Source organism: Nocardioides zhouii (genome assembly GCF_004137345.1).
In the GTDB taxonomy this organism is placed as follows: domain Bacteria; phylum Actinomycetota; class Actinomycetes; order Propionibacteriales; family Nocardioidaceae; genus Nocardioides; species Nocardioides zhouii.
Map to the genome: position 1 here is coordinate 1 of NZ_SDWV01000009.1, position 115,343 is coordinate 115,343.

A 115,343-nucleotide genomic window follows, 5' to 3' on the forward strand; every position below is an offset into this window, starting at 1 on the left:
GTCATCGCGGTGACTCCGGGGCAGGCCAACGACTCCCCGGCGTTGCCGAAGCTCCTGGCCGAGCTCCGGATTCCCCGCGTCGGACCCGGGCGGCCACGAACGACTCCTGAGGCGCTGCGCGCCGACAAGGCCTACTCCGCGCGTGGTCACCGGGCGCATCTGCGCTCACGGGGAATCACCGCGGTCATCCCCGAACCTTCCGACCAGATTCGACACCGCAAGAACAAGGGCTCACGCGGTGGGCGGCCCGTCGGCTTCGACGCCAGCGACTACAAGCACCGCAACGTGGTCGAGCGAGCGTTCAACCACGTGAAGAACTGGCGCGGACTCGCCACCCGCTACGACAAGCACGCAGTGGTCTTTCGAGGCGGCGTCGTCTTGGCCGCGATCATGCTCTGGCTGGCATGACTTCAGAGACACGCCCTAGTCGCGGGGGCTAGTCGCGAGGCTGGTCGAGCAGCTCTGCGGCGCTGGCGGCCACGGTCGGGGTGTCGATCGGCGCCGGTCGCCGGAGGTTCACCGGAGTGACCGGTGTGACCGGAAGGACGTAGTCGCTCGCCACCCCCGAGGCCAGCCCCAGGTCGAGCCCGGAGAGCTCGTTGGTGGCGACGCCGAGCATGACGGCGACCGTCCGCGCGTTGGCCGGACGCTTCTCGGGATCCTTCTCCAGCAGCGTCGCGACGACGGCACGTAGGTCGGTCGGCACGTCGTCGCCCAGCGGCGGCGGGGGCTCGTTGACGTGCGACATCGCGGTGGCGATCGGCGTACCGCGGTCAAAGGGTCGTACCCCCGTGAGCATCTCGTGGGCCACGACGCCGAGGGCGTAGAGGTCGCTGGCGCCGGTCGCCTTCGCGCCGAGCGCCTGCTCGGGGCTGATGTAGTTGGGGGTGCCGACCATCTCGCCGACCCGGGTGTGGCCGATGCCGTCCATGGCGCGCGCGATGCCGAAGTCGGTGAGCTTCACGACGCCGTCGTTGCGGAGCAGGATGTTGGCGGGCTTGACGTCGCGATGGACGACGCCGGCCTCGTGGGCCGTGCCGAGCGCGAGCGCGGCCTGGGCGAGGATCGAGCGCACGTTCTCGACGTCGAGGGCGCCCTGGTCGCGGATGACCGCCGACAGCGGCAGGCCCTCGACCAGCTCCATCACGAGGTACGAGCGGTGGTCGTCCTCGCCGAAGTCGAAGACCGTGGTGATGTTGGGGTGCATCAGCGACGCCGAGTGCTGCGCCTCGTCGCGGAAGCGCTGCGCGAAGACCTCGTCCTCGTCGTCCATGTCGGCCCGCATGACCTTCACGGCGACCTGGCGCTGCAGGACGTCGTCGATGGCGCTCCAGACGTGGGCCATGCCCCCGGAGGCGATGCGCTCCTCCAGCACGTAGCGGTCGCCGAGACGGAGACCTTCCACGAGTCGCTCCACGATGCAGTCCCACTTCTCTTCGAGATCGTGGCACGAGACTCGCACCGCAGCGTCGATGCTACTCGCCGCGGAGGACCTCCCACCCTTAAGAAGGTCCAGTGCCCCGCGTGATCCGGGGTATGCGCGCCGCCCGGCAAAGAGTCTGACGAGGCCCCTTGACAACGTACAACCATTTGGTTGTACGTTACTCCCATGACCGAGACGGACAGCGAGCAGGAGGCCCGGGCGGACGCCTGGTTCCACGCCCTCGCCGACCGGACCCGGCGCGACATCCTCCGTCGCGTGCTGGCCGGCGAGCACTCCGTCTCGGCCCTGGCGCAGAGCTATGACATGAGCTTCGCGGCCGTCCAGAAGCACGTCGCCGTGCTCGAGCGAGCCGGCCTGCTGACCAAGCGTCGGCAGGGTCGCGAGGCCCTGGCAAGCGGCGACGTGGAGGCCGTGCGGTCGGTGGGCGTGATGCTCACCGAGCTCGAGGCCCTCTGGCGCGGCCGCATCTCCCGGATGGACGAGCTCCTCGCCGCCGACACCCACACCTCCACCACCACTGAGAAGGACTGATCACCCATGCCCGTCACCGACGTCCACCACGACACCGACGCCCGCACCCTCACCATCACCGCCGACTTCGCCGCCCCCGCCGAGCGCGTCTGGGAGGTGTACGCCGACCCGCGCCAGCTCGAGCGCGTGTGGGGCCCGCCGACCTATCCCGCGACCTTCGTCGACCACGAGCTGGCGCCGGGCGGGCGGATGAACTACTTCATGACCAGCCCGGAGGGCGCGAAGTACTACGGCTACTGGACCATCACCGAGGTCGACGGCCCGCGCGGCTTCACCTTCGACGACGGCTTCGCCCGCGACGAGACCTTCGCCCCCAACACCGACCTGCCGGTGTCGGTCAACGTCTACACGTTCACCGAGACCGACGGCGGCACGCAGGCGACGTACGTCTCCACCTTCGCCACCGCCGAGGCCCTGCAGCAGGTGCTGGCGATGGGCGTCGTCGAGGGTGCGTCGTCGGCCATCAACCAGATCGACGACCTGCTCGCTTCCTGACCCGTCCCCATCGAGAGAGGATCCACCATGCGCACCCTGGTCGTGACCGAGTTGATCACCCTCGACGGCATCGTCGACTCACCCGGCGGCGGGGACCACCCGCACGGCGGCTGGACGTTCAAGGACGTCGCGTTCGACCCCGCGGCGTACGAGATCAAGGGCCGCGAGACCCTCGAGGCCACCGCGCTGCTCCTCGGCCGCCAGTCGTACGACGAGTTCGCGCCCGTGTGGCCGTCGATGGAAGAGTTCGCGACCTACAACGCGATGCCGAAGTACGTCGTCTCGACCACGCTCGACGGCGACACGGTGCCGTGGGGCGAGGGCCAGGTCAGCGTGCTCCGCTCACTCGACGACGTCGCCGCGCTCAAGGAGACCGAGGGCGGGGAGATCCACGTGCACGGCAGCCCGACCCTCGCCCAGGGCCTCGCGGCCGCGGGCCTGGTCGACCGCTACCACCTGCTCGTTTTCCCGATCATGCTCGGCAGCGGCAAGCGCCTCTTCGCCGCCGACGCCGCCCCCGACAAGACGAAGCTGGCGCTCATCGAGCACGCCGCGTACTCCAACGGGGTCACGCTCCAGCGCTACGACGTCGTCCGCTGACCGTGAACGCGCTGGCCTGACCGGCGCGCACCCGCGAGACTCGCCCGGTGGAACTCGCCCTGCTGCTGGTCTCGATGGCCGCCGTCGTGCTCGCCGCGACCGCTGTCAGCGACCGCCTGCACGTCCCCGCGCCACTCCTGCTGATCGTGGTCGGAGCCGTGGCGTCGTACGTCCCCGGCGTGCCGACGATCCACCTCGAGTCCGAGGTGGTCCTGCTGGGGCTGCTGCCGCCACTGCTCTACGCGGCAGCGATCCAGACGTCGCTCGTCGACTTCAACGCCAACCGCGGGTCGATCCTCCGGCTCTCGGTGGTCCTGGTGGTGCTGACGTCGCTCGCGGTCGGGGTGGTCGTGCACGCGCTCGTGCCCGACATCGGCTGGGCCGCGGCCATCGCGATCGGCGCGGTCGTCGCCCCGCCGGACGCGGTCGCGGCGACCGCCGTCGCTCGCCGGATCGGCCTGCCGAGACGGGTGGTGACGATCCTCGAGGGCGAGTCGCTCCTCAACGACGCCAGCGCGCTGGTCACCCTGCGCACCGCCATCGCGGCCTTCTCCGGCGGCTTCGCGCTGACCGAGGTGGGCGTCGACTTCGTCCGTGCAGCGGGCGGTGGGCTGCTGATCGGAATCGGCGTCTTCGTCCTCGTGGCGTGGCTCCGCAAGCGGATCACCGACCCGCTGATGGACACCGCGATCTCGTTCCTCACCCCCTTCGCCGCGTTCGTCGCCGCGGAGGAGGTGCACGCCTCCGGTGTCATCTCGGTCGTCGTGGCCGGCCTGCTGCTCGGGCACAAGGCGCCGATCATCCAGACCGCGCAGTCGCGCATCACCGAGCGCATCACCTGGCGCACCGTGGCCTTCATCCTGGAGAACACGGTGTTCCTCCTCATCGGCCTCCAGCTCGACTGGATCCTGGCCGACGTCGCCGACTCGACGCTCTCGGTGGGCCGGATCGCTGCGCTGTGCGGGGCGACGCTGGCCACCGTCATCGCCGTACGAATGGGCTGGGTCTACCTCACCTGGGTGTTCCGGCGGGTCGGTGAGGACCCGCTCCCGGCGTCGTGGACCTTCCTCATCGGCTGGGCCGGGATGCGCGGCGTGGTGACGCTCGCCGCGGCGTTCGTGATCCCGGAGGACTGGGAGCACCGCGAGGTGCTGCTCCTCATCGCCTTCACCGTCGTGGCCGGCACGCTGTTCCTGCAGGGGGCGACCCTCCCGCTGCTGACGCGGCTCCTCGACGTGCCCGCTCCCGACCCCGCCGAGGACGCGCTCGCGCGCGCCGCGCTCCTGCAGCAGGCCGCCGACGCGGGCCTCGCGAAGCTCGACGAGCTCGAGTACGACGACCACCACGGCGTCTCCGACCAGATCCGGTCGCGCCTCGACCAGCGCTCGTTCGCCGCCTGGGAGCAGCTCGCGACGGCGGAGGACCAGGAGACTCCCTCGCAGCTGTACGCGCGGATCCGGCAGGAGATGATCGACGCCGAGCGCGCCAAGGTGCTGCTGGTCCGCGGCAAGGGCCACGTGCCCTCCGAGGTCGTCAGCCAGGTGCTGGGACTGCTGGACATCGAGGAGTCCATGCTCGACGCCGGGTCGGAGGCCCCGGAGCGGATCCGCATCGGGTCGCTGGCGTTCACTGCCGGCCGCCAGTGCGACGACCTCGAGGCCTACCCCGCGATCGACACCGTCGACGACCCGGCGTGCACGCCCTGCCTGGCCGACGGCACCCCGTGGGTCTCGCTGCGCCAGTGCCTGGAGTGCGGCCACGTCGGCTGCTGTGACTCCTCGATCGGAAAGCACGCGACCGGCCACTTCCACGAGACCCTCCACCCGGTCATGGAGTCGGCCCAGCCCGACGAGTCGTGGCGCTGGTGCTTCGTCCACAACCTCACCGGCTGACCCCGCTCCCCCCACCCCGGGTATCTAGGGACGTTTTGGTAGGTCGGAGGGCCGGATCTCCTACGAGAACGTCCCTAGATAGCGAGGGCTACGATCCGGTGACATGGGAGCGCCCGCGATCGTCATCGCCTCCGCAAACCACGGAGACGTGCTGGCCGAGGCCTTCGGGCGCTACGAGCGGGAGTACGACGTCCGGCTGGTGAGCGACGAGGTCACCGCGAAGACGACCGCCATGGACCTCATGGGCTCCGGGCACCAGGTGGCGCTCTTCGTGATCGACACCGACCACGAGCAGGAGAAGCTCTACGCCCTCATCGCCGGCACCCGGAAGGCCGTACCGACCGCGCGTCGGCTGATCGTGTCGCACATCAGCCGCTTCCGGGCCGACAACGCCGACTTCCGCCACGCGGTCGCGGCCGGCAAGGTCGACGCCCTCCTGCTGATGCCGCAGGGGCCGCGCGACGAGGAGTTCCACGGCGCCGTCGGCGAGATGCTCAACGAGTGGAACGCCACCGTCGCCACCCCGGTCGTCGAGAACGTCCGCATCATCACGCCGGAGAAGGACGCGCTCACCCGCGAGCTCCTCGACTACCTCGGCCGGGTCGGCATGCCCGCCGGCGTGCACCACCCCGACAGCGAGGTCGGTCGCGAGGTGATGGCGCGGTGCCCCGAGGACGAAGGCAGGTGGCCCGTCGTCTCGTCGCTGGTCGGCTGGTGCGGCCACTGCCCGAGCGTGCGGGCCCTCGCCAACCAGCTCTACGGCCGACCCGACGAGATCGACGTCGACGAGGTCGTCGACCTCGTGGTCGTCGGCGCCGGGCCGGCGGGGCTCGCGGCGAGCGTGTACGCCTCCAGCGAGGGCCTCTCGACGATCTGCCTCGAGGCGGAGGCGATCGGCGGCCAGGCCGGCACCAGCTCGATGATCCGCAACTACCTCGGCTTCCCGCGCGGCATCTCCGGGATGCGGCTCGCGCAGCGCGCCCGCGGCCAGGCCCTGCGCTTCGGCACCCGCTTCTTCACCGGTTGGCCGGCGACCGGGATCTCGCCGTGCGAGGAGGGCGGGCACCACATCGTCCACACCGAGGGCGGCGACGTGCATGCGCGTACGGTGCTGGTCGCCACCGGCGTGAACTACCGCCGGCTCGGCGTCGACTCGATCGAGGAGCTCGTCGGCCGCGGGGTCTACTACGGCGCGGCGATGGCGGCGGCGCGCGAGCTCGCCGGCGACCACATCGTCATCGTCGGCGGCGGCAACTCGGCCGGGCAGGCCGCGATCCACGCCGCCCGCTTCGCCAAGGAGGTCACGATCGCCGTACGCCGTCCCGACCTGACGGCCACCATGTCGTCCTACCTGATCAACGAGATCGAGTGGAACCCGCGGATCACCGTTCGGGGCTCGACGTGCGTCGTCGACGGCGGCGCGGACGACGTCAGCCACCTGGCGTGGATCACCATGGAGGACGTCGAGACCAAGGAGCACGAGCGCGTCGACGCGCGCGGGCTCTTCCTGCTGCTCGGGGCCGCGCCCGAGTGCGGCTGGCTTCCCGACACGGTGCTGCGCGACGCGCGCGGCTTCGTCCTCACCGGCCGCGACATCCCGCGCACCGCCTGGCTCGAGGACGTACCCCCGGAGGACCTGGCCACCACGCTGCCGGGCGTCTTCGCGGGCGGCGACATCCGGTCGGGGTCGATGAAGCGGGTGGCGTCGGCGACCGGCGAGGGCGCATCGGTCGTCTCGTCGGTGCACACCTGGCTCGCCCAGTGATCCCCTAGAGCTCGAGCAGCAGGAACAGCACCGCAAGGGCGGGCAGCGTGCCCTGCGTCAGTGCGGCGCGGACCATGGTGCGGTCGTGGGTGACGAGTACGACGGCCGCAGCGAGCATCGACCCGGTGCCGGCCAGCGCGAGCGCAGACCCGATCCCGTGCTCGCTCGTGAGGAGCGCGAGGCCGATGAGGGTGATGATCGCCAGGAACAGGTTGTAGAAGCCCTGGTTGTAGGCCAGCGGCTTGGTGACCTCGGCGTCGGCCTCGGAGACCCCGAAGGTCTTGCGCGTCGACGGCTCGGTCCAGCGGAAGGACTCGAGCACCCAGATGTAGACGTGGAGCAGCGCGGCCAGCAGGGAGAAGCCCACCGTGAGGATCGTCATGCCTCGCACACTAGGGCCACCTACCCCTGGGAGGGTGGCAGGCAGACTGGGGCGGGGCGATGATCGGCCGCGACGGCGACCCCGCCGTCATGGTCAAGGAGGTCCCCATGGGACGACTGATCGGCATCCTGCTCGTGCTCTGGTTGATCATCGGAGCGTTCGCCGCCTTCCAGCGCGGCTACTTCGACGACGCGGAGACCAACTGCTCGGAGGCCAGCGACATCGCCCTCAACGTGGTGGCCGGCCCGCTCAACTACACCGGGCTCAACCCCAAGGTCGGCTGCCCGGACGTCAACGTCGACGTCGACACCCCGGAGCCGTCGAAGTAGTCCCTCAGCGTCCCCGGTTGCGCGGGTGGTCCTTCGCCGTCCGCTCGTTCCCCCGTCGGTAGTTGCCGGTGACGTGGGCCATCAGTTCCTGCTCGTCGGCGCCGTCCTCGACGTCGGCCAGGAAGCCGGTGGCCGCGGCGCCGCGCAGCACCGTCGCACGTCGGCCGTGGTGGGTGATCACGACGTCGCCGCCGCGTACGTCGTAGGCGAAACCCTCGGGACCCGGCACTGCGCCACCGTACGCTGACCGCCATGCGCCTCAAGCTCGGCCGACCCGACCTGGGCCGGTACGCCGATCGCTGCGACGTACCAGCTGCCGGGGCCGGGCTCGCGGTGACGTTCGTCGGCGTGGCGACCCTGCTCCTGGACGACGGCGAGAGCGCCGTCATGACCGACGGGTTCTTCTCGCGCACGTCGCTGCCGTCGCTGCTGCTCCGACCGGTCTCGCCCGACCTGAAGCGCATCGATGCGGCGCTGCACCGACTTGGCCTCGGGCCGGGCCGTCGCGGGCTCGACGCCGTTGCGCCGGTGCACACGCACTTCGACCACGTCGTGGACTCGGCGCTCGTGGCCGAGCGCACGGGTGCCGTCCTCGTCGGCGGCGAGTCCGCGGCCAACGTCGGCCGGGGCGCGGACCTCGACCCGTCGCGCCTCGTCGTCGTGACACCCGGCGAGCCCCGGACGTACGGCGCGTTCACGCTGACCCACGTCGAGTCGTCGCACTGCCCGCCCGACCGGTTCCCCGGCACGATCGACGCGCCGGTGGTGCCGCCGGTGCGGACCGGCGCCTACCGGTGCGGCGAGGCCTGGTCGATCCTCGTCGAGCACACCAGCGGCCGGAGCGCTCTCCTGCAGGGCAGCGCCGGTTTCGTCGACGGTGCGCTCGACGGCCGACGTGCCGAGGTCGCCTATCTCGGTGTGGGTCAGCTCGGCGTGATGCCGGAGGACTACATCCGGGACTACTGGGCGCAGACCGTCGAGGCGGTCGGGGCCCGGCGGGTCGTGCTGACCCACTGGGACGACTTCTTCCGCGGTCTCGACCGTCCATTGCGGGCGCTCCCGTACGCCGGCGACGACCTCGACGTCACGATGCGGGTGCTCGGCGACCTCGCCCGGTCGCAGGGCGTCGCCCTCCACCTGCCGCAGCTGTGGCGCCGCGAGGACCCCTGGTCCGGCTTGACCGACTAGAGCCAGGCCGGCGTCCAGTCCTCGTCGGGGTCCTCGCCGACCCGCCCGTCGACCGCCTCGCGGAGGAGGTCGGCGTGCCCGGTGTGGCGGGCGTACTCCTCGAGCAGGTCGACCAGGAGTCGCCGCAGGCGCGGATGGTTGCCGTTGCCGTCGTCGACCTGCGCGACCAGGTCGAGTCCGCCCTCGACCACCGCGTCGTCGATCCGCTGGGTGTTGCGGGCCACCGCCTCGTCGAAGATGGCGTACGTCTCCGCGGCGCTGAAGTGGTCGGCCTCGAACTCCCACTCGTCGGTGTCGTCGTGGCCGAGCGACTTCCACGGCTCGACGAGCTCCTCGCCGCGGAGCTTGGTGGTCAGGATGTAGTCCTCGGCGAGGGCCAGGTGGCGCAGGAGGCCCCCGAGGGACAGCGATGACGACGGCAGCCGCTGCGCGAGGCCCGCCTCGTCGAGCCCGTCGGCCTTCCACCGCAGGGTGGCGCGCATCCGGCCCAGTGCACCGGTGAGGTGCTCGGCCTCGGTGCCGTCGATCGGCGGCTCCCACGGCGGGGGAACCCAGACGTCGGTGGTCTCTTCGCTGCTCATGTCCCTGACGCTAGCGCCGATTCCGGACGATCCGCTGCCCCATCGTGGAGACCCGTCCGCACCATGAAGGCAGTTGGAGTCCCCGGTGCCGGGAGCTGAGCGTGCCGAGCGCTGGCGCCGCGACGAACTGCCTTCATGGTGCAGCGCTGGCTAGGCTCGATGCCGTGCCCGACCTTGATCGACTTCCCACCGCTCCCCTGCTCGCCGTCGGCCTGATCGGCGGCTTCGCACTGGCCCAGCAGACGGGCGTCCGTCCGCTCGGCGGAGCCGCCATGCTCGGCGCCAACGCGGTCGCTGCCCGGCAGTGGTACGCCGTCGGCGGGGTGCCGCTGGCGGCCGGGCTGACGGCGGGCTACTGGACGGCGATGGGCGTCTCGCACCCGCTGGCCAAGAAGGTCGGCACCTGGCCGTCGGTGCTCGGCGTGACCGCCGTCAGCGCCGGCGCGGCCTGGTTGCTGGCCGATCGGCGCCGCTGAGACATCCGACCCGCGCGCAGCGACGAACTCCTGACGTGAGCCAGCACGACACGATGTTCGCCAGCAGCAGCGTCCCGCGCCACCTCGTACGAGGGGCGCTGGGACTGCCGCTGATGGTGGCCGCGTTCGTGCTCGTGCCGTGGCTCGGTCCGCTGGCGCTGCTGCTGATCGTCCCGGCCGCCGTGCTGCCGCGCGGCTGCCCGACGTGCTGGGCGCTGGGGCTGGCCCAGACCTGTGCGCTCAGGTCACCGGCTGCAGAGGGTGGACCGCGACCTCGCCGGTGAGGGCGCCCGCCGCGGCCGCGAACGCGGCGGCCACGTGAGGCGTCGCCATGTGGGCGTCGAGGGCAGCGGAGTCGGTCCACCGCTCGACCGTCACGAACGTGCCCGGCGTGCTGCCCGACTCGAACAGGTCGTACGCGAGGCACCCCTCCTCCGCCCGAGTCGCCTCGGCGAGTGTCTGCAGGGCCGCGCGGACCTGGTCGGCTGCCTCGGGGCTGGCGGGGATGGTGGCGACGACCTGGAGATCACTCACGAGAGTTCCTTGTCTGTAGGTGGAAGCCCAGTGTGCGTGGTGCGTGGGCGGCTGGCATAGCCCTTCTCGCCGGGATGGTCGCCCTCGACCGCGCGGGCCCCGAGGACGCGCATCACGACGAATCCGGCGGCAGCCGCCACCAGCACGATCACGAGCAGCGCCGTGGCGACGCCTGGGCTCAACATGTCCATCATGTCGATCACCTCCGGCTTCCCACGCTAGGTGCTCGGGGCCGTTCTGCTCCTTACGATCCCGTGACGCGCGGCTCGCGTGCTGGCCGGGTTCAGGCCTCCGGCAGGTCGGCGAAGGCCTGCTTCATGTCGCGGTACCACCCGAGCGACTTCTTCGGGTGCTTCCAGCGGCCCTTCATCTCGTTCCGGGCCGGCTGGTGGGCGGCGTCGCCGGCCTTCTCGGCCTCCTTCAGGTGCTTGTCCTGGGCGTTGATCACGTCGTCGTGGCTCTCCCCGCGGTGCGCGAGGTCGCAGGGGCCGCCGAGCTGGCGGCAGGTCATGGTCTTCATGGGGTTCTCCTCTGGTGGTGATGATGAGCTGGGTGTGACCGGGCTGTGTCAGGCGGGCTCCGGACCGGAGCGGCGTACGACCCGGGCGAGCACGTCGGGCGCGGCCCGGAAGGTGATGCCCGTGACCTGGCCGTGGTCGACGGTGAAGTCGAAGACCACCTTGGCCTCACCCTTGAGGTACCAGGCGTAGTCGGGCCGGTCGCCGAGGTAGACGGCGAGGGCGGAGTGGGCGCTGCCGTTGAAGAACGCGGCCACGTCGGCGCGCCCCTCGATCGAGGCAGGCGTCCCGGCGAGGACGGCGGCCTCGTCGGCGCCGACGACGGCGTCGGGCGCGAGCAGCTCGAGCAGCCGCCGGAAGTCGCCGCCGCGGGCGGCGGACATGAACGCGTCGACGACCTCCCAGTCCGCGAGGGCGTCCTCGGCCGCGGGCTGGGCGACCTTGGCCCGGGCCCGCGAGGCCAGCTTGCGCGCCGCGACGGGCGTCGTGTCGAGGACCGCGGCGATGGTGCCGAACTCGAACCCGAAGCTGTCGTGCAGCACGAAGGCCACCCGCTCGCGCGGCGAGAGTCGGTCGATGACGGCTTGCAGGGCGATGCCCACGGTGTCGGCGAGGGCCACGTCGTCGGCCGGGTCGGGCGCCGTGCCCGCCATCTCGACCTCCTCGACCGGCACCGGCGTCCGGGCCCGCAGCCGGTCGAGGCAGAGCCGCGTCGTGACGGTGGTCAGCCAGGCCGGGAGGTTCTCGATCACGCTGGTGGGATCGGAGGTCACCGCCCGGTCGAGTCGCAGCCAGGCCTGCTGGACGACGTCCTCGGCCTCGGCGTGGTCGCCGAGCACCCGGCTCGCGATCCCGAGCAGCCGCGGCCGCTCGGCCTCGAAGATCTCCGTCTGGTCCATGTGCGCCACCCTCCCGCTGGTCATCATCGCAATCCCTTGACGCGCGGGGAGCCGCAGATGTGACCGGGCCTCGGTCACCGGGTGTTGGGCACACTGGATCCATGGACCGCCCCCGGCGTCGCGTCACCGCACTCCTGGCCAGCCTTCCCCTGCTCGCCGCGTGCTCGGCGACGCCCGAGGACACGGACCCGGCACCGGCTCCCGCTGAGTCCTCGCAGTCGGAGTCGCCCTCGGCCGAGCCGGCCAGCCCCACTGACGAACCGACCGAGGCGCCGACCGAGGAGCCCACCGAGGAGGCGGCGCCTCCGCCAAACCCGATCTCCTTGGCGGCCCTCGCGGACGCCGACCTCGCCGGCGGTGACCTGCGGCTCGGCCCGGTCCGCGAGCGCACGAGCACCTACACGTCGTACGACGTCACGTTCCGCTCGACGACCGCCGGCGCGGGGACGACTCCGCTGCGGATCAGCGGCGTGCTCAACGTGCCGACCGGGCGCGGGCCGCAGGGTGGTCAGGGATGGCCAGCAGTGGTGCTCGCCCACGGCTACATCGACCCGGCCTACTACGTCCGCGGGCAGGGCATGACCCGCGAGCGCGGCTTCCTCGCCCAGCGGGGGTTCGTCGCGCTGCACGTCGACTACCGCAACCACGCGGAGTCGACCGACGACCCGCGCGTGGAGACGGCCGTACGGCTGGGCTACGCCGCCGACGTCGCCGCCGCCGTGCACGCCCTGCGCGACTCCGCGAACGTGCGGGTCGACCCCGACCGCATCGCGCTCTTCGGCCGGTCGATGGGCGGCGGCGTGATGCTGAAGGCGCTCGCGGCCGAGCCCGGCCTCTTCGCCGCCGGCGTCGGCTGGGCCTCGGTGTCGAGCCTGGAGGCGGAGAACTTCGACCAGTTCCAGCGTCCGGACGCCCCGCTGGCAGAGCTGAAGGCCGGCTTCCGCGGGCGGCACGGTCTGCCGGGCGAGGACCCCGGGTTCTGGCGCGGCGTCTCGCCGCGGCCGGTGTTCGACGAGATCACCGAGCCGGTGCTGCTGGTGCACGGGCGCTTCGACGACACCTGCCCGCCGCCGTGGGCGCGAGCGACCCAGCGCGCGTTGACCGCCGCAGGCGTCGACTCGACCCTGGAGTGGTACGACGACGGCCACGCCTTCGGGCCGGCGTTCGTCGCTGCGATGGACCGCACGGTCCGCTTCCTGCGGGCGCGGATGCCCGCCTGACGAGAGCCGGTCAGTCCGCGGCCGCAGCCTCGAGCTGCTGCGGGGGCGCGGAGGCGTACGCGGCCGAGAGCCGTCGGTAGGGAGCGGACGCGAGCGCGATCATCACCGTCACCAGCATGATCGCGCCGGCTCCGAGGAACACCAGCGCGATGCCGCGGGCCTCCCCGCTGCCGACGAGCCAGCCCCACGTCGAGCGGCCCTCCGCCGACGCCATGTAGGGGATCAGCCAGAACTCGGCGATGGGGCCGATCATGAACGCCGAGACCGGGCTCGCCGCGAGCTCGACGCTCTGCGCGAAGCCGAAGACCCGGCCCTGGGTGCGGAACGGCACCACCCGCTGCATGATCGTCTGCTCCGCCGCCTCCGCGGCCGGGATGATCACCATGAACATGAAGAGGCCGAGGACGTAGAGCCAGGCCCACTCGCGCAGCGTGAACGTCATGCCCAGCACCGCGACGCCGACATTGACGAGCAGCAGGGTGCGCACCGGGTTGGCGCCGAGGCCGAACTTCGCCACCAGCCCGCCACCGACCACGAAGCCCAACCCGGTGACGCCGAGGACGATGCCCCACGCCTCGACGCTGAAGAGCGTGAGGCCGTAGGGGTCCATCAGTGCGATGTAGACGCCGCTCACCAGGTTGTTGAACGTCGAGAAGAGGATCAGCGCGACCAGTCCGGGCACGGCACGGATCGCGGTCACGGCGCCGCGTACGTCGAAGCGCGAGCCGCCCTCCTCCGGCTCGGGGTCGAGCTCGGGGATCGCGATCGGGATCAGGTGGAGCAGGGAGGCGCCGGTCAATGCGATCGCGATGGCCAGCGTCCAGCCCATGCCGAGCAGGCCGACGCTGAGCCCGCTGAAGACGCTCGTGATCATGAACGCGATGCCCTGCACGGTGCCGACCAGGCCGTTGGCCTTGTCGCGGCCGTCCTCCGGGACGAGCAGCGTGACGGTGGTCGACAGCGCGATGTTGCGGAGGCTCTCGACCACCCCGCCGACGAGGATCACCGCGGCGAACAGCCAGAACCACGGGCTCTCCCAGTCGGCCAGCCGACCCTCGCCCAGCAGCAGCCACAGCCCGCCCGAGGCCGCGTAGGTCACCAGGGTGACCGTGGAGGAGACGAGCATGACGTGCTTCTTGCGGTGCCGGTCGACGAGCGTGCCGAAGTAGGTGCCGGCCACCGCGGTGAAGAGCATGAAGCCGCCGCCGATGATCGCGGTGGTCATCACCGAGCGGGTCTCGAGGTAGGCCCAGAAGGTGAGCGCGAACCACAGGAAGCTCGACGTCACGTTGGCGACGAGGGTGTTGGCGAGCACCAACCGGAAGGCGCGCAGCGTCTCGGCGCCCCGCGTCACGCCCGGCGGGAGGTGCGCCTCGGCCTGCGGCGCGGCGGGGTCTGCCGGGACCGGGTCGAGCTCGTCCAGGGGCATACGAAAACCCTAGGCGCAGGCACCGACACCCCGCCTCCTCCTTAATGACCGCGTGCGACGACCGGCGACCAGCCGTCCCAGAAGGCCGCGATGTGGCGTACGTCCGTGCCGCAGCACCCGCCGACGATCCGCACCGACGGCAGCGACTCGGCCAGCTCGCGGGTGCGGCGGGTCAGGTCGGGCAGGTCGCCCTCGTCGAGCTCCTCGGCCTCGTCGAGCTCGGCGTGGGTCAGCCGGGAGGAGTTGACCTCGATCCCGGCGATCCGCTCGGTCCACGGTGCCGCCGTCGACAGGCCGGGGCTGACGTGGTCGGGGTGAGCGCAGTTCACGAGGACGTGCGCAGCGCCGCCATCCGTGGCGGCGTCCAGCTGCTCGATCGCGTCGCCGAGCGGGGTGCCGTCGGGCAGGCGACCGTCGGTCTCGACGGTGTAGGACACCGCCACCGGGATGCCGACGGCCTGGCCCGCGCGGACGACCCCGACCGCCTCGGCGACGGTCGTCAGCGTGTACGCCGTGGCGAGGTCGGCGCCGGCCTCGGCGAAGGCCGCGACCTGCGGCCGGTGGTAGTCGGCGTAGCGCTCGGCGTCGAGGTCGCCCGCGAGGTACCCGTCGCCACGCGGACCCACCACCCCGACGACCAGCACCTGCTCGACGCCGTCGGGCACCTCGTCGGCCAGCCCACGCAGGTGCGTGACGGCGTCGCGGTTGACCCGGTGCAGCGCGTCGGCGCCGTAGCCCAGCCGCGCACCCCAGTCGGCGTTCGCGCGCCAGGTCGGCGTCTCCAGCAGCAGGCCGGTGCCCTCGCGCGCCGCCACCTCGGCGTACCCGCGGTAGTAGTCGTCCAGCACCCCCAGCCCGACGGGGTCGTCCATCAGCGGGAACGACGCGAAGTCGGGGAGGTCGAGCCCCCGGTGGAAGATCAGGTCGGTCTCGAGCCCGCCGTCGGTCACCCAGCCCCGCGCGGTCTCGGGCAGTCGCCAGGTCGTCGGTCCACTCATCCGTGCCTCCTCGGTCCTGAGGCCCAGTGTCGTACGCGGCGAGGCCGGGGCGCTACGCCTCCGGGAACTGGTCTGCCACCCGCGTCAGCATCGCGACGTACGCCGGCCAGTCGACGTCGGGCAGGTTCGTCGCGCCCACCAGCAGCCCGGCGGCTCCGTCGATGGTCTCGCGCAGGATGTCGGCGTGGCCCGCGTGGCGGGTGGTGTCGGAGATGACGTGCACGATGATCCGGGCGAGCGAGACCTCCCGCTTCCCCTCGGACCACCACGGGACGGCGCCGGGCGCGTCGAGCGGGAGGTCGGCGATGGTCGCGTCGCTGAAGGCCGCGACCTGCCGGTAGAACGCGACCACGTCGTCGGCCGGGATCTCGGCGGGCACCCACCAGTCGGACTGCGGGTCGGCGTCGTAGTCCTCGTCGGTCACGACGAGCGGGTGGTCGGGGTCGGGCCACTCACGGCCGAAGGTGGGCCCGAAGTAGCCGATCTCCACGTTGGCGACGTGCCGCAGGATGCCGAGCAGGTTTGTGCCCGTGGGGGTGCGCGGCAGTCGCAGGTCGCGCTCCCCGACGCCCTCCACCTTCCACACCAGCGCGTCGCGCGCCTCCTGGAGGTAGTGGTGCAGTGCTGCCTTCGGGTCGCGGAGATCGTCCATCCGTCGATCATGCCCGGGGACGCGGACGGTCGGCGACCGCATTGCCCGTACGGTCTGGTCGTGACCTCCCGTGTGCACGCGATCCACGTCGCGCCCGGCCGCCGGCTGCCGACGAAGTCGGTCGCGTCCGTGGAGGCCGAGGCCGGTGCCGGCCTGGTCGGCGACCGGTACCACGGCAGCAAGCACCGCCACGTCACCGTGCAGGCCCTCGACGACCTCGAGGCGGCCGCGGAGGTGCTGGGCCGGCCGGTCGACCCGGCCCTGACCCGGCGCAACATCACCCTCGACCGCGGACCGATCCCGACCCGCCCGGGCGAGCGGATGCGGATCGCCGATGTCGAGCTCGAGGTGGTGCGGATCGCCGCGCCCTGCCGGCTGCTCGACGACGACCTCGGCCCCGGCGCGATGCAGGCGTTGCGCTCACCCCGCGGCGGCACCGTGTTCCGGCTGCTGGGGTCGGGGACGATCCGGGTCGGCGACGAGGCGGTTCCGGTCTAGGCGTTCTGCACGAGCCGGAGCAGGTTGCCGTCCGGGTCGACGAGGTAGCCGATCCGCATCCCCGAGTCCTCGACCCGCGGAGGGTGCAGGCGCGGCCAGCCGAGGTGGGTCTCGGGCAGACCGGACGCCACGCAGGCGGCGTACAGGCCGTCGAGGTCGTCGACCCGCAGGCAGCAGCCCGCCGAACTGGTGGCTGGGTCGAGGCCCGGGTCCGGGAAGAACTCCACCATCAGCGTGCCGCGCTCGAGGATCAGCCAACCCGGGTCGCCGTACGTCCTCGCGAATCCGAGCGCGGCGTAGAACGCGACCGTCGCGTCGAGGTCGCGGGAGGGCAGGTTGGGCGTCGCGCGGTCGCTCATGGAGAGAGGCTAGTGCGGTGGCTGTGGTGCGGCTGCCGCACCGGGATCACCGCACAGTGGTTGGTTTCCCCGGATATCCGGGGAAACCAACCACCGCGAGGAGACGTCAGCGTCGGACGTCGTACCTGTCGTTGTCCATGACCTTGACCCAGGCCGCGACGAAGTCGTGCACGAACTTCTCGTGCGACCCGTCCTGGGCGTAGACCTCCGCGACCGCGCGCAGCTCGGAGTTGGACGCGAAGACGAGGTCGGCGCGCGAGCCCGTCCAGGCGTTGCCGTTGGTGCTGGCCTCGAAGCGGTCGTTGGAGCCCGCGGGGGCCCAGACCGTGCCGAGGTCGAGCAGGTTGACGAAGAAGTCGTTCGTCAGCTGGCCGGGACGCTCGGTGAGCACGCCGTCGGTGGATGCCGCCGTGTTGGCGCCGAGCACGCGCAGACCGCCCACGAGGACCGTCATCTCAGGTGCGGTGACGTTGAGCAGGTTGGCCTTGTCGACGAGGAGGTACTCCGCCGGCAGCTTGGCGTCGGACCGCTCGAAGTTGCGGAAGCCGTCAGCCTTCGGCTCGAGCCACGCGAACGACTCGACGTCCGTCTGCTCCTGGGTGGCGTCACCGCGACCCGGGGTGAACGGCACCTCGACGTCGATGCCGGCGGCGGCCGCCGCATGCTCGACACCGACGTTGCCCGCCAGCACGACCGTGTCGGCGAACGTGATGTCGTTGCCCGCGGCGATGCCCTCGAGCACCGTGATCGCGCCGGCGAGCTGCTGCGGGTCGTTGACCTCCCAGCTGCGCTGCGGCTCGAGGCGGATGCGACCACCGTTGGCGCCACCGCGCTTGTCGGAGTGGCGGTACGACGACGCGGCCGCCCAGGCGGTCGACACCAGCTGCGAGACCGTGAGGCCCGAGTCGGCGATCTGCTGCTTGACGGCGGCGATCGTCTCGTCGGTCGCGGTGTGCGCCGGCGCCGGGATCGGGTCCTGCCAGATGAGCTCCTCCGACGGGACCTCGGGCCCGACGTAGCGGGCGACCGGGCCCATGTCGCGGTGGGTCAGCTTGAACCACGCGCGGGCGAAGGCGTCGGCGAACTCGTCGGGGTTCTCGAGGAAGCGGCGCGAGATTTGCTCGTACGCCGGGTCCATCCGCAGCGCGAGGTCGGTCGTGAGCATCGTCGGGAGGCGCTTGGCACCGGCCTCGTCGGGGGCGGGGATGATCGCCTCGGCGTCCTTGGCCACCCACTGCGCGGCACCGGCGGGGCTCTTCGAGAGCTCCCACTCGTGCTCGAAGAGGATCTCGAAGAAGCGGTTGCTCCACTGGGTCGGGAGGTCGGTCCAGGTGACCTCGAGGCCCGAGGTGATGGCGTCCTTGCCGACGCCGGAGCCGTACTTCGAGAGCCAGCCCATCCCACCGGTCTCGATCGGCGCGGCCTCGGGCTCGGGGCCGACGTACTCCTCGGGGTCGGCGGCACCGTGGGTCTTGCCGAAGGTGTGCCCGCCGGCGATCAGTGCGACGGTCTCCTCGTCGTTCATCGCCATCCGGCCGAACGTGTCGCGGATGTCGTACGCCGCGAGCAGCGGGTCCGGGTTGCCCTCCGGGCCCTCGGGGTTGACGTAGATGAGGCCCATCTGGACCGCGGCGAGCGGGTTGTCGAGCTCGCGCTCGCCCGAGTAGCGCTGCGAGCCACCCTTGTCGCCGCCGAGCCACTCGGTCTCGGGGCCCCAGTAGACGTCGTCGTCCGGCTCCCAGGCGTCGACGCGACCGCCGGCGAAGCCGAAGGTCTCGAAGCCCATGTCCTCGAGCGCCACGTTGCCGGTGAGGATCATCAGGTCGGCCCACGAGAGGGCGTTGCCGTACTTCTTCTTGACCGGCCACAGCAGGCGGCGGGCCTTGTCGAGGTTGCCGTTGTCGGGCCACGAGTTGAGCGGCGCGAAGCGCTGCTGCCCGGTGCCACCGCCGCCGCGACCGTCCTGCACGCGGTAGGTGCCGGCGCTGTGCCACGCCATCCGGATCATCAGCGGGCCGTAGTGGCCGAAGTCCGCGGGCCACCAGTCCTGACTGTCGTGGAGGACGGCGGTGATGTCGGCCTTGACGGCGCCGAGGTCGAGCGCCTCGAAGGCGGCGGGGTAGTCGAAGTCCGCGCCGAGCGGGTTGGAGGCCGGCTGGTTCTTGGCGAGGATCTTGAGGTTGAGCCGCTCGGGCCACCACTCGCTGTTGGCGTCACCCTGGGTGGGGTGCTTCTGGCCCTCGTGCAGCACCGGGCACTGGCCGGCCGGGGCGTCCTGGTTCATCTCGCCGACCTCGGCGTTGGCCTCGTTCTTGTCGGAGGTGTCGACGGAGGCGCTGGAGTCGTTGGGCAGGTCGTCGGACATGGGAGTCCCTCTCAGTTGGCAGGTGCTGCTTCGGATGCTGTGGTGGCGCAGTGGGGGCAGACGCCCCAGTAGGTGACCTCGGCCTCGTCGACGACGAAGCCGTGGGTGTCGGACGCGTCGAGGCAGGGGCGTACGCCGACCGCGCAGTCGACGTCGGCGACCGCACCGCAGGAGCGGCAGACCACGTGGTGGTGGTTGTCGCCGACGCGCAGCTCGTAGCGCGCGACCGAGCCGGCCGGCTGGATCCGGCGGACGAGCCCCGACTGGCTGAGCACGCCCAGCACGTCGTACACCGCCTGGTGCGAGACGCCCGGCTCCTCGGTGCGGACCGCCGCGAGGAGGCTGCCGGTGTCGGCGTGCGGATGACGGCGTACGGCGCGCAGCACGGCCAGGCGCGGGCGGGTGACCCTCAGGTCGGCCCCCCGGAGCAGCTGCTCGAAGTCAGCCTCGGTCGTGTCGTGGTCCATTCCTCGCCACCTTGCCGGGTTTACTTGAACCAGTCAAGTCTTTCGGCCGACGGCGGCTGGGTATCTAGGGACGAAATGGGTGGTGGAGCGCCCCTTCGGCCTACCAGAACGTCCCTAGGTATCCGACGTTCGGATATCTGAGGACGCCATGTACGGATCCGGGTCGCGATCACGTTCACCACGTCCTCAGATATCTCGGGCGGGGCGTCAGCCCAGCGCCTCCAAGCCCGGGCCGGCCAGGTCGGCCCGCGCGGCCGAGCGCCCGGAGACCGCCAGCAGGAGCGACACCAGCGGGCCAGCGACCTCGGGCCCGTCACCGACAACGACGTCGGCGTCGGTGGCCCGCAGGCGTACGCCGGCGGCGCGCTCGCGACCACCTCCGATGGACACCTTCGTGCGCACCTGATGCTCGAGGGCGGGCACCACGGCCCCGACCGGGTAGTCGTGCCGCAGCCCGAGCGGGCGGCGTACGTCCTCGCCGTGCACGACCTCCTCGACCAGGCGTACGTCGAGCGGCACGAACGGCGGGGCCTCGGTCAGGTCGGCGACCTCGCGCAGCCGGCGCAGCGTGTGCGCCGGCCCGTCGCCGCGCTCGCGGGCTGCGTCCTGCTCGTTCAGCCGGTCGAAGCTGAAGCGCGCGCGGATGATGGCGACGACCAGACCGGGGACGGAGATGGCCCCGGCGTTTCCGACGAGGTGGGCGGCGACGTCGTGGACGGTCCAGCCGTCGCAGAGCGAGGGCGTCCGCCACTGCTCGTCGGTCAACCCCGCGAGGTCGGCGACCAGCGCGTGGCGCTCGGCATGGACGAGGGGCCAGACGTCAGCCACCGGTCGTCCCGAGGTCGGCCGCCTCCGACAGCCACGCCCAGGCCGTCGCCTTGTCGGCCTCCGACGGGCGGGTCGACGGGAGGAGCGACGTCGGCCGCTCGACCCGGTCGTGCCAGAAGAGCCCGGTCGGCGGGGCCGGATCCACCGCGGCGAGCCAGACGCTGGTGTCGGCACCCTGCGCGTCGTCGCGGAGCACCGGCCGGGTGATCGCGCGGAATCGCGGCAGCGACTCCTGGACGCCGGGGGTGTCGGCCCAGCCCGGGTGCATCACGGCGACGGTGATGTCGTCGGCGCCCCAGCGCTCGGCCAGGAGCGGCGCCATCTCGACCTGCCAGCGCTTCGACCGGGCGTACGACGTGGTCGGCGAGTAGTCGCCCTTCACGTACGCCGGGTCGTCGGCGCGCAGCGGCTGGCCGTACATCCCGCCGCTGCTCACCAGCACGACCCGGCCACCCGCCAGCGGACCGCGCAGGGCCTCGGTCATGACCACGGGCCCGACGAGGTGCACGGCCATGCTGAGCTCGAGGCCCTGCGGCGACTCGCTCCGGGTGGGCGGCATCGCGCCCGCGTTGTGCACGATCGCGTGGAGGCTCGGCACCTCGGCGGCGAAGTCGGATGCGAACCGGCGTACGTCGTCCAGGTCCCCGACGTCGCAGCGCCAGAGCCGCAGCTCGACGCCGGGACGGCTCACCCGGAGGCGCTTGGCGACGTCCCCGCCCTTGGCCTCGTCGCGGACGAGCATGTGCACGGTCGCACCCAGGTCGGCGAGGCCCTCGACGGTGGCGATGCCGAGGCCGGAGCTGGCCCCGGTGACCAGGACGTGCCGGCCCTCGAGCGACCTCGGTAGCGGATCGGCGGGCCAGCCGGGCAGCGCCCGCCGCACCGCCAGCCCGATCGAGGTGTAGCCGAGGACCAGCGAGCGGTCCATCGCGGCGTCGACCGCGCGGGTGAGGAGCGGGCGCGACATCAGCTGGCGTCGAGGCGGGCGAGCTCGTCGTCGGTCAGCTCGATCTCCGCGGCGGCCGCGGAGTCGGTGATCGAGGACGGCCGCTTGGCGCCGGGGATCGGGATGACGACCGGCGACTGGGCGAGCTCCCAGGCCAGGGCGACCTGCTGGGCGCTGACGCCGCGGTCGGTCGCGATCTCGGCGAACGCCGGGTGCTTGTCGGCGAGCTCCTTGGCGTCCGACAGCCCGCCCAGCGGGCTCCACGGCAGGAACGCGAGGCCGAGCTCGTCGCACACGTCGATCTCGGGCTTGCTGGAGCGGAACTTGGGGCTGAACTGGTTCTGCACGCTGACCAGCGCGTCGCCGAGCACGGCGTGGGCAGCGCGGATCTGGTCGGGGTTCGCGTTGGAGAGGCCGACGTGGGCGACCTTGCCGCTGTCGGCGATCTCCTTGAGCGTCCCGATCACGTCGTCGTAGGAGACCTTCGGGTCGGGCCGGTGGTGCTGCCACAGGAAGATCTGCTCGACGCCGAGGCGCTCGAGGCTGGCGTCGACGGCCTCGTGGAGGTGGGCGGCCGAGCTGTCGACCTCCCAGTTCCCACCATCGGTGCGGACGTGGCCGCCCTTGGTGGCGAGGAGCACGCGGTCGCGTACGCCGAGCTCGTCGAGGATCGAGGCGATCAGGCGCTCGTTCTCGCCCTGCGCGCCGGCGCCCTTCTCGTCGCCGGGCCCGTAGGCGTCGGCGGAGTCGAAGAGCGTCACGCCGGCGTCGAGCGCGGCGGTGACGGTGTCGAGGAGCTGCTGGCGGGGCTGCGTGCCGGTCTGGTCGAAGGTCATGAGGCCGAGCCCGATGGCTCCGACCTGCTGGTTTCCGAGGGTGCGAGTCTGCATGTCACGACCCTACGGCCGGGGTGCTCAGGCGTTCAGACCCCGAAGGGCGAGGACGTCCTCGGGCCCGTCCAGGTCGGGCGTCGCGAGGAAGACGGTGGACACGCCCAGCCCCGCGAGGCGGGCCCACCGGTCGCGGTGGCCGGCGACGGTCGCGGCGTGCGTGCGGGAGGCGTACGCCGCAGCGGGCGTACGGCCGCGGTGCCGCTCGACGCGGGCCCACACGTCGTCGCGGTCCCGCCCGACGACCGGCAGGTCGAGGACAGTGACGGCGACCTCGGACCGGTCGCGGCCGACGTCATCGCAGTGGGCACGCAGCACCCCGATCAGCCGCTCGAGCTCGGCCTCGTCGATCGTACGGAGGTTGCACGCATCGCCGTGGGCCGCGGCGATCCGCAGGGTGCGGCGCTCGCCGGAGCCACCGACGACCACCGGGATCTTCGCCGCCGGGCGCGGGTAGGAGGTGGTCTCCGGCAGCGCGACGCCGTGCGCGTCGTACGCCTTGGTGCCGCTGGCCCAGAGCGCCTTCATCGTGACGATCGCCTTCTCGAGGTCGTCGAGCCGCTCGCGGGCCGGCGGGAACTCGAGGCCGTACGCCGCGTGCTCGCGCGCGAACCACCCGGCGCCGATGCCGACGAAGGCCCGCCCGCCGGTGAGGGCGGACAGCGTGGCGGCGGCCTTGGCCGTGATGCCCGCCGGCCGGAACGTCACCGGGGTGCAGAGCGTGCCGAGCTCGAGGCCCGTCCCGAGGGCAGCGATCGCGCCGAGCGTCACCCACGGCTCCGGGATCGGCTCCCACGCCCGGCCGACCTGCGGCACCTGGATGAGGTGGTCCATCAGCGCGAGGCCGGCGAAGCCCGCCTCGTCCGCGGCGCGCGCGATGCTGGAGAGCCAGGCGAGCGGGTCCTCGCCCCAGGGGAAGCGGGAGACCTGGAGGAACGACCGGAGGCCGAGGCTGGAGGTGCGGTCGGTAGCCGCCGTCTCGGTCGTGACCGCTGGCGCCGGCTCAGCGAAGACGCCAGCCACCGCGACGACCAGGTCCCAGCCCTCCGCCTCCAGCACCGGACGTACGTCGCGCACCGACCGCAGCTGCCCGGCCAGCGCGCGAGCCGGAACCGGCCGGTCGCGGGCCGCGTTGCGGCGCCGGCACTCGGTATCCGGGGTGTCGAGCAGCACGGCGACCACTGGGAGCCCGGCCGCCCGCGCCGCAGCAAGCCACGCCTGCCGCTTGAGGGGATCGAGGCCCAGCGTGTCCACCACAGTGGTCAGGCCGCGACCGAGCCGGGCCGCGACCACCGTCTCGAGGACGCCGAACGCGTCCGCCGAGGCGTCGAGGTCGTGCGGCCCACTGCCGACCACACCGCGCAGGGCGTCGGAGGAGACGACCTCCTGGTCGCGGTAGTGCGTCGCCGCCCAGGTCGACTTGCCGGACCCCGAGGCGCCGACGAGCACCACCAGGGCCGGGTCGGGGAGCTGCACCCGCCCAGTGTCGCCCACGTCGAGGACCGGCGCCTGGTCCATATCCCCTCGATCTCGCGGCCGAGCCGTCGCATACTCGACGTACTGGGGAGGAGGCACTGATGGCCGTCGTCGAGGACGTCCTGACTCTTGGGGAGGGACTGGAGCGGTCGTACGTCGCGCACGTCGCGGGCCGGTTGAAGTTCCGCGTCGGCTCGATCGTCTACGTCGCCTTCTCCCTCGACGAGACGATCATGGGGTTCGCGTTCCCCAAGGAGGAGCGCGACGCCCTCATCGAGAGCGATCCGCGCTTCCACCTCCCCGGCCACGCGGACCTGCGCTACCACTGGGTGCACGCCACCCTCGCCGAGCTCGACCCGGCCGAGGCGCGCGAGCTCGTCGTCGACGCGTGGCGGATGGTCGTGCCGCAGAAGGTGGCTCGCGCGTACGACCTGACGCACCCGCTCGGACCGAACTGAGTCGGCGCGAACTTCGTTCTTCCGACCCATTGACGGTGTGACCTGCATGACGTTTGCTGGGCCCGGCACCTCGGGGTGCATCGGTCGTCGACGCAATCCGTCGATGTCACGACCCCGGGCGTGCTCCCTCCCTCACAACCAGGAGCACCCTTGTCGATCACTTATCGGGGCCTCGGCGCGCGTAGGCGCGCCCTGGCCATCCTCACCGCCGGGGCTCTCGCCGCCGGCGTGTCTGCCACGACGGCGACGGCCAACCCGGCCGAGCCCGCCCCCGACAGCACCGCGTCCACGGAGACGCTGCTCGGCGCCGGCCGCTACGTCGTCCTCCTCGCCCAGCCGGGTGCCACCCGCTACGACGGTGGCGTCAAGGGCTTCGCCCCCACCGAGGCGTCGGCCGGCAACAATTTCGACGCCCGGTCCGACAAGGTGAAGCAGTACGCGCGCTACCTCGAGCGGCAGCAGGGCCAGGTCGCGGCGTCCGTCGACGCGGGGATCCTCTCGCAGACCACGATCGCGGCCAGCTCCTTCACCGCCGAGCTCAGCGCCGAGCAGGCCACCGAGCTCGCCGCCGACCGCGACGTCATGACGCTGGTCAAGGACACCGCGTTCGCGATGGACACCTGGAACACCCCCCGCTTCCTCGGCCTGGAGTCCGCTTCGGGCACCGGGACCGGCGGCGTGTGGGAGGCCAACCGAGGCGTCGACAACGCCGGCAAGGGCGTCGTCGTCGGCATCCTGGACAGCGGCATCTGGCCCGAGTCGGGGTCGTTCGCCGGCAAGCAGCTCAAGTCGAAGCCGAACGGCAAGTACAAGCCGTACCGCTCCGGCACCACGATCGTCATGGACAAGGCCGACGGCACGCAGTTCCGCGGCTTCTGCGAGCCGGGCGTGCAGTGGGACGACTCGGACTGCAACGAGAAGCTGATCGGGGCCCGCTACTACCCCGAGGCGTTCGTCGCCAGCGTCCCGCCGTCGAAGCGCTACGAGCACGAGTTCCTCTCCACCCGTGACGGCGACGGCCACGGCAGCCACACCGCCGGGACGGCAGCCGGCATCTTCGGCGTCCCCGCGTCGGTCGAGGGCCGCGACTTCGGCACGGTCAGCGGTATGGCTCCGGCCGCCAAGATCGCTGCCTACAAGGTGTGCTTCAGCGACACCGACCCCGCCACCGGCGGCTGCTACACCTCCTCGACGCTCGCCGCGGTCGACGACGCCATCAAGGACGGCGTCGACGTCATCAACTACTCGATCTCCGGCGCGACGAACACCGTCGTCGACGCGGTCGAGTACGCCTTCCTCGGCGCCGCCGCCGCGGGCATCTTCGTCGCCGCTTCGGCCGGCAACAGTGGCCCCACCGCCTCCACGGTGGCCCACAACAGCCCGTGGGTGACCACGGTGGCCGCGTCGACGCACGCCGTCTTCGAGAACACCGTCGTGCTGGGCAACGGCACGAAGCTCAAGGGCGCCTCGATCAACGGCACCGCGCTGCCCAGCACCCCGTTGGTGCTGTCCACGAGCGCCGGGCTCGCCGGCAAGGCCGCTGAGGACGTGCGCCTGTGTGCGCCGGGCAGCCTCGACCCGGCCAAGGTCACCGGCAAGGTCGTGGTCTGCGACCGCGGCGTCGTGGACCGGGTGCTCAAGAGTGCAGCGGTCAAGCAGGCGGGTGGCGTGGGCATGGTGCTCACCAACACCACGCCCGGCAGCCTCGACTCCGACTTCCACGGCGTGCCCAGCGTCCACCTCGACGAGGTGGCGGGTGCCGTCGTCAAGGCGTACGTCGCCACGTCGGCGCCGACCGTCTCCTTCGAGATCGGTGACACCACCGGCGGCACGCCCACCGTGGTGCCGCAGATCGCCGGGTTCTCCTCGCGCGGACCGGCCATCGCCAGCGGCTCCGACGTCCTCAAGCCCGACATCACGGGTCCCGGCGTCAGCGTGCTCGCCGCCGTGGCACCGCCGTCGGGCGAGGGTCGCAACTTCGACCTCTACTCCGGCACGTCGATGTCGAGCCCGCACATTGCCGGTCTGGCCGCGTTCATCCTGGGTCGCAACCCCGGGTGGTCGCCGATGACCGTCAAGTCGGCGATGATGACGACCGCCTACGACCTCAAGAAGGCCGACGGCAGCCCCGACACCGACCCGTTCGCCCAGGGCGCCGGCCACGTCGACCCGACGAAGTTCTTCGACCCCGGTCTCGTCGTCGTGTCCGACAAGGACGACTGGATGAGCTTCATGAAGGGCCAGGGGGCCACCGGGACGGCGTTCCAGAACGTGCAGCCGATCGCGGCCAACTCGCTCAACACGCCGTCCATCGCCCAGGGCCAGGTCGCGGCCACACCGACGATCACCCGCACGTTCACCGGTCTGCGCACCGGCACGTGGAAGGTGGCCGCCAACGTGCCCGGCTACGCGGTGACCACCGACAAGCCGTCGGTGGCCATCACGTCCGTGGGCCAGGAGGTGCCGGTGGCGTTCACGTTCACCCGCACCGACGCACCGCTGTCGCAGTACGCCAAGGGATTCATCACCCTGACCGGACCCACCACGGTCCGGATGCCGGTCGCGCTGCGTCCCGTCCCGCTCCGGTCCCCCGCCACGGTGGCCGGGACCGGAGCAGACGGGCGGGTCGCGATCGCGGTCACCCCGGGCTACAGCGGAACGCTGGACATCGCGCCGAGCGGGCTCGCCAAGGCCACGACGGTCCAGCAGTCGCTCGCGGTGGGTGAGTCCCTGACGCGGGACGTGACCATCGCGGCCGGCACCAAGGTCGCGCGCTTCGTCGCGGACGCCGCCAACAACGCGGCGGACCTCGACCTCACGGTCTACCGCCTCAACGCGGCGGGCCAGCCGGTCGCCATTGCGGGTCAGTCCGCGACGGGTGCCGCCGACGAGACGGTGACGCTCACCAACCCCGTGGCCGCGAACTACCGGGTCGTCGTCGACGGCTACGACGCGGCACCGGGCGAGACCACCATCGGGACGACGTACGACCAGTACCTTCTCGACGGCACGGCCACGCTCGGCGGCTTCAAGGCCGAGCCCGACCCGCTGACGGTCGAGCAGGGCAAGGCCACGTCGTACGACGCGGTGTGGTCCGGCCTCACGACAGGTCGCTACCTCGGCCTCATGGAGTACAACACCTCACCGACGCCGACATACGTCACGGTGACAGTGCCCTGACCGGTCACTGACGCACGGCTCACCACGCACGGGCGTGGCTCCTCCGGGAGCCACGCCCGTTGGTCCGTCCGGTAGGAAGGGGGCATGGATCCCCACCTCGCCGGACGCACCGCCCGCCTGCTCGAGCCGCTCCATGCGCTGGGCTACTTCGCTCCCGAGGTGGATGCCGAGGTCAGTGGTCTCGGCGTACGACGAGGGCGCGCGACCTACTTCGCGTCCCGCTCCGCCGCGATGGGTCGCGTCGGCGCCGGCCCGGTGGCGGCGACGTTCTACGTCTTCAACCCGTCGCTGGTCGCGCACTTCATCCCGGCGGCCTGGGAGGCGGCGAGCCCCGAGGACGTGGTGGCCGCCCGCTACCGCGGGGTCTCCGCGGCCTGGTCGCGGCTGCTCGGCCTCGACGTCCTCGCCTCCGACGACGTGCGGGAGGCCGCCGACCTCGCTCGTACGGCGTCCTCAGGTTGCGGGGTCGCCGGACGTCCGCTCTTCGCGGCGCACGCCGACCTAGCCTGGCCGGACAAGCCCCACATGGTGCTTTTCCACGCGCTCACGCTGCTGCGCGAGCACCGCGGCGACGGGCACGTCGCGGCCCTGATCGCAGCCGACCTCAGCGGGATCGAAGCGCTCGTCACGCACACGGCGACCGGCAGGGGGTTCACCCAGCCGGCCGCGCAGGCGACCCGCGCCTGGTCGGACGAGGAGTGGGCCGCCGCGGTCGCCGGCCTCGCCGAGCGCGGCCTCATGACCTCCGACGGCGGGCTCACCGACGAGGGTGTCGCGCTGCGCAAGGCCATCGAGCGCCGGACCGAGGACAGCGCCGTGGCTCCGTGGGACGCCCTCGGCGAGGCGGGCACGGCGAGGCTGACCGAGCTGTGCCGTCCGCTGGTGGGGACTGCACTCACCAACGGCGCGTTCCCAGCCGGCGTCTTCGCCTGACCCGTCCCCACCGAGGAGTCCCCATGCCTGTTTCCACCCTGGTGACCCAGGTCGCACCGACCGGCACCCTCCGGGTCGTCATCAACCTCGGCAACCCCGTCCTCGCGCAAGGCACGGCGGACGATCCGCGGGGCGTCACGGTCGCCATCGCCCGCGAGCTGGCGCGGTGGCTGGAAGTCCCTCTCCAGCTCGAGTGCGTGGATGCCGCCCGCGACGCCTACGCCGCAATCGTCGAGGGCCGGGTCGACCTCTGCTTCCTCGCCAACGAGCCCACGCGCGAGGAGGGCGTCGCCTTCACCGCTCCGTACGTCCTGATCGAGGGCGTCTATGTCGCCGACTCCGCGTCCCCGATCCAGACCTCGGCCGAGGTCGACCGCGCCGGGCACCGCATCGGCGTGCGGGAGGGTTCGGCGTACGACCTCTACCTCACCCGGACCATCGCGCACGCCGAAATCGTGCGGGCGCGCGAGGCCACGGACGTGTACGAGGAGCAGGGCCTCGACGTGGCGGCCGGCGTACGCCAGCCGATGGAGGCGTACGTCGCCGCGACCGGTCGCCGGATCCTCGAACCCGCCTTCATGGAGATCCAGCAGTCGGTCGGCCTCCCCCGCGCGCTCGACCCCGATGCCGTCGCGGCCGTGGTCGCCCAGGTCGAGGAGCTCAAGGCATCCGGCTTCGTCCGCGACGAGCTCGCCCGCAGCGGGGTGGCCGCGACCGTGGCGTCAGTCGCTGGACGTTCCACCAACGATCCGGCCTGACGGTCCCGGGCCTCAGCCCTGCGCCATGTCCACGAAGCGGGAGTAGTGGCCCTGGAAGGCGACGGTGAGGTCGCGGGTGGGGCCGTTGCGGTGCTTGGCCACGATGAGGTCGGCCTCGCCAGGGCGGGTCGACTCCTTCTCGTAGACGTCGTCGCGGTGGAGCAGGATCACCATGTCCGCATCTTGCTCGAGCGAGCCCGATTCGCGCAGGTCGCTCATCATCGGGCGCTTGTCGCCACGCTGCTCAGGACCACGGTTGAGCTGGGAGAGCGCGATGATCGGCAGCTCGAGCTCCTTGGCGAGGAGCTTGATGTTGCGGGAGAACTCCGAGACCTCGAGCTGGCGGGACTCGACCTTCTTGCCCGAGCTCATCAGCTGCATGTAGTCGATGACGATGAGCTTGAGGTCGTGGCGCTGCTTGAGGCGCCGCGCCTTGGCCCGGATCTCCATCATCGTCATGTTGGGGCTGTCGTCGATGAACATCGGCGCCCCGGAGACCTGGCCCATCTTGCGGGCGAGCTTCTCCCAGTCGTCGTCGCGCATCGTGCCGTTGCGGATGTGGTTGAGCGGCACCTTCGCCTCCGCGGAGAGCAGGCGCATCATGATCTCCGAGCGCGTCATCTCCAGGCTGAAGAAGCAGCTCGTCAGGTTGTTGTGGATCGACGCGGCGCGGCAGAAGTCCAGTGCCAACGTCGAGTTGTGGGTCGGGATCATCGAACGGCCGGCCAAATAGAGGTGGTCCTCGTTGTCGACCTGCACGCACCGCACAGGCACCGACTCGACCGGCTTCACCGAAGTGATGTAGCGCTTGCCGATGCGGACGGTGCTCTGGGGGCGCTCTTCCTTGTGGAGCAGTGCCTTTCGCTCCAGCTTGAACACGTCATCGACGGTGGAGAAGTTGAGGATGTAGCAGGTCGACGATGCCTCGGTGCGTCCCTTGACCCGCTTCGTCGTACGTCCGCATCGGTAGCCAAGGCCGACGACCAGCTCGTGGACGTCGTCCGCGAGGCGCTTGCTGGACACAGCGAACTGCACCGAGCCGACGCCCTTTACCACGGTGCCATCCGTGTCGAGCAGTCCGGCAAGCAAGTCCCGCCGTGCCGACTCGCTGGCCCGGAGGTAGTGGGACGGGATGTGCTTGTCGTTGAGCACTCCCAGTCCGCGCAGTAGTGCAGTGAACGACCCGTGGTCCCGCTGGCACGACTCACACAGGTAGGTGCCGTGCATGACTCCGCTGCAGCTGGGGCATACACCTGCCTGGGCGGAGGCCGTGCGCGGCGTCTTGATGCTGTAGAGCATCGCGCCGCGATGCGACACGTCGTAGCCGCGGCCCTCGATCCGCATCGGGATCTCCGGGGTCTCGCACGTGATCCGGCCACTCGCGCTGTGCCCGTCCCCCAGCCACGCTCCCAGCACGTAGGGGTCGATCGCCAGCGACTCGTTGTGCCCGACCAGCGCCGAGGCGTTGAGCACTGCGTGGTTGGCTCGCTTCTCCGCACCCACGTGGACGCTTCCGGCGATCTGTTCGGTGGTGACGACCGACGCGTGGATGCGTTGGTTGCGAGACCGGTTGTAGTGGTGCTCCGCCGCCCATCGCGACTTGCGTGCAGCGCGCGTCTCGGTCAGCCACTGGTGCTCGGCGTCGGCGACGATCACCGAGCCGTCGGAGAAGGTCACCTCGTAGCAGGGACGGTCCGCCATGACGTCGGTCGCTGCGACGACGCGCGTGGGGCGGCCGTTGGCGTCGTAGAGGAGGTCCCCGACCGCGACGTCGCCCATCGTCGTCCATCCCGATGGCGTCGGCAGGGGTGTGTCGAGCGCCAGTGCCTTACCCATAGCGGGTCGAGCCGCCACGATGATCATCTGGCCGGAGTGGAGACCGTTGGTGAGGTCGTCGAGGTCGGCGAAGCCGGTGGGCACGCCGTAGAGGCCGGCCTCGCGGTTGCCGATCATCTCGATCTCGTCGAGGACGCCGCTCATGATGTCGGCCAGGGGGGCGTAGTCCTCGCTGGCGCGGCGGTCGGTGACCTTGTAGACCTCGGCCTGCGCGCTGTCGACGACGTCATTGATCTCGCCCTCGCCGGAGTAGCCCATCGCGGCGATGCGGGTGCCTGCCTCGACGAGGCGCCGCAGAATGGCCTTCTCCCGCACGATCGCGGCGTAGAAGCCGGCGTTGGCGGCGATCGGGACGTTGGCCGAGAGGGTGTGGAGGTAGGGGGCGCCGCCAATGCGCTGCAGTTCACCGCGCTTCTGCAGCTCGTCGGCCACGGTGATCGGGTCGGCGGGCTCACCGCGACCGTAGAGGTCGATGATCGCGTCATGGATGATCTCGTGGGCCGGGCGGTAGTAGTCGACCGCCTGGACCTCCTCGACGACGTCGGCGATCGCGTCCTTGGACAGCAGCATCGAGCCGAGCACGCTCTGCTCCGCGGCGTTGTCCTGAGGGGGCGTACGGTCGCCGGCCGAGCGCGGCGACGCGCCCGGCTCGTACGCCGCGGGACCGTCGCCCCACGCCTCGTCGGTGTCCCCCTGGAAGGTGACGCTCACCGATGCTCCCCTCGCCGTCCTGGCCTGTCGTCCTGCCCGTGCCCCACGCTAGGGACGGCCACCGACATCGTCGGCCGCGTCCCGCGCGAGGCTGTTGCCGCGGGCGAACCTACGTGCTCCCCGGCCGCAGGGACAGCCAGTTCTCCACAGGCCCTGTGGACAACCTGCGCACTCGCGTGGACGACACGCTCGCGGCCGTGCACCGACAGTGGACCGACCTGTGGAGAGAGCACTCAGTTGTCCCGTGACACCCCGTCTGACCTGCGCAAACGTCGTGCACACCCTGTGGAGGAAAAGTCTCTTCCCGATCGGTCGTTCACCTGTCCGCCATCTGGATGTTGCCTGTTGCTTTGTCGACACGGGCGTCGGACGGGCCTTCGACAGACCCTCATCCACACCACGATGCACAGGTAGTCCGAAAGGACTATGGACGACGCCGGGCACCCCGATCTATGGGGAGCCGCCGTCACCCGGGTGGACCGCTGTTCCTAGGGTGAATCTCGTGAAAGCCGTCGACCGCGAGATCTTGCGCCTCGCCGTGCCCGCTTTCCTGGCGCTCGTCGCCGAGCCGCTCTTCCTGCTCTCGGACGCCGCGATCGTCGGCCACCTCGGCACCCCGGAGCTCGCCGGCCTCGGAATCGCTGCGGTCGTCCTGCAGACCGTCGTCGGCCTCTGCGTCTTCCTCGCGTACGGCACCACGGCCAGCGTCGCGCGCCACCTCGGCGCCGGCGACCTCCGGGCTGCCCTCGCCCAGGGCGTCGACGGCCTCTGGCTGGCGGTCATCATCGGTGCCGTCGCCACGGTCGGCGGCGTCCTCGCCACCCGCCCGCTCGTGGCCGCGTTCGACACCGGCGCGGAGGTCGCCGGGCACGCCGAGACCTACCTCGCGATCGCCTTCCTCGGCACCACCCCGCTGCTGATCATGCTCGCCGCGACCGGCGTGCTGCGCGGCCTCTAGGACACGCGTACGCCGCTGCAGGTCGCAGTCGTCGGCAACGTCCTCAACATCGTGCTCAACGTCCTCCTCGTCTACGGCCTCGACCTCGGCATCGCCGGCTCGGCGATCGGTTCGGTGATCGCCCAGGTCGTCTCCGCCGGCTGGCTCGTCGCCGTCGTGGTGCGCGCCTCCCGCGAGCACGGAGCACCTCTGACGCCGGACCTCCCCGGCATCCGGGCAGCGGCGCACGCCGCGGTCGCCCTCGTGATCCGCACCCTGGCCCTGCGCGCGTGCCTGCTCGTCGGGACGTACGCCGTCACCCGGGTCGGGACTGACGGGCGCGACGTCACGCTCGCGACTCACCAGGTCGCGATCACCCTCTGGACCTTCCTCGCCTTCGCCCTCGACGCCATCGCGATCGCCGCCCAGGCCCTGACCGGTCGGGCCCTCGGCAGCGGTGACGTCGAGACCACACGGCGGCTGACCCGGCGGATGATCCGCTGGGGATGGGGCAGCGGGCTGGTGGCCGGTCTCGCGCTGGCAGCGGTCTCGCCGTTCGTCGGGGCGCTCTTCACCAGCGACCCCGCGGTCCAGGACCTCCTGGTGCCGGTGCTGCTCGTGGCGGCGATCGGCCAGCCGCTCGCCGGGGTGGTCTTCGTGCTCGACGGCGTGCTCATCGGCGCCGGCGACGGGAAGTTCCTCGCCTGGGCCGGGATCGTCGTGCTGGCGGCGTACGCCCCCGCGGCGCTGTGGGCGGCGACGCTGCCGCACGGGCTGGTGGCTGTGTGGGTGGCGATGACCGTGGTGTTCATGGGCGCCCGCGGCCTGCTGCTGTCGTGGCGCGCCCGCGGCGACGCGTGGCTGGTGACGGGAGCCCTCGTCAAGGAGCGGGCCTAGTCTGATGATCGTGATCGGCGTACGCACATGGCTGGCGGCCCTCGCCCTGGGTCTCACCCTGACTGCGTGCGCCGACGACCCGGCACCGACCCAGCCCGAGGAGACAGCCGTGGAGGAGACGACCCCCGCCGAGCCCGCCCCCACGCCCGTCCCTGGCGCGGACTCACCCGACGTGGTCGCCTCCGTCGCGAACCTCGCGGCCACGCTCGACGTCGAGCCGGACTCGGTCGAGGTGGTCGACGTCCAGGAAGTCACCTGGAGCGACGGCAGCAAGGGCTGCGCCAGGAAGGGGATGCTCTACACCCAGTCGCTCATCGACGGCAGCCGGATCACCCTGCAGGTCGACGGGACGCGCTACGAGTACCACTCAGGCGGCTCCGGGGGACCCTTCCTCTGCGAGCGCCCGACCCAGTAGCCCGCCCCTTCTCGGGGTAGTCCGCATCAAACGTCTGGGTCCCCGCGCGTGATCGGCAGAACTCTGATGCGGACTACCCGGCGAGGCGCGCGCGGCAGCCGCTTGGACATGACGAACGGCCCGCCGCCTCCGAGGAGGCAGCGGGCCGTGCGGTGCGGGTGTCGCGGGTCAGCCGGGGACGACGTTGAGGGCCACCGTGGCGGACACCTCGTCGTGCAGCTTGACCGAGACCTCGTGCGAGCCGAGAGTCTTGATCGGGTTGGTGACCACGATCGTGCGGCGGTCGACCTTCTCGCCGGAGACCTCGGCGATCGCGTCAGCGATCTCCGAAGTGGTGACGGCGCCGAACAGGCGACCGCCCTCACCGGCGCGGACCTTGACCATGACCGGGTTGGCCTCGAGCGTGGTCTTGATCTCCTTGGCGTGGTCCGCGTCGCGCGCCGCACGAGCGGTGCGCGCCGACTTGATGGACTCGATGGTCTTCTCGCCACCGCGGCTCCACTTGATGCCGAGGCCACGGGGAACGAGGTAGTTGCGGCCGTAGCCGTCCTTGACCTCGACCACGTCGCCGGGGGCGCCGAGGCCGTCGACCTCCTGGGTCAGGATGAGCTTCATGTCTCGTGCTCCTCTCAGCGACCGGTGGACGTGTAGGGCAGCAGAGCCAGCTCGCGCGCGTTCTTGACGGCGATGGCCACGTCGCGCTGGTGCTGGACGCAGTTGCCGGTCACGCGACGGGCGCGGATCTTGCCACGGTCGGAGATGAACTTGCGGAGGAGGGTGGTGTCCTTGTAGTCGACACCGGTCGCCTTCTCCTTGCAGAACTGGCAAACCTTCTTCTTGGGCTTGCGCAGAATTGCCTTGGCCATTGTGGTGCTCCCTTTCAGTGAGCCCGGCCCTGAGGCAGTCAGGGACGGAATGGTGGTGTTGCTCGGAAGATCCGGATCAGTGGATCAGAACGGAGGCTCGTCGTTTCCGCCGCTGACCCCGGGCGTCGCCCACGGGTCGTTGGGCGGAGCGGACTGGCCGCCACCGGCAGGCTGGCCACCCTGGGGCTGGCCGCCCCAGCTGCTGTTGCCGGTGCTGCCACCCTGCGCGGGTGCGGGGCTGGCCCACGGGTCGTCGGCCGGCGCGGACTGACCGCCACCGCCCGAGTAGCCGCCGCCACCGCCGCCGGAGTAGCCGCCACCGCCGCCGCCGGACCGGGTCGTCTTGGTGACCTTGGCCGATGCAGAACGCAGCGACGGGCCGACCTCCTCGACGTCGATCTCGAAGACGGTGCGCTTCTCACCCTCGCGGGTCTCGTACTGCCGGGACTTGAGGCGACCCTGGACGATCACGCGCATCCCCTTCTGGAGGGACTCGGCGACGTTCTCCGCGGCCTGACGCCACACCGCACAGGCAAGGAACAGCGTGTCGCCGTCCTTCCAGTCGTTGGTCTGGCGGTCGAAGGTGCGCGGCGTCGACGCGATCCGGAAGTTCGCCACGGGGGCCCCCGAGGGGGTGAACCGCAGCTCCGGGTCGTCGACGAGGTTGCCGATCACGGTGATGGTGGTCTCGCCTGCCATGTCAGGGTCTCCTCAAAATGTCCTGCAGTGCCGGTTGATCCGGGTGTGCTCGTAGGTGGTGCCCATCAAACAGGCACTCACCGACAGCGGGAAGGGTCTATCCACAGACGCCCGTGAAGGCGACTCAGTGGGCGTCGGGACGCATGACCTTCGTGCGCAGGATCGACTCGTTCAGCGTGAGCTGGCGGTCGAACTCCTTGACCGTCGCGGGCTCGGCCGTCAGGTTGACGACGGCGTAGATGCCCTCGGCGTTCTTCTTGATCTCGTACGCCATCCGGCGACGACCCCACACGTCGACGGACTCGACAGAGCCGCCGTCCTTGCGGATCACGTTGAGGTACTTGTCGAGCGACGGCTCGATGGTGCGCTCGTCGAGACTCGGGTCGAGGATGACCATCACTTCATAGGCACGCATAGCGGTCTCCACCTCCTCTGGGCTAGAGCGGCCACGGGCTTTCCGTGGCAGGAGGGACTGTGCGTCCGCGGGTGCACGTTATCGATCGCGCCCCACGGTCAATCGTCACCCGAAGGCAACCGGGGAAGACTACCAGCGCCGCGACCGGTCGCTGAATCGTCGTACGCCCCCTGTGGACGGTGGGCGGGTCAGTCGGCCGTACGTCGCACGACGGCGAGCGCGAGGCCGGCGATCGAGCCGAGGAACGCGAGCCAGTAGCCGATTCCGTGGCCCTGGTCGATCGCGTCACACACGCCCTCCATGAAGACCATGTCGTCGCAGTCCCCGCCGGGCGTCACGACGAGCGCGACGATCGTGCACAGGAGGGCGAGGCCGAACAGGGCGAGCACCGCGGTGCGCACCGGGACGGGCATCGGCAGCGCCACCCCGAGGATCCGTGCGACCAGCAGCGCGGCTGCGACCAGGGCGCACAGCGCGCCGAACCAGCCGAAGAACCCGTGCCAGGCGTTGACCGAGCTGCTCGCGCTGGCGCCGAAGCCGTCGACGGAGAGCGTGTAGTACGGCAGCAGCGAGCCCAGGAAGACCAGCAGGCCGGCGCCGATGAGGGCGAGGTCGAGACGGGGGGCGCCCTTGAGGGTCTCCACCGCCTGCCCGGACGAGGTCGGGCTCGACGAGGTGGGCTCGGGCGCGGGCTCAGGTGTCGGCTCGGGCGTGGGCTCGGAGCCGGGCGTGGTGTCGGACATGGTGGTGCTCCCCCGTGCGGGCCCCGTGGCGGGACCGGTCAGGCGCGAGGATCCACCACCGGGCCGAGCGGCAGCAATACGGGTGGCACCACTGTCTGGACCAGACCCGGACCAGGCCTGTGGACGACCGGCCCGGTCGTACGCCGGACCGGGCTAGCGTCGCGGGGTGGTGCCAGCCGTCACGACCCGTACGTCCGCCGTGGTCGCGGGCCGCTACGTGCTGCTCGACCAGATCGGCGCGGGTGGGATGGGGTCCGTCTGGCGGGCGTGGGACGAACGGGCGCGTCGTCACGTGGCCCTCAAGGTGCTGGGCCAGCACAGCTCGGCGCTGCTCGCGCGCTTCGTGCGGGAGCAGGCGGTCCGGGTGCGCCACCCGCACGTCGTCGCGCCGCACGGCTGGGCCGCGGAGGACGACCTGGTCGTGCTCGCCATGGAGCTGGTGCCGGGCGGCTCGGTCGCCGACCTGCTGCGCGAGCACGGTCCGCTGGATGCCGGGACCGCCGGACTGCTGTGCGAGCAGCTGCTGATGGGGTTGTCGGCCGTGCACGCCGCCGGGCTGGTGCACCGCGACGTGAAGCCGGCCAACCTGCTGCTGGAGGCGACCGGCACCGGTCCGCCGCACCTCCGGCTCGGGGACTTCGGCCTCGCCGCGCCGATCGCCGATCGGCGCTTCACCACGGTCCCGGGCGCGATCGGCACCGACGGCTACATGGCGCCCGAGCAGGCGCGGGGTGCACCGCCGGAGCCGACGCAGGACCTCTACGCCGTCGGTCGCGTCGTGCTCGAGATGATCACCGGTCTCCCCCCGTCGCGGCAGCGGGCCCCCGACCATGAAGCACTGCCCTCCCACCCGCTGCGACCGCTCGTCGAACGGCTGCTCGTCCCTGACCCCGAGCAGCGGCTCGCCACCGCCGACGCGGCGCTCCGACTGCTCCGTCGGCTGCCGGTGCCGGCCGCGGCCGGGCCACCGGTGCCCGACCGGCTCGGGCCCCCACCACGCGGACGGCGTACGTCCTGGGCGGGTGCGGCAGCGCCGGTGGACTGGCCGGCCTGGGTCGCCGTCGTGGCACTGCTGGGCGTCGTGGCCGGCTGTCTGTGGGTGCTCCTAGGGTGGACTCCATGAGCTCCTCCGTATCCGTCGGCGCGCACGTCGAGCAGACCGATCCGGTCGCCGAGGCCGTCGCTCGCGACACCACCCTGGTCCAGTTCTTCCTCGGCGACCCGCAGGGCTACAAGGGCCCGGAGATCCGCTTCGAGGGCGGCGCCGATGCACTGCGTACGGCCGCGGAGGATGCGGGCATCGACCTCTATGTCCACGCGCCCTACATCGTCAACGTGGCCACGACGAACAACCGGATCCGGATCCCGAGCCGCAAGCTGCTCCAGCAGCACATGGATGCCGCGGCGTCGATCGGCGCGAAGGGCCTGATCGTCCACGGTGGCCACGTCGGCAAGGACGACGACCCGACGGTCGGCTTCGACAACTGGCGCAAGGCCATCGAGGCCACCGACCTCAAGATCCCGCTGCTCATCGAGAACACCGCTGGCGGCGACAACGCGATGGCGCGCCACCTCGACCGCATCGCTGGTGTGTGGGACGCCATCTCGTCGGCCGAGGGCTCCGACAACGTGGGGTTCTGCCTCGACACCTGCCACGCCTGGGCGGGCGGCATCGAGCTCGGCGACGCCGTCGACAAGGTCCGCGCCATCACCGGCCGCATCGACCTCGTCCACGCCAACGACTCCCGTGACGACTTCGACTCCGGCGCCGACCGGCATGCGAACTTCGGCCAGGGGCACCTGCCCGCCGACGAGTTCGCCGGCGTGGTGCGTGAGGCCGGCGCGCCCGTCATCTGCGAGACGCCGGGTGGCGCCGCCGAGCACGTCGCCGACTTCGCGTGGCTGCGCGAGCACCTCTGACCCGAGCCCGGATCCGCCGATCGACGCCGTCGTGAGCGACACCAGGTGGGTGTGATGGCAAGGCGGAGTGCCGAAGGCGGGCCGCCAGGCCCGTCGAGTGCTCGACAACGCGGCCAGCGCGCCCGCATGGTGGCGCGCAGCAGGCGAGAGATCGGTGGATCCGGGCCTAGGCGGGTCAGGCGGTGACCGGCTCCGCCGTCACCACGACGTTGCTCCGGTAGGCCGTCCCGTCCCAGTCCTCGCAGGTGATCAGGACGAGCCGCCCGGGACCGGACCTGGCGAAGATCGTCGCGCTCTCGCGCGCCAGCTCGGCCCGGCTCAGCACCTCGACCGTGGCGACGTCGTACGCCACCGTGGTGCCGTCCGACAGCACGAGCACCCGGTCACCGCTCGCGAGCTCCTCCAGGTCGTTGAAGGCCCCACCGCCGGTGTGCACGGTGTGACCGGTGATCACTGCGGCGCCCGTGGCGGCGCCCGGACGTGATCCGCCCGACCACCAGCCCACGTCGAGCGGGTCGGACGGCGGCGTGAGCGCCCCGTCCTGCGTCGCGATCGGGGTCACGTCGGCGCGGACGTCGAGGGAGGGCACGACGACGGTGTCCGGACGTACGCCCGGCACCGGCGGCGGTGCGGCCGCCGACGTCGGCGTGCCGGTGGGCGAGGTGGTCGGTGGCGGGACGGGGACCGAGGCGACCCCGTCGGGCCGCTCGCTCACGGCGACGGTCGGCTGGTCGCCGTCCCCCGCCGCGGTGCCCGCCAGCAGCCCGCCGACGACCAGCAGGGGTGCTGCCGCGATGAGCAGCACCCCCGACAGTCGGTGGCGTCGTCGATCAGCCACGGGCGCGAATCCACCCGAGGCGCGCGCTCACCGCTCCCAGCATCACGAGGAGCATGGCCAGGAACGCGTCGGTGCCGGAGGCGGGAGCACCCGCCGGGGAGGCGCCGGCGTTGACCGCCGTCGGGAGCGCCTGCTGCGGCTGGGCCTGCGGCTGCGACTGCGGCTGGGCCTGGGGCTGCTGCTGGTTCGGCGTACTGGCGGGCGCGAAGGCCTGCTCACCCAGCACATCGGGCGCCTGCTCGGGGGTCTCGGTCTCCGGCAGGACCTCGGGGGCCTGCGGGGTGTTCGGGGTCTGCGGCGTCTCCGGCGTGGTGGGCGTCTCCGGGCTCGTCGCGCAGGCCGCGTCGTTGACCGCGAGGCTGAAGACCGTCTGGCCCTGGTCCAGGACGTACCCAGCAGCCGCCGAGACGGTCACCTGGATGGACGTGCCCATGTCGACCGGCGTGAAGATGACGTTGGCCGGAGGCGGGCTGAGGACCTCGTTGTCCGGCCCGCACGGGTCGGTGAGCTTCGGCTCCCCGGTCACCTTGATGGGCTCCACGGTCGGCGGCTCCTCCGGACCGTCCGGCGCCGGGCAGTCCTCGATGGTGGGCTCGTCGCCCTGGCCCCCGCCACGTACGGGCGAGACGGCAATGACGATGGAGCGGCCCTGTGCGTCGGCGAACTCTTGGCCGATCAGGTCGCTCGCGGGCTGGCCGGTGTAGATCGGGATCGCGTTGACGCTGACCTCGATGGGGTTGTTGCCCGTCTGCAGACGCTCGTCCACGTCGGGCGTGCCGACGTACTTGCAGACGAAAACCTTCTCGGGCTGGCCCTCGGACGAGGCAGCGCTGGCGGGTCCGGCCGACACGCTCATGGTGGCGCCGACAAACAAAACGGCTGCGCCGACGAGTGCTGGCGAGTGGCTGATGCGGTTCGTGCTGGACATGGTCTTCTCCCCAAAGGTGACCAGGCGGCGCGGTAGCGCCGTGACTGACGGAGACGTCGATGCGGTGGCGTCGACGTGGTGGTGCCGACCGCTGGTGCGGTCATCGGGTCCCGGACCCCCACGGCCCGGTGCCCCGTCACCACCTGACCAACGGGCATGGCCCGATCGGGCTATGCCACACCACCCCTTTGATTGATTACTTGACCACTTCTTGAGGGCCCCCAGAGACCCCGTGCGGAAAAAGGTCGTCGCGAGGCGCAACCGAACGCCGGAGAGGCGCGTCTGTAGTCACAAGGGACCAGACACGTACGGGGGTCGTGTCTGGTCCCTTGTAACCTGTCCGGAGTGACGACCCCCCTGACGCTGCGCCCGATCTCCGCGCCGCAGCACCGTGAGTTCATCGCCGGTCGGTCGTCCGCCAGCTTCCTCCAGACGCCCGGCTGGGCGAGCGTGAAGCCCGAGTGGCGGGCCGAGTCCGTCGGCTGGTTCCGCGGTGCCGAGCTCGTCGGAGCGGGGCTCGTCCTCTACCGCCAGCTGCCGAAGGTGAAGCGCTACCTCGCCTACCTGCCCGAGGGCCCCGTGATCGACTGGAGCGGCGACGACCTCGAGGCCTGGCTCGCCCCGATGGTGGCCCACCTCAAGGCGCAGGGCGCCTTCGCCGTCCGGATGGGGCCACCGGTCGTGACCCGGCGCTGGTCGGCCGACCAGGTCAAGGCCGGCGTGGCCGACGACGCCGTACGCCGACTCGGCGACGTGTCTCCCCTGGAGCGGTCGCAGGACGGCGCGTGCGTGATCTCCCAGCTGCACGAGCTCGGCTGGCAGCAGCAGTCGGCCGAGGGCGGCTTCTCCGCGGGCCAGCCGCAGTTCAACTTCCAGATCCCGCTGGTCGACGCAGACGGCGCGTCCCGCACCGAAGCCGACGTCCTCGCGGGCATGAACCAGCTCTGGCGCCGCAACATCAAGAAGGCCGACAAGGCAGGCGTCGAGGTCGCGCAGGGCGAGCGCGCCGACCTCAAGGCGTTCCACGACCTCTACGTCCACACCGCGGAGCGCGACCACTTCACCCCGCGCCCGCTGTCCTACTTCCAGACGATGTGGGACGCCCTCCTCGCCGACGACCCCGACCGGATCCAGCTGTGGCTCGCGCGGCACGAGGGGGACCTGGTCGCGGCCACGATCGCGATCCGCGTCGGCACCCACGCGTGGTACTCCTACGGCGCCTCGTCGACCGAGAAGCGCGACGTCCGCGGCTCCAACGCCGTGCAGTGGGCGATGATCCGCGACGCCCTGGCGGCCGGCGCGCACGTCTACGACCTCCGCGGCATCACCGAGACCCTCGACTCCGAGGACCCGCACGTGGGCCTCATCCAGTTCAAGGTGGGCACCGGCGGACAGGCCGTCGAGTACGCCGGCGAGTGGGACCTGCCGGTCAACCGCGCCATCTACAAGGCGTTCCAGCTCTACCTGGCGCGGCGGGGATGACCAGATGAGCTTGACCCTCACCGTCGACGGCGACCGCTGGCGCTCGCACCTCCTCGCCACCGTCACCAAGCTCCCCGACATCGTCCCGGTGGCGAAGGGCAATGGCTACGGGCTCGGCGTGGGTCGTCTCGCGCGCCGTGCGCAGTGGCTGGCCGAGCACGCGGCCGAGACCGGTGCGCCGCTCGACGTGCTCGCGATCGGCACGTACGACGAGATCGAGCGGGCGGCCACCCGCTACGCCGGTGACTTGCTGGTGCTCACCCCCTGGCGTCCCTTCGGGGCCGCGCTCGACCTCGATGCGCGCACGGCCGCGCGCGTCGTACACACGGTCAGCCGCAGCGACGACCTGGCCGGCCTGCGTACGCACGACCCGCGCGCGCGGTTCGTGCTGGAGCAGCTGACGTCGATGCGGCGCCACGGCATGAGCCGGCGTGACCTCACCGCCGCGGCGGAGGTGCTCCGGGCGGACGGCGGGCGCAGCGGCCTGCGCGGCGTGGCGATGCACCTGCCCCTCAACACCACTTCGCACCTCGGCGAGGTCAGCCGGCTGATCAACGACGTCGTCGCGTCGGGGCTGCCCACCCGTACGGTCTTCGTCTCGCACCTCACGCACGCCGAGCTCGGTGCCCTGGCGAGCAGCTATCCGGACTTCACGGTGCGGCCCCGGACCGGCACCGACCTGTGGCTCGGCGACCGCGGTGCCCTGCAGGTCGGCGCCACCGTCCTCGACGTCCACGAGGTCGACCGCGGCGACACCTTCGGCTACCGCGGGCGCAGCGTCCCCAAGCACGGCCACCTCGTCATCGTCAGTGGCGGCACGGCCCACGGCATCGGCCTCGAGGCGCCGACCGGCGACCAGTCGCTCAAAGCCCGGGCCGCGACCCTCGCGCGCGGTGGCATGGACGCGGTCGGGTTCGTCCGCTCGCCGTTCTCCATCGACGGCAAGCAGCGGCTGTTCGCCGAGCCGCCCCACATGCAGGCGTCGATGCTCTTCGTGCCGTCAGGCGCGCGGGTGCCCCGCGTCGGTGAGCAGATCGAGGTCCGGGTCCGCTTCACCGCGACCGACTTCGACCGCGTCGTCGTCACCTGAGCCTGGGTCGGCCGCGTCGCGGAGGACCGCGACCACCAGCCACGCCAGTCCGCCGACCCGCAGCAGGATCGCCAGCCAGTAGGACCGGACGTCGTCGCTGACCGTGGGCACGATCGCGCCACCGACGTACCACCCGGTGACCACCCAGCTCAGCAGGTGCAGGCCCTGCCACACGAGCAGGTCGCGCCAGCGGCGTACGGCGATCGCGGCCAGCGGCAGCGCCACGAGCGCCAGCTCCGGCGGGGCCGTCGGCGCCACGGCGAGCGCCGCGGCGAGCATCACCAGTCCTGCCCGCGCGCTCGTCCGCGGCGTGGTCCGACCGCCGCGCACCACCCACCGCCACACGGCGGCGCCGGCCGCGGCCAGCACCACGAGCTGTACGACGTAGCGCGTCGTCGTCGACGCCTCGACCCCGGCCTGCTGGAGCAGCTGCCAGATCGAGCCGGTGTCCGCGTCATCGCCCTGCGCCCGGCCGGGCAGCGTCACGACGACGTACGCCGCCGCTGCCGCGAGGAGCGCGTCGACGCGGTCGCGCGCGCGACCACCGACGGCGATCACGCCGACGAAGGCCACCGCGACCGGCAGTGCGAAGGCCGCAGCGATCCCGGCGCCGACCCCGGCAGCCCAGGCGCGACCGGTCGTCCAGCCCCAGAGCAGGACGGCCACGCCGACGGCGGCGACGAGCTCCCACGAGAGCCAGTGCACGAGCAGCACGGGCCCGAGGGCCCAACCTGCCGCGGCCCAGGGCCGACGGGGGTCCACGCGGACGAGCAGCGCGGTGGCCAGCAGCGCGAGCGCCGCGAGCAGCACGGCCAGGGCGGCGGTGGTGGCGACCGTCCCGGTGCCGGGGAACAGGCCCGCCAGCCGTTCGAGCCACGTCGTGACGTGCGGCGGCGTGCCGGCCGTGGTCGAGGTGCCGGCGAGCTCGGTCCAGCAGAGCTGGGCGTAGGGCTGGTCCTCACGACCCCACTCCGAGCGCACGCACGCGCCCTTGCTCACCATCCCGGCGGCCAGGGTGAGGGCGCTCGCACCGAGCAGCACGCGCGCGGCGGTCCACCAGCGGTGGCCGCCCGCGTGGTTACCCAGGGGTCCGCCGACCACCTCCGACATCGCCGCGACGACCGGGTCGGTGCGCGTCGGCGCGTCGCTGCCGGGCGCCCTGCCCTGGTCGTGCACGGCCACGCTCAGGGCCGGGAGTCGGGAGCCTGGACCCGCGGCTGGAACCGGCCGGTCGGCGTGGTCGGTGACTCCGACGGCGAGGGCGGGACCGGTGTCGTCGGGGCCGGTGTCTCCGTCGGGACGGGCGTGGTCGGTGTCTCCGTCGGCACCGGCGTGGTCGGCGTCTCCGTCGGGAGCGGTGTCTCGGTCGGCAGCGGCGTCTCGGTCGGCGTCTCCGTCGGCGTCTCGGTCGGCACACCACCGGTCTCGGTGGGCGACTGGGACGGCTTCGGCGTCGACGTCGGGGACGGCGGCGGCGTGTACTCGTGGCCGTCCTCCGGTGCGTCGCCGTCGACGTAGACCGGCTCCGGGAACTCCTTGACGTCCATGCCCTCCATCACGCGCTGCATGATCGCGGTCCAGGTCTTGGCCGGGTAGTTGCCGCCGAAGTAGCCCGAGCGGCCGTCGCTGCTGGTCGGCAGCCACATGTCGGCGCCGTCGGGACGCAGCACGTCGAGTCCCTCGCGGCCCTTGCCGCGGACGAACATCACGGCCGTGGAGACCTGCGGCGTCGTGCCGACGAACCACGACGACGAGACGTCGCCGTCGTCGTTGGTGGCGGTGCCGGTCTTGCCGGCGACCGGCCGCTCGAGCGCGAGCGCCTCGGTGCCCGATCCCTCCTCGACGACCTGCTGGAGGGCGTACGTCACGTCGGCCGCGATGTCGGGGTCGACGGTCTCCTTGCTGCGGGTCTTCGCCTCGTAGAGGGTCTCGCCGTTCTTGTCGACGACCTTGCGCACGACGTGCACCTCGTTGCGGGTGCCGCCGTTGGCGAGGGTGGCGTAGGCGTTGGCCATGTTGATCGGGCTGACCTGGGCGGTGCCCAGGGTGACCCCGATGTTGTCCTGGAAGTCGATGGACTTGCGGGGGATGCCCCACTTCTCGGTCTCATTGCCAGGGATGCCCATGTCCTCGGCCGCCTGGATCACCTTCTGCGGCCCGTCGGGCATCGAGTCGACCATGTCGACGAAGGCGGTGTTCACGGAGTTCTCGGTGGCGGTGATCATCGAGACGGCCGAGCCGTAGTCCTCGTCGCCCTGGTTCTCGAACTCGGTGCCGGCGATGTCGATCGGGCTGTTGCCCTCGAAGGTGTCGTTGAGGGAGAAGCCCTCGCGGATCGCCGCGACGTCGGTCGCTGCCTTCATCGTCGAGCCCGCCATGCCGCCGGCGACCGCCCAGTTGATCTGCGACTCGAGGTAGTCCTGGCCGCCGTAGAAGCCGAGCAGCTCGCCGGACTGGGTGTCCACGGTCGCCGCGGCGACGTGGAGGTCCTTGTTGCCGGCAGGGCCTGGCATGCCCGCGTCGGGCCGCTGCTCGTCGACGGCCTCCTCGACGTCGGCCATGACCTGGGGGTCGAAGGTCGTGGTGATGCGCAGGCCGCCGCCGTCGATCTCCTCCTCGGAGGCGATGCCCCTGGCCAGCAGCTCGGACTTGACCAGCGCCAGCATGTGGCCCTTCTGGTCGCCGAACTGGCTCTGCGTCGCGACCTTGGGGAACTTCGGCAGCCGCTTGAGCGCGGTGTCGCGCTCCTCGCTCGTGATCGTGCCCATCTCGGCCATGCTGTCGAGGACGTACTCGTAGCGGATCTTGAGGTCGTCCCGCGCCTGCTTGCCGTTGGCCGGGTCGAACTGCGTCGGGTTGTTGAGCACCGTCGCCAGCACGGCGGCCTCGCGCAGGCTGAGGTCCTTGGCGTCGTGGTCGAAGAAGGCCTTGGACGCGGCCTGGATGCCGTAGGCGCCGCGGCCGAAGTAGATGGTGTTGAGGTAGCCCTCGAGGACTTCCTTCTTGCTGTACTGCTGCTGGATCTTGAGGGAGACGACCGCTTCCTTGATCTTGCGCTTGTAGCTCTGCTCGCTCGTCAGGTAGAGGATCTTCACGTACTGCTGGGTGATCGTCGACGCGCCCTGGCGCGAGTTGCCGCTGGCGTTGGAGAACAGCGCGCGGAGGATGCCCTTGGGGTCGATGCCCTTGTCGGTCCAGAAGGTGCGGTTCTCCGCGGCGACCACGGCGTCCTTCATCGTGTCCGGCATCTCGTCGTACGGGATCGACTCGCGGTTCTGGTCCTCGTAGTAGGTGCCGAGCTGCTGCTTGCCGTCCTGGTAGTAGACGAACGTGGTCTGCGCCTGGAAGGCCTCGTTCGCCTTCGGGATGCTGATCGCCTGGTAGAGCACGACAGCGATGCCCGCTGTGACGAGCGCGCCGACGACGGCGACGATCCCGAGGATCTTGGCGACCTTCGCGGCCCGCTGGCCCTTCGTCCGCCGCTGCTGGGGCCGTCGGGTCTTGGCCTTGCCGTCGGCCCTGCGCTTCGCACTCACGCTCGTCAGGGTACGGGAGCGCGCGGCATCGTCCGATATCGCGAGCGACTCCCGCCGGCCTGCGGCGTACATCCCGATTCGTCACTCGCGGATATATCGGTACGATAGGTCGCATGGCACGCCGTGCAGACACCATCGAGCTCGCAGTCCTCGGACTGCTGCACGAGGGACCCATGCACGGCTACGAGCTGCGCAAGCGGCTGAACCTCATGCTCGGGTGGGGCCGCGTGCTGTCCTACGGCTCGCTCTACCCGGCGCTGAAGAAGATGCTGCGGGCCAACCTCATCACCGAGGTCGCCACCACCACGACGCCGACCAGCCGCCGACCGCGCATCGTCTACGAGGTCACCGCGGCCGGCAACGAGCACTTCCAGCGCCTCATGACCGAGGTCGGGCCGACCGCGTGGGAGGACGACAACTTCGACATCCGGTTCGCGTTCTTCTCCTCCACCGACATGGAGATCCGTCTCCGCGTCCTCGAGGGTCGCCGCTCGCGGCTGCAGGAGCGCCTGGCGCGCGTGCAGGGCGAGCTCGAGCGGACGCAGGCCGAGGTCAACCGGTACGCCGCCGAGCTCCAACGCCACGGCGTGGAGTCGGTGGAGCGCGAGGTGCGGTGGCTCTCGGACCTCATCCAGGCCGAGCGCGGCGGCCCCCCGGCGACGGCGCCCGCGCCGTCCCCCCACGACTGATCAGAGCTTTTCGACATCCAGCAAGCACGACCAGCAGAGAAAAGGAGAGCCCCATGGGTTCAGTACGAGTAGGGATCGTGGGCGTCGGCAACTGCGCCACCTCCTTGATCCAGGGCGTTGAGTACTACAAGGACGCGGACCCCTCCGGGACCGTCCCCGGACTCATGCACGTGAAGTTCGGCGACTACCACGTCAAGGACGTCGAGTTCGTCGTCGCCTTCGACGTCGACGACAAGAAGGTCGGCAAGGACCTCTCCGAGGCCATCAACGCCTCCGAGAACAACACGATCAAGATCGCTGAGGTCCCGACCCTCGGTGTCGAGGTCAAGCGCGGCCCGACGATGGACGGCCTCGGCAAGTACTACCGCCAGACCATCGAGGAGTCGGCCGCCGAGCCGGTCGACGTCACGCAGGCGCTCAAGGACGCCGAGGTCGACGTCCTCGTGTGCTACCTCCCCGTGGGCTCGGAGCAGGCCGCCAAGTTCTACGCGCAGTGCGCGATCGACGCCGGCGTGGGCTTCGTCAACGCCCTCCCCGTCTTCATCGCCTCCGACCCCGAGTGGGCCAAGAAGTTCGAGGACGCCGGCGTCCCGATCGTCGGCGACGACATCAAGAGCCAGGTCGGCGCCACCATCACGCACCGCGTGATGGCGAAGCTGTTCGAGGACCGCGGCGTGGCGCTGGACCGTACGTACCAGCTCAACGTCGGCGGCAACATGGACTTCAAGAACATGCTCGAGCGCGAGCGACTGGAGTCCAAGAAGGTCTCCAAGACCCAGGCCGTGACGTCGAACCTCACCGGTGAGCTGGCCGACAAGATCGACAGCCGCAACGTGCACATCGGCCCGTCCGACTACGTCGCGTGGCTCGACGACCGCAAGTGGGCCTACGTCCGCCTCGAGGGTCGCGCCTTCGGTGACGTCCCCCTCAACCTCGAGTACAAGCTCGAGGTCTGGGACTCCCCGAACTCCGCCGGCATCATCATCGACGCCGTACGCGCCGCGAAGATCGCCCTCGACCGCGGCGTCGGCGGCCCGATCATCGCGGCCTCGACCTACCTGATGAAGTCCCCGCCGGTGCAGATGGCCGACGACCTCGGCCGCGCCGAGCTCGAGAAGTTCATCGCGGGCGAGTGATCGCCGGGCGTCCTCCGACGCCCACCCAGCACCATCCCAGCGGCCCCGCAGTCCACGTCCCGGACTGCGGGGCCGCTGCGTGTTCCGGAACCGGCGAGTAACTTCCGGCCCCTGCGCGTCGTTCTCAGGTCATCGACGCGCCCCCGCACGCGTCCTACATCCGAGGAACCCGATGCCCCGATCACGTCGGCTCGCGACCACCATCCCCGTCGCCGCCACCGCCCTCCTCGCCGGGATGCTGACCGTCACCACGGTCGCCACCTCCGGCACCGCCAGCGCCGCGGCACCAGCCGCCGCACCTGCCGCGACCTCGTCCGCCACGGTCGTCTCCGAGGGAGTCGTCGGCGGGCTCGAGGTCGAGAACTCGTTCGTCTCGGCCGTCGGCTGGGTCAAGCCCGGCGACACCTATCCCTCGCGCGTCATCGTGCGCAACACCTCGGCGTCCACCGTCTCCGGCGCGTCCGTGGTCGTGGCCGCCCCGGTGGGCAGCACGATCGTGAAGGCCGGCACGACGACCGTCGAGGGCGGCACGTACACCTGGCAGGTCGGCAGCCTCGCCGCCGGCGCCTCTCGCACGCTCGTGCTCGAGAGCCGCGCCGCCACCCTCGCCCAGCTGCCGACGATCGTGTGGCGCGACCTGTCCACGACCGCGACCGTCACGGTCGGCGGCGCGAACCAGGCGCTCACCAGCCACGGACCCAAGGTGATCCCGCCGGGTTCGGAGTACGACACCGCGCGCTACGGCGACCGGCCGTTCCCGGTCGTGCCCGTCGCCTACACCGACCGCGGCTACGGCACCCACGAGCGCTCGCTCGACACGGTCATCAACGACCCGTCCTTCGAGGGATCGACGTTCAACCTCTTCCAGGAGATGAGCATCGGCCAGCTCTACCCCGACGGCACGGTGCCCTCGGCCGGCATCGCGACCGCCGACTTCGCCTACCCCGGCAACACCGGCACCGGCGGGGACAAGGCCTTCCCGTTCACCAAGGTCGTGCCGGGCCAGACCTGCGCCGGTGTGACGTACGCCGACAGCCCGCTGCCGACGAACCCGCTCTACACCGAGCGGATCCAGGACGGCGTCTACCAGCTCCCCGGCACCACCGGCTACTACGGCTCCGACGCCAACGGCTCCGCGGTCGTCGGCTCGCTGGCCGGCGTCGGTGCGCTGCAGCAGATCGACTCGGGCTGCGGCCCCACCGGCAAGCTCGTCGTCGACGCGGCCGCGATCGCTGACCCGGAGATCGACTACTCGGACTACGACACCGACAAGGACGGCGTCGTGGACTTCTTCATGGCCGTCTTCGCCGGCTGCGGCGGCAACGGCGCGTCACAGCTGAGCGTCGCGGGCTGCGACCTGCCCAACCCCAACACCGGCACGCCCGACGGCCCGTACGACAACATCTGGCCGCACTCCTCGAGCCTCGAGTTCTACTACTCCGACCCGACCACCGGCCTGCCCGGCTTCACCACCGACGACCAGCTCAAGAACCTCGAGGGTGAGCCGCTCTGGTACACCGACGACAGCTACTCGACGATGACCACGACGGACAACGGCAACGACCTCAAGGTCTTCGTGCGCGTCGGGCCCTACAACCTCAACCCCGAGACGGCCATCGACCACGCGTCGGTGATCTCGCACGAGTACGGCCACTCGCTCGGCCTGCCGGACTTCTACTCGACCGGCTCCCGCGAGACCTACGGCGACTGGAACCTGATGGCGACCGACAAGTCGCACAACATCGACGCCTTCGGCCGCCAGGAGCTCGGCTGGGTGGTCCCGGAGGTGCTCGACTCCGATCGCACCGAGACCGGCATCCCCGACTCCAAGCAGGACACGAACGCCATCACCTGGCAGACCCCCGCCGGTGCGCCGTACACCCTCACCGAGGGGCAGGCTGGTGTCGGACGCGTGCAGAACTCGCAGATGTACGTCGCCAAGCTGCCCGGCCGGATCCTGCTGGACCCGGCGAAGTTCGACACCGGTGACACGGCGACGGCCTCGCACACGTGGTGGTCGCGCTCCGGCAACGACTTCGGCTGCTCGACCGACGACGGCGGCCACAACATCGACGTCGCGCTCCCCGAGGCCGCCGGCCTCCCCGCCGGCACGACGCTCTCGCTCGACCTCAAGTCGATGTGGGACATCGAGTGGGACTACGACTACGGCTACGTCCTCACCTCCGGTGACGGCGGCCAGGACTTCGCCTCGCACCCGTCCGCCAACGGGTACACGACCTCCAACGCCGACCCGCTCGCCGGCAACCCCAACCAGAACGGGTGCCAGGCGGCGTACGACAACGGGATCACCGGCACGTCCGGCTCGTACGAGGCCGGCTCGGAGGCCACCGACCGCAAGCTCGGCGAGACGCCGGAGATGGTGTTCCTCGCCGACTCCTTCGACATCTCCGACCTGGTCGGCAGCGACGCGCCCGTGCTGCGCTTCAGCTACGCGACCGACCCGGGCCTGGCGCGACCGGGCTGGTTCATCGACGACGTCGTGGTGACGGCCACGCTGCCCGACGGCTCCACGCGCGAGATCTACGCCACCGACTTCGAGACCAGCGGGGGCACCGACGACCCGCGGATCTTCAACGGCGGCTGCCGCGCCGACGGCCCCGGCGGGAACTGCGGACAGGGGTGGCAGTACGTCGCCGCCGGCACCGAGGGTCCGTCCGACCACGCCTACTACCTGGAGATGCGCGACCGCTCCGGCTTCGACCTCGACGGCAACGGCCAGATCGACCGCGACCCGATCGCCTTCGCGTCGGGCCTGTACACCGCGTACACCGACGAGGCGCACGGCTACGGCAACGCCGGCACCGACGACCCGCCGGCCCAGTCGCCCCTCGACAGCCAGCCGGAGCCGGGCAGCAACACCCCCGACCTCGGCGACGCGGCGTGGACGGCGGCACCCGGCGACTCGCGCTTCTCCGACTCGGGCGCGGGGTGGACCGACAACTACGCCGACCCGGGCAGCGCGTCGGGGAACTGGGAGTTCGCCTACGACTGCCTCACCTTCGACGTGCTCGGCATGAGCGGCAACGGTGACGGCACCGAGGCCGGCGAGGGCCCGCAGCAGGCCGACGGCGACCTGACCGGCGACGTGCGCTTCGACGTCGGCGCCGGGTGCGGCGAGTTCGACTACGGCTACGAGGACGAGCCGGTCCCGCCGGCCAACACGGCGCCGGACGCGAAGGCGACCGCCACTCCGGCGACCGGTGCACCGGGCACCAAGGTGCGCCTCGACGCCACGGGCAGCACCGACGCGGAGACGCCCGGGAGCCTGACGTTCTCGTGGAACTTCGGCAACGGGGGCACGACGAAGGACGCCCAGGGTGCGGTGGTGGAGCACACCTTCGCCAACGCCGGGACGTACGGCGCCACCGTGACGGTCTCCGACGCCGGCGGCCTCACCGACACCGCGACGGTCCGCATCACGATCACCGAGCCGGGCCAGCCGACGCCCCCGCCGACGACGACCGACCCGACGCCCACCACACCCGGGACCGGCTCGGGCTCGGGCTCCGGGTCGGGCGCCGGATCCGGCGGGACGGGCGGGGCAGGGATCGCGGTCACGTCCGTGACCCCGACCGCGCTGTCCCGGGCGTTGCCCTGCCAGGGCCGCTCGGTCGGCCACCTCGGCAGCTGGCGGGTGCTGCAGGGCAACGCCCCCGGTGGCTCCTACTGCGACAACCGCGGGAAGCGCACCGGTCGCGATGTGTTGCGCGTCGGCTTCCAGGGTGACGCGATCGACGTCGTCTTCGGTCGGGCCCGTGCTGGCGGCAAGGCCGTGCTCTTCGTCGACGGCGAGCGCGTCGGCACGCTGTCGTTCCGAGGCCGCAGGACCAGCCCGCGCCTGAACCGGCACGCGGTGGTCTCCGGCCTCGGCACCGACCGCCCGCACCGGCTCCGGCTGGTGGTCCAGCGCGGCACGGCGTACGTCGAGGGCTTCCGCGTCGCGCGCTGATCCCGCTTGTAACGCCGGGTTACTGCTTGTACCCACCCCCGTGCACGGGGGTGGGTACAGCACCTAACACGGCGTTACAGTCGGCTGGCTGTCCCGCGGCCCGTCGGAAGGACCCCCCATGAACATCGCAGTACTCGGCACCGGCGCGGTCGGCCAGGCGCTCGCCGGTCGGCTCAGCGGACTCGGCCACACCGTCGCCGTCGGCACCCGCGACCCCGAGGCCACGCTGGCTCGCACCGAGCTCGACGGCATGGGCAACCCGCCGTTCGCCGCGTGGCTCGGCGACCACGCCGCCGTCAGGCTCACCACGTTCGCCGAGGCCGCCGCCGAAGCGGAGCTCGTGGTCCTGTCCGGCAGCGGGTCCGCCGCCCTCGACATGCTCACCGCGGCCGGCGCCCAGCACCTCGCCGGCAAGCCGGTTCTCGACATCTCCAACCCGCTGGACTTCTCGGCCGGCTTCCCGCCGAGCCTCTTCGTCAAGGACACCGACTCCCTGGCCGAGCGGATCCAGGCGGCCTTCCCCGAGGCCCGGATCGTGAAGTCGCTCAACACCCTGACCGCGCAACTGATGGTGGAGCCCGACCTGCTCGGCGGGCCGACCACCGTGTTCGTCTCGGGGGACGACGCGGACGCCAAGGCGACCGTGACCGACCTCCTCACGTCGTTCGGTCACCAGGACGTGATCGACCTCGGTGGGATCGAGACCGCCCGCGGCACCGAGATGTTCCTGCCGCTGTGGCTGCGGACGATGGGTGCCCTCGGCACCGGCCTGTTCAACATCAAGGTCGTGCGCTGATTCAGCCCTGACGCCCGGCCCACCAGCCCCGCAGTGCCGCCTCCGCCTGCTCGGGCGTACGGGGTCCCTCGTCCATCCGCAGCTCGAGAAGGAACCGGTAGGCCTCCCCGACCTCGCGGCCGGGGCCCACGCCGAGGATCTCCATGATCTGGTTGCCGTCGAGGTCGGGCCTGATCGAGGCCAGCTCCTCCTCCTCGCCGAGCCGGGCGATCCGCTCCTCGAGCGAGTCGTACGTCCGGCGCAGCCGCTCGGCCTTGCGCTGGTTGCGGGTGGTGCAGTCGGCACGGGTGAGGATGTGGAGCCGCTCGAGCTGGGTGCCGGCGTCGCGGACGTAGCGGCGTACGGCGCTGTCGGTCCACTCCCCCGAGCCGTAGCCGTGGAAGCGCAGGTGCAGCTCGACCAGCGTCGAGACGGCCTCGATGTCGTGGTTGGAGAAGCGGAGCGCCTGCATCCGCTTGCGGGTCAGCTTGGCGCCGACGACGTCGTGGTGGTGGAACGTCACGGTGCCGCCGGACTCGAAACGGCGGGTCTTCGGCTTGCCGACGTCGTGCATCAGCGCGGCGAACCGCGAGATGAAGTCCGGCCCGCTGCCCAGCCGGTGCTCGAGGTCGATCGACTGCTCCAGCACGGTGAGCGTGTGCTCGTAGACGTCCTTGTGACGGTGATGCTCGTCGCGCTCGAGCGCCAGGGCCGGCAGCTCCGGCAGCACGTGGGAGGCGAGGCCGGTCTCGACGAGCAGGCTGAGACCGAGCCGCGGGTGGGGGGCGCACACGAGCTTGACCAGCTCGTCGCGCACCCGCTCGGCCGAGATGATCTCGATCCGGCCGGCCATCGCCGTCATCGCCGCGACCACCTCGGGAGCCACCGCAAAGCCGAGCTGCGCGGCGAAGCGCGCCGCCCGCATCATCCGCAGCGGGTCGTCGGAGAAGGAGTCCTCGGGCGCGCCCGGCGTACGCAGCACCCGCTCGGCCAGGTCGACGATCCCGCCGAACGGGTCCTCGAACTCGCGCCCCGGCACGCGTACGGCCATCGAGTTGACCGTGAAGTCGCGCCGGCCCAGGTCGCCGGCGAGGTGGTCGCCGAAGTCGACGTCGGGCTTGCGGGAGGTGGGGTCGTACGTCTCGGAGCGGTAGGTGGTGATCTCGACCTGCCACGGCCCCTTGCGGCAGCCGATGGTGCCGAAGGCGCGACCCATGTCCCAGACGGCGTCGGCCCAGCCGGAGACCAGCCGCTCGGTCACCTCGGGCCGGGCGGACGTGGTGAAGTCGAGGTCGCTCTGGAGGCGGCCGAGCATCGCGTCGCGGACCGGGCCGCCCACGAGGGCCAGCTCCTCGCCCGCCTCGGCGAACAGGACACCGAGCTCGTCGATGACCGAGCCGATGCGGTCCAGCTCCGCGCCGACGCGGTGCTGGATCTCGACGATCGTGAGCGGTGGCAGGGCGGCGTCGGACACGACGGGCCAGTCTACGTCCGGTCCGACGCCGCCCAACAACTACAGTCGGTGCGTGCCCCGCTCGTCCTCGTTCCGCGCTGCCCTGGCGGGGCTCCTGATGCTCGGACTGGCGTCACTGGGCGCGTCGGCACCGGCCGGCGCCGCCGCCGCGGTGGACGGCGACCCGCTCGTCGTGCACATCGATACCATCACCCCGGTGCTGCCGCGCACCGGCAACGTCGAGATCACCGGGACCGTCACCAACGTCAGCGAGGACACGTACACCCGCGTCAACCTGCATGCCTTCTCCTCGGCGAACCCGATCCTCGACTCGGGCCAGCTCATCGAGTCCGCGGCCAGCGAGCCGGGCGCGGACGTCGGACCGCGGGTGACCGTGCCGGACACCTTCTACACCGTCGACGAGCTGGCTCCCGGACAGACGGCGTACTTCGCCGACTCCGTGCCGGTCGACCTCCTCGAGATGGACCCCACGGCGGAGGGCGTCTACTGGATCGGCGTCCACGCCCTGGGCGACGGCGCGGTCCCGCGCGACGCGTTCGCCGACGGCCGGGCGCGCACCTTCATCCCCGCCCGACCGAGCCGCGACGCCGCGCAGGAGGCCTCGGTCATCCTGTCGATCCGCGGCCGCGTGTGGTTCACCGGCGAGGGGAAGATCAGCGGCCTCGAGCGGTGGGAGCGCCGGCTCGCGGAGGGCGGCAGCCTCGACGGCGTGCTCGACATGGCCGACTCCGCCGACGGCACGCCGTACAGCTGGCTGGTCGACCCGGCCGTGCTGATCGCGCTGAGGCGGCTCGAGCTCGGCAACCCGGTGCGCAGCATCGCGCCCGACCCGAACGTGCCGGGCCAGGAGCCCAGCCCCACCGAGACACCCTCGCCGGAGGCCACGGAGGGATCGACCCCGACGCCGGAGGCCGACGACACGCTCACGCCACCTCCGCCGGCGTCCGCCCCGGAGCCGACAGCGCAGGAGCAGACCCTGGCCAACGCCGCCGCGCTGTGGTTCCAGCGGTTCCGTGAGCTGGTGGGCGAGCAGCCGGTGCTCACCCTCCCCTTCGGCGACCTCGACGTGTCGGCTGCCGTCCGCAACGACCGCACCCGCTACGAGCAGGCGGTCGCCCGCAGCGCGGAGGTGATGGCCGACCGGGACCTTCCGTCGGTCCCCGCCGTCGCGCCGAGCAGCGGCCTCCTGAGCCCCGAGGCGATCGAGTACACCGCGCCCGGGACGGTGATCCTGGTCGGCGACAGCGCGTTCGACCTGCCGCCCACCACCCCGAACTCCGTGGTCAAGATGCTGGGTCACAAGCTCCTCGTCACCAGCACCGCGACCCAGTCGGGCGGCCCCGGGCCCACTGCGGCCAACGACCCGCTCGCCCTGCGCCAGCGGCTCCTCAGCGAGGCGGCGCTCCGCTCGCTCAACGGCGACACCGCGCCCCTGGTCGTCACCGTGCCGACCGTGTGGCGCGGGGAGGACGCCGAGGCCTTCTTCGACGAGCTGGACCAGCCGTGGCTCGACATCGTGCCGGCCGAGGAGGTCGCCGCTCGCGGCGCTGTCGGCCTGCCGTCCTCGAGCCTCAACTACGCCGACGAGAAGTCCGAGCTCGACGCGGGCAGCTTCACGGCCGCCACGCGGGCGACCAATGCGGCCAAGCTGCTCGAGCAGGTCCTCTACTTCCGGACGACCATCGAGGCCCAGGTCCGTGACGAGGCGCTGGTGACGTTGTCCGAGCAGCACCGCGTACGTCCCCGGCAGGCAGTCGGTGCCGCCTCGCGCACCGAGCAGGCGATGGTCGACGACCTCGGCAGCATCGAGATCGAGGTGCCCAAGGCGGTCACCCTCTTCAGCGCGTCGGGCAAGCTCGGCGCGACGCTGGTCAACAACCTCGACCAGCCGGTCACCGTGCTCGTCCGGCCCACGACCGACGGCCAGCTGACCCTGAGCGACGTCGGCGAGAAGACGCTGGGCCCCGGTGCCCGCACCGTGCTGCGCTACGAGGCCACCACCGACCAGCTCGGCGTGCACAACGTCCGGCTCGCGGTCACGTCGGTCGAGGGCGCGCCCCTCGGCTCCTCCGACGAGCTGCCGATCCGCGCGGCCCGGGTCAGCGCCCTGGTGTACGTGGCCATGGCCGTCGGCGCGCTCGTGCTCTTCGGGATGATCGGCTACCGCCTGCCCGGCCAGGTCCGGGCCCGTCGCGCGGAGCTGGCGGCCGCGGCCCGTGGCGAGGACGTCGAGGCGGACGCCACGCCCGCCGAGGAGTCCGATGTCCCCACCGAGAGCCGGCGGGAGCCGCCGTCCGGGGCGCCCCTCGTCCCGGAGCGACCATGAGCACTCCCCATGACTGAGCAGCGGATCCTGGCCTCCTCGGCGGTGATGGCCGCCGGCACCGTCTTCTCCCGGGCCTCCGGCTTCATCCGCAGCGCGCTCATCGTGCTGGCGCTCGGGGCGTCACTGCGCGGCGACCTGTTCACCATCGCGAACACGCTGCCCAACATGGTCTACATCCTGCTGGCCGGCGGCATCTTCAACGCCGTCCTCGTACCGCAGCTGGTGCGCCGGATCAAGGCCGACCCCGACGGCGGCGACGCGTACGCCAGCCGTGTCATCACGCTCTCGGCGCTCTTCCTCGGCGCCGTCACCGTGCTGCTGGTCGTGCTCGCTCCCCTGCTGCTGCGCGTCTACCTCGACGGCCGCTACCTGCTGCCCTACCGCGAGACGCAGCTCGAGTCGATCGTCGACCTGACCCGCTGGTGCCTGCCGCAGGTGTTCTTCTACGGCATGTACGTCCTGGTCGGGCAGGTGCTCAACGCCCGCGGCCGCTTCGGTCCGATGATGTGGGCGCCCATCGCCAACAACCTGCTCGCGGTGGCGATGCTCGTCGCCTACCTCGTCGTCTGGGGCCCGGTCGGCGACGGGCGGGCCCGCATCGAGGCGCTCAGCACCAGCCAGGAGGTGCTGCTCGGCCTGGGCTCGACGCTCGGCATCATCGCCCAGTGCCTGGTGCTGGTGCCGTACCTCCGCGCCTCGGGCTTCACCTACCGCCCCCGCTTCGACTTCCGCGATCCCGAGCTGAAGAAGACGCTGTCGCTCGGCATCTGGACCGTGCTGTTCGTGATCGTCACGCAGGCGGCGTACTTCGTCGTGGTGCGGCTCGCCTCGGGCGGTGCCGCCGACGGCGGTGACGGCACCGGCTACACCGTCTACTCCGGCAGCCTGCTCATCATGATGGTCCCGCACGCCATCGTCACGGTGTCGCTGGCGACCGCGATCCTGCCGCGCATCTCGACGTACGCCAGCGAGGACCGGCTCGCCGACCTCGGCAGCCTCGTCGGCTCGACCCTGCGTACGGCGCTGGCGCTGGTGCTGCCGTTCGCGGTGGTCCTGCCGCTCGTCGCCGGCGACGTCGCCGCGGTCGCGTTCGGCTGGGGCAACGCCGACACCGCGGCCACCTTCGCGCCCACCCTGGCGCTCTTCGGTCCGGCGCTGGTCTTCTTCACCGTCCACTACTTCATGCTGCGCGGCTTCTACGCGATGGAGATGACGCGGCTCGTCTTCCTCATCCAGGTCGCCGTCTCGCTGACCAACGTCGCGGTGGCCCTCGCCCTGGTGCCCTCGCGGCCGCCGGAGGAGACGGCCCCGATGCTCGTGGTCGCCTATCTGTCGTCGTACGCCGTCGGCGCGGTCGTGAGCCTCGTGCTCCTGCGGCGCACCGTCGGCGGGCTGCAGCTCCCGCAGCTGCTCAGGTTCCTCGTCCGGATGGCCCTCGTGCTCGCCGCCGCCGGTGCCGCCACCTGGCTGGTGGAGTGGTCGCTCGCCGGGCTCGGCGACCGCCCCGGGCCGCTGGTCGCCCTGTTCCGCGGGGGGCTCAGCGGGCTGGCCGGGGCGATCGTCCTGCTCATCGGCGCCCGCCTGCTGCGGATCCGGGAGGTCACCAGCGTGGTCGACACCGTCGCGGCGCGAGTGCGGAGGGGCTGACAGTCCTTAGAGTGGCGTCTGGGTCACGGCGGGGTCGAAGCACGCCGCGGACACATTCTCGACCGGCAGCCGGGGGAAGCGAGGTGAGCGATGCCGACATCCATGCAGGCGGGTGACGTGCTCGCCGAGCGCTACCGGCTCGACGACCTCCTGGCCGAGAACGGCACCGGTCGCTTCTGGCGCGCCCACGACCTCGTGCTCCACCGGGCCGTGTCGGTGCACCTCCTCCCGGCCGACGACGACCGGGCACCCGCGGTCCTCGAGGCCGCCCGGGGTGCCGGACCGGTCATCGACCGCCGGCTCCTCCGGGTGCTGGACGCCGAGTCCGCCGACGGGCGCTGCTACGTCGTCAACGAGTGGGGCCAGGGCGACTCCCTCGACATCCTCGTCGCGCGCGAGGGCCCGCTGGCGCCGCGTCGCGCCGCCTGGCTGGTCGGTGAGGTGGCCGACACGCTGGCCGAGGCCCACGCCGCCGGGCTCGCCCACGGGCACCTCGTCCCGGAGAACGTCCTGATCGACCAGCACGGCCAGGTGCGCATCATCGGCTTCGGCGTGGACGCCGCCCTGCGCGGACTTCCCCCGGGTCGGGTCGGCGTCGACGAGATCGACCTTGCCGGCCTGCTCTACTGCGCCCTCACCGGCAAGTGGGCCGGCGCGTCCGAGTCCGCCGTGCCGCCCGCGCCCGAGGTGCACGGCGAGGTGCTCCGCCCGCGCCGGGTCCGCGCCGGCATCCCCCGGATGCTCGACGCCCTCTGCGACCAGGTCCTCAACCCCCAGCACGCCCCCGGCGGCGCCTCGGACTTCACCGCCGTCGGCATCCGTGACCTCCTCCACGACTTCATCGGCGACCTGACCGGCACGCACGTCCCGGTCCAGGGCCCTCGCGAGCCCTCCGCGCCCGCCCCGACGGCGTACCCCACCGTGACTGTGCCGGTCGTCCCGGTCCCGGTCGCCGACCCGGTCGACGACACCCCCGACGACGTCGAGCCCGAGCCCACCCCCGAGCCGGCGCCGCCGGTCGACCCGCCGGTCCCGCTCGACGAGCCTGCGACCGGGGCGGTCGACCTGCCCACCCAGGCCGGCATGCCCGTCTTCCACGACGACGACGAGGTCGACTGGCTGCGGGCGCGTGCCGAGCGGCCCGAGCCCCCGCCGCCGCTGGAGGAGCTCCCGCCGAAGCCGCTCTTCGCCCCCGACCCGCCGGACGGCGAGCCCGTACGCCGCCCGCGTCCCGGCAGCCGCGCCGCGACGGCCAACCCCGACTACTGGCCCTGGGAGGTCTCCCAGGACTCGTCCCGCGACTCCTCCCGGGACTCCGGGGTCCGCCCGGTCGGTCGCGACACCGGCTCGTGGAGCTCGGGAGCCTGGTCGGAGAACCGGTGGGGCGCCGACGATGGTCAGGACGACACCGGCGACCAGGTGCCCGGCCGCAGCTGGATCCGGCTGGCGATGATCGTGGGCATCTGCGTGCTGGTGATGGTGGCGGCGGTCGCGGCCTACCAGCTCGGCCTGCCGGTCACGACCGACTCGGACGACGAGCCGACCACCTCGTCCTCGCCGAGCCCGACCGTGGCCGAGCCCACGCCCTTCACCGACCTGGTCGCCGACGACTTCGACCCGCAGGGCTCCGTGCCGCGCGAGGAGAACCCCGACTCGGTGCCCAACGTCGTCGACGGCGACCCCGCCACGTCGTGGAGCACCTCGACCTATCAGCAGAACTTCGGCCCCGCCGGCCTCAAGACCGGGGTCGGCCTCGTCATCGACCTCGGTGCCACCAAGGGCGTGCGCCAGGTCGTCGTGATCATCGACGGTGGCGAGACGGCGCTGGCGGCGTACGTCACCTCGACCGCGCCGACGGGTGTCGCCGGCCTCAGCCCCGTCGGCACCGCGTCCGGCACCGGCGAGGTCACGATCAGCCTCGACGAGGCCGTCTCGGGTCAGTTCGTCACGGTCTGGCTCACCCTGCTGCCACAGGTCGACGACGGCTTCCGCGGCACCATCGCCGAGGTGCAGGTGCTCGGATGAATACCCCACGGCGGACAGTCGCGGTGACGGACGAGCCCTCCGACCGGGAGCTCCTCCAGGCGCACGTCGACGGCGACGCCGACGCGTTCGGGGTGCTGTTCGCGCGCCATCGCGACCGGCTCTGGGCGGTGGCGCTGCGCACGATGGGCAACCCCGAGGACGCCGCCGACGGGCTGCAGGACGGGATGATCGCGGCCTTCCGCCGCGCCGGGTCCTTCCGTGGCGAGGCGGCCGTGACCACCTGGCTGCACCGCGTCGTGGTCAACGCCTGCCTCGACCGGCTCCGGTCCGCGAAGATCCGGCGCTTCGAGGCCCTGCCCGACGACGTCGAGGACCGCGGCACGCTCGTCGCGACCGCGCAGCACGACGACCAGCCCGAGGCGGCCGCCGAGGAGGCCGAGCGGCGGAGGCGGGTGCTCGACGCGCTCGCCACGCTGCCGGCCGACCAGCGCGCGGCGCTCGTCCTGGTCGACATGGAGGGCTACCCCGTCGCCGAGGTGGCGGTGATGCTGGACTGCGCGGAGGGCACGGTGAAGTCGCGCTGCTCGCGGGGTCGCGTCAAGCTGGCCGGGCTCCTGGCCGACCTCCACCGCCCGGTCGGTGACGTCCCTCACGGGAACCCTCCCCCGGACGGTCCCGTCCAACCCACCGTGCGACCCCGCGGCCCGCCCGCGTCCTGATGTCCGCCGCCCGCCCCCGACCCTTCCACCCGCGCCGCAGCCACCCGAGAAGGAGGTGACCCGATGACCGAACCCACTGGCCTGCCGCCCGAGCAGGAGGCCGTACGCCGCCTGCTCGCGGACGCCCGCCACGACGGTGCGACTCCGCCCGAGGTCGTCGCCCGCCTCGACGAGACCCTCGCCTCCCTGGTGGCCGAGCGACGCGAGGCCCGCACCCCCGGTGCGCCCGTCGTCGACCTCGGCGCCCGCCGTCGCCGCCTCGCCGGGATGGGCCTGCTGGCCGCGGCCGCGGTCGTCGTCGCCGGGGTGGCGGTCGGCCAGGCGCTGCCCCGGATGCAGGGCAGCAGCGACGCAGGGTCCTCCGCCGACTCGGCCACGTCGGAGCGTGAGTTCAGCTCGCAGGAGGACTCGGCCGGTAACGATGCCGGCAGCAGCAACCTCGCCGAGGCCCCCCAGGACCCGCAGGCGAAGGAGACCTACCTGACCCCCGGCCTGGCGGGCTACCCGAACCTGCTCACCTTCGGCGAGAACCTCGACGACGACCTCGTCGACCTGCGCGCGACCGAGTCCAGCGCATCCGCCACGGACGAGTCGACCCGGAGCGTGTCGTGCGACCTGCGCGGGATCGGCCCCGGCCGCCGCGTGGCCGCACAGATCGACGGGAGCCTCGGGCTGGTGGTCTTCCGCCGCAGCGTCGGCGATGCCCAGCAGGTCGACCTCTACGTCTGCGGCGACCCGCAGGCAGTGCGTACGCTCACGCTGCCCGCACCCTGAGGCGGGAAGAACGCTGGCCTACGATCGGTTGAGGATGTCGTACGCCAGCACCCCCATCAGTGACACCAGCCAGCAGGAGAGTCCCACCCCATGAGCGAGACCACCGACCCGCGCAACGTCATCGTCATCGGCTCGGGGCCTTCGGGCTACACCGCTGCCGTGTACGCCGCCCGCGCCGCGCTCGAGCCCCTCGTCTTCGAGGGGTCGGTGACCGCCGGCGGTGCGCTGATGAACACCACCGAGGTCGAGAACTTCCCCGGCTTCCGCGACGGCATCATGGGCCCCGCCCTGATGGACGAGATGCGCGCCCAGGCCGAGCGCTTCGGCGCCGAGCTCATCTCCGACGACATCGTCGAGGTCGACCTCACCGGCGACATCAAGGTGGTCAAGACGGCCACCGACACCTACACCGCGCGATCGGTGATCCTCGCGACCGGCTCGGGCTACCGCAAGCTCGGCCTGCCCCGCGAGGAGGAGCTCTCCGGTCGCGGCGTCTCGTGGTGCGCGACCTGCGACGGCTTCTTCTTCCGCGAGCAGGCCATCGCCGTCGTCGGTGGCGGTGACTCCGCGATCGAGGAGGCCACGTTCCTCACCCGCTTCGGCTCGAAGGTCTACCTGATCCACCGCCGCGACGAGCTGCGCGCCTCCAAGATCATGCAGGAGCGCGCCTTCGCCGACCCCAAGCTCGAGATGGTGTGGAACTCCGAGATCGCCGCCATCAACGGCGCCGAGCGGCTCGAGTCGGTCACCCTGCGCGACACCGTCACCGGCGAGGAGCGCGGCCTCGACGTGACCGGCCTCTTCATCGCCATCGGCCACGACCCCCGCTCCGAGCTGCTCACCGGCCAGGTCGACCTCGACGACGACGGCTACGTCCTCGTCGACCACCCCTCGACGGCCACCAACCTGCCCGGCGTGTTCGCTGCCGGCGACCTCGTCGACCACCACTACCGCCAGGCGATCACCGCCGCCGGCACCGGCTGCGCCGCCGCCCTCGACGCCGAGCGCTTCATCGCCGCCCTCGACCACGAGGCGTCGACGGCCGGCGAGGCCGCCGCCACCGTTGAGGCGATCAGCGAAGAGGTGCAGACAGCCGGCGCCTGATGCGCCGCTGACGGCCGCGGCTGAGGTTGCGGTCAGTCGTCCGGTGTGCCTTCGCGGAAGGCATCCCAAGCACTGTGATTCCCCCACCCGATGAAGTGCTGCTCGCCCAGCGCGCCGGGTGCCACGGTCGGGATGGGAACCCTCGCGACCTGCTGCGCCACGTTGATGCCGTCCTGGACGGCGCCGAGCTCGTCGTTGTTGGTGGAGTAGTTGACCACATTGTCGGCAGCACGGAACGACGACTCCCCAGTGACACGGCTGGAGCGTTCGAAGGTCCCCGCCGCGTAGTCGAGAAGGCTCACCGAGTTTCCCCCCGCGGTCGAGGCGTACAGGTAGTCCCCAGCGCTCACTCCGGCCGCGTTGAAGGTCACGGCGCGCGCTCCCGTTGCCACCGATGCGAGCGCCGCATTCCGCCCGCCGAGGGAGTGCCCGGTCAAGATGAGATTGTCCGCTCCCACACTGTGCTTGAGTGCCAGTGCGAGGGCGACACTGGCCTCGGCCTGCGCGGACACGTGGTAAGGGTTCGCACCACTGAAGTTGTTGGTCCAGTCGGCACCGCGCAGATCCCCCTCGGTCCCTCCGAACGACACGATGATCCGCCCGTGAGCGTCCCGATAGACCTTGGCATCGAACCCGGTGCGCTCGTCGCGCAGCATCCCCGGAGTGATCCCGAGCCTCTTGAGCTCGTCCTTGCCCAGTTGGGTGTAGCCGTCCTTGGTGATGCCCTTCTTGTTGCTCGCTCCGGACTCGGCGAATTCGACCAGGTCGCGGTCGCTCACCTTCGCCGGTGGTCTCGTGGAAGCGCCCGTCGCAGCAGCGCTGGCGCGGTCCTGCTGGTCGGCCTCCAGCCGCAGCTGCTTCGCCTGGGCAGAAAGCGCCGCCGAAGCCTGACGCAGCTTCACCGAATGCTCGGAGTCCCAGGTGTGCCGGAACCTGACCGCGAACGGTCCGGCCCAGGCCGAGATCTGGATGCCGTTGCGCACCTGGTGGCTGGTCTGGGTGAGCTGGTTCGCGGCCTGCTCGAAGGCTCGTGCCAGGTTCCGCATCTGCTCCAGGTCGGCGCCGATCAATCCGGACATCAGACGGCCCAGAACCCGCGAACGGCTTCGATCAGGGCAGTCGGATCGTCAACCGCCCCCCGTGGTGTGCCGTCCTCTTCGACGCGGACGGTCCCGGCACCGCGTCTCCGCAATCCTCCAAGAGGACGTCGGTCTGAAGACCAGAACGCCACGGCAACGTCCCCAGCGCCTTCGCCGGAGACCTGCTCGGCCAGCAGCTCGAGGGAATGCTCCAGCTCGATCTCGTGCAGGACATGCGTGCCGGAGACGTCGGATCTCACAGCGATCAGGCCGGCGCTTCTGTCTGCTCGGAAGAGACACAGGATCGGCGCATCGGCCGGGATCCTGTCCTGCTCGTCGACTGCGGCAGCAGTCGCCCACGGCCTGGCCCCGAGGCATGTCGCCGCAAGGCCGAGCGCGTCGTCCGGCTCCCCGTCCTCGTTGACGAGGGATCGCACCGCCAGGGACCGTAGGCCGCGTCCGGACGCACGGACCATGTCGTTCTCGTCGGTCACGTCAACGGTCCGCAAGGCGGTCCACCAGGCACGACCTGAGACGGCGGCCAAGGCCATCACCTCGTCGTCGGTGAGCGCGAGAGATCGGACGGTGATGGTGTCAGTCATCAGAAGATGCTCCAGATTTTCTCGGTGAAGACCTCGTGGGCTGCCTTGCCGAATTCCTCGGCCACCATCCCCGCGCCACCGTTGGAGCGGACGAAGTCGACGGTGTTGTGGAACGCCTCCGGGCTCCAGTCGACGTCCTTGCCGGCGTCGGCCGCCATGTTGAGCGACGACAGAGCCATGCCTCCGAGGTACCCGACGGGGTTCTTGCTCGTCTTCAGGGCGGCCGCCACCGTCTTGCTCACTCCCAGAGGGGTGGGATTGGTCGCCAGTTCCGCCGCTGCAGACGCCAGCCCTGCACGACCCAGGAACTTGTCCAACTTGCCGAGACCCGGGATGTTGTCAACCTTCTGCCCCAAGCCGTTGACGGAGAAGATGCCGTTGAAGCTGCGCTTGTACTTCAGGAAGTCAGAAGCCCGTGGCCCGAGTTCCTTGGGCAGAGGAACGTTCTTGGGCAGCCGAAGATCTCGGCTCTTGCGCAACAGGTCCTCCCAGCCCTTGGGATACCTGCCCACCAGGCTCGCGTTACGTCCCAACGCGCCCGTCGCGCCAAGGATCCCGAGGACACCGAACTCCTGTTGGAACTTGGTCTGGAAGTTGTCCCAGAACTCGAGGGGGGACGTCGGAACCGCCCTGTCCCGGGAGTAGCCGCCACCGCCACCCGTCGACTGCCCGGCAATCGAGCCGCCCCCCGCGCTGCTCGCCTGCCGCTGCTGCTGGGCCTGGATGCGCAGCTCCTTGGCGGCCCCCCGCAGGAACCCGGCCGTCCGCTTGAGCTGGGGGCCGTGGCGGTGGTCCCAGTCGTTGCGGAAGCGGGTGGCCCGTGGCCCGGCCCACGGGTTGGCGACAACCGCGACGCGGATCCGGAGAACCGTCGCCTCGAGCGAGCTCGCCCCACGGTCGAAGTCGCCCGCCAGCCGGTCCAGGGCGTCCGGGTCGGCGCCGATCATGCCGTTCATCGATGCTCCTCAGGGATGTGGATGTCCGCGGTCGGTGCGTGGCCCGAGCCACCACGCACCAGACGGGTTCAGCGGGAGACCTGGTCCTGGTCGTTCGCGTTCTGCGACGCGGCCTGCGACGCCTGAGCGAGGGCCTCGGCCACGTTGCGGAGGTTCGTCGAGTGGGTGCCGTCCCACTCGCTCTTGAAGCGTGCCTGGTCCTGCCCGACCCAGGTGGTGCCGCCGAGCTTGGAGCTGAGCTGCGACTGGAGGTTCTTGACCTGCTCCGACGCCTGCTGCAGCTGACGGGACAGCGCGCGGACCTCTTCGACGTTCATTCCGATCATGCCGGCCATGGTGTTTCTCCTTCTGGTGTGTGTGGTGTGGTGTAGCTGAATCGTGGATGCCCGCCGAGCGGGCGTCGATGGGTCGGTCGACCCATGGGGCTAGGCGGGGTAAGGGATCTGCACCTGAGTGGCCACGCCTCCGCGCACCCAGTAGCCGCGACCGACGGCGAAGTCGGCCTGCTTGACGTTGGGGAGCGTGGTCTTGGCAAGGCTGTCGCCGTCGTTGGCATCGGGCTGCAGGAGCAGCGCTGCGCGCGCGGCCTTGACGGCCTCGCCGAGGTCGCCGTACGCCGAGCTCCACGACGCGGTCTCCCCCTCCGCGACGACGAGGTGTCCGTTGCGGCGCGCGGACACGACCACGGCCTGGAGGTCGGCCTCGGCAGCGGTGCCGACGAGCTCGGGCATGGCCTCGATGACGACCATGACGGGATGTGTGGCGCCGTCCTGCTCCACGAGGGGCCGCAGGGCGTCGGCCACCTCGGTGACCTCGTCGGTGCCGCACGCCGACCAGTCCCACCCCCCGGCCACTGCCAGCGGGCTACGCCGCGGAGTGAGGAACGCGCGCCGCACCTCGGGTCGCGCCCGTCGTACGGACTCGGCGAGCCAGCGCAGAGCCGTGGTCCGCCCCGATCCGGCCGGGCCGGCCAGGATGAAGACCGAGGCAAGGTCGAGACCGACCGGCTGGAGGGTGTCGTAGGCGACACCCAGCACCGGCCGACCGGCCAGCGACGCGGGCACGGCCGACTCCGGGATGTGGCTGCCCAGCACCTCGATCGGCGCCGGTCGCGACCGGACGATCGTCGCGATCTCGACGGCGAGCTCCTCGATGAGCCGGGCCTGGGCCGCCACCGCCACCTCCGCGCCGAGGATGGCGAGCTGGAGCTCCTGGGGGTTGTCGGGCTGCACACAGCGTCCGGGAGGGCTCTCCGGTCCCAGCACGTCACGCGGCACGTTGAGCGACAGGTAGCTGTCCTCATCGGGCTGCCTCATCACGATGCGCCGCTGGAACGAGGCCTGGATCGCCATCGGGACGGCACCCTCGCGGTCCGCCGACATCGCGATGTGCACGCCGACCGAGCGGCCCTCGGCCAGCAGCCGCTGGAAGTTCATCCACGTCCGCTGGTGTCTCGTGGCGCTCTCGTAGGCCTCCCTCATGGCAGCGAAGCCGTCGATGAGCAGCATGATGCGCGGCTCGTCCTCGTGGCCCGGGAGCTTCCGGTAGCCGGAGAGCGTGTCGGCGTTGGCGGCACCGAACCGCACCGACCGGTCCTCGACCTCGCCCACGAGACGCTCCAGGAGGCGTACGACCCGCTCCTCGTCGTCGCCCGCGACGATCGGCGCGACATGGGGCATCGGCTCGAGCAGCCGCAGCCCACCGCCGGCGAAGTCCAGGCCGTAGACGTGCGCGCCCCCTCCTCGCGGACTGATGGCCGACGCCACGGCGAGGGTGCGCAGGGCCGTGGTCTTGCCGCAGCCGCTGGTGCCGATGAAGAGGATGTTGCCGTCGGAGTCGGGCCGGTAGTACTCGGGCACCTGACGCTGGTGGTCCGGGTCGTCGAGCACGCCGAGCACGAGCTCGGCGTCGGTCCGCTGACGCAGGCGCTCCAGGTTGTACGACGGCGCCAGCGGCTCGAGCCACGGTCGCCTCGGGTCGGGCACGGCGGCCTGCACGCAGGCGTCGCGGACGGTCCGCACCACGCGGGTGATGTCCGTCTCCACGCCGTCGAGGGAGACGGCCGGTTTCGGCGTCGTCCAGGTCCTGCCCCGCCCGAAGTCGAGCTCCTCCACCAGCACCTGCGCGGGAGGGACGACGGCGGGCGTGCGCGCGCTGGGGAACCCCGACTGAAAACGGGACAGGCGACCCGGTCCGGTCTTGGCGGCACCGCGGCCCGGGGTCGAGGGGTCGAAGTGCGCGGCCATGGGGCTGTCGAGCACGTCGGAGGAGTCGACCTCGTCTGCCATCCGCAGGGCCACGCGCAGGTTGGTGTTGGCCCGGAGGCTGTCACTGATCACACCCGTGGGGCGCTGCGTGGCCATGATCAGGTGGAGGCCCAGGCTGCGACCGCGCTGCGCGACGTCGATGACGCCGTCGACGAACTCGGGCACCTCGGTCTTGAGCGCGGCGAACTCGTCGATGACGATGATGAGGCTCGGCGGGCAGTCGGGGTCGCCGGTCTTCTCGAGCTCGATGAGGTCCTTGGCCCGCTTGCTGCGCAGCAGCCGCTCCCGGTGGTGGAGCTCGGCGCGCAGGCTGCGGAGCGCACGACGTACGAGGTGGGGCGACAGGTCGGTCACCAGGCCGACGCAGTGGGGCAGCTCGACGCACTGCGCGAAGGCCGCGCCACCCTTGTAGTCGACGAAGAGGAAGGTCACCCGGTCCGGGCTCAGCGCGTGGGCGAGGCCGAGGACCCAGGCCTGCAGGAACTCGCTCTTGCCCGCGCCCGTCGTGCCTCCCACGAGGGCGTGCGGACCCTGGAGACGCAGGTCGAGCGCGAAGGGCTCGCTCCCGGCGTGCCCCACCAGGGCTCGCAGGCTGACGGGTTGCTCTCGCGGTGCCGGAGGCGCCGATCGGTCGGTGAGCGATCCGTTCTCCCGCCAGCGGTTCACCACGACCGACGGATCGTCGCTGGCCTCCTGACCCAGGAGGCTGACGACCGCCACGGAGCGAGGCAGGTCCGACTCGTCGCTGATCGGGCTGCCCGCGTCGACGACGGGCGTGAGGATCCTGGCGAGGTGACCGGCGTCGCCGCGCGCCATGCTCTCGACGCGCAGCGGGGTGAGCGTCAGGCCGCGGCGCACCATGCCGGCGTGGGGGGAGGCACTGTCGGTCAGGTCCACGAAGGTGCGGCAGCTCGCCGGCAGGTCCTGGCGACGCTCGGCGCACCAGACGACATGGACACCGACGTCGGGCCCCTGCTCCGTGAGCCGGGTCAGGCGGGCCAGGTCGGTCGAGGGTTCGTCGACCACCAGGACCACGGCCGGGACCTGGGCGCGGTGGTCCGACCCCTCGTCGACGACCGGGCCGCGCTCGGGTGACTCCTCGGACCGCTCGCCGAGCCTCGTGGTGACCAGCTCCTCGAGCCGGTCCAGCAGGGCAGAGCCCGTGGCGGGGTCGGCCGCGAGGTGGTTGCCCGTCAGGGGGCTGTGAGGTGAGCTGGTGTGCGGGAGCCACTCGAGCCAGCCCCAGGCATCCCGGGTCCCGGGTGAGGCCAGTGCGGTCAGGACCAGCTCGGACGGCGCATGCAGGATGGCGAGCTGCGCCACGACTCCCGCAGCCACTCCCCGCATCGCCTCGGGACCTCCGCAGACGCCCAGGTTGCCGACGCTCGGCAGGTGGCAGGCGACGGCGGAGTCGTGCATCACGGCGTACTTCGCGGTGAGCTCCTGGCCTCGCGCCACGAGGTCGGGGATGCCGTCCGCGGAGGGCTGGCGATCGTCGAACCCGGCGAAGGGAGTCACGTCCCCGGTGCCCAGCCGGACCGACAGGAACTCCGGGTGCTCCGGTCGACGCGACCAGAGGACGTCGGTCCGCCGGCCGGCCGCCTCCACGCAGCGGCCCAGGGTCGGGTACAGCTCCTCCAGGGCGACGCGATCCCGCTCGTGGCGTGATGCCATCTCCTCGTCGAGTCGCGCCAGCGAGGCGTCGTACGACGCACGCACCGCGGCGAGCTTCTTCCTGCTCTGGCGGCGCTGGTCGAGGTAGGAACCGATCATCAGCAGGGGGCTCAGTGCCACGAACAGAACGGCGATCGCCGAGCGCGTGAAGGCGAAGAGTGCAGCACCCATCACCAGCGGAGCGACGAGCGCGAGGACCGGCAGGTGGGCGGGGTCGGGCTCACTGGGCGCGGACGGCAGCTCGCGTTGGAGGTCCTCGGGACGACGCAGGACCCGCGGGGACCGGGTGAAGGCGATGTCCGTGCTCGCGCTCGTGGGCGAGGCCGACCCGGTCACCGCGATCGTGATCTCGGTGGCTCCGAGCTGGGCGATGTCGCCGTGTCCCAGGACGATGCGCGAGACGCGCATGCCGCCGACCAGGACGCCGTTGGCGGAGTTCTCGTCGAGGATCTCGACCTGCGCCCCGATGTTGAGCCGGGCATGGCGCTTGGACACCATCGTGTCGCTCAGTCGTACGTCGCAGTCGGCCGCCCGACCCACCGTCACGCTTCCGGACGGCAGGCGCACCTGCAGGCCGGCGTCCGGGCCTGCGGTCACGGTCAGGACGGCGGCCGCCGGACGGGAGGCCCCCTCCTGCGCCGCAGACGCGAGCTCGACCCGAGCTCCCGAACGCAGGCCCGAGTCGATCAGCGCCAGGCTCGGATCCAGCACGACATCGGATGCACCGACGGCCGCGCGCAGCGTGAGCACGCCGCCCGGGACGTGCCCGGCGAACTCCTTGGCTCCCGCAAGGGTCTGGGCGAGCGTCCCGGCCGTGGTCGTGCCGTCGGCCGTCACCAGGAGGTTGCGTTCGGGCGACTGCGCGCCCGGCTGGTGCAGGGTCAGCTTGAGCTTCACGATGCGCCTCCCGGCGGGTCGGCAGGGGCAGGAGCCTCGTCCAGCAGGCGCAGGTCGGCGGCGGTGATGAGGAGCGACGAGACGGCGTACTCGACCAGGCGCAGGCGTCGGTTCGACGCGCTCGCGGTCTCGGTGCCGCGGAGTCCCGAGACGCCGGCGCGGCTGAGCTTGTCGCAGACGTTGTCGAGCTTGCGGTTGAAACGGGTCTGGGCCCAGCCGAGCCGCTTGGCCGCCTCCACGGCGGTCGGCACGCTGGATGATCCGCTGCCGACGCGACGCAGGACCGGCTCGGCGAGGGCGAGCACGACCATCAGCTGCGACTCGGTGAAGGTGGTCGGCGCGATCGTGGTGTCCCCCTCGCCGCGTCGCGGGACTGCGGCGGCGGGGCGATAGGTGGCCTGCTCGCACTCGAGCAGCAGCTCGTACGACGTGTTGCCGGCCGCGAAGGTCAGGCTGGTCCGACCGAACACGATCGGCAACCGGGCACCGGGCGCGAGCGTCGTCCGCATCAGGCCCGCCTCGTCGGTCAGGCCGGCCGCGAGCCTGGATCCCTCATTGAGGACCCACCACATGCCGTCGTGGAAGGAGACCACGAGGAAGGTGCGGTGCAGGTAGGGGTTGTCATCGAGGCTCAGGTCGCCCTCGCGGCCGATCGTGAACGTCGAGCGCGGCTCGAGCTCGCTGATCTCCCCGGCGAAGTCGATCGTCAGGGTGTTGTCGCCGCTCATCGGGTGCACTCCGTCGTGCCCACGGAGGCCTGGCCGTTGCTGCGCCGCAGCACGACCTCCACGCAGGTGCGTCCGGGTTGGGCAGGCACGGTGACCGGACCGTCAGCGACCGGGCCGGCGAACGGCCGCTCGCGTGAGGGGTCGGCCACGCGGTAGAGGAACGAGTCGCCGTCCTGGGGGTCGGGGTTCTGCCAGGTGACCTCCACCCGCTGGCCGCGCTGGGCGAGACGCACCCGCTGGGGGGAGGGAATCTCGTCCCCGATGGCGTCGGCGGGCTCGCTGCTCTCCTGGACCTGGGTGTCCTGGGTGGTGCCCGCGGTGTCACCTGCGAGCGCCTGCCAGCCCACGGCGGCGGCCACCAGTGCTGCCACGGCGAGGCCGCCCACGACCAACGCTGCCCGCGAGGCGGGTCGCTCGTCTCCCCCACCGTCCTGCGCCGGAGCGGACTTCCCGGCCGCGGGAGTGATCGTGGCGTCCAGGTGCTGGCCGACCACGGTCGCGTCGGCGACAGGTGCAGGGATCGCCGGACCGGTGAAGTCCGTCCGAGGGCCGGCGGCCCCGGGGCTGACGGGAGGACGGGGCGGAGCAATTGGAGGCTCGAACGCGGGCGGCGGTGCTCCGTCCGGGTCGATCACCTTGAAGGTCGAGATCCGCGTCGAGCCTGCCTCCTCGAGCCCCGTGTCGTCGGCGTACGACAGGTCGGGCGCGTCCTCGCCCACCTCGATCGGCGTCACGGGGAGGTGCAGCGAGGCCTGGATCGCCTGCAGGGCGCGCCCGAGCTCCAGTGCCGACGGGTAGCGCTCGTCGGCCGGCTTGGCCATCGCCGTACGCAGCACCCGCTCGAGCGCCTCGGGCACGTCCTCGCGCCGCAGCGGCGGGACCGGCTCGTTGCGGGCGCGTGCCATGAGGGCCAGGTTCGAGTTGTCCCCACCCGGCACGACCATCGGGCTGCGACCGCCGAGCATCGCCCAGCAGGTGGCGGCCAGGGAGTAGACGTCGCTGCCCGGCCCCATGGGCTGACCCTTGGTGACCTGCTCGGGTGGCGCCCAGGCCGGCGACACCCCGACCCCGACCCCTTGCTGACCGTCCACGGTGGACACCGAGATGCCGAAGTCGGTCAGGGCCGCCCGGCCGAACTCGGTGAAGAGGATGTTGGCGGGCTTGATGTCGCGGTGCAGCACGCCCATCCGGTGGGCGGACTCCACCGCACCGGCGATCTGGATGGTGATCTCCAACGCCTTCGGCACCGGGTACGTCCGGGTCTTGATCCGGTCGTCCAGGGTGTGCGGCTGGCACACCTCCATGACGAGGTACGAGCGGCCGTCCGGTGCCGCACCGGCGTGGTAGATGCTGACGATCGAGGGGTGGTTGGACAGTCGGGCCATCTGCTTGGCCTCGGCCTCGAAGGCCTGCTGGGAGTTGTGCGACAGGTCGGCCGTCAGGACCTTGACGGCGACCGTGCGCCCGAGCTGCTCGTAGCGGTAGACGTCGGCGAACCCGCCCACCCCTAGGGGCTCGATGAAGCTCAGCCCCGGGATCTCGGGTGGTGCTGCCGCGGTCCGCCGGCTCACGGCAGGGCCTCGAACCGGAGGTCCACGCCATGCCCGAGCTGGACGACGTCATCGGACTGCAGAAGCTGGGCCGTCTCGGAGATGCGGACCGTCGGTTGTCCCGGGCGCTGCAGGAACGTGCCATTCGTCGAGCCGAGGTCTGCCACCATCACGCTCCAGCCCTCCAACCGGATCTCGAGGTGGGTCCCTGACACGTGGCTGTGCGGAAGCGGGAGCAGGCGGGGCATCACGGTGCCCTGGATGCGGGAGGCGCGCGGATTGCGTCCCGCCAGGACGTTCTGCACGAGCTCGATCGACTCCCCGGCCGAGGTGTGCATCCACCCGAGGCCGGGCCGCGCGAAGCGGACACTGTCACCCGCGAGCCACTGTCCGCAGACGCGGCACTCCGTCCGGTGCGTGGGGTTGCCGTGGCCGGCCGGGCACAGGACGCCGAGCACGGAGTCGTTGTCCGGGGCGGGTGGGGTGTCCGAGAGGTACGCGTCGAGCTCGGTGCTGTCGGGCGCCTCGAACATCGTGTGCCCGTCGTGGTGCTCGGGACCGTCGGCGTCGGTCAGCACCGGCGCGGGTGCAGGCGGAGGCGGCGGGACGTACGCCGACCTGCTGGGCACCCCGGAGATGAAGCTCGGCGGGGTGGGCGCGGGAGCCGGCTCCACCGGTCGCGGCGCTGGCACGGCGTCCGCAGCGGCGGAGTGGTCGGGGACCGCGGCGGCCGGGCCCGGAGCGACCGGCGGAGTCGCCGCGTCGGGCGCGTCGGACAGCGATGGACCGACGGCGTCCGCGTCGGCATCCGCATCAGGCGGGCGGACCGCCGCCTCCTCGACGTCGTGCATCACCGTGTGGGGCGACAGCAGCGAGGCGAAGCGGCGGGGAGCGGCCTCCGGTGCTGGCGCCGGCTCCGCCTCGACCTCCGGCTCGGGCTCCGGCTCGGGATCCGGTTCCTCGACCGCGGCGGGTGTCGGCGCGAGCTCCTCGCCGGGCTCCGGCTCGATCCAGGTCTCGTGCGCACCGCTCACCCTGCGCCCCGGCGTGGGCACCGGCGCCACGTCGTCCTCGGGTGCCGCATCGGGCGCCGCGTTCTCGGGCGCCGAGTCCTCGGCCTCGGCGCGCTCGACCAGGCGCTGCCGAACCCCCGCGGCCGGCAGCACTCCGCCGAGGACCGGCAGCCACGTGCCGTCGAGGTCGTCGTCACCGAGGCGGATCTCGGCGACGGCGGCCTGGTCGAAGTTGCGTTCGGCCCAGACCGACGCCTCACCGCCGCGTACGACGTGCTCGGTGTCGTCCAGGTCGATGACGTAGGCGTTGAAGGTCCCCCGGGCTGCCACGTGCAGTCCCCGGTCGTCGACGACCGACATGGCGAAGCTCGGCAGCGAGCCGAGCCCGCGGCCGGTCACGTCGCGCAGCGTGTCGAGGAGCCCGCCGAGGCCGTCCACCTCAGCCGGCGCGTCCAGCGCCTGCCAGACCCGGAGCACCTGCTCGCGCGTGACGTCCTCCGCCAGGAGCACGACGACGCCGTCCCGGACGATCGTGTGGTGCGCGCCGGGTACCCACTCGACACTGGTCACAACGCACCATCCGCTCCGGCCAGCGCGGCGTCGGGCAGCGTGCCGCCGCTCTCGTCCGTGACGATCTGCAGGTCCGGGTGCGTGTCATCGGACCGACTGTCGACCGCAGTGCTCTCGAGCTCGACCACGTCGACGACCACGGCCGTGACGTTGTCCCGACCCCCCGCGGTGACTGCCTCGCGGACCAAGGCCTCCGCGGCGACGCGCGGGTCGGCGATGTCGAGGAGGAGGGCAGCGATCAGCTGCTCGCTCAGCTCGCCGGTCAGGCCGTCCGAGCAGATGAGGAGGCGGTCGTCCGGTCCCGCGACGAGGAGGGAGAGATCGAGGTGCGGTGGCCCGACGGACCCGGCCCCGATGGCTCGGGTGATGACGTTGCGCTGCGCGTGGGTCCTGGCCTCGTCGGCACTGATCCGGCCGGCGTCGACGAGCTCCTGCACGCGGGTGTGGTCGACCGTGACGAGCTCGATCCTGCCGTTCTGGAGGCGGTAGGTGCGCGAGTCGCCCACGTTGAAGACCAGCCAGCAGGGCATGCCGTCCTGCTCGGCGAGGGCCACGCCACTCAGCGTCGACCCCGGAGCCGGTGCGGCGCCGGCCGCCAGTGCGGTCACGCGGAGTGCCGCCCGCTCGACCGCGCCGTGGATCTCGACGGCCGTGGCCCACGGCCCCGGTGGGAGTGCTGCGAGCTCCTCGGCGACGATGGCCGAGGCCTCGGCGCCGCCGGCGTGGCCACCCATCCCGTCGGCAACGGCGAAGACGACGCTCGACACGACGAAGGCGTCCTCATTGCGCTCGCGGACCGCGCCCGCGTCCGTGGCCGCGCCGGCTCGCACCTGGAGCACCGGTCCGGACTCGTGGTCGGTCATCGCGCCGTCACCGTGACCGTGCGCTGACCCAGCCTGATCGTGGCTCCGGGCGACAGCGACAACCTGCTCATCGCCTCGAGGCGCACCGGTCCGCGACCGTCCTGGTCGACCCACGACCCGTTCGTGGAGTTGAGGTCCATCACCCACGGGGCACCGTGGTCGATCCCCAGCGCCAAGTGGTTGGCCGACACGCCCTGGTCGACAACCACGACCAGCTCGGCGGTGCCCAGGCTCGCGCTCTGCCGGGGTGCGCGCCCGAGGATGATCGGGCCCGACAGGGCCACGGTCTGCCCCGTGTCGAGGACGACGACGGGCTGCGGGGCACGCGGCGCAACGACCGCCTGCGGTGTGACGACCTCGGCCGGCGCCGCGGGACGCGGCTCGACCACGCCCGCCTCGCGACGTACGGCAGGTGTTGCACTCCCGACCTGCGAGCCACCGCCCTGGAATGGCACCGACTGGATCATCGCGCCCGCACCCGACTCCTCGGCCACGCCCAGCCCCATCTGCGTGAGCTGCGACTCGTCGGCCCGCCATCCCGCGGGCGGGGCGGCGACCTGCGTGCCGGCCGAGCCGTCGGCGTCGGCCGCCTGCGGGTCGACCAGCGTGACGCCGACCAGGCGGTCGAACCACGAACGGTTGGGTGCCTGGATGCTCAGCGGCGTGATGAGGATGGCCAGCCCGAACGTGAGGGACTGCACGCCGTACTTGAGGAACGTCCGCCCCCCGGCCCGCCGGCCGGTCTCGTGGTCGACGTGGTGCAGGCCCAGCATCAGCTGTCCCGGCAGTGCCGCCCTCGCGAGGGTCGACCAGAGGGAGAACACGCTGTAGAGGCCGAGGAGCACCAGCACCAGGGTCAGCTCGCCGCTGCCGCCACCCAGGATCGCCGCGAGCGCGAAGCCGTAGAAGGCGACCACGAGCACGCCCGAGATCACGCTGTCGATCAGTCGGGCCGCGACGCGGCGCCCCATGGTGGCGGGGCTTCCGCTCGGGTAGAGGCTCATGGTGTGTTCCTGACGCGTCGGTGACGGGCTAGCGACTTCAGCGAGAAGGCCGCGCGGACGCGGCGGACAGGGTGCACCGAGCGGGTCATGCCGGTGCGGAGCTCGTCGACCTGGCGCCACATCTCGTCCACGTCACCCGCGCTCGGCTCGCCCTGCCCGAAGACGTGGGCGTCCATCCGCTCGGCCACCGCCACGGGGCCGGCGGCGGCGAACGACTCGGCGAGGTCGCGGGCGGACTCCTGCCGGGTGGCCCGCGTGGGTGTCGTGACACCGAGGTCCCGCGCGGTGTCGACGACCTCGTCCCACCCGCCCGAGATGCGGTCGGCGGTCCGACCGGTGTGGCGTCGCCGGAGACGTCGGCGCTTCTTGAGCAGCGCGATCGCGACGAAGGGGAGGGCGAGCAGCGTGCCGCCGCCGATGACGTAGCCGGCGATCTTGACGCCCTCGGGGATCGTGGGGTCCTTCTCGTCCTTCTTCGTGGTGGAGCTGTCGTCCGTGCGGTCGTCCGGCGGGTCGACCGGCTCCTCCGGCGGCACCGGCGGGGGAAGCACCTGTGGCTGGGGCACCTCGTCGGGCTTGGGGACCTTCGTGTCCGGGGTCTTGTCCCGGTCCGGGGTCGGGTCGAAGACGACCCACCCCGCGTCCTCGAAGGGCACCTCGACCCAGACGTGGGCGTCGTTGCCGGTCAGCGCGACGGGTGACGAGCCACCGGCCTCCTCCGGGTAGAAGCCGAGGACGACGCGCGCGGGATAGCCCAGCTGTCGCACCATCAGCGCCATCGACGTCGCGTACTGCTCGTCGTCACCGATCATCCGGGCACCGCTGAAGAGCTTGGTCAGGCGCCCGTCGAAGTGTCCTGCGGCGGAGATCTTGCCGTCGTTGGAGTAGAAACCGGTCTCCTGGAACCTCGACTCCAGCAGTCGGAGCTGGTCGATCTGGCTCTCGCCCGGCTCGACGAAGTCCGAGGTGATGCCCGCGATGGCGTCAGGGACCTCGACCGGTACGTCACCCACTTCCGTGGCGATCGAGTCCTCCGCCAGCTCGTCGTCGCTGGGCACCGCGTCGGGCACCAGCGTGACGTCGTACGTCTCCCCGCCCCGCAGGCCGGCCGTGCTGAGCAGGGTGCCCGAGTCGGCGTTGTAGTAGAGGCTGGCGGCGAGGTTGGCGGCGCGCGATCCGGAGAACTCCACGGAGCCGACGTCGCCCCCTCCGGGGATCCAGTAGCCCTTGTAGTCGCCGATCTCGACACCGACCGTGCGGGCGCCGGCCGGAGCCTCGACGCCGATCCGGTCACCGACCCGTCGGAACTGCGCAGAGGCCGCGTCGACGCTGTAGACGTGACCGTCGTAGCCGTCCATCGTTGCGACGCGGAGTCGCGAACCCTCGGGAAGCCCGGTCACCGTGAAGAGGGTCTTCTCCTTCAGGTTCCGCTCGTAGTAGCGGTAGCTGGTCAGTGGGCTGGCGTAGGTACGCAGGTCCAGTGGAGGCACGACGTCGTCCCGCAGCACGTAGCGGTCAGCGGCGGAGACCATGCCGCCCCCCAGCACGACGGACGCACCGCCCGCCACGGCCAGGATGACCGCTGCGGCCATCAGGCGCTGACGCTGGGCCCCGGTGTTCGTACGACGACTCGTCAGCAGGTGCGCGTTGTCGCGGTGCTGCTGCAACGCCGTACGCCAACCCGCCCACGCCAGGGCGACGACACAGAAGACGGCGCCCTGGGCAGCGGCCGAGGGAGCCGACTTGGTGCCCCACAGGATGCCGACCAGCAGGAGCGCGAGTGCCGGTGCGAGCGCCCACAGGTGCCGGCGAGCCCGGAGCGCCAGGGTGAGGGCGACCACGGCGCAGACGAGCCCGGACAGGTAGGGCACCACGGCAGGTCCGGTGAACGACGAGGCCGGCACGCTGACCGTCAAGAGGTCGCGCCAGGCCTGGTAGGTCAGCACCAGGAGCCGGTTGACGGTCTCGGGCGTCGGCACCACTCCGCCGATCGTGGTGCTCGGCAGCGCCAACGGGCCACCGAAGACCACGAACGCGGCGAGGGTGGCGGCCGCCACGCCGAAGACCGACCAGCGGCGCCAGGCACCGAGCACGGCCAGGAGGCTGCCGACCAGCACGCCACCGCCAGCTGCGACGTAGCCCGACACGTCAGCGAACACGGGGCCGAACGCCAGGACACCCGTCCCCAGGAGGACGAGCATCGCGATGACGTCGACCAGCTCGACCCCCGGCACTCTGCGGCCGCGCTGGCCGAGCGTGACCTGCGTGGTGCCCGGTTCGGTGAGCGAGGGTCGGGTGAAGGGATTCATCGCATCGTCCTCACGGCGCGCGGCAGGTCGTCGAGATCGGACAGGTCGAGCACGGTGAGCCGCCCGATCTTCCGGCGCGCGACCGTCTGGTCGCCGGCACACCGCACAGCGAAGGTGAAGGCGTCGAGTGGTGCTGCACGGTCGGCTGCTCGCAGGGCGGCGGCATCTGCGCCGTCCCCGGTCACCAGGGCGACGATCGAGGCGCTCGGGACCAGGGCGACCCCGTTCTCGGCAAGGCTCGGGACGGCCGCGGAGCCGGGGACCAGCTCGACGCGGGACAGCTCGTCGAGGAGCCCGCGGCCACTGGGAAAGCGGAGGTGCCCGGCCTGGGTCACGACCGACAGGTCGCGGTCCTCGCGGAGGCACTGCAGGCCGAGTGACGCGACGCTCGAGACGGCCATCTCGAAGTCGTCGGAGGTGGAGTAGTCCTCGGGGCGGAGCGACAGGAGGAGCAGCAGGTGCGACCTCCGCGTCTCCTCGAACACGCGCACCATGAACTTGCCGGTGCGTGCCGTGGTCTTCCAGTGGATCGCGCGCCGGTCGTCGCCGGGCACGTAGTCGCGCAGCGCGTGGAACGACACGTCCGAGCTCGACAGGTCCTGCGTCGTCACGCCCTCGACGTCCTTGAGGAAGCCGGCGTGGCCCGAGTCGATGACCAGGGTGCGGGGGTGGACGAAGAGCTCGACCTGCTCGGTCCAGCGCTGGGCACGGCGGAGCAGGTGGAGGGGGTCCGCGCGGACCGACACGACCGGTCCGACGGGGATCACGCCGCGACGCCTGGTCGGGACGGCGAAGAGCTCTTCATGCTCGTCGTGGCGACCGAGGGCGGGCAGGTCGAAGGACGCCACGGCACGCGCCACCGGGAGCTCGATGCTGGTCGGCAGCAGCGACCTCGAGCCACGGTTGCGGATCAGCAGGCGCCCGAGTGCGTCGTCACCGACCTGGACCCGCTCGGAGTCGAGCGCGATGTCGACGTCGTACGCCGTCTTGCCCATCACCCAGGCCAGCGCGGCCAGCAGGGCGACGCCGAGTGCCGTGGCCACCGCGGTGAGCTCGGACCACGACCGGTCGAGGCCGACCACCACTGCGAGGGCGAGGCTCAGCAGGGCGATCCACCCCAGCGGGGTGACGAACCCGCCCAGCCCGGCGGCGCGCTGGCGCCACGACGCGGTCCGGTTCCACACGTCGTCGGTGACGCGACGCGTGCCGGTCACCGCACGCGACCGACCGAGCCCGGTCACCCAGCCCGAGACGTCCGCGCGCGGCAGCCGCCTCCGCCCCGCAACCGCCGGGGTCGCCGAGCTCATGCCCGCGCTCCTGAGTCCTGCATCAGACGCCGGCTCCGCGCAGCATGGGAGCCTCGACCCGCTCGAGGACCCGTCCGACCACGGCCGCAGCGGAGGCACCGGCGAACTCGGCCTCCGGTGACATCACGATCCGGTGGCCCCACACCGGGAGCGCGAGCTCCTTGATGTCGTCGGGCAACACGTAGTTGCGCCCGCGGGCGGCCGCCCAGACGCGGGCGACGCGCACCATGGCGATCGAGCCACGCGTCGAGACCCCGAGCGTCGTGTCCGAGTCGTCGCGGGTGCCCTCGGTGAGCCGCTGGACGTAGTCGAGCACCGCGTCGTCGACGTGGTTCACCTTCACCAGGTCGGCCATCTCGGCGACGGCCTGGGTCGAGATCATGGGCTGCAGGGTCCGCGTACGGTCGGGTGCCGCCGACCCCGCCAGGACCTGCACGGCCGCCGCCCGGTCGGGGTAGCCGACGGACGTCTTCATCAGGAAGCGGTCGAGCTGTGCCTCGGGCAGCCGGTAGGTGCCCGCCTGCTCGATCGGGTTCTGCGTCGCGATGACCATGAAGGGACGACCCGCGTCGTACGACGTGCCGTCGACGGTGACGTGACCCTCCTCCATGACCTCCAGCAGCGCCGACTGGGTCTTGGGCGAGGCACGGTTGATCTCGTCGGCCAGCACGATCGCGGCGAAGATGGGGCCCTTGTGGAACTCCCACCGCGACGACGCCTGGTCGTAGATCGTCGTGCCGGTGATGTCGGAGGGCAGCAGGTCCGGGGTGAACTGGATCCGGCTGTGGCTCCCCTGCACGGTCGCCGCGATGGCCCGCGCCATCGCGGTCTTGCCCGTGCCCGGCGCGTCCTCGAGCAGCAGGTGCCCCTCGGCGAGCATGCAGGTCAGGGCCAGCCGGATGACCGGGGCCTTGCCCAGCAGGGCCTGGCCGACGTTGTCGGTCAGCTTGCCGAACGAGTCCGCGAACCACGCGGCGTCGTCAGTGGTGATGGTCATCTAGTCGTTCCTTCGCTTTGAATCGTTGCTAACGGCAGTCGAATTCACCGGTGTCCATCCCGTCCGAGAACGTGGCGCCCGGCGTGTCAAAAAGACGGCCGTTGGGTCCGTTGTTGACCCAACCGGAGTTCCCTGCGCCATCCACGACGATGTCCGCGTACCAGCCGACGACACCGACTCCGGCAGCCGAACAGCGAATCGATGTGCCCCCAGCGGCAAACGACTCGAGCCTGATCCAGACGCACCTTCGATCGCCGGCTCCGCCTGGGCAGGCACCCTCGTGCTTGATGTAGTAGTGCCTCAAGCCCCACGTGGACGCGCTGGCGACGTTCGACCAGTCGCTCCAGCCGCCTTCTGCGGCGTACGCCCGAGCCTGGATCGACTTGGTCTGATTGCGCCCGTTCCCTTGGAGGATGGGCCCAGTATTCGGCTGTCCGCCTTGATCGCCGCCGTCCGTCGTCCGAATCTCGACATTCGTGATGACGCGGCCGTTGTACGACCCATTGGCGTTCCAGTTGAGCGTGACGTTGTCGACGTTGCCACTGGCGGAGACCGTCGGTGCGAACGGCTTGCCGAAGGTGTTCGCCGTTGCACTCCGAGGATCACCCTTGGCCGGTTCACCCCTGACCGAGCTCGTCGCCCAGACCTGGATAGTCACGGTGGTGCCGTTCTTGAAGCCGGGAACAGCATCCCCGGACCTCAGCGTCCCCGTGCGCGACGGCGTGCTGTAGCTGTAGGTGATCTCGCTCGGCGTTGCGCCGTTGCCCGCTGCCGCACCGAAGGTGACCTTGGCAGTGTCGTCGTCTCCTGTCGGCACTGCGGTCAGTCCCGTGACCGGCCCTGGCTTCTGGAAGAACCGCTGCGGCGCGGAGGCCGGCGATGCCGCCCCCTGCCCGGCCTTGTTGGTGGCCCGGACCGTGAAGGTGACGTCGGTGGTCGAGGCGTCCATCAGGACTTCCTGCGATGTGCCGGTGACGTTCCAGGTCCGCCCGTTGCTCGACGCGAGGGTGTAGACGAGGTTGTCGTCACCGTTGCCGTTGGGGGCGACCCACTTCACCGTGGCGGAGGGCTGGGTCGCGTCGGCCGCGCGCTTCTGCACGGTCGGAGCAGCCGCCGCGAACGGCACGCCCGCCGGGATGATCGGCGACGACGACGGCGACGGGTCGCTCGGCTCCGGATGCTCGTTGAACGCCACCACCTGGAACGTGTACGCCGTGCCGTTGACGAGGTTGTCGACGGTCGCGCTGGTGCCGGTGATGCCGTCCACCTGGGTCGCGCCGGCGGCGCTCCCCGGGCTCATCAGGATGCTGTAGGCCGTCACCGCGCTGAAGTCGCCAGTGGGCTGCGTCCACTGCAGCTTGACCGAGGCGTCGCCGAACTCACCGGAGACGCTGCTCGGCGGGTCTGGGCGCTGGTCGGGCTTGACCGGGTTGGAGGCGGCCGACTTGTCGGACGTCCCGATCGCGTTGGTCGCGGTGACGGTGAATGTGTACTCCACCGCGTTCTTGAGGTTGGGGACCGTGCACGACGTCGACTGCCCGCAGTCGAAGGTCCCGGTGGCCCACCGTGCGGTGTAGCCGGTGATGGGCGAGCCATTGGCGGAGGGCGCCACCCACGTCAGGCTCGCGGTGTTGGACTCGATCGCGTCGGCCTTGAGGCCGGTCGGCGCATCGGGCCTGTCCTGGACGGTCACCCGGATGAGCCCGTCGACCTCCCGGGACGGGTCCTTGGTCGCGTCCCCGACCGAGACCCGGACCGTCATCTGGCCATCGGTGCCCTGGTCCGGGGTGATCGTGACGTTCGTGCCGGACAGCGACACCTTGCCGGTGGCCTCGCCGCCCGCGGGGTCCGCGCTCAGCACCGTGATGGGTTCGCCCTCGGCCGCGAAGGGGTTGGTGACGTAGTCGGCGACGTCGACCACCTCGGCCACACCGGCCTCGGCGTCGTTGATGTCCATCGCGCGGATCTGGAGGAGCGGCCGGGTGGACGACACGACCGTGATCGGCACCTTTGCGGTGACGGGGTCTGTCGAGCCGTCCGTCACGGAGACTGCGGCGAGCAGCGACGTGCCGGCGGGGGTGTCGGACGTGGCCTCGGCGCGCAGCGTCGAGCCCGAGAGGGAGACCTTCACCCGAGCGGTGTCGCCCTCGACACCGCCGAGCGTGAACCTCAGCTTGTCGAGGTCGCCCGGGTCGGGGTCGGTCGTCATTGCCCTCAGGTCTGCCTCGACGGCATCCTCACCCGGCGCCACCTGCAGGCCGGTCGGCGTGAAGGTCGGCGGCGTGCGGACCTTCTCGGGGTCCGGCTCGTCGTCGTCAGTGGCCACCTTGCCCGGCAGGACCTCGACCGGGATCGAGAGGGTCGCCACGAGGCCCGACGCGTCGTCGGCGTCCGTGCCGTCGGTGACCTCGAAGGTGATCGCCGAGGGACCGGAGAAGCTCGGGTCGGCAGTGAACGACACGGCTCGCTGGCTGACGGCCTCGGCCACCCCACCCGGGCCGGCCTGCACAGTGTTTCCGAAGGTCAGGCTCGGACTGCGACCCGTGCGTACGACGACGTGGTCGGAGAGCTCGACCTCGACGGTCTTGCCCGCGACGACCTTCACCACCGGTGCACCGGGGTCGATGACGGGTCGCAGGTCGGCTGTCCCGGGCACGGAGACGACGGCGCGCGAGGTGAGCCCGTCGATGTCCGTGACGGTGTAGAGGACGACCCGGCGGGTCTTGTCCAGGGCGATGTCGAGCTTGCCGCCGGCGACGGTGACGCCGCGCTCTCCCGAGCTGACCTCCAGATCCTCCGAGACGCCATCGGGGTCGGAGTCGTTGGCCAGCACGTCGACGCTCGCCGTGTTCTGCCCGAGCGTCTCCGCTGCCGTCACGACGTCGTCGCGAGCGACCGGCGCCCGCAGGGGCGCCTTGTCCCGCACCTGCACGGTCAGGACGCCATCGACTGACTGGCCCCCGGGCGCGTCGGTGACCTGGTAGTAGTAGTTGAGGTCGCCGCTCGTGGCCGGCGTGGTGAGCAGCACCTGGGCGCCCTCGGTCGTCGCCTTGGTCTTTGTCGTGCGGTCCGCCGGCGTGACGGAGTCCGGGATGAGGAGAGGGCTGTCGCCATCGGGATCGGTATCGTTGGCCGTGACCGGCACGGCGAGCTTGCGGCCCGGCCGGACCTTGACCACGTCGGCCACGGCCGTCGGGAGCTGGTTGGTGGCCGAGGGAGGAGCGATGCCCACCCGGACGCTGCCGCTGGCCTGCGCACCACCCGCGTCCTCCACGAGGTAGCGGAACTTGTCGGTGCCCGACGACGAGGTCGGAGCGACGTACTTCAGGGAACCGCCGACGACGGACACCACTCCCTTGGTGGGCGCCGGGCGCGAGACCCCCAGCAGCGTCACCGAGTCGCCCTCGGGGTCCACGCCGTCCGTCGGCACGGGGATGGTCACGGTGCCACCGGCCAGCACCCGCGCCACCAGCGGACGCGGGGTGGGAGGCGTGTTGGGCGCGTCCCGGGGCACCACCGTCACCACGACGGTGCCCGAGGTGTAGTTGTCGGCCGAGTCGAAGACCGTGTAGGTCAGCCGGACCCGTCCGGGCTCGTCACCGGCCTTGAACCTGACGTCCCGCCCGGCGACGAAGGCGTTGCCCGCGAAGTCCTTGGGCAGCAGCTGCAGCTTCGGTGCAATCCGCAGCTCGAGGTTCGCCGGTGACCTGTCGTTGGCGAGGGCCGGGACCGTGACGATGTCGCCGGCGCGCACGGTGGCCGCGTCGTCCTCGACGATCGGCGCCTTGTCCGAGCCAGGGTCCGGGATGCTCACCACGGTCACCTGCGCGGAGGCGGACGCCGCCCCGTTGGAGATGGTGTAGGTGAACGCGACCGGTGCCCGGAGCGAGCCCACGGCGCGGACCCGTACGAACTCGTGGTTGACGATGTCGAGCTGGAGCCGGGCCTCGGGCGGGGCCGACACCGACTGCACGACCAGCACTCCGCCCGCAGGGTCGTAGTCGTTCGCGAGCACCGGGACGAGCACCGACTGCCCCGCCGGGAGGAGGGCGAGGTCGTTGTCGGCCACCGGCGGCTCGCTGCTCGCGGTGCCGTCGACGACGTCGACCCGCACGATGTTCTTGGCCGTGGCCGGACCGTCCGAGACGGTGTACTCCACGTAGACGGTGCCGGCCTTCGATGCGGTGAAGCTGAAGGTGCCCGCGACCGCGTCCAGCAGCACCTTCGCGCCGCCACCGGGGCTCGGCACCTGGGCCAGGCGGAGCTCGTCGCCGTTGGCGTCGGTGTCGTTGTCCAGGGGACGGACCGTCGTCTCCTCGTCCACCACCGCGAGGACGTGGTCGGCGTTGGCGGTCGGAACGACGTTGTCGGGGCTGCGCAGGTCGATGTCGAGGGTGCCGGTGGTCGTCTCCCGGCCGTCCGAGACGCGTACATCGATCTGGTGGAGGCCAGGCTTGGCCCGGCCCAGGTCGGTGATCGTGACGGTGCCGTCCTCACGGCTCTGCGCGAGGATGTCGTCCGACCCCTCGACCGACTCGAGGTAGACGGGGTCGCCGTCCGGGTCGATCCAGTCCTGCAGCAGGTTGTACTTCACCTCGGCGCCCCCGGCGACGACCACGACCGACGCCCGGTCCTTCGGCTGCGGCGCCCCGTTCACCGACCACGGGTGCACCTCGACCTGGACCCGAGCCGTGCCGGGCTTGCCGCGGCCGTCGTTCGCCGCGTACTCGAACGTGTCCGCACCGACCGCTCCCGGTCCGGCGACGATCTGCAACGCCTCGCCACCTCGCACCGGCAGCACGGTGCCGATCCGCGGCTCCCCCTCCGCCGAGGCGGTGAGCACGTCGCCGTCCTGGTCGGTGTCGTTGTCGAGCACCGGCAGGGTCGTCGACCGGCCCGGACGTACGCCGTAGGAGTCCGGGTTCGCCTTGGGCGGGTGGTTCTGCTCGGACCGGGTCGCGTTGTACTGGAGGTCCTGCTCCTCGGTCTCCTCCTTCTTCTTCTTCTCGTCCTCCACCTGGCCGAGCAGGTCGTCCCAGTTGGCGACGAGCTGCATGTTGTCCTGGACGAGGAAGGAGTCGCCGTTGTCGGTGCTGTTGAGCACCACCACGTCGCGGTTGACCCGGAACACCGGCGCATTCGTACGACGGAGCCGCTCGACGTCGTCGACCTTGTCGTCCGAGCTGTCGTCGCACACCCGCTGGGAGTGACCGCTGCCGCCCCACGCGGCATAGGTGCAGGTCCCGGAGCGTACGGGCGGCGCGGGCGTGCCCGGCTCGGTCGCTCCGCCCGGGGCCACCTCGACGTCGCCACCCGACAGCGGCGCGAGGAGCAGCGAGTCCGGAGAGGCCAGCGCCACCGTCTCGCTCGGGTCCCCCGGTGGCTGGAGCACGAGCTCGCCGGCTCCGTCGACGGACACGGTCTCCTCGAGCGTCCGCACCTCACCGGCGGCCCGGTCCAGCAGCACGGGAGTCGCACCCACCGCGGTCAGCTCGTACTCACCCGGGCTGAGCGTGTCGAACGTCCCGAGCTTCGTCGTCGTCCATCCAGACGATCCGGGCGCGACCGACCGCAACGAGCCGGAGTCGCCGACGACGTAGATCGTGCCGTCCCTGCCGACGGCTGCTCGTGCTCCGACCGCCTTGGTCAGCGTCGGCTCCTGCTCCTCGCTGAAGCCCTCCACCTCGTCAGCGGCCAGTGCCCACACGGCTCCGCTGACGGGATCCGAGATCGCGACGCTCAGGCCGCCCTGCTGGACGTCGAAGCCGGGCGGGATCACGGCCGCCGACCCGAGCGCGGGAGCAGCCGAGTCGACCGCGGTCAACGTGCCGCTTCCGGTGTCGTTCAGCGTGACCGTGTTGGCTTCCTGCAGGACGTCGAACTGCGGCGAGGTCGCCGTCACGTTCGCGTCGAGGGTCATCGAGGGCACGCTGAGGTGACCGATGGTGCGCTTCTCGAGGTTGGTGACCCACACCCCGCCGTCGTGCAGCTCCAGGTCGGAGGTGGGCACGCCGTCGTAGATCGTCGCCATCAGACCGACCCCGAGCGTCAGGCACGCCAGCACCGCCTGACCCCGGTTGTGTCCGAGAAGTCGCATCTCCACCCCGTCGCGCTGTGAGCCGCTCGTCCCCATGCACGAGCCGTGGAGAGGATCGCCCGCTGGCGGCCTCGCTGTCGCTCCCCACAAAGGGGGACCGCCGACTTTGGGCGAATCGAGGACCGCGCCCGGTCGCTCGGGCGACAATGCGGAGCTCCGCAGCGATCAGATCCAGCCGTCGCGGCCGGCTTCTCGCAGCAGGCTCCCGGTGTTCGTGATGTCGCGCTCGGCATTCATGTACTTCGACCGGATCGACTTCAGGTGCGCCCGGACCGTCTCCTCGGCCACCTTCAGCCGCGAGCCGACCTGTCGCTGGGTGAGGCCGTCACGCAGGTTGCTCAGCACCTCGACCTCCCGCGCCGTCAGCCGCGGCACGATGTCGGCATCGCCGATGAGTGCCTCGGCCAGCACGCTGCTGCAGACGAACTCCCCGGCCAGCGCGCGTCGTACGACGTCGACGAGGGCCTCCGTGCCGTCGTTCTTCAGGACGACGCCGTGCACGCCCAGCGCGACGGCACGGCGGAGCGGGACGGGCTTCTCCTCGGCAGTGTGCAGCACGACCACGCCGGCCCAGCGCGCCAGCAACGGGATGTGCTGGAGGACGACTTCGTCGTCACGCCCCAGGTAGAGGTCAAGCACCAAGGCATCGGGCCCGGACGACGTGGTGTCCACCTCGGCGACGGACGCGTACACCCCTGCCATGACGAGCTCGTCAGCATGGCGGTCCACTGCCGCAGCGACCCCGTCGCGGACGACCTCCTGATTGTCGAGGACGGCAACGGTCGCGCGTCGGGCCGGCTGAGAGGTCATGGAGAGTGAATACCGCCCGCCCGCAGCACTGTCTCTACCCCGAACCGGGGAGGTCGTCGATCAGCAGGACGGCGCGGAAGGCATCCACGTCGGACTCGAAGCTCCGCGCGACGCCCTCCCTGAGTCGTTCGAGGTCGCCCTCGTGGGGCGCGGGGACGACCGAGATGCGCACGTGCTGCTCGGGCGCCACCGGCGGCGAGACGATGATGCGGCGGCCGGCCGACACGGGCAGCAGCCCGCGGAGCACGGTCCCGACCGGCCGGTCGAAACCCCCTGGCACGAGTCCGGCCCGGAGCTCCACTGCGCCGCCGCTGGACCGGAAGTGCGCGACGTCCGCACGCAGGGCGTCGTCGAAGAACCCCGGCGCGTAGAGATCGTCGCGGGCAGCGACAGCGAGCAGGCGAGCCCGGACGGCGGTCTCCGGATCATCCGGGTCGCGGGATCCGTCGGCGATCTCCTCCAGCCACGGCAGGACCTCGAGGCGCACGTGGGCGAAGTAGAGGTCGGTCATCGCCGCCTGCCACTCCTCCGCCGCCCGCCGGTGCTCCAGTGCGAGCTCGCGCTCGTGCTGGTCGCCCAGCGCGCGGCCCTGCCGTCGGATCAGCGAACCGAGCACCATCGAGGGCACCGGGCAGGTGATGACAGCGTTGAGGGAACCCCACGGCACCAGGCCGAGGGTGAGGTCGGGTCGCACCTGAGGAGCACCCAGGACGATCAGGACGTGCGAGGTCAGCACAGCGAGCGCGACCGGGAACGGCAGGCTGAGGACGAAGACGACCAGCGGCAACGCGCTCATCCCGATCGACCAGGACCGGAAGTCCAGCATCGCGCCGGCCGGCAGCATGGCGATGCCGATCACCTGCGCGGCGGCCGCGGCCGTGGCGACGGCAGCCACCCACAGGGCACCAGGGCTGCCGCGCTCCGCCTGACGGACGATGACGAGCGTGAGGGCCAGCCAGACGGTGCCCACCGCGAGGGTGGGCCACGACTCGGGCATCGTGGCGACGGAGTGGAGGGCGATCACGCACCAGGCGGCGCCCAGGGGAATGGCCACGGCACGCGACAACGTACGCACCGACCCGAGGCCGCTCGTCGTCAGTCCGTGCGCGTGGTGGAGTCGACCGCCCTCCCGCTGGCCGTCGCGAGGAAGCGTGACCACGAGCGCCGCGCCCCCACCCGGGCGGGGCATCAGTGCCGACCGACCGCCCACGCCCGAGACGGGCCGCTCGACCGACTCGACCAGTCCGAAACCGGGTGTCGACGAGGGCGCGAGGCCGACGCCCCGGTCGAGCACCTCGAACCTGACGTCCCGTCGGTCCGCAGAGATGCGGAGCGTGACCTCGTCGACCCGGCCGTGCCTGGCCGCGTTGCGGACGCCTTCGGACAGAGCGCGCAGGACCACCTCGGCCCGGTCGGCCGGCAGGTTGGGAAGCCGCTGGTGGCGCCCGACGACACTGACCACCACGCGTACGGGGGCGGTGGCGCGCACGCTGTCGACGAGGGCCGCGATGGACTCGGGGAGATCGAGGTCGGTCCGCTCAGCGTGCTCGACGACGTCGTGGCTCGGCTCCTCTGCGGTGCCCACCACCCGTCGGATGGCTGCGACCGTGGTCCTGCACTGCGCCCGGGTCCGGGCCGAGGGCGCGACGGAGTCGGAGATCAGGTGGAGCGTGCCGAGCACGTCGTCGTGCAGCACCCGGCGGCTGATCGTACGAGCGTGCAGCTCGGCCTCCACTTGCCCCAGCTCGAGCTCGCGCTCGCGGTTCACCAGGGCCATCAGCTCAGTGTCGATCGCACTCGCCTGCATGGCGTTGACGAAACTGACAGCAGCAGCCGCGGTGCCGAGGGACAGGACGGTCGCGTCGAGGGACAACCCTGCTGACGGCAGGTCGAGCACGCCGAGAGTCGCGGCGTGGACCCCGCTCAGGACAGTCACCAGCGCGAGGGCGTTGATGAGGGGGAGCAGACGAGCGGCCATGACGCCGACGGCCGACAGGGACATCCCGACCGTGCTGTCGTTGGGGACCGGATTCGTGCCCAGGGCAGGCGTCAGTGCCACGAACGTGGCGACCAGCACGATCAGGTGGGAGAAGTGCTCTCCGCGCCGGAACACCTCGATGGCCGTGCCGAGGAGGACGAGCGCGATGACGCTCCGGTTGAGCGCGGTCGGCTCGGACCACGCCATGCGCCCCAGCCACGGCAGCGCAGAAAACAGGCACAGGCTGACGAGGATGCAGGCGTGCGCGCCCAGGATGCTGCGGTACATCCGGTAGGCACTGCCCGATCGGGTCTGCGGCACGGGCGGGGGCGTCGTCACCGCCGCCCAGAGTGGCCAACGCAATGGTGGAGACCCCCGTCTTTTCAGGTCGCGCGCGTCTGGCGATGCTAGGTGGGAGCACGAACGTCCACTACCTGCCTGGGGCGTCCGTGGACAAAACTTTGCCAAGACTGGTCCCCGCTTGCGAGAAAGGGACCCGACTGCGGTCAAGCGCCCCATCTCGACGCCCGAGGCGGGAAGGGACCGCGGATCGGGGGTTCCGCGGTCCCTTCACGCTCAGCTCCGTCCGGCCGGCGACAGACGCAGCAGTCGCGCCACCTCGCGTGGCTCGTCGACCCATAGACCCACCCGGGTCACGGTGGTCGGGCCGTGCGGCGTCTGCAGGGTCGTCGGGCCGGTCAGGACAAGCTCGAGGTTGGTCCGGCTGCCGACGCCGATCAGCAGGATCGCGTTGTCGCCCTCACCCTCGACGTGAACGGACTTCAGCAAGCCCGGGAGCTCGTGGTCGACGGAGCGGACGCTCGCGATGCGATCGAGGCGTACGTCGACCCGCGCGTGGATGCCGTCGCGGACCTGGAATCCGTCACTGCCGAGCAGGTGGGGACGCGTGCGGTAGGCCGCCATCATCCCGAGCATCCACACGAGTCCCCAGATGCCCACCACCAGGAGCGGTACCCGCAGGGGCGTCCACCAGCGGCTCAGGAGCACGTCGAGGACGACGACCTCCGTCGCGGACCCGAAGATCCACAGCCACAGCATGGGCGCGACGAGTCGCGAGTAGCCGATCGGCGTGGCGCCGGCCGGCACGTCGGGGCGCCGGGTGACCCAGCGGCCGAGGGCCAGGTAGAGGGTGACCTCGAGCGTGAGGGCGGCCCACGCGATCCTCCGGGCACGGCGTACGACGTCCATCACGACTCCTGCACCTGGTCCATCAGGCGGGCGAACCGCTGGGTGGTCCCGTCCAGCACCTCGGCGAAGACGGCCAGGCGGGCGGGCGGTACGTCGCCGAACAACCGCCGGGCGAGGTCGGCGTGGGAGCTCGTGAGGCCCTCGATCGTGGCGGCGCCGAGGGGTGTGGGGGTGACGAGCGTGGCGCGGCGGTCGCCGGGATGGGCCTCGCGGGTGACGTGCCCGGAGGCGACGAGGCCGTCGACGAGCCCGGTGACGTTGCGCGGCGTGACCTCGAGGGCGTGCGCGAGCGCCTGCTGGGTCGACGGCCCCGTCGACCCGAGCACCCACAGCAGGTGGACCCGTGCCGAGGTCAACCCCTCCTCGCGCTCGAACCTGGCCATGTCGGCCTGGACGAGGTGCGCCAGCAGCAGCACCCGGTCGAGCACCTCGGTCGTCTCGGTCATGTAGTGAATGTACTTCACGATGTAGCCACGTCACCACTTTGCGGGGTAGTCCAGTGACTTCTGGCTGTCCCGGCGGCCTTCGGACAGCCGTACGCCACTGGACTACCCCGGTCCCCTGAGGAGGGGAACAACTGTCGGAGGAGTGGTGTTGACTGGACATCACCCCGTGATCCTTCTGACCTCCTTGAAAGGGGCAACCGTGGCCAACATCGCCGCCGTGACCGACGCCGAGTTCGAGGCGCAGGTCCTCAAGTCCGACAAGCCCGTCCTCGTCGACTTCTGGGCAGAGTGGTGCGGCCCGTGCCGCCAGGTCGCCCCGATCCTCGACGAGCTCAACGCCGAGCACGGCGAGAAGCTCACGTTCCTCAAGATGAACGTCGACGAGAACCCGGTGACCCCCTCGTCCTACCGCGTCACCGGCATCCCGACCATCAACGTCTACCAGGGCGGCGAGGTCGTGAAGTCCATCGTCGGCGCCAAACCCAAGGCCGCGCTCCTCAAGGAGCTCGAGGGCCTCATCTGAGCCCAGTCAGTCGCCGGAGGCGGCCCGCACCGATCCGATCGGGCGGGTCGCTTTCTGCGTGGGGCGTACGGCGCCCCAGACGCGCTCGAGGGCGAGCTCGACCTCGTCCTTCCAGCTCAGCGCGGTCCGCAGCTCCATCCGCATCCGCGAGGTCGTCGGATGGGCGCGCTGGGTCTTGAAGCCGACCCCGCCGTAGAACTCCGCCGGCAGCACGCACCCGTGCGTCCGCCCCCGCGTGTCGCCGTACGCCTCGATCGCGGTGTGGCCGCGCTGGACGAGGTCGGCGGCCATCGCCTGCACCAGCAGGCGGCCGAGCCCGCCACCGCGGAGCGACGGCTCGATCCAGGCGGTGGCGGCGATGATCGCGTCGGGAGAGGCCGGTGCGGTCGGCAGGGCCGCCGCGCCGGGCAGGTAGGCCGCCGGTGCATAGATGATGTGCCCCACGGTCCGCCCGTCGAGTCGTACGACCCGCCCGCACGAGCCCCACTCGCGCAGGACGCCGGAGAGCCAGCTCTCCTTCTCGGCGATGCGCTCCTGCTCGTCGAGCCGAGCCCGATCCACCGGTCCGAGCTCCCAGAACAGGCACGAGCGCACCGGATCGGCCAGCTCCGCGAGGTGGTCGACGGTCAGGCGTGCGGTCTTGCGGGACACGTGTCCCAGCGTAGACCTGTCGACGGCCTGCGAGGATGAGGTGTGCGCGCGATCCGACAGAGCAAGAAGCTGCAAGGAGTCCGGTACGACGTGCGCGGGCCGATCCTGGTGGAGGCCCAGCGGCTCGAGGCCGAGGGACACCGGATCCTCAAGCTCAACATCGGCAACACCGCACCGTTCGGCTTCGAGGCCCCCGAGCAGATCCTGGCCGACATGATGCACCACCTGCCGCAGTCGACGGGCTATGCCGACTCGCAGGGGATCTGGTCGGCGCGCACCGCGGTCATGCACTACTACCAGTCGCACGGGCTGCGCGACGTCGGCGTCGAGGACGTCTACATCGGCAACGGTGTCTCCGAGCTGATCTCGATGGTGCTGCAGGCCTTCGTCGACGACGGCAACGAGATCCTGGTCCCGGCGCCGGACTACCCGCTGTGGACGGGCGCGATCACGCTCGCCGGCGGCATCCCGGTGCACTACCGGTGCGACGAGGACGACGACTGGAACCCCGACCTGGCCGACATCGAGGCCAGGATCACCGAGAACACGCACGCGCTGGTGATCATCAACCCGAACAATCCCACGGGTGCGGTCTACAGCGAGGAGATCGTCAAGGGACTCGTCGACATCGCCCGGCGCCACGAGCTGGTGGTCATGGCCGACGAGATCTACGAGAAGATCCTGTTCGAGGACGCCCAGCACCACCACGCGGCCACTTTCGGCGGCAACGACGTCCTGGTGCTCACCTTCTCCGGGCTGTCGAAGGCCTACCGGGTCTGCGGCTACCGCGCCGGCTGGGTGATGATCTCGGGGCCCAAGGAGCTCGCGACCGACTTCCTCGAGGGCCTCACCCTCATCGCCAACATGCGCATGTGCGCCAACGTGCCGGCGCAGCACGCGATCCAGACGGCGCTCGGCGGCTACCAGTCGATCGAGGAGCTCATCGGGCCGGGAGGACGCTTCTACGAGCAGTCGATGCTCGCCCACCGGCTCCTCAACGAGATCCCGGGCGTGACGAACGTGAAGCCGCGCGGCGCCCTCTACTGCTTCCCGCGCCTCGACCCCGACGTCTATGCGATCGACGACGACCAGGAGTTCGTGATCGAGCTGCTCCGGGCCAAGAAGATCCTCGTCACGCACGGCACCGGCTTCAACTGGCCCGCCCCCGACCACTTCCGCCTCGTCACGCTCCCCGAGGCGAGCGTGCTCGAGGAGGCCATCGGCCGCATCGCAGACTTCCTGGCCACCCGCCGCTGACCGCATGGTTGACGGCGCGTACGCGCCACTAGGCTCGCCGCATGCGCGACGTCACCTACCCCCCGATCATCGTGACCGCCAAGACCGCGTTCCGTGCGCTGGGCCAGCGCTTCCAGATGACGGGCACCGAGCACGTGCCACGTGAGGGCGGCGTGCTGCTGGCCTACAACCACATCGGCTACGTCGACTTCGTGTATGGCGGCCTCGCGGCCAACCCGTCGGGACGCCTGGTGCGCTTCATGTCCAAGCGCGAGCTCTTCGACCACCGCTGGGTCGGTCCGCTGATGCGCTCCCTGCACCACATCGAGGTCGACCGGGGTGAGGGCGTGGCCAGCTTCCACACCGCCGTGGACTACCTGAAGCGCGGCGAGGCGGTCGGGATCTTCCCCGAGGCCACGATCTCGCGATCGATGGAGCTCAAGGAGTTCAAGTCCGGGGCCGTACGCATCGCAGCCGCGGCCGGCGTCCCGATCGTGCCGGTCATCCTGTGGGGCACCCAGCGGATGATGACCAAGGACCACCCGCGCGACTTCTCGCGCGGCACGACCATCGCGATCCGCGTGGGCGAGCCGATGCACGTCACCGGCGCCGATGCGGTCGCCGAGACCGCCGAGCTCCGCGCCCGGATGGCCGCGATGCTGGCCGAGGTCGTCGCCGACTACCCCGCCGACGAACAACCGCCCGGCTCCTGGTGGGTGCCGGCCTCGATGGGCGGCTCCGCCCCCACGCCGGACGAGGCGATCGTCCTCGACGCCGCGGAGAAGCGGGAGCGCGCCCGGAAGCGCGCGGAGAAGCGCGCCAAGAAGAAGCGATAGGTCGACACGTCGACCTATCGCCAGATCGGTTTATGGCTTTGTCGACTTATCGAGCGGGCGGGTCTCGATACGGCTCACTCGTTCGTCGCTCGCCTACTCGACCAACGAGGGAGGAGCGACCAACTCAAATGGGGCGGTCGGCGCGGTTGCGCGGGTCCATCACGTCGACGATCCGACGTAGGTCATCCAGGCTGGCGAACTCGACGGTGATCTTGCCCTTGGACTTGCCGAGGTCGACCTTGACCCGCGTCTCGAAGCGGTCGGAGAGCCGGTCGGCGAGGTCGGTGAGTCCCGGCGCCACGGGCTTGTTGCGGACGGCCCGGGCGGGAGCGACAGGCTCGACGCCGAGGGACACGATCTCCTCGAGGCCACGTACGGAGATCCCCTCCGCGGTGACCCGACCGGCGAGCTTGTCCTGGAGCGCGGGGTCGTCGACGCCGAGCAGGGCGCGGGCGTGACCCGCCGAGAGCACGCCGGCCGCCACCCGCCGCTGGACGGCAGGGGAGAGCTTGAGCAGGCGCAGCGTGTTGGAGATCTGCGGACGTGAGCGCCCGATGCGCTGGGCGAGCTCGTCGTGGGTGCAGCCGAAGTCCTCGAGGAGCTGGCCGTAGGCCGCCGCCTCCTCGAGCGGGTTGAGCTGCGAGCGGTGGAGGTTCTCCAGCAGCGCGTCGCGCAGCATGTCGTTGTCGTCGGTCTCGCGGACGATCGCGGGGATCGTGTCGCGCCCGGCCTCCTGAGACGCACGCCAGCGCCGCTCGCCCATGATCAGCTCGTAGGCGTCCTCGCCGGTGCGGCGTACGACGACCGGCTGGAGCAGCCCGACCTCGCGGATCGAGTGCACGAGCTCGGCGAGGGCCTCCTGCTCGAAGACCTGGCGCGGCTGGCGGGCATTGGGCCGCACCTGGGTGATGGGGAGCTCGGCGAAGTACGCGCCGGCCACGGTCGCGTCAGGTGCCGCAGCACCCGCCGCAGTCCCGTTCGAGCCGGAGGTGCCCGAAGGAGCCAACGGCTCCGTGTCGACCGAGCCGGCAGGCGCGGGCTGGCTCGGCGCCGTGGGGATCAACGAGCCGAGGCCGCGCCCGAGGCCGCGGCGGGGCGGGTTGGCATTCATGCGGGGGCTCCCTTGCTGGCGATCTCGCGGGCGGCCTCGAGGTAGGACAGCGCGCCGGCCGACGCCGGATCGTAGGTCATGACCGTCTGTCCGTACGACGGGGCCTCCGAGACGCGGACCGACCGGGGGACCGCCGTCTTGAGGACCTGGTCCCCGAAGTGGCTGCGCACCTCGTCGGCCACGCCCGCGGCAAGGCGGGTGCGAGCGTCGTACATCGTGAGCAGGATCGTGGACACGATCAGCTGGGGGTTGAGGTGCTGGCGGACCATCTCCACGGTCTCGAGCAGCTGCCCCAGGCCCTCGAGCGCGTAGTACTCCGCCTGGATCGGGATGAACATCTCCTGACCCGCCACCAGGGCGTTGAGGGTGAGCAGTCCGAGTGAGGGCGGGCAGTCGACGAGCACGTAGTCGAAGCGGTCGTCGCCGACCTCCTCGGCCGTCCCGACCAGCGGATGCGCGTTGATCGCCCGGGCAAGCCGCTGCTCGCGCGCCACCACGCTCACCAGTTCGATCTCTGCACCGGCGAGGTCGATCGTGGCCGGCACCACCCACAGGCCCGGGAGATCGGCGCACTCGGTGACCACATCGACGAGGGGCTGGCCCTCGACGAGCATGTCGTACGTGGACGGCACGCCTCGGTGGTGGGCCACGCCCAGCGCCGTGGACGCGTTGCCCTGGGGATCGAGGTCGATCACCAGCACCTTCTGCCCGAGCTGGGACAGGCCCGCGGCCACGTTCACGGTCGACGTGGTCTTGCCCACGCCGCCCTTCTGGTTCGCGACCACCATGACGCGGGTCGCGTTCGGGCGCGGAGCGCCCTGACGGCGGAGTCCGCCCGATCGAGCCAGCACGGAGTGCTGGGCGGCCTGAGCCAGGGGGGTCGCCTGGTCGTGGAACGTCTCCTGCTGATCAGCCAGGTCGGCTGCGGTGCGGACCTGCCAGGCCGGTCGTGTTTCACGTGAAACAGAGGTCGCGGCCTCTTCCGATGTTTCACGTGAAACATCCACTTCCGTTTCACGTGAAACATCCAAGGGCTGTGGAGAAGAGGACTGGTCCTGTGGATAACTGCGCTCAGGGGCGCTTGTTTCATCGGTGGAAAACTCTGCGGGCGGCGTCTCGGCCGAATGGCGACCCCAGCCGCGCGTACTGTCCTCGGTCACGTCAGTTCGCCTTTCCTCTGACTGGTCGCCGATCCTGGCGCCGCCGTGCCTTCTCCGGTCGGCGCGCAAGGGGCCAACCTATCTGCGTCGGGTCCGCCCACGACACCCGCACCACGATGGTCTGTGGATCAACCACATCGCGGCCGAGCCCCAGCACCTCGGGCGGGGCGCATCGCCACGTCTCCAGCGCGGCGCCGGCGGCCACGATCTCGTCCCGGACCGACTGACCCTTCATCGCCACCAGCGCCCCAGTCGGCGCGACCAGGGGCATCGACCAGCCGAGCAGACGCTCGAGCGGAGCGACAGCCCGCGACGTCACCACGTCGTACGTCGCCTTCCCGTGCACGTCCTCGGCCCGACCGCGCACCACCTGCACGTGGCCGAGCCCGAGCTCCGCGACCACCTCGTCCAGGAACGTCGTACGCCGCAGTAGCGGCTCAACGAGGATCATGGAGATGTCAGGCCGTGCGATCGCGACCACCAGGCCGGGCAACCCCGCCCCGGTGCCGATGTCGCACACGGTCGCGCCGTGGGGGATCGCCTCGGACAGCACCGCCGAGTTCAGTACGTGCCGCTCCCACAATCGCGCGGCCTCGCGCGGTCCGATGAGTCCGCGCGTGACACCCTCCGTGGCCAGCAGCTCGGTGTAGCGCACGGCGAGTGCCAGGCGGTCGGACGCGAACACCCCCCGCGCCACATCGGGCACGGAGGGTGGTGTCGGCAAAGCCGGCGGGACGGACCCGCTCACCTCGCCTGTTTCACGTGAAACGTCCTCGCTCACGCCGGGAGGATCACCACGTGACGCTTCGGCTCCGCGCCCTCGGACTCGGACGTGAGACCGGCGGCGGCGACGGCGTCATGCACGACCTTGCGCTCGAACGCGCTCATCGCCTCCAACGACAGGGGCGTTCCGCTCTCCTTGACCTCGGCGATCGACTTCTCCGCCAGGGCCACGAGGCGGGTGCGCTGCTCGGCGCGGTGACCACCGACGTCCAGCATCAGGCGGGAACGCTCGCCGGTCTCGCGGTAGACGGCCAGGCGGGTGAGCTCCTGCAGGGCCTCCAGGACTTCACCGTTGTGACCCACGAGCTGCTGGAGGTCGGAGCCGTCGATCTGCACGCTTGCGCGGTCACCCTCGACGTCCATGTCGAGATCGCCATCGAGGTCCGCGATGTCGAGGAGCTCCTCGAGGTAGTCGGCCGCGATGTCGCCCTCCTGCTCGAGGCGCTGCACCTTGGTGGGGCGTCCGGCCTTGCCGGTGTCATCGGTCGAGGTGGCCTCGCGGTCCTCGGTGTCGTCGACCGTCGTCTCGACGGTCTCGCCGTCGGTCATCTGCTCACTCACGTAGAACTCCTGCTTCACTCGGGATCCGGCGCCGCGGACGGCACCGGGAAAATCGTGGGGTCAGCGCTTCTTCTTCTTCTGGCGCTGGGCCTTGGTCTGCCGCTGCGGCTGCTGGCGCTTGGGCTGCGGCGCCTCGTCGACGACCACTGCCTGGGCAGCGGCGACCTCCCCGGCCGGGAGCTTGCCCTTCGCCCGGTCCCGCTCCTCCTTGGCCGTGGCGGCCGGGGTGCCCGGCGCGGGGTTGTTCCGGATGACGTAGAACTGCTGGCACATCGTCCACAGGTTCGACACCGTCCAGTAGACGAGCACGCCGATCGGGAACGCGATGCCGCCGACCGCGAACACCACGGGCAGGACGTAGAGCAGCATCTTCTGCTGTTGGGCGTACGGACCCGAGAGCGCGTCGGCCGGCATGTTCTTGCTCATCAGCTGGCGCTGCGTGAGGAAGGTCGTCGCCGTCATCGCGAGCACCAGCACGGCGGCCACGATCATGACCTCGGTGACGCCCTTGGTGTTGAGGAACGTCCCCGACACGGGGATCAGGTCGAAGAGTTTGGAGTCACCGAACTGCTGGGCCAGCTTCTCGTCGAGGAAGCCGTGGGCCTTGCCCTTCTTGGAGGCCTGGTCGAGCATACGGAACAGCGCCAGGAAGATCGGCATCTGGAGCAGGATCGGCAGGCAGGACGCGAACGGGTTCGTGCCCGAGTCCTTGTAGAGCGCCATCGTCTCCTGGGCGAGCTTCTCCCGGTCGTGGCCGTACTTCTTCTGCAGCTCGCGCACCTTGGGCTGGATGAGCTGCATGTTGCGGCTGGACTTGATCTGCTTGACGAACAGCGGAATCAGCGCAGCGCGGATGGTGAGCGTCAGGCCGACGATCGACAGCACCCAGGTGAGACCACCTGCGGGGTCCATCACCTGCGAGAGGAGGCTGTGGAACCCCACCAGCACGAAGGACACCGCATAGTAGAGCGGCACCATGATCGCGTGGCCGATGTCACCGAAGAAGTCGAGCACTCATGCTCCTCGTGTCGCAGGGGTCTGGTCAGGATCGGGGGCGGCGGTCGTGCCGCGGGAGGGAACGGGGTCGTAGCCGCCGGCGGCCCACGGGTGGCAGCGCCCGATGCGCCGGAGGGAGAGCCAGGTGCCACGCACCGCCCCGTGCTGCGTCACGGCCTCGAGGGCGTACGCCGAGCAGGTGGGGTGGTAGCGACAGACCTGGCCGTAGAGCGGGCTGATCGCGAAGCGCCAGGAGCGGATGAGACCGATCAGCAGGTGCTTCATGCGGTGCTCACCCGCTCGAGACTACGTGCCAGGTCGGACCCGAGGCCGGCGTAGGACGAATCGGCGGCCGCGGGCAGGGCCCGCACCACGAGAGCAGCGCGACCCGGAAGCCCCTCCAGCGACTGGAGGTGCTCCCGGGTCAGGTGACGCAGACGTCTCTTCACGCGATTGCGTGTGGCGGCGTTGCCCACGGCCTTGCTGACCGTGAACCCCACCCGGACCGGCGCCGGTTCCGTGGACTCGTCCACCCAGAGGTGGACGACCACGGTCGACGAACCGGCACGGCGCCCACCCCGGACAGCGCGACGGAAGTCGTCACTGTCGGTGAGGCGATGAGCAGCGGGGAGCACGGCGGATGCCGCGGGCTCGGACCGTCAGACCGCCAGTTCCTTGCGGCCCTTGCGGCGCCGGCTCGACAGGATCGAGCGTCCGGCGCGGGTCCGCATGCGCAGGCGGAAGCCGTGCACCTTGTGACGGCGACGGTTGTTCGGCTGGTACGTACGCTTGCTCACGGCTATTTCTCCGAAGGTTTCGAGGGATGTCCACTCCACTGCGCGGTCGGTGCTGGCCCAGTTGAGGCAACTTCGGCTGGCACCGCCCACCCACGCGGCCGCCCGGTGGCGGATCGTGGACGTGCGGCACCCGTCGACATGGAGCGACCGGCCAACGGTACGCGGTGGGGAAAGAGGGGGTCAAACCCTCGAGGACCCCCCGCGGCGCTGCCTGTGGATGACGTCTTGCCGGACCCGGCGACGGGTTGTTACGTTCCGGGGGTCCGCGATCTGTTGAAACCGCGGTCCCACCAGCGATCACAGCATAGTGTCTCCCGGGTCACACCCCCTGCCACAGTGCCTCTGACCTGCAGAAACTCCGGCGGGACCACGGACTCCGCAGGCCGGGACGTCCGATCGAGCTGGTCGGGCCGAGCCGTTCACAGTCTGTGGACAACTCTGTGGACCGCAGGTCGGCAGGGCGCCCGGTGTGAGCCTCAAGACACAACAGTGAAGAGCGAAGGCGGTCCGGGTGGACGACCAGCAGGTAGATCTCGGGACAGCGTGGCAGCAGATCGTCGAGGACCTCCAACCCAACCAGCGCGCCTGGCTGCGGCCGAGCGTCCCGGTCACGCTGCACGAGAACACCGCGATCATCGCGGTGCCCAACGACTTCACCCGCAACCAGCTCGAGGGTCGCCTGCGCAACCACATCGAGGACGCGTTGACCGAGGGCTTCGGTCGGGAGATCCGGATGCTCGTGACGGTCAACCCGGCGCTCGAGGCCGAGGCCCAGCCACAGATCGATGAATCGACAGATGGATCTGTCGCTTTGTCGACAAACGAGCCGATGTACGAGCCGCCGGTGCCGGCGGCCCGGGCTCCGCAGCACGAGCCCGCACCGAGCAGCGACGAGCGGCGACCGTCCGCGCTCGAGACCCGGCTCAACCCCAAGTACACGTTCGAGACCTTCGTCATCGGCTCGTCCAACCGCTTCCCACACGCGGCCGCCGTCGCCGTCGCGGAGGCGCCCGGCAAGGCGTACAACCCGTTGCTCGTCTACGGCGACTCCGGCCTGGGCAAGACCCACCTGCTGCACGCGATCGGCCACTACGTCCGCAGCCTCTACAGCAACGCCAAGGTCCGCTACGTCTCGAGCGAAGAGTTCACCAACGAGTTCATCAACGCGATCCGCGACGACCGACAGGACCGGTTCAAGCGGCGCTACCGCGACGTGGACGTGCTGCTGATCGACGACATCCAGTTCCTCGAGGGCAAGACCCAGACGCAGGAAGAGTTCTTCCACACGTTCAACACCCTCCACAACGCCAACAAGCAGATCGTGCTGACCTCCGACCGCGCTCCGAAGCGGCTCGAGGCGCTGGAGGACCGGCTCCGCAACCGGTTCGAGTGGGGCCTCATCACCGACGTGCAGCCGCCCGACCTGGAGACCCGCATCGCGATCCTGCGCAAGAAGGCCGCGATGGACCGGCTCACTGCGCCGCCGGACGTGCTGGAGTTCATCGCCTCGAAGATCCAGACCAACATCCGCGAGCTCGAGGGTGCCCTCATCCGGGTCACGGCGTTCGCCAACCTCAACCGCCAGGAGGTCGACATGACCCTGGCCGAGATCGTGCTAAAGGACCTGATCCCCGAGGGTGGCGAGCCCGAGATCACCCACGCGCTGATCATCGCCCAGACGGCCGCCTACTTCGGGGTCGCGCTCGAGGACCTCACCGGTCCCTCGCGTGGGCGGCACCTGGTCATGGCCCGCCAGATCGGGATGTACCTCTGCCGCGAGCTGACGAGCATGTCGCTGCCCCAGATCGGCCGCGAGTTCGGCGGCCGCGACCACACCACGGTGATGTACGCCGACCGCAAGATCCGGCAGCTGCTCGCCGAGCGCCGGGCCGTCTTCAACCAGGTCAGCGAGCTCACCAACCGGGTCAAGATGCAGGCACGCCAGTCCTGAGCCCGCGCCGTACGTGTCGCGACGGCGCCCGCGTGTGGAGAACATGTGGTTCGGGACGGCACTTCGTCCCCAGCCCCTGTGCACGCGCGGGGACGAACCACACGACCGGTCGTCGTCTCCACACGGCACGACGGCCTCTCCCGGCGCCTCCACACCCTTCGTACACAGGCTTCCAGACCCCTGACCTGCACGAACACGGGTTGTCCACAGTTTCCACCGACCCTATGACCACTACGTACCTCAACACTGCTCCGATCTCCCACCACCACTGAACACCCCCTCCTCTGGGGAGAACCTGCCGAGTTGTCGGGTGCGCGTGGCAGGATGCACTTCCCACGCGCCCGCGCGTGGCCTCTGTCTGCACGTCTCTTGCTCGCACCACCACTCCTCCGAGGAGAACCTTGTGAAGTTCCGCGTCGAACGCGACGTCTTCGCCGATGCCGTCGCCTGGGCTGCCCGCAGCCTCCCGGTCCGTCCCAGCTCACCGGTCCTGGCCGGTCTCCTCATCGAGGCGAGCGACGCCGGTCTGGTGCTCTCGACGTTCGACTACGAGACGTCGGCCCGCGCCACGCTCACTGCCGACGTCAACGACGAGGGCCGGGCGCTCGTCAGCGGCCGCCTCCTCGCCGACATCTGCCGCAGCCTGCCGGCCAAGCCCGTCGAGATGACCCTCGAGGGCCCCCGCGTCTCGCTGATCTGCGGCTCGGCCCGGTTCAGCCTCCAGACGATGCCGGTCGACGACTACCCGACGCTGCCCGACATGCCGTCGGCCACTGGCACCGTCTCGAGCGCCGACTTCGCGCACGCCGTCGCCCAGGCGGTCACCGCCGCGGGTCGCGACGACATGCTGCCCGTGCTCACCGGCGTACGCATCGAGATCGACGGCTCGACGATGGCGCTGCTCGCCACCGACCGGTTCCGGCTCTCGCACCGCGAGCTCACCTGGAACCCGCAGTCGCCCGACGAGTCGGTCGCCGCGCTGGTGCCGGCCAAGGTGCTCGGTGACACCGCCAAGTCGCTCACCTCCGGCGCTGAGGTCACCATCGCGCTCGCCGCGAGCGGTGCCGGCGAGGGCCTGATCGGCTTCGAGGGCACCGGGCTCGGCGGCGTACGCCGCACCACGACCCGCCTGCTCGATGGCGAGTTCCCCAAGGTCCGCTCGCTCTTCCCGGCCGAGCACCTGACGGTCGCCAAGGTCAACAAGGCCGAGCTGATCGAGACGGTCAAGCGCGTCGCGCTCGTCGCGGAGCGCAACACCGCCGTGCAGATGAAGTTCGGCGACAACCAGATCGTCCTCGACGCCGGCTCCGGTGACGAGGCGATGGCGACCGAGGCCGTCGACGCCGACATCAACGGCGACGACCTCACCACCGGCTTCAACCCGCAGTTCCTCCTCGACGGCTTGACCGCCATCGACGGGGAGTTCGTGGACCTCGCCTTCACCCAGGCCACCAAGCCGGTCGTCATCTCCGGCACCGACGCCGACGACGCCCAGACGTTCCGCTACCTGCTGATGCCCCGGCGACTGTTGAGCTGACGCCCCGTCGGCTGGTCGAGTAGCCGCGAGGAGCAAGTGGCGTATCGAGACCTCGCGATCATGTGGGTCTCGATACAGCACGTCGCGACCTCGTTCCTCGGTCGCGGTGCCACTCGACCTCCCTCGACACGCCGTGCACTCGTGCCTCGTGCACGGCTAGTCTCTGACTATGGAAATAGGACTCGTCGGGCTGGGCAAGATGGGCGGCAACATGCGCGAGCGCATGCGCCGCGCCGGACTCACGGTGGTGGGCTTCGACCGCAACCCGGACGTCAGCGACGTCGACTCCCTCGAGGCGCTCGTCGCGGCGCTGCCCAGCCCCAAGGTCGTGTGGGTGATGGTGCCCGCCGGCGACCCGACGCGGGCGACGGTCAAGGAGCTCGGTGGCCTGCTCGACGAGGGCGACGTGGTGGTCGACGGCGGCAACTCGCGCTGGACCGACGACATCGCCAACGCCGAGCTGCTGGCCGAGAAGAAGATCGGCTACGTCGACTGCGGCGTCTCCGGCGGTGTCTGGGGCCTGGAGAACGGCTACGCCCTGATGTACGGCGGCGACGCGGACGACATCGCCAAGGTGCAGGACGCCTTCGACGCCCTCAAGCCCGAGGGTGACTTCGGCTCGGTGCACGCGGGCAAGGTCGGCGCCGGCCACTTCTCCAAGATGGTTCACAACGGCATCGAGTACGCGATCATGCAGGCGTACGCTGAGGGCTGGGAGCTGCTCGACAAGGCCGAGCTCACCGACAACGTCACCGAGGTCTTCCGGTCGTGGCGCGAGGGCACCGTCATCCGGTCGTGGCTCCTCGACCTGATGGTCAACGCGCTCGACGAGGACCCGGGCCTCAGCAAGGTCGCCGGCTACGCCGCGGACTCCGGCGAGGGGCGGTGGACCGTCGAGGCCGGCATCGAGCACGGTGTCGCGACCCCGGCCATCACAGCTGCGCTCTACGCCCGCTTCGTCTCCCAGCAGGACGACTCGCCGACGATGAAGGCCGTCGCGGCGATGCGCAACCAGTTCGGCGGCCACGCCGTGAAGGCCTCCGCACCGAAGGCCGAGGAGAGCTAGACCCCCTTGCACGTCGCGCACCTGACCCTGCACGACTTCCGCTCGTACGCCGACATCGACGTCGCGCTCGAGCCGGGGGCGACGGCCTTCATCGGCCGCAACGGCCAGGGCAAGACCAACCTCGTCGAGGCGATCGACTACCTCTCCCGTCTGTCGTCGCACCGCGTCGCCACCGACGCCCCGCTCGTGCGGGCCGGCGCCGACCAGGCGATCGTCCGGGCGTCGGTCGTGAAGGAGGGTCGTACGGCGCTGCTCGAGGTCGAGCTCAATCCCGGTCGCGCCAACCGCGCCCGCATCAACCGCTCACCGCTGCCTCGACCGCGCGAGATCATCGGCCTGGTGCGTACGGTCGTCTTCTCCCCCGACGACCTGACCCTGGTCAAGGGGGACCCGTCCGACCGGCGCAAGCTCCTCGACGACCTGCTGGTGCTGCGTGCGCCGCGGCTGGCCGGAGTCCGTTCCGACTACGACCGGATCCTGCGGCAGCGCAACAGCCTGCTCAAGACCGCCGGCATCGCCCGCGGCTCCTCGCGCGACGCTGCGATGTCGACGCTCGAGATCTGGGACGACAACCTGGCCCGCGTCGGCGCCGAGATCCTCGGCGCGCGGTTGCAGCTCGTCGAGGACCTGCGGCCCTACCTCGGCAAGGCGTACGAGGCAGTCGCCCGCGGCGCGAAACGTGACGACGCCGACCTCGAGTACAAGGCCAGCATCGAGCTGGGTGACGACCTCCAGCAGGCGTTGCTCGACGCGATCGCCACGAAACGCAAGGACGAGCTCGACCGCGGCATCTCGCTCGTCGGCCCGCACCGCGACGAGCTGCTGCTCACCCTCGGGACCGGTTCCGGGCCCGACGACCTGCGGCTGCCGGTCAAGGGGTACGCGTCGCACGGGGAGTCGTGGTCGTTCGCGCTCGCCCTCCGGCTGGCGTCGTACGACCTGCTCCGCGCGGACGGCGACGACCCGATCCTCGTGCTCGACGACGTCTTCGCCGAGCTCGACGCCGAGCGCCGCAGCCAGCTCGCCGAGCTCGTCGCCGGCGCCGAGCAGGTACTGGTCACCGCTGCGGTCGCGGCCGACGTACCTGCGTCGCTCCAGGGCGTGCGCTACCTCGTGGCCGACGGAGCCGTGACCCGTGACGACTGACGACGACACCGAGGGCCAGGGCGAGCCGGCGGCCGAGCCGCCGGCGGAGCACCGGCCCGACGGCCTCGACCTCGCGAAGTCGGCCTCGCGCGCCGCGGCCGCCAGCGCCGGCACACCGGCGCGCAAGAAGCCGGGTCCCCGGCGGCGTACGTTCACCCGGTCCTCCGGGGCCAGGCCCGACGACCGCGACCCGCAGCTCCTCGACGATGCGATGGGACGGCTCATCGCGCGCCACGGCTGGGAGCTCGACCTCAAGGTGCAGGGGGTCTTCGGTCGCTGGGCAGAGCTCGTCGGCCAGGAGGTCGCCGACCACTGCACCCCCGAATCGTTCGAGGACGGCCGGCTCGTCGTCCGCACCGACTCCACGGCCTGGGCCACGCAGCTCAAGCTGCTCGCGCCCAGCGTCGTACGCCGCCTCAACGAGGACCTCGGGCACGGCACCGTGATGGCGATCGAGGTGCTCGGGCCCCACCTGCCGAGCTGGAAGAAGGGCAAGCTCAGCAGTCGCGACGGGCGCGGTCCTCGCGACACCTACGGATGATCGAGCGCCGCGGCGACGAGAGGCCTGATCTGCCGATCTGCGGGCCTCGCGTTGGTAGGGGGACCCACCGACCCCCCTGTTCGGCCCTCTGAACCGGCCTCATGTGGCCCCTGAGGGCCACTTTTTCCACCGATCCACCCCATCTGCGGGGTGGGTGCTTCGGTTGGAGGGCCCTGACCGGTAGTATGACAAGTCGAGTCGCACGCCTGGTTGCCCCTGCAACAGCCGCGACTCGACTCATGTCGAACGCCCGTCACGGGCGATGGGAAGAAGGCTATGCCTTGAGCGAAGAGAACGTCGAGAACATCCCGGATCCGACCACCGACTCGCCCCCCGCAGACTCCCCCACTCCCGCCGAGGCCATCGCCGAGGCGGTCGAGGCGGCGGTCGAGAAGCGCAGCAGCAACGCGGTCGACGAGGACTTCGAGTACGACGCCTCCGCCATCACCGTCCTCGAGGGCCTCGAGGCCGTCCGCAAGAGGCCGGGCATGTACATCGGCTCGACCGGCGAGCGCGGCCTGCACCACCTCATCTGGGAGATCGTGGACAACGGCGTCGACGAGGCCCTCGCGGGCATCTGCGACCGGATCGTCCTGACGCTCCAGGCCGACGGCGGAGTCCGGGTCGAGGACAACGGCCGCGGCATCCCGACCGACACCGCGCCCGGGCAGGAGATGCCCGCGCTCACCATGGCGCTGACGATGCTCCACGCCGGCGGCAAGTTCGGCGGCGGCGGCTACAAGGTCTCCGGTGGTCTCCACGGCGTCGGCGTCTCGGTCGTCAACGCGCTGTCGTCCCGCCTCGTGGCAGAGGTCAAGAACCGCGGCCACCTGTGGCGCCAGACCTTCCAGCTCGGAGTGCCCGACGCCGACCTCGAGCAGATCCGCCCGATGGAGGCCGGCGAGCGCACCGGCACGACCGTGACCTGGTACGCCTCGGAGGACATCTTCGAGTCCACCCACTACAACCTCGAGACGATCACCTCGCGACTGCGCGAGATGGCGTTCCTCAACAAGGGCGTGGAGTTCGTCGTACGCGACGAGCGCGAGGACGCCGAGTCGCGCGTCGACGCCGTCCAGGACGACTCGATCGACAACACCATCGACAACGCCGGCCACGACGCGATCAAGCGCGGCGAGGGCGGCGGCCTCGAGCAGGTCTTCAAGTACGACCGTGGCCTCGTCGACTACGTCGAGCACCTCAACCGCCGCAAGACCCTGGCCAACGCGACCGTGATCTCGTTCGAGGCCGACACCCCCGAGTCGGTCGAGAACCACATGAGCCTCGAGGTGGCGATGCAGTGGAACGCCTCGTACACCGAGTCGGTCCACACCTTCGCCAACAACATCAACACCCACGAGGGCGGCACGCACGAGGAGGGCTTCCGTGCGTCGCTCACCTCCCTGGTCAACCACTGGGGCGAGGAGTGGGGGCTGATCAAGAAGAAGGAGGACCGCGTCTCGGGCGACGACATCCGCGAGGGCCTGACCGCGATCGTCTCCATCAAGCTCGCCGAGCCGCAGTTCGAGGGCCAGACCAAGACCAAGCTCGGCAACACCGAGGCCAAGGGCTTCACCCAGCGGATCATGAACGACCAGCTCGGCGCGTGGTTCGAGGAGAACCCGGCCGAGGGCCGCGACATCGTCCGCAAGTCGCAGGCCGCCGCGAGTGCCCGCATCGCCGCCCGCAAGGCCCGCGAGCTGGCCCGCGGTCGCAAGGGCCTGCTCGGCGGCGGCGGCCTCCCCGGCAAGCTGAGCGACTGCCAGTCGACCAACCCGGAGGAGTGCGAGGTCTTCGTCGTCGAGGGCGACTCGGCCGGCGGCTCCGCGCGCCAGGGCCGCGACCCGCGCATCCAGGCGATCCTCCCGATCCGCGGCAAGATCCTCAACGTCGAGAAGGCGCGCATCGACAAGGTGCTCGCCAACACCGAGGTGCAGGCGATCATCTCCGCGCTCGGCACCGGCATCCAGGAGGACTTCAACCTCGAGAAGCTGCGCTACCACAAGGTCGTGATGATGGCCGACGCCGACGTCGACGGCCACCACATCAACACGCTCCTGCTGACGCTGCTCTTCCGCTTCATGAAGCCGCTGATCGAGCACGGCTACGTCTACATGGCGCAGCCCCCGCTCTACCGCCTCCGCTGGAACAAGCCGGCGGAGCACGAGTTCGTCTACTCCGACGCCGAGCGCGACGCGCTGCTCGCCGACGGGCTCGCCCAGGGCCGCAAGCTGCCCAAGGAGAACCCGGTCCAGCGTTACAAGGGTCTCGGCGAGATGAACGCCGACGAGCTCTGGGAGACCACGATGGATCCCGATGCCCGCCTGATGAAGCAGGTCACCCTCGACGACGCGGCCCAGGCCGACGAGATCTTCTCGATCCTGATGGGCGAGGACGTCGAGCAGCGCAGGTCGTTCATCCAACGCAACGCCAAGGACGTCCGTTTCCTCGATATCTAGGTCGCTAGCCGCATCTACGACCAGCCCTAGACATCGATAGAACGCAGGAGAGAACCAGACATGACCGAGATCCCCACGGACACCGGCGGCGGCAACGACGGCTTCGGCTTCGGCGACGAGCGCATCCAGCCGATCGAGCTGCAGACGCTCATGCAGCAGTCCTACATCGACTACGCGATGACCGTCATCGTCGGGCGCGCGCTGCCCGACGTACGCGACGGGCTCAAGCCCGTGCACCGCCGCATCCTCTATGCGATGTACGACGGCGGCTACCGCCCCGACCGCGGGTTCTCCAAGTGCTCCCGCGTCGTCGGTGACGTGATGGGTCAGTACCACCCCCACGGCGACACGGCGATCTACGACACCATGGTCCGCCTCGCGCAGCCGTGGGTGCTGCGCTCGCCGCTGATCAACGGACAGGGCAACTTCGGCTCGCCGGGCAACGACTCCGCCGCCGCCATGCGTTACACCGAGTGCCGGATGGCGCCGCTGGCCATGGAGATGGTCCGCGACATCACCGAGGACACCGTCGACTTCCGCCCCAACTACGACGGGCGTTCGCAGGAACCGACGATCCTGCCGTCGCGCTTCCCGAACCTCCTCGTCAACGGCTCGGCCGGCATCGCGGTCGGAATGGCGACCAACATCCCGCCGCACAACCTGCGTGAGGTCTCCGAGGCCGCGACGTGGGCGCTCGAGCACCCCGACGCCACGCGCGAGGAGCTCCAGGACGCGATCATCGAGCGGATCAAGGGCCCCGACTTCCCCAACGGCGCCCTGATCGTCGGTCGCCAGGGCATCGAGCAGGCCTACCGCACCGGTCGCGGCTCGATCACCCAGCGCGCCGTCGTCGAGATCGACGAGGACGCCAAGGGCCGCACCATGCTGGTCATCAGCGAGCTGCCCTACATGGTCAACCCCGACAACCTGGCGCTCAAGATCGCGGAGCTCGCCGACTCCGGCCGGATCCAGGGCATCTCCGACGTCCGCGACGACACCAGCTCGCGTACGGGCCAGCGCCTGGTCATCGTCCTCAAGCGCGACGCCGTCGCTCGCGTGGTGCTCAACAACCTGTTCAAGCACACCGAGCTCCAGACCAACTTCTCCGCCAACATGCTGGCGCTGGTCGACGGCGTGCCGCGCACGCTCCCGGTCGACCAGTTCATCTCCAACTGGGTCACCCACCAGGTCGAGGTCATCCAGCGGCGTACGCGCTTCCGCCTCGCCGAGGCCGAGCGTCAGGCCCACATCTACCGCGGCTACGCCAAGGCGCTCGATGCCCTCGACGAGGTCATCGCGCTCATCCGGCGCAGCCCCGACGTCGACGAGGCCCGCACCGGCCTCATCGAGCTGCTCGACATCGACGAGATCCAGGCGGACGCGATCCTGCAGATGCAGTTGCGGCAGCTCGCGGCCCTGCAGCGCCAGCGGATCCTGGACCGCCTGACCGAGCTCGAGCGCGTGATCGCCGACCTCGAGGACATCCTCGCCAACGAGCCCCGCCAGCGGCAGATCATCTCCGACGAGCTCAAGGAGATCACCGACAAGTACGGCAACGACCGGCGTACGCAGATCATCGCCGCCGACGGCGACCTTTCCATGGAGGACCTGATCCCCGACGAGGACCTCGTCGTCTCGATCACCCGCGGTGGCTACGCCAAGCGCACGCGCGCCGACCAGTACCGGCTCCAGAAGCGCGGCGGCAAGGGCGTACGCGGTGCGACGCTGCGCGGCGACGACGTCGTCCAGCACTTCATCGCGACCACCAACCACCACTGGCTGCTGTTCTTCACGACCGCCGGTCGGGTCTACCGCACCAAGGCGTACAACCTCCCCGAGGCCGCCCGCGACGCGAAGGGCGGCCACGTCGCCGGGCTGCTGAGCTTCCAGCCCGACGAGGACATCGCCCAGGTGCTGGCGATCCGCGACTACGAGCAGGCTCCCTACCTCGTGCTCGCCACCCGCACCGGCCTGGTCAAGAAGACCAAGCTCGGCGACTACAACAGCCCGCGCCAGGCCGGCGTCATCGCGATCAACTTCCGCGAGGACGACGACGAGCTGATCGGCGCCGAGCTGGTCGACGCGGACGACCACATCCTGCTCGTCTCCCGCAAGGGCCAGTCGATCCGGTTCCAGGCCGACGACGACCAGCTGCGGCCGATGGGTCGCGCGACGGGCGGCGTACGCGGCATGAAGTTCCGCGACGGCGACTCCCTTCTGTCGATGTCGGTCATCCGCGCCGCGCAGGTCGCGGCCGAGGAGGCCGTCGAGGGCGACGCGTCGGAGTCCGACGAGGTCAAGGAGCAGTACGTCTTCACGATCACTGACGGCGGCTTCGCCAAGCGCAGCCGGATCAGCGACTACCGCCTGCAGTCCCGCGGCGGCATCGGCATCAAGGCGATGTCGCTGGCCAACGAGGACCGCGGCGGCCTGGTCGGCGCGTTCATCGTCGAGGAGGAGGACGAGGTCCTCTCGATCACCAGCAATGGCCAGGTCGTCCGCAGCCCGATCGACGCGAACTTCCGGCCCACCGGCCGCTCGACGATGGGCGTGAAGTTCGTGACGCCGAAGTCGGGCGACTCGGTCGCGGTCGTGGCCCGCTCGGTGGAGGCCAAGGTCATCGAGGAGGCCACGGATCAGGTCACCGAGGGAGCAGCCGAGGCTGCTGTCGAATCGCCGGACGTCGTCGACGGTGCAACAATCGATGGTCAGGATGCTGTCGAGGCGCCTGTCGAGAGCTCGCTCGATGCGAGTGACCTCAGCCGCGACAAGAACACCGAGGAGTGATCCATGTCGGACCGCACCGCGCCCCCCGGTAGTGACGCAGCCCGTCGTGCCCCCGAGAAGGAACCTGCCCGCAGGTCCCTGACCGAGCGGCTGCAGGACACGATGTCCAACGCCGCCCAGGAGCACCGCGCCAGCGCGGCGACCGGGTCCTCGCGGGGCCGCCGCGCCTCGCGTACGCCGGGTCGGCAGCCGCGCCGGGCGCGCCTTCGGCTGACGCGGATCGACCCCTGGTCGGTCATGAAGACCTCGTTCCTGCTGTCTGTGGCCTTCGGTGTCGTCACCTTCGTCGCGATCTTCATGGTGTGGTCGGTGCTCGGTGCCGCCGGCGTGTGGGACTCGATCAACTCGGCCGTCGCGAGCATCGTCGAGGGCGACAGCGGCAACTCCACCTTCGACGTCACCGACTACGTCGGGATGTCGCGGGTGCTCGGCTTCACGCTCCTGGTCTCGGTGCTCGACGTCATCCTGCTGACGGCGATCGCCACCCTGACGGCCTTCCTCTACAACCTCGCGGCCGCCCTGCTGGGCGGCATCGAGGTCACCCTCGCCGAGGACGAGAAGTGAGTTCACTCCTCGCCGGTTGAGGTGCGAGCGCCAGCGAGCCCCGAAACCCCCTCGATTGGCTCCGCCTGACCGCGGTCAGGTAATCTTCGGCGTCGCCGCACAGCGGCACTGCGGGCCTATAGCTCAGACGGTTAGAGCGCTTCCCTGATAAGGAAGAGGTCGGAGGTTCAAGTCCTCCTAGGCCCACTCCATCCTTGTTCGTCGTCCCACCTTTCGCTGAGGAGAACCGCATGAAGAAGCTCCTGCTGGTCATCCTCGCCGCGGCCGGCGCCGCGATCGCGAAGAAGAAGATGGACGAGGGCAAGAACGAGCAGGCCCTCTGGGCCGAGGCCACGGACACCGTCCACAAGTCCTGACGCTCACCGGCGCTCCGCGCCGACCCTCACGGGGCCTTGGCGCAATTGGTAGCGCACCTGCTTTGCAAGCAGGGGGTTAGGGGTTCGAGTCCCCTAGGCTCCACCAGCTTCACCCACCCGCGCCTGCGCAACTGGTAGCGGGCTCCACCACTGTGTTGAGTTGCGACATGGGTGACAGCTGAGTCGCGACATGTGAGTCCGTTGGACGCCCGGGCCAGCGGCCCGGGCTTTTATGCGTGTTGCTTCTGATCCTGTTCGAGGAGGGGCGAGGCAAGACGCGTTGTCGCCTCGGCCGCCGTCCGGCGAGGAGAGTCTCTGCGAGGATCAAGCGATGAGTCAGCAGCCGCCGCACGTCAAGCCCACGGCGTCGGTCTATATCGACGGCCTGAACCTCTATCGGCGACTGCTGGCGGGGCGTCCCGAGCTCAAGTGGCTCAACGTCGAGGCGCTCGCTGAGCATCTGCTTCCTGAGTACGACATTGTGCGCGTCCGGTACTTCACGGCGGTGATCAAGGCGCTCCCCGGAGCGGATGCGACGTCCCCGCAACGCCAGCAGGTGTATCTCCGCGCGCTCCGAAGCCTTCCGCGGACGACTGTGGAACTTGGGAAGTTCCGGATCGACCCACGAGTGATGCCCGTGCACCCGACGGAGTGGGAGCCAGACGGGAGCCCGCGCCGGGTGCGGGTCAAGAAGACGGAGGAGAAGGGATCTGATGTCGCACTGGCGAGCCGGTTGCTCGTTGACGCCATGCACGGCGACGCGGACTTGTTCGTCGTGCTGACGAACGACTCCGATCTCGTCATGCCGCTCAGGCTGGTGCGCGAAGACTTGAATCGCGAAGTCGGTCTCTTGTCTCCGATGCAGCCCAAACGTGCGAGCAACGAACTCAAGCAGACAAACCCAACTCTTCACCGCCATGTCACGCCGGAGGCGGTGGCAGCATCTCAGCTCCCAGATGTCCTTCGGGTCGATGTCGGGACGTTCCACCGGCCTCGGAAGTGGTCCGGAAATTCCGAAGGCTCCGCCGAAGCGGAGCCTTCTAACCAGTAGCCGAAGCATCTGGGGGTGTATGTACACCGTAGCGCGGGCGAGCGCCGAGGACCGCAATTTGCGGCCGAGATCTCAGGGCTCCGGCGCTGGGACGCGATCTGGTCCCTCGCAGCGAGCTGTCCGCGGTGCGACCTTTGCTCCACCAGCTTCACCGCCTGTTCAGGCGGGCGGCGGCCTCCGTACGGTTGTGCACCCCCAGCTTGGTCAGGATGTGGCTGACGTGGTGCCCAGCCGTCTTCTCGGAGATGACCAGCGACGTCGCGATGGCGGCGTTCGAGAGGCCCTGGGCGATGAGCTCGAGCACCTCCTGCTCGCGGGGCGTGAGCGGCGCCAGGTGGCGTGCCCGGCTCCCGGCCGCCCCGGCCGTGCCGAGGAAGGCGTGAGCCGCCTCGGCGGACCGGATGGCACCGAGCCTCTCGAAGACCGCGAGCGCGGTGCGCGCCTCGTCCTCGGAGACGTCCGGAGCGTCGTCGAGGAGCGCCCGGGCCAGGTGCAGCCGGGCCTCCGCCGCGTCCACGGGCATGGCCAGGTCCGAGAAGCCGCTCAGCGCTGCGCGTGCGCGCTCCGCCGCGTCGGTCGTACGTCCTTCCGCGTGGGCGATGCGTCCGTGGGCCAGCTCGGCCTGCGCGGTCGCCACGCTGATACCTGACGCATGGGCGAGCTCGGTCAGCTCCTGGGCTGCGGCGCGGGCTCCCGTGAGGTCGGCGAGCTCCACCCGTGCCTCGACCAGGGTGAGCAGCACGCGGGCCCGCCCGACGACCCCGCCAGCGGCCTGGCGCAGTGCTCGTTCGAGCAGGACGACCGCCGTCTCCGGTCGGTGCTGCGCCAACCGGAGCAGGGCGAGCACGCGGAGCGCCGAGGGCGACTCCTCACGTCCTGCCAGCAGCGCCTCCGCCTCGTCCAGCCGGTCCTGGCCGAGCCGGAGCTCGGCGAGGGACGTCACCGACGGCTCCGCCAGCGCGGGCAGGCACCCTTCGAGGGTGACGAGCGACGTGTCGAGGGCCTGCTCCGCCTCGACCCAGTGCCCGGTCGCGAAGAGCACGTCCGCGTGCACGCCCCGACACGTGCCGAACAGGGGAGCGGCGGTGTGCGTACGGGCGAAGGCGTCGACGTGCTGGCACCACTCGTTGGCTCGCACCCAGTCACCGGCGCTGGTGCTGGCGAGGATCAGGTTGCAGTAGGCCTCGGCCAGCGTGTGGACGTTGCCCACCTGCCCGCCCGTCGCGCCGGCCATCGCCTCCTCCAGCAGGAGCAGGCCGTCCTCGACGTGACCTGCCTCGACGCGGGCCCGGCCCACCACGCTGAGGGCGAAGATCGCCAGGTCCCCGGCGTGGAACCTCCGGGCGATGTCGACCGCACGGAGGCCGTGGGCGATCCGTTCCTCGAGGTCAGTGGCGTGCCGTGCCTTCTCCACCGCGACCCAGCCGTGCCCCTCGCACTCCGACTCGGCGTCGAGGACCCGCTCCGCGCGACCCAGCCATCCCCGCGCGGCCGACGTACGACCGCCGACGACGTGCTGGTGGGACACCCACACGGCAGTGCGCGCGGCATCACCGCACCGGCCGGCTTCGGCGTACAGCTCGAACGCGCGTGAGCGCGAGTCGATCGCGGCGGCGACGTCGCCGAGGAACCACAACGCCAGCCCGAGACCCTCTCGCGCCTCCGCGGAGTCGTCCGCGACCAGGACCGTCTCGAAGGACTCTCGCGCCAGCGCCCACTGGGCCAGCGCCAACGCGCGTCGGCCGGCCTCGAGCGCGTCGGCCGGTGCCTCCATCGTCTGAGTGTAGGGACGGGATGGGGAATTCGCCCGATGTGTTCCGGGGGTCGACGGCGCGAGGGTGGAGGGACCACCACCCGAGAGGAAAGACCAT

The 115,343-nt window shown here is 71.0% G+C and carries 102 protein-coding genes, 2 tRNA genes and 1 pseudogene (1 of these 105 running past the window's edge); 48 read left to right on the forward strand and 57 right to left on the reverse strand.

The features are described from left to right. Nucleotides 1-408: transposase (locus EUA94_RS10250; protein WP_165356855.1), on the forward strand; the 408-nt coding region annotated here is incomplete at its 5' end. A gap of 28 nt (nt 409-436) precedes the next feature. On the opposite strand, the gene EUA94_RS10255 is transcribed toward EUA94_RS10250, so the two are convergent. Next, nucleotides 437-1,405 (reverse strand): serine/threonine-protein kinase, encoded by a 969-nt coding sequence (locus tag EUA94_RS10255; protein WP_207210495.1) that lies wholly within the window; start codon nt 1,403-1,405, stop codon nt 437-439. Nucleotides 1,406-1,609: 204 nt separating this feature from the next. Between EUA94_RS10255 and EUA94_RS10260 the strand changes: the two genes are divergently transcribed. From EUA94_RS10260 to EUA94_RS10280, 5 genes are all read left to right on the forward strand, one after another. Then, entirely contained in the window at nt 1,610-1,975 is a 366-nt protein-coding gene (locus tag EUA94_RS10260; RefSeq protein WP_129426792.1) for an ArsR/SmtB family transcription factor, read from the forward strand. Between the two features lie 6 nt (nt 1,976-1,981). Further along, the gene (locus tag EUA94_RS10265; protein ID WP_129426793.1) at nt 1,982-2,470 is read left to right on the forward strand and encodes an SRPBCC family protein; all 489 of its coding nucleotides are present in this window, start codon (nt 1,982-1,984) and stop codon (nt 2,468-2,470) included. Between the two features lie 27 nt (nt 2,471-2,497). After that, nucleotides 2,498-3,070, forward strand: a complete 573-nt coding sequence (locus tag EUA94_RS10270) for a dihydrofolate reductase family protein (RefSeq protein ID WP_129426794.1) — start codon at nt 2,498-2,500, stop codon at nt 3,068-3,070. Nucleotides 3,071-3,117: 47 nt separating this feature from the next. Continuing rightward, entirely contained in the window at nt 3,118-4,962 is a 1,845-nt protein-coding gene (locus tag EUA94_RS10275; protein ID WP_129426795.1) for a Na+/H+ antiporter, read from the forward strand. A gap of 103 nt (nt 4,963-5,065) precedes the next feature. Next, on the forward strand, nt 5,066-6,727 hold the full coding sequence (locus EUA94_RS10280; RefSeq protein WP_129426796.1) for an NAD(P)/FAD-dependent oxidoreductase: 1,662 nt from the start codon (nt 5,066-5,068) through the stop codon (nt 6,725-6,727). A gap of 4 nt (nt 6,728-6,731) precedes the next feature. On the opposite strand, the gene EUA94_RS10285 is transcribed toward EUA94_RS10280, so the two are convergent. Beyond that, a complete protein-coding gene (locus EUA94_RS10285) occupies nt 6,732-7,109 on the reverse strand; it encodes a DUF1304 domain-containing protein (protein ID WP_129426797.1) in 378 nt (125 codons plus the stop codon). Between the two features lie 107 nt (nt 7,110-7,216). Here EUA94_RS10285 and EUA94_RS10290 point away from each other — a divergent pair, with 107 nt between their 5' ends. Further along, entirely contained in the window at nt 7,217-7,438 is a 222-nt protein-coding gene (locus tag EUA94_RS10290) for a hypothetical protein (protein WP_129426798.1), read from the forward strand. Between the two features lie 4 nt (nt 7,439-7,442). Here the strand turns inward: EUA94_RS10290 and EUA94_RS10295 are convergent, their stop codons facing one another. Further along, entirely contained in the window at nt 7,443-7,667 is a 225-nt protein-coding gene (locus EUA94_RS10295) for a hypothetical protein (RefSeq protein ID WP_129426799.1), read from the reverse strand. Between the two features lie 23 nt (nt 7,668-7,690). Here EUA94_RS10295 and EUA94_RS10300 point away from each other — a divergent pair, with 23 nt between their 5' ends. Next, a complete protein-coding gene (locus tag EUA94_RS10300) occupies nt 7,691-8,626 on the forward strand; it encodes an MBL fold metallo-hydrolase (protein ID WP_129426800.1) in 936 nt (311 codons plus the stop codon). Here EUA94_RS10300 and EUA94_RS10305 read toward each other — a convergent pair. After that, nucleotides 8,623-9,207, reverse strand: coding sequence for a mycothiol transferase (locus EUA94_RS10305; RefSeq protein WP_129426801.1), 585 nt, complete (start codon nt 9,205-9,207; stop codon nt 8,623-8,625). The two genes, EUA94_RS10300 and EUA94_RS10305, sit on opposite strands and share 4 nt — an antisense overlap. A gap of 164 nt (nt 9,208-9,371) precedes the next feature. Between EUA94_RS10305 and EUA94_RS10310 the strand changes: the two genes are divergently transcribed. Together EUA94_RS10310 and EUA94_RS10315 are read left to right on the forward strand one after the other, a co-directional pair. Further along, nucleotides 9,372-9,683, forward strand: a complete 312-nt coding sequence (locus EUA94_RS10310; protein WP_242494788.1) for a hypothetical protein — start codon at nt 9,372-9,374, stop codon at nt 9,681-9,683. A 35-nt stretch (nt 9,684-9,718) separates the two neighbouring features. Then, nucleotides 9,719-9,967, forward strand: a complete 249-nt coding sequence (locus EUA94_RS10315; protein ID WP_129426802.1) for a hypothetical protein — start codon at nt 9,719-9,721, stop codon at nt 9,965-9,967. Here EUA94_RS10315 and EUA94_RS10320 read toward each other — a convergent pair. The 4 genes from EUA94_RS10320 to EUA94_RS10335 form a co-directional block, all read right to left on the reverse strand. Then, nucleotides 9,924-10,217 (reverse strand): putative quinol monooxygenase, encoded by a 294-nt coding sequence (locus EUA94_RS10320; RefSeq protein ID WP_129426803.1) that lies wholly within the window; start codon nt 10,215-10,217, stop codon nt 9,924-9,926. The two genes, EUA94_RS10315 and EUA94_RS10320, sit on opposite strands and share 44 nt — an antisense overlap. Further along, on the reverse strand, nt 10,214-10,411 hold the full coding sequence (locus EUA94_RS10325) for a hypothetical protein (RefSeq protein WP_129426804.1): 198 nt from the start codon (nt 10,409-10,411) through the stop codon (nt 10,214-10,216). Before EUA94_RS10325 ends, EUA94_RS10320 begins: the two co-directional genes overlap by 4 nt. Before the next feature lie 89 nt (nt 10,412-10,500). After that, nucleotides 10,501-10,737, reverse strand: a complete 237-nt coding sequence (locus EUA94_RS10330; protein ID WP_129426805.1) for a DUF1059 domain-containing protein — start codon at nt 10,735-10,737, stop codon at nt 10,501-10,503. 48 nt (nt 10,738-10,785) lie between these two features. Next, on the reverse strand, nt 10,786-11,634 hold the full coding sequence (locus EUA94_RS10335) for a sigma-70 family RNA polymerase sigma factor (RefSeq protein WP_129426806.1): 849 nt from the start codon (nt 11,632-11,634) through the stop codon (nt 10,786-10,788). A gap of 101 nt (nt 11,635-11,735) precedes the next feature. Between EUA94_RS10335 and EUA94_RS10340 the strand changes: the two genes are divergently transcribed. After that, a complete protein-coding gene (locus tag EUA94_RS10340) occupies nt 11,736-12,854 on the forward strand; it encodes an alpha/beta hydrolase family protein (RefSeq protein WP_129426807.1) in 1,119 nt (372 codons plus the stop codon). Nucleotides 12,855-12,864: 10 nt separating this feature from the next. Here EUA94_RS10340 and EUA94_RS10345 read toward each other — a convergent pair whose 3' ends face one another. Genes EUA94_RS10345 through EUA94_RS10355 form a run of 3 tightly spaced genes read right to left on the reverse strand, consistent with a single transcriptional unit; the run spans nt 12,865 to nt 15,933 of the window. Beyond that, the gene (locus EUA94_RS10345; RefSeq protein WP_129426808.1) at nt 12,865-14,283 is read right to left on the reverse strand and encodes an MFS transporter; all 1,419 of its coding nucleotides are present in this window, start codon (nt 14,281-14,283) and stop codon (nt 12,865-12,867) included. 41 nt (nt 14,284-14,324) lie between these two features. Continuing rightward, entirely contained in the window at nt 14,325-15,281 is a 957-nt protein-coding gene (locus EUA94_RS10350; RefSeq protein WP_129426809.1) for a homocysteine S-methyltransferase family protein, read from the reverse strand. 52 nt (nt 15,282-15,333) lie between these two features. Continuing rightward, a complete protein-coding gene (locus EUA94_RS10355) occupies nt 15,334-15,933 on the reverse strand; it encodes a DinB family protein (protein ID WP_129426810.1) in 600 nt (199 codons plus the stop codon). 60 nt (nt 15,934-15,993) lie between these two features. Here EUA94_RS10355 and EUA94_RS10360 point away from each other — a divergent pair, with 60 nt between their 5' ends. Further along, entirely contained in the window at nt 15,994-16,431 is a 438-nt protein-coding gene (locus EUA94_RS10360) for an MOSC domain-containing protein (protein ID WP_207210496.1), read from the forward strand. On the opposite strand, the gene EUA94_RS10365 is transcribed toward EUA94_RS10360, so the two are convergent. The 7 genes from EUA94_RS10365 to EUA94_RS10395 all read right to left on the reverse strand — a co-directional run bounded on the left by EUA94_RS10365 (nt 16,428) and on the right by EUA94_RS10395 (nt 23,762). Next, nucleotides 16,428-16,790, reverse strand: coding sequence for a bleomycin resistance protein (locus EUA94_RS10365; protein WP_129426812.1), 363 nt, complete (start codon nt 16,788-16,790; stop codon nt 16,428-16,430). The genes EUA94_RS10360 and EUA94_RS10365 overlap by 4 nt on opposite strands. Nucleotides 16,791-16,896: 106 nt before the next feature. Continuing rightward, nucleotides 16,897-19,074, reverse strand: a complete 2,178-nt coding sequence (gene katG, locus EUA94_RS10370) for a catalase/peroxidase HPI (protein ID WP_207210502.1) — start codon at nt 19,072-19,074, stop codon at nt 16,897-16,899. 92 nt (nt 19,075-19,166) lie between these two features. Beyond that, the gene (locus EUA94_RS10375; RefSeq protein ID WP_129426814.1) at nt 19,167-19,622 is read right to left on the reverse strand and encodes a Fur family transcriptional regulator; all 456 of its coding nucleotides are present in this window, start codon (nt 19,620-19,622) and stop codon (nt 19,167-19,169) included. A 207-nt stretch (nt 19,623-19,829) separates the two neighbouring features. After that, nucleotides 19,830-20,450 (reverse strand): maleylpyruvate isomerase family mycothiol-dependent enzyme, encoded by a 621-nt coding sequence (locus EUA94_RS10380; RefSeq protein WP_129426815.1) that lies wholly within the window; start codon nt 20,448-20,450, stop codon nt 19,830-19,832. After that, on the reverse strand, nt 20,443-21,417 hold the full coding sequence (locus tag EUA94_RS10385; RefSeq protein ID WP_129426816.1) for an SDR family NAD(P)-dependent oxidoreductase: 975 nt from the start codon (nt 21,415-21,417) through the stop codon (nt 20,443-20,445). Before EUA94_RS10385 ends, EUA94_RS10380 begins: the two co-directional genes overlap by 8 nt. After that, nucleotides 21,417-22,286 carry an aldo/keto reductase gene (locus EUA94_RS10390; protein WP_129426817.1) on the reverse strand — a complete coding sequence of 290 codons (870 nt, stop codon included), beginning with the start codon at nt 22,284-22,286 and terminating at the stop codon, nt 21,417-21,419. The genes EUA94_RS10385 and EUA94_RS10390 overlap by 1 nt, the downstream gene beginning before the upstream one ends. Nucleotides 22,287-22,310: 24 nt before the next feature. After that, the gene (locus EUA94_RS10395; protein WP_129426818.1) at nt 22,311-23,762 is read right to left on the reverse strand and encodes an LLM class flavin-dependent oxidoreductase; all 1,452 of its coding nucleotides are present in this window, start codon (nt 23,760-23,762) and stop codon (nt 22,311-22,313) included. Nucleotides 23,763-23,863: 101 nt separating this feature from the next. Here EUA94_RS10395 and EUA94_RS10400 point away from each other — a divergent pair, with 101 nt between their 5' ends. The 4 genes from EUA94_RS10400 (at nt 23,864) to EUA94_RS10415 (ending at nt 29,091) form a co-directional block, all read left to right on the forward strand. Then, the gene (locus EUA94_RS10400; RefSeq protein WP_129426819.1) at nt 23,864-24,220 is read left to right on the forward strand and encodes an MmcQ/YjbR family DNA-binding protein; all 357 of its coding nucleotides are present in this window, start codon (nt 23,864-23,866) and stop codon (nt 24,218-24,220) included. A 150-nt stretch (nt 24,221-24,370) separates the two neighbouring features. Then, nucleotides 24,371-27,400, forward strand: a complete 3,030-nt coding sequence (locus tag EUA94_RS10405; RefSeq protein WP_129426820.1) for a S8 family serine peptidase — start codon at nt 24,371-24,373, stop codon at nt 27,398-27,400. Between the two features lie 84 nt (nt 27,401-27,484). Then, nucleotides 27,485-28,333: an SCO6745 family protein gene (locus EUA94_RS10410; protein ID WP_129426821.1), complete on the forward strand. Its 849-nt coding sequence runs from the start codon at nt 27,485-27,487 to the stop codon at nt 28,331-28,333. A gap of 23 nt (nt 28,334-28,356) precedes the next feature. Further along, complete coding sequence (locus EUA94_RS10415) at nt 28,357-29,091, forward strand: transporter substrate-binding domain-containing protein (protein WP_129426822.1); 735 nt, start codon at nt 28,357-28,359, stop codon at nt 29,089-29,091. A 12-nt stretch (nt 29,092-29,103) separates the two neighbouring features. Here EUA94_RS10415 and dnaB read toward each other — a convergent pair whose 3' ends face one another. Continuing rightward, a complete protein-coding gene (gene dnaB / locus EUA94_RS10420) occupies nt 29,104-31,638 on the reverse strand; it encodes a replicative DNA helicase (RefSeq protein ID WP_129426823.1) in 2,535 nt (844 codons plus the stop codon). Between the two features lie 502 nt (nt 31,639-32,140). On the opposite strand from dnaB, the pseudogene EUA94_RS10425 reads away from it, so the two are divergent. Then, nucleotides 32,141-33,472, forward strand: a pseudogene (locus EUA94_RS10425) (MATE family efflux transporter). A 10-nt stretch (nt 33,473-33,482) separates the two neighbouring features. Further along, on the forward strand, nt 33,483-33,887 hold the full coding sequence (locus tag EUA94_RS10430; protein WP_129426824.1) for a hypothetical protein: 405 nt from the start codon (nt 33,483-33,485) through the stop codon (nt 33,885-33,887). Nucleotides 33,888-34,055: 168 nt separating this feature from the next. Here EUA94_RS10430 and rplI read toward each other — a convergent pair whose 3' ends face one another. The 5 genes from rplI to EUA94_RS10455 all read right to left on the reverse strand — a co-directional run bounded on the left by rplI (nt 34,056) and on the right by EUA94_RS10455 (nt 36,610). Then, nucleotides 34,056-34,502: a 50S ribosomal protein L9 gene (gene rplI / locus EUA94_RS10435; protein WP_129426825.1), complete on the reverse strand. Its 447-nt coding sequence runs from the start codon at nt 34,500-34,502 to the stop codon at nt 34,056-34,058. A 14-nt stretch (nt 34,503-34,516) separates the two neighbouring features. After that, complete coding sequence (gene rpsR / locus EUA94_RS10440) at nt 34,517-34,753, reverse strand: 30S ribosomal protein S18 (RefSeq protein WP_056603689.1); 237 nt, start codon at nt 34,751-34,753, stop codon at nt 34,517-34,519. 84 nt (nt 34,754-34,837) lie between these two features. Continuing rightward, nucleotides 34,838-35,452 (reverse strand): single-stranded DNA-binding protein, encoded by a 615-nt coding sequence (locus tag EUA94_RS10445; protein WP_129426826.1) that lies wholly within the window; start codon nt 35,450-35,452, stop codon nt 34,838-34,840. A 124-nt stretch (nt 35,453-35,576) separates the two neighbouring features. Further along, entirely contained in the window at nt 35,577-35,867 is a 291-nt protein-coding gene (rpsF, locus tag EUA94_RS10450) for a 30S ribosomal protein S6 (protein ID WP_129426827.1), read from the reverse strand. Nucleotides 35,868-36,055: 188 nt separating this feature from the next. Beyond that, the gene (locus EUA94_RS10455) at nt 36,056-36,610 is read right to left on the reverse strand and encodes a hypothetical protein (protein WP_129426828.1); all 555 of its coding nucleotides are present in this window, start codon (nt 36,608-36,610) and stop codon (nt 36,056-36,058) included. 166 nt (nt 36,611-36,776) lie between these two features. On the opposite strand from EUA94_RS10455, the gene EUA94_RS10460 reads away from it, so the two are divergent. Then, entirely contained in the window at nt 36,777-37,733 is a 957-nt protein-coding gene (locus EUA94_RS10460) for a serine/threonine-protein kinase (protein WP_242494789.1), read from the forward strand. Beyond that, nucleotides 37,730-38,530 carry a deoxyribonuclease IV gene (locus EUA94_RS10465; RefSeq protein ID WP_129426829.1) on the forward strand — a complete coding sequence of 267 codons (801 nt, stop codon included), beginning with the start codon at nt 37,730-37,732 and terminating at the stop codon, nt 38,528-38,530. Before EUA94_RS10460 ends, EUA94_RS10465 begins: the two co-directional genes overlap by 4 nt. 175 nt (nt 38,531-38,705) lie before the next feature. On the opposite strand, the gene EUA94_RS22625 is transcribed toward EUA94_RS10465, so the two are convergent. After that, nucleotides 38,706-39,368: a class F sortase gene (locus EUA94_RS22625; protein WP_242494790.1), complete on the reverse strand. Its 663-nt coding sequence runs from the start codon at nt 39,366-39,368 to the stop codon at nt 38,706-38,708. Then, the gene (locus tag EUA94_RS10475) at nt 39,361-40,296 is read right to left on the reverse strand and encodes a hypothetical protein (RefSeq protein ID WP_129426830.1); all 936 of its coding nucleotides are present in this window, start codon (nt 40,294-40,296) and stop codon (nt 39,361-39,363) included. The genes EUA94_RS22625 and EUA94_RS10475 overlap by 8 nt, the downstream gene beginning before the upstream one ends. A 345-nt stretch (nt 40,297-40,641) precedes the next feature. Here EUA94_RS10475 and EUA94_RS10480 point away from each other — a divergent pair, with 345 nt between their 5' ends. Both EUA94_RS10480 and EUA94_RS10485 read left to right on the forward strand, forming a co-directional pair. Next, nucleotides 40,642-41,778 carry a lipid II:glycine glycyltransferase FemX gene (locus tag EUA94_RS10480; protein WP_242494791.1) on the forward strand — a complete coding sequence of 379 codons (1,137 nt, stop codon included), beginning with the start codon at nt 40,642-40,644 and terminating at the stop codon, nt 41,776-41,778. 4 nt (nt 41,779-41,782) lie between these two features. Continuing rightward, entirely contained in the window at nt 41,783-42,868 is a 1,086-nt protein-coding gene (locus tag EUA94_RS10485) for an alanine racemase (protein WP_129426831.1), read from the forward strand. Here EUA94_RS10485 and EUA94_RS10490 read toward each other — a convergent pair. Both EUA94_RS10490 and EUA94_RS10495 read right to left on the reverse strand, forming a co-directional pair. Further along, nucleotides 42,779-44,050 (reverse strand): hypothetical protein, encoded by a 1,272-nt coding sequence (locus EUA94_RS10490; RefSeq protein WP_129426832.1) that lies wholly within the window; start codon nt 44,048-44,050, stop codon nt 42,779-42,781. The genes EUA94_RS10485 and EUA94_RS10490 overlap by 90 nt on opposite strands. Nucleotides 44,051-44,052: 2 nt before the next feature. Then, the gene (locus tag EUA94_RS10495) at nt 44,053-46,404 is read right to left on the reverse strand and encodes a transglycosylase domain-containing protein (protein WP_129426833.1); all 2,352 of its coding nucleotides are present in this window, start codon (nt 46,402-46,404) and stop codon (nt 44,053-44,055) included. A gap of 113 nt (nt 46,405-46,517) precedes the next feature. On the opposite strand from EUA94_RS10495, the gene EUA94_RS10500 reads away from it, so the two are divergent. The 4 genes from EUA94_RS10500 (at nt 46,518) to EUA94_RS10515 (ending at nt 52,995) form a co-directional block, all read left to right on the forward strand. Next, entirely contained in the window at nt 46,518-47,093 is a 576-nt protein-coding gene (locus tag EUA94_RS10500; RefSeq protein WP_129426834.1) for a PadR family transcriptional regulator, read from the forward strand. Nucleotides 47,094-47,146: 53 nt separating this feature from the next. Further along, on the forward strand, nt 47,147-48,229 hold the full coding sequence (locus EUA94_RS10505) for an inositol-3-phosphate synthase (protein ID WP_129426835.1): 1,083 nt from the start codon (nt 47,147-47,149) through the stop codon (nt 48,227-48,229). A 172-nt stretch (nt 48,230-48,401) separates the two neighbouring features. After that, on the forward strand, nt 48,402-52,199 hold the full coding sequence (locus EUA94_RS10510; protein WP_129426836.1) for a PKD domain-containing protein: 3,798 nt from the start codon (nt 48,402-48,404) through the stop codon (nt 52,197-52,199). Between the two features lie 118 nt (nt 52,200-52,317). Continuing rightward, nucleotides 52,318-52,995 carry an NADPH-dependent F420 reductase gene (locus tag EUA94_RS10515; RefSeq protein ID WP_129426837.1) on the forward strand — a complete coding sequence of 226 codons (678 nt, stop codon included), beginning with the start codon at nt 52,318-52,320 and terminating at the stop codon, nt 52,993-52,995. Between the two features lies 1 nt (nt 52,996). Here EUA94_RS10515 and EUA94_RS10520 read toward each other — a convergent pair whose 3' ends face one another. Beyond that, nucleotides 52,997-54,448 (reverse strand): CCA tRNA nucleotidyltransferase, encoded by a 1,452-nt coding sequence (locus tag EUA94_RS10520; protein WP_129426838.1) that lies wholly within the window; start codon nt 54,446-54,448, stop codon nt 52,997-52,999. Between the two features lie 52 nt (nt 54,449-54,500). On the opposite strand from EUA94_RS10520, the gene EUA94_RS10525 reads away from it, so the two are divergent. The 6 genes from EUA94_RS10525 (at nt 54,501) to trxB (ending at nt 63,004) form a co-directional block, all read left to right on the forward strand. Then, a complete protein-coding gene (locus EUA94_RS10525; protein WP_129426839.1) occupies nt 54,501-56,774 on the forward strand; it encodes a DUF6049 family protein in 2,274 nt (757 codons plus the stop codon). A 9-nt stretch (nt 56,775-56,783) separates the two neighbouring features. Next, nucleotides 56,784-58,421 (forward strand): murein biosynthesis integral membrane protein MurJ, encoded by a 1,638-nt coding sequence (gene murJ / locus EUA94_RS10530; protein ID WP_129426840.1) that lies wholly within the window; start codon nt 56,784-56,786, stop codon nt 58,419-58,421. 90 nt (nt 58,422-58,511) lie between these two features. Further along, a complete protein-coding gene (locus tag EUA94_RS10535) occupies nt 58,512-60,446 on the forward strand; it encodes a protein kinase family protein (RefSeq protein ID WP_129426841.1) in 1,935 nt (644 codons plus the stop codon). Between the two features lie 23 nt (nt 60,447-60,469). Continuing rightward, the gene (gene sigM / locus EUA94_RS10540) at nt 60,470-61,126 is read left to right on the forward strand and encodes an RNA polymerase sigma factor SigM (protein ID WP_242494792.1); all 657 of its coding nucleotides are present in this window, start codon (nt 60,470-60,472) and stop codon (nt 61,124-61,126) included. Nucleotides 61,127-61,189: 63 nt separating this feature from the next. Beyond that, nucleotides 61,190-61,900, forward strand: coding sequence for a hypothetical protein (locus tag EUA94_RS10545; protein ID WP_129426843.1), 711 nt, complete (start codon nt 61,190-61,192; stop codon nt 61,898-61,900). Nucleotides 61,901-61,990: 90 nt separating this feature from the next. Then, nucleotides 61,991-63,004: a thioredoxin-disulfide reductase gene (trxB, locus tag EUA94_RS10550; protein WP_129426844.1), complete on the forward strand. Its 1,014-nt coding sequence runs from the start codon at nt 61,991-61,993 to the stop codon at nt 63,002-63,004. A 32-nt stretch (nt 63,005-63,036) separates the two neighbouring features. On the opposite strand, the gene EUA94_RS10555 is transcribed toward trxB, so the two are convergent. From EUA94_RS10555 to EUA94_RS10640, 18 genes are all read right to left on the reverse strand, one after another. Next, entirely contained in the window at nt 63,037-64,083 is a 1,047-nt protein-coding gene (locus EUA94_RS10555) for a Tle-like phospholipase domain-containing protein (protein WP_129426845.1), read from the reverse strand. Beyond that, nucleotides 64,083-64,685: a hypothetical protein gene (locus EUA94_RS10560; protein ID WP_129426846.1), complete on the reverse strand. Its 603-nt coding sequence runs from the start codon at nt 64,683-64,685 to the stop codon at nt 64,083-64,085. Before EUA94_RS10560 ends, EUA94_RS10555 begins: the two co-directional genes overlap by 1 nt. Continuing rightward, nucleotides 64,685-65,641, reverse strand: coding sequence for a WXG100 family type VII secretion target (locus EUA94_RS10565; RefSeq protein WP_129426847.1), 957 nt, complete (start codon nt 65,639-65,641; stop codon nt 64,685-64,687). Before EUA94_RS10565 ends, EUA94_RS10560 begins: the two co-directional genes overlap by 1 nt. 68 nt (nt 65,642-65,709) lie before the next feature. Next, nucleotides 65,710-65,976 carry a WXG100 family type VII secretion target gene (locus EUA94_RS10570; RefSeq protein WP_129426848.1) on the reverse strand — a complete coding sequence of 89 codons (267 nt, stop codon included), beginning with the start codon at nt 65,974-65,976 and terminating at the stop codon, nt 65,710-65,712. Nucleotides 65,977-66,066: 90 nt separating this feature from the next. Further along, nucleotides 66,067-70,479, reverse strand: a complete 4,413-nt coding sequence (locus tag EUA94_RS10575) for an FtsK/SpoIIIE domain-containing protein (RefSeq protein WP_165356856.1) — start codon at nt 70,477-70,479, stop codon at nt 66,067-66,069. Beyond that, a complete protein-coding gene (locus tag EUA94_RS10580) occupies nt 70,476-71,207 on the reverse strand; it encodes an FHA domain-containing protein (protein ID WP_129426850.1) in 732 nt (243 codons plus the stop codon). Before EUA94_RS10580 ends, EUA94_RS10575 begins: the two co-directional genes overlap by 4 nt. After that, complete coding sequence (locus tag EUA94_RS10585) at nt 71,204-72,778, reverse strand: serine/threonine-protein kinase (protein ID WP_129426851.1); 1,575 nt, start codon at nt 72,776-72,778, stop codon at nt 71,204-71,206. Before EUA94_RS10585 ends, EUA94_RS10580 begins: the two co-directional genes overlap by 4 nt. Further along, a complete protein-coding gene (locus EUA94_RS10590; protein WP_129426852.1) occupies nt 72,775-74,340 on the reverse strand; it encodes an FHA domain-containing protein in 1,566 nt (521 codons plus the stop codon). The genes EUA94_RS10585 and EUA94_RS10590 overlap by 4 nt, the downstream gene beginning before the upstream one ends. Beyond that, nucleotides 74,337-75,203: a PP2C family protein-serine/threonine phosphatase gene (locus EUA94_RS10595; protein ID WP_129426943.1), complete on the reverse strand. Its 867-nt coding sequence runs from the start codon at nt 75,201-75,203 to the stop codon at nt 74,337-74,339. The genes EUA94_RS10590 and EUA94_RS10595 overlap by 4 nt, the downstream gene beginning before the upstream one ends. Further along, a complete protein-coding gene (locus EUA94_RS10600) occupies nt 75,200-76,207 on the reverse strand; it encodes an RDD family protein (protein WP_129426853.1) in 1,008 nt (335 codons plus the stop codon). Before EUA94_RS10600 ends, EUA94_RS10595 begins: the two co-directional genes overlap by 4 nt. Further along, the gene (locus tag EUA94_RS10605) at nt 76,204-78,516 is read right to left on the reverse strand and encodes a transglutaminase TgpA family protein (protein ID WP_129426854.1); all 2,313 of its coding nucleotides are present in this window, start codon (nt 78,514-78,516) and stop codon (nt 76,204-76,206) included. The genes EUA94_RS10600 and EUA94_RS10605 overlap by 4 nt, the downstream gene beginning before the upstream one ends. Continuing rightward, nucleotides 78,513-79,823, reverse strand: a complete 1,311-nt coding sequence (locus EUA94_RS10610) for a DUF58 domain-containing protein (protein ID WP_129426855.1) — start codon at nt 79,821-79,823, stop codon at nt 78,513-78,515. The genes EUA94_RS10605 and EUA94_RS10610 overlap by 4 nt, the downstream gene beginning before the upstream one ends. A gap of 22 nt (nt 79,824-79,845) precedes the next feature. Then, nucleotides 79,846-80,820, reverse strand: a complete 975-nt coding sequence (locus EUA94_RS10615) for an AAA family ATPase (protein ID WP_129426856.1) — start codon at nt 80,818-80,820, stop codon at nt 79,846-79,848. A gap of 28 nt (nt 80,821-80,848) precedes the next feature. Further along, on the reverse strand, nt 80,849-86,917 hold the full coding sequence (locus EUA94_RS10620; protein WP_129426857.1) for an Ig-like domain-containing protein: 6,069 nt from the start codon (nt 86,915-86,917) through the stop codon (nt 80,849-80,851). Nucleotides 86,918-87,082: 165 nt separating this feature from the next. Beyond that, on the reverse strand, nt 87,083-87,727 hold the full coding sequence (locus EUA94_RS10625) for a helix-turn-helix transcriptional regulator (protein WP_129426858.1): 645 nt from the start codon (nt 87,725-87,727) through the stop codon (nt 87,083-87,085). Between the two features lie 34 nt (nt 87,728-87,761). Further along, nucleotides 87,762-90,044, reverse strand: coding sequence for a sensor histidine kinase (locus tag EUA94_RS10630; protein WP_129426859.1), 2,283 nt, complete (start codon nt 90,042-90,044; stop codon nt 87,762-87,764). 237 nt (nt 90,045-90,281) lie between these two features. Beyond that, nucleotides 90,282-90,914: a hypothetical protein gene (locus EUA94_RS10635; protein ID WP_129426860.1), complete on the reverse strand. Its 633-nt coding sequence runs from the start codon at nt 90,912-90,914 to the stop codon at nt 90,282-90,284. Further along, a complete protein-coding gene (locus tag EUA94_RS10640) occupies nt 90,914-91,360 on the reverse strand; it encodes a MarR family winged helix-turn-helix transcriptional regulator (RefSeq protein WP_129426861.1) in 447 nt (148 codons plus the stop codon). Before EUA94_RS10640 ends, EUA94_RS10635 begins: the two co-directional genes overlap by 1 nt. A 199-nt stretch (nt 91,361-91,559) precedes the next feature. Here EUA94_RS10640 and trxA point away from each other — a divergent pair, with 199 nt between their 5' ends. Further along, complete coding sequence (trxA, locus tag EUA94_RS10645) at nt 91,560-91,883, forward strand: thioredoxin (RefSeq protein ID WP_091199549.1); 324 nt, start codon at nt 91,560-91,562, stop codon at nt 91,881-91,883. Between the two features lie 6 nt (nt 91,884-91,889). Here the strand turns inward: trxA and EUA94_RS10650 are convergent, their stop codons facing one another. Beyond that, a complete protein-coding gene (locus tag EUA94_RS10650; protein ID WP_129426862.1) occupies nt 91,890-92,534 on the reverse strand; it encodes a GNAT family N-acetyltransferase in 645 nt (214 codons plus the stop codon). A gap of 42 nt (nt 92,535-92,576) precedes the next feature. Between EUA94_RS10650 and EUA94_RS10655 the strand changes: the two genes are divergently transcribed. Together EUA94_RS10655 and EUA94_RS10660 are read left to right on the forward strand one after the other, a co-directional pair. Next, on the forward strand, nt 92,577-93,791 hold the full coding sequence (locus tag EUA94_RS10655) for a pyridoxal phosphate-dependent aminotransferase (RefSeq protein ID WP_129426863.1): 1,215 nt from the start codon (nt 92,577-92,579) through the stop codon (nt 93,789-93,791). Nucleotides 93,792-93,832: 41 nt separating this feature from the next. Beyond that, nucleotides 93,833-94,606 carry a lysophospholipid acyltransferase family protein gene (locus tag EUA94_RS10660; RefSeq protein WP_129426864.1) on the forward strand — a complete coding sequence of 258 codons (774 nt, stop codon included), beginning with the start codon at nt 93,833-93,835 and terminating at the stop codon, nt 94,604-94,606. A gap of 124 nt (nt 94,607-94,730) precedes the next feature. Here the strand turns inward: EUA94_RS10660 and EUA94_RS10665 are convergent, their stop codons facing one another. The 8 genes from EUA94_RS10665 to rpmH form a co-directional block, all read right to left on the reverse strand. Then, nucleotides 94,731-95,717, reverse strand: a complete 987-nt coding sequence (locus EUA94_RS10665; protein ID WP_129426865.1) for a ParB/RepB/Spo0J family partition protein — start codon at nt 95,715-95,717, stop codon at nt 94,731-94,733. Next, on the reverse strand, nt 95,714-96,946 hold the full coding sequence (locus EUA94_RS23060) for a ParA family protein (RefSeq protein WP_340640856.1): 1,233 nt from the start codon (nt 96,944-96,946) through the stop codon (nt 95,714-95,716). Before EUA94_RS23060 ends, EUA94_RS10665 begins: the two co-directional genes overlap by 4 nt. Next, nucleotides 96,879-97,562, reverse strand: coding sequence for a 16S rRNA (guanine(527)-N(7))-methyltransferase RsmG (gene rsmG, locus EUA94_RS10675; protein WP_129426866.1), 684 nt, complete (start codon nt 97,560-97,562; stop codon nt 96,879-96,881). Before rsmG ends, EUA94_RS23060 begins: the two co-directional genes overlap by 68 nt. Nucleotides 97,563-97,654: 92 nt before the next feature. Further along, nucleotides 97,655-98,209 carry a Jag family protein gene (locus tag EUA94_RS10680; RefSeq protein WP_129426945.1) on the reverse strand — a complete coding sequence of 185 codons (555 nt, stop codon included), beginning with the start codon at nt 98,207-98,209 and terminating at the stop codon, nt 97,655-97,657. Between the two features lie 72 nt (nt 98,210-98,281). Continuing rightward, nucleotides 98,282-99,199: a membrane protein insertase YidC gene (gene yidC / locus EUA94_RS10685; RefSeq protein ID WP_242494803.1), complete on the reverse strand. Its 918-nt coding sequence runs from the start codon at nt 99,197-99,199 to the stop codon at nt 98,282-98,284. A gap of 36 nt (nt 99,200-99,235) precedes the next feature. Further along, nucleotides 99,236-99,502 carry a membrane protein insertion efficiency factor YidD gene (gene yidD, locus EUA94_RS10690; protein ID WP_129426868.1) on the reverse strand — a complete coding sequence of 89 codons (267 nt, stop codon included), beginning with the start codon at nt 99,500-99,502 and terminating at the stop codon, nt 99,236-99,238. Next, nucleotides 99,499-99,852 carry a ribonuclease P protein component gene (rnpA, locus tag EUA94_RS10695; protein WP_129426869.1) on the reverse strand — a complete coding sequence of 118 codons (354 nt, stop codon included), beginning with the start codon at nt 99,850-99,852 and terminating at the stop codon, nt 99,499-99,501. Before rnpA ends, yidD begins: the two co-directional genes overlap by 4 nt. Nucleotides 99,853-99,876: 24 nt before the next feature. Continuing rightward, complete coding sequence (gene rpmH, locus EUA94_RS10700) at nt 99,877-100,014, reverse strand: 50S ribosomal protein L34 (RefSeq protein ID WP_091199530.1); 138 nt, start codon at nt 100,012-100,014, stop codon at nt 99,877-99,879. Between the two features lie 511 nt (nt 100,015-100,525). Between rpmH and dnaA the strand changes: the two genes are divergently transcribed. The 12 genes from dnaA to EUA94_RS10755 all read left to right on the forward strand — a co-directional run bounded on the left by dnaA (nt 100,526) and on the right by EUA94_RS10755 (nt 113,472). Continuing rightward, nucleotides 100,526-101,965 carry a chromosomal replication initiator protein DnaA gene (dnaA, locus tag EUA94_RS10705; RefSeq protein WP_129426870.1) on the forward strand — a complete coding sequence of 480 codons (1,440 nt, stop codon included), beginning with the start codon at nt 100,526-100,528 and terminating at the stop codon, nt 101,963-101,965. Between the two features lie 403 nt (nt 101,966-102,368). Next, nucleotides 102,369-103,502 carry a DNA polymerase III subunit beta gene (gene dnaN, locus EUA94_RS10710; RefSeq protein WP_129426871.1) on the forward strand — a complete coding sequence of 378 codons (1,134 nt, stop codon included), beginning with the start codon at nt 102,369-102,371 and terminating at the stop codon, nt 103,500-103,502. Nucleotides 103,503-103,671: 169 nt separating this feature from the next. After that, the gene (gene gnd, locus EUA94_RS10715) at nt 103,672-104,568 is read left to right on the forward strand and encodes a phosphogluconate dehydrogenase (NAD(+)-dependent, decarboxylating) (protein WP_129426872.1); all 897 of its coding nucleotides are present in this window, start codon (nt 103,672-103,674) and stop codon (nt 104,566-104,568) included. Between the two features lie 6 nt (nt 104,569-104,574). Continuing rightward, nucleotides 104,575-105,714, forward strand: a complete 1,140-nt coding sequence (gene recF, locus EUA94_RS10720) for a DNA replication/repair protein RecF (RefSeq protein WP_129426873.1) — start codon at nt 104,575-104,577, stop codon at nt 105,712-105,714. After that, nucleotides 105,704-106,255: a DciA family protein gene (locus tag EUA94_RS10725; RefSeq protein ID WP_129426874.1), complete on the forward strand. Its 552-nt coding sequence runs from the start codon at nt 105,704-105,706 to the stop codon at nt 106,253-106,255. Before recF ends, EUA94_RS10725 begins: the two co-directional genes overlap by 11 nt. Before the next feature lie 305 nt (nt 106,256-106,560). Then, nucleotides 106,561-108,714, forward strand: a complete 2,154-nt coding sequence (gene gyrB / locus EUA94_RS10730) for a DNA topoisomerase (ATP-hydrolyzing) subunit B (protein ID WP_422879896.1) — start codon at nt 106,561-106,563, stop codon at nt 108,712-108,714. Between the two features lie 60 nt (nt 108,715-108,774). Then, nucleotides 108,775-111,501 (forward strand): DNA gyrase subunit A, encoded by a 2,727-nt coding sequence (gene gyrA / locus EUA94_RS10735; RefSeq protein ID WP_129426875.1) that lies wholly within the window; start codon nt 108,775-108,777, stop codon nt 111,499-111,501. 3 nt (nt 111,502-111,504) lie between these two features. Beyond that, a complete protein-coding gene (locus EUA94_RS10740; RefSeq protein ID WP_129426876.1) occupies nt 111,505-112,065 on the forward strand; it encodes a DUF3566 domain-containing protein in 561 nt (186 codons plus the stop codon). Between the two features lie 112 nt (nt 112,066-112,177). Then, a tRNA-Ile gene (locus tag EUA94_RS10745) sits at nt 112,178-112,251 on the forward strand. Between the two features lie 44 nt (nt 112,252-112,295). Continuing rightward, complete coding sequence (locus EUA94_RS22630; RefSeq protein ID WP_242494794.1) at nt 112,296-112,421, forward strand: DLW-39 family protein; 126 nt, start codon at nt 112,296-112,298, stop codon at nt 112,419-112,421. Nucleotides 112,422-112,451: 30 nt separating this feature from the next. Then, nucleotides 112,452-112,527: transfer RNA gene (locus EUA94_RS10750), tRNA-Ala, on the forward strand. 225 nt (nt 112,528-112,752) lie between these two features. Further along, on the forward strand, nt 112,753-113,472 hold the full coding sequence (locus EUA94_RS10755; RefSeq protein WP_165356857.1) for an NYN domain-containing protein: 720 nt from the start codon (nt 112,753-112,755) through the stop codon (nt 113,470-113,472). A gap of 148 nt (nt 113,473-113,620) precedes the next feature. Here the strand turns inward: EUA94_RS10755 and EUA94_RS10760 are convergent, their stop codons facing one another. Next, complete coding sequence (locus EUA94_RS10760; protein WP_129426878.1) at nt 113,621-115,246, reverse strand: helix-turn-helix transcriptional regulator; 1,626 nt, start codon at nt 115,244-115,246, stop codon at nt 113,621-113,623. Nucleotides 115,247-115,341: 95 nt separating this feature from the next. Here EUA94_RS10760 and EUA94_RS22920 point away from each other — a divergent pair, with 95 nt between their 5' ends. Next, nucleotides 115,342-115,343, forward strand: partial view of a class I SAM-dependent methyltransferase gene (locus EUA94_RS22920; RefSeq protein WP_129426879.1) — a 2-nt sliver only. It continues 823 nt past the right edge of the window; a 2-nt sliver of its 825-nt coding sequence is all that appears in the window; its start codon straddles the right edge of the window (only 2 of its three bases are visible, at nt 115,342-115,343); its stop codon lies off the right edge, out of view.

Excerpts from the sequence above, each read along its gene's own strand:
- EUA94_RS10260 (WP_129426792.1), top strand. The coding sequence starts at position 1,610 with ATGACCGAGACGGACAGCGAGCAGGAGGCCCGGGCGGACGCCTGGTTC.
- EUA94_RS10265 (WP_129426793.1), top strand. The coding sequence starts at position 1,982 with ATGCCCGTCACCGACGTCCACCACGACACCGACGCCCGCACCCTCACC.
- EUA94_RS10270 (WP_129426794.1), top strand. The coding sequence starts at position 2,498 with ATGCGCACCCTGGTCGTGACCGAGTTGATCACCCTCGACGGCATCGTC.
- EUA94_RS10280 (WP_129426796.1), top strand. The coding sequence starts at position 5,066 with ATGGGAGCGCCCGCGATCGTCATCGCCTCCGCAAACCACGGAGACGTG.
- EUA94_RS10285 (WP_129426797.1), bottom strand. The coding sequence starts at position 7,109 with ATGACGATCCTCACGGTGGGCTTCTCCCTGCTGGCCGCGCTGCTCCAC.
- EUA94_RS10290 (WP_129426798.1), top strand. The coding sequence starts at position 7,217 with ATGGGACGACTGATCGGCATCCTGCTCGTGCTCTGGTTGATCATCGGA.
- EUA94_RS10300 (WP_129426800.1), top strand. The coding sequence starts at position 7,691 with ATGCGCCTCAAGCTCGGCCGACCCGACCTGGGCCGGTACGCCGATCGC.
- EUA94_RS10305 (WP_129426801.1), bottom strand. The coding sequence starts at position 9,207 with ATGAGCAGCGAAGAGACCACCGACGTCTGGGTTCCCCCGCCGTGGGAG.
- EUA94_RS10325 (WP_129426804.1), bottom strand. The coding sequence starts at position 10,411 with ATGATGGACATGTTGAGCCCAGGCGTCGCCACGGCGCTGCTCGTGATC.
- EUA94_RS10330 (WP_129426805.1), bottom strand. The coding sequence starts at position 10,737 with ATGAAGACCATGACCTGCCGCCAGCTCGGCGGCCCCTGCGACCTCGCG.
- EUA94_RS10335 (WP_129426806.1), bottom strand. The coding sequence starts at position 11,634 with ATGGACCAGACGGAGATCTTCGAGGCCGAGCGGCCGCGGCTGCTCGGG.
- EUA94_RS10340 (WP_129426807.1), top strand. The coding sequence starts at position 11,736 with ATGGACCGCCCCCGGCGTCGCGTCACCGCACTCCTGGCCAGCCTTCCC.
- EUA94_RS10345 (WP_129426808.1), bottom strand. The coding sequence starts at position 14,283 with ATGCCCCTGGACGAGCTCGACCCGGTCCCGGCAGACCCCGCCGCGCCG.
- EUA94_RS10350 (WP_129426809.1), bottom strand. The coding sequence starts at position 15,281 with ATGAGTGGACCGACGACCTGGCGACTGCCCGAGACCGCGCGGGGCTGG.
- EUA94_RS10355 (WP_129426810.1), bottom strand. The coding sequence starts at position 15,933 with ATGGACGATCTCCGCGACCCGAAGGCAGCACTGCACCACTACCTCCAG.
- EUA94_RS10365 (WP_129426812.1), bottom strand. The coding sequence starts at position 16,790 with ATGAGCGACCGCGCGACGCCCAACCTGCCCTCCCGCGACCTCGACGCG.
- katG (WP_207210502.1), bottom strand. The coding sequence starts at position 19,074 with ATGAACCAGGACGCCCCGGCCGGCCAGTGCCCGGTGCTGCACGAGGGC.
- EUA94_RS10375 (WP_129426814.1), bottom strand. The coding sequence starts at position 19,622 with ATGGACCACGACACGACCGAGGCTGACTTCGAGCAGCTGCTCCGGGGG.
- EUA94_RS10385 (WP_129426816.1), bottom strand. The coding sequence starts at position 21,417 with ATGTCGCGCCCGCTCCTCACCCGCGCGGTCGACGCCGCGATGGACCGC.
- EUA94_RS10390 (WP_129426817.1), bottom strand. The coding sequence starts at position 22,286 with ATGCAGACTCGCACCCTCGGAAACCAGCAGGTCGGAGCCATCGGGCTC.
- EUA94_RS10400 (WP_129426819.1), top strand. The coding sequence starts at position 23,864 with ATGGCCGTCGTCGAGGACGTCCTGACTCTTGGGGAGGGACTGGAGCGG.
- EUA94_RS10410 (WP_129426821.1), top strand. The coding sequence starts at position 27,485 with ATGGATCCCCACCTCGCCGGACGCACCGCCCGCCTGCTCGAGCCGCTC.
- EUA94_RS10415 (WP_129426822.1), top strand. The coding sequence starts at position 28,357 with ATGCCTGTTTCCACCCTGGTGACCCAGGTCGCACCGACCGGCACCCTC.
- rplI (WP_129426825.1), bottom strand. The coding sequence starts at position 34,502 with ATGAAGCTCATCCTGACCCAGGAGGTCGACGGCCTCGGCGCCCCCGGC.
- rpsR (WP_056603689.1), bottom strand. The coding sequence starts at position 34,753 with ATGGCCAAGGCAATTCTGCGCAAGCCCAAGAAGAAGGTTTGCCAGTTC.
- EUA94_RS10445 (WP_129426826.1), bottom strand. The coding sequence starts at position 35,452 with ATGGCAGGCGAGACCACCATCACCGTGATCGGCAACCTCGTCGACGAC.
- rpsF (WP_129426827.1), bottom strand. The coding sequence starts at position 35,867 with ATGCGTGCCTATGAAGTGATGGTCATCCTCGACCCGAGTCTCGACGAG.
- EUA94_RS10455 (WP_129426828.1), bottom strand. The coding sequence starts at position 36,610 with ATGTCCGACACCACGCCCGGCTCCGAGCCCACGCCCGAGCCGACACCT.
- EUA94_RS10465 (WP_129426829.1), top strand. The coding sequence starts at position 37,730 with ATGAGCTCCTCCGTATCCGTCGGCGCGCACGTCGAGCAGACCGATCCG.
- EUA94_RS10475 (WP_129426830.1), bottom strand. The coding sequence starts at position 40,296 with ATGTCCAGCACGAACCGCATCAGCCACTCGCCAGCACTCGTCGGCGCA.
- EUA94_RS10485 (WP_129426831.1), top strand. The coding sequence starts at position 41,783 with ATGAGCTTGACCCTCACCGTCGACGGCGACCGCTGGCGCTCGCACCTC.
- EUA94_RS10500 (WP_129426834.1), top strand. The coding sequence starts at position 46,518 with ATGGCACGCCGTGCAGACACCATCGAGCTCGCAGTCCTCGGACTGCTG.
- EUA94_RS10505 (WP_129426835.1), top strand. The coding sequence starts at position 47,147 with ATGGGTTCAGTACGAGTAGGGATCGTGGGCGTCGGCAACTGCGCCACC.
- EUA94_RS10510 (WP_129426836.1), top strand. The coding sequence starts at position 48,402 with ATGCCCCGATCACGTCGGCTCGCGACCACCATCCCCGTCGCCGCCACC.
- EUA94_RS10515 (WP_129426837.1), top strand. The coding sequence starts at position 52,318 with ATGAACATCGCAGTACTCGGCACCGGCGCGGTCGGCCAGGCGCTCGCC.
- murJ (WP_129426840.1), top strand. The coding sequence starts at position 56,784 with ATGACTGAGCAGCGGATCCTGGCCTCCTCGGCGGTGATGGCCGCCGGC.
- EUA94_RS10535 (WP_129426841.1), top strand. The coding sequence starts at position 58,512 with ATGCCGACATCCATGCAGGCGGGTGACGTGCTCGCCGAGCGCTACCGG.
- EUA94_RS10545 (WP_129426843.1), top strand. The coding sequence starts at position 61,190 with ATGACCGAACCCACTGGCCTGCCGCCCGAGCAGGAGGCCGTACGCCGC.
- trxB (WP_129426844.1), top strand. The coding sequence starts at position 61,991 with ATGAGCGAGACCACCGACCCGCGCAACGTCATCGTCATCGGCTCGGGG.
- EUA94_RS10555 (WP_129426845.1), bottom strand. The coding sequence starts at position 64,083 with ATGTCCGGATTGATCGGCGCCGACCTGGAGCAGATGCGGAACCTGGCA.
- EUA94_RS10560 (WP_129426846.1), bottom strand. The coding sequence starts at position 64,685 with ATGACTGACACCATCACCGTCCGATCTCTCGCGCTCACCGACGACGAG.
- EUA94_RS10565 (WP_129426847.1), bottom strand. The coding sequence starts at position 65,641 with ATGAACGGCATGATCGGCGCCGACCCGGACGCCCTGGACCGGCTGGCG.
- EUA94_RS10570 (WP_129426848.1), bottom strand. The coding sequence starts at position 65,976 with ATGGCCGGCATGATCGGAATGAACGTCGAAGAGGTCCGCGCGCTGTCC.
- EUA94_RS10580 (WP_129426850.1), bottom strand. The coding sequence starts at position 71,207 with ATGAGCGGCGACAACACCCTGACGATCGACTTCGCCGGGGAGATCAGC.
- EUA94_RS10595 (WP_129426943.1), bottom strand. The coding sequence starts at position 75,203 with ATGACCGACCACGAGTCCGGACCGGTGCTCCAGGTGCGAGCCGGCGCG.
- EUA94_RS10600 (WP_129426853.1), bottom strand. The coding sequence starts at position 76,207 with ATGAGCCTCTACCCGAGCGGAAGCCCCGCCACCATGGGGCGCCGCGTC.
- EUA94_RS10605 (WP_129426854.1), bottom strand. The coding sequence starts at position 78,516 with ATGAATCCCTTCACCCGACCCTCGCTCACCGAACCGGGCACCACGCAG.
- EUA94_RS10610 (WP_129426855.1), bottom strand. The coding sequence starts at position 79,823 with ATGAGCTCGGCGACCCCGGCGGTTGCGGGGCGGAGGCGGCTGCCGCGC.
- EUA94_RS10615 (WP_129426856.1), bottom strand. The coding sequence starts at position 80,820 with ATGACCATCACCACTGACGACGCCGCGTGGTTCGCGGACTCGTTCGGC.
- EUA94_RS10620 (WP_129426857.1), bottom strand. The coding sequence starts at position 86,917 with ATGCGACTTCTCGGACACAACCGGGGTCAGGCGGTGCTGGCGTGCCTG.
- EUA94_RS10625 (WP_129426858.1), bottom strand. The coding sequence starts at position 87,727 with ATGACCTCTCAGCCGGCCCGACGCGCGACCGTTGCCGTCCTCGACAAT.
- EUA94_RS10635 (WP_129426860.1), bottom strand. The coding sequence starts at position 90,914 with ATGGACGTCGTACGCCGTGCCCGGAGGATCGCGTGGGCCGCCCTCACG.
- EUA94_RS10640 (WP_129426861.1), bottom strand. The coding sequence starts at position 91,360 with ATGACCGAGACGACCGAGGTGCTCGACCGGGTGCTGCTGCTGGCGCAC.
- EUA94_RS10660 (WP_129426864.1), top strand. The coding sequence starts at position 93,833 with ATGCGCGACGTCACCTACCCCCCGATCATCGTGACCGCCAAGACCGCG.
- EUA94_RS10665 (WP_129426865.1), bottom strand. The coding sequence starts at position 95,717 with ATGAATGCCAACCCGCCCCGCCGCGGCCTCGGGCGCGGCCTCGGCTCG.
- EUA94_RS10680 (WP_129426945.1), bottom strand. The coding sequence starts at position 98,209 with ATGACCGACGGCGAGACCGTCGAGACGACGGTCGACGACACCGAGGAC.
- yidC (WP_242494803.1), bottom strand. The coding sequence starts at position 99,199 with ATGGTGCCGCTCTACTATGCGGTGTCCTTCGTGCTGGTGGGGTTCCAC.
- yidD (WP_129426868.1), bottom strand. The coding sequence starts at position 99,502 with ATGAAGCACCTGCTGATCGGTCTCATCCGCTCCTGGCGCTTCGCGATC.
- gnd (WP_129426872.1), top strand. The coding sequence starts at position 103,672 with ATGGAAATAGGACTCGTCGGGCTGGGCAAGATGGGCGGCAACATGCGC.
- gyrA (WP_129426875.1), top strand. The coding sequence starts at position 108,775 with ATGACCGAGATCCCCACGGACACCGGCGGCGGCAACGACGGCTTCGGC.
- EUA94_RS10740 (WP_129426876.1), top strand. The coding sequence starts at position 111,505 with ATGTCGGACCGCACCGCGCCCCCCGGTAGTGACGCAGCCCGTCGTGCC.
- EUA94_RS22630 (WP_242494794.1), top strand. The coding sequence starts at position 112,296 with ATGAAGAAGCTCCTGCTGGTCATCCTCGCCGCGGCCGGCGCCGCGATC.
- EUA94_RS10755 (WP_165356857.1), top strand. The coding sequence starts at position 112,753 with ATGAGTCAGCAGCCGCCGCACGTCAAGCCCACGGCGTCGGTCTATATC.
- EUA94_RS10760 (WP_129426878.1), bottom strand. The coding sequence starts at position 115,246 with ATGGAGGCACCGGCCGACGCGCTCGAGGCCGGCCGACGCGCGTTGGCG.